Raw genomic sequence first — 82,456 nt, forward strand, 5'->3', positions numbered from 1 at the left:
ACCTCAGTCAACCCGGAGCCCATGGTCCGGATGATGCGCCAGCCACCGGCATAGGTGCCGACCGCGATGGCTAGGGCGCATGCCGTGATGACCCAGAACTGCGGGCCCGAACCCGGGGACTGGGTGCCGGCGGAAATCAGCACCAGGGTGATGATGCCCATGGTCTTCTGTGCATCGTTGGTTCCGTGGGCCAGCGCCACGAGGCTGGACGTGAAGATCTGCCGGTGCGGAACCCGCCCCGCTTCTGCGTCAGCTTGCTGCCGGTTTCCGGATCGTGCCGCGACGTCAGGGCATACGCGAGCCGCGTGCAAAGGTACGCCACCAGGCCGGCAATCAGCGGGGCGAAAATGGCGGGCAGGATGACCTTCTGCAGCAGCGTTTCCAGGTTCACGGAATTGAACCCGATACCGGCGATGGCCGCGCCGATCAGCCCGCCGAAGAGCGCATGCGATGAGCTGGACGGCAGTCCCTTGAGCCACGTGATCATGTTCCAGAGAATGGCACCCATAAGCCCGGCGAAAATAATGTCCGGCGTGATCTGGACACCGTCCGAGCCTTCCCGGATGATGCCGCCGGAGACTGTTTTGGCCACTTCCGTCGAGAGGAAGGCACCTACCAGGTTCAGGATTGCCGCGAGAGTCACCGCGGTCTTCGGCTTGATGGCACCGGTGGCGATGGGCGTAGCCATCGCATTGGCGGTGTCGTGGAATCCATTTGTGAAGTCAAAAAATAATGCCAGTCCGATGACCAGCGCCACCATAAAGGTGATATCCACCTGTTGCCCAATCTGCTGAGTCGACGTTCAGCAGTTCCACTACCCGCCGTGCCCTGCAACGCATACTTCACCTACAGTTCATGTGAAATGACCTGTGGAGTTAACGGAACCGGCGTAAAAGCCTATCGATCGTACGCGTCCATGGCATCAGGTCAAAAACAGCTGCTCCGTGACAAACCCACCGACGGCGGCCAGCTCGGCGGGAGAGATTCCCCGGCGCGGATCGGGCGACACCGTGAGGATGCGTCGGCCCAGGAATCCGGCCCACGCCAGTGCTTCCTGTTCATAGCGGAGCTGATCGTCAATCCACACGATGCCATCCGGGGCGTTGGCCGCCAGGTCCTCCTGGAGAGCGGCAAGCTTCCACCAGCCCTCCCCCGTTCCGGCACCATCCGCTGTCAGGCAGGGCCAGTGGCCACCTGCAAGTCCGATGGCAGGGCATAAGTATTCCGCGGCCATCTCCTCCCAGCTCGTGAGCCACACGCACCGGACTCCAGGCAACCGGGAAAGCCGGTTCAGCCCGTCAACCAGCTGGCCCGCATATGCCACCTCAAGCACGCCGGCGTTCGCAAGTATCCAGCCGGAACCCCATGGCGTCGTGCCCGTCGCTCCGAACGGGCAAACGACGCCGTCGACGTCCAGGTACAGGGTGACGTTCCGCACTGCCGCTCCCGGTCAGGCCGGCAGGCCCGGAACGGCCCTTAAGCGATTGAGGGGCTGCACGCATCAATGGTTGCACTGCGCCCAGCCCCTCCTCAAGGACTCGCGGATAAGGAGTGTGTCCTAGGCAGAGAACGCCTTGGCCGGGGCGGCTTCAGGGCGGGCGGGGCTTCCGTGCTGGTCATGGCCGTAGAGCCAGTCGTTGTACTGGAAGTTGTTGTCCGTCCGGCTCTTGAACAGCAGATTCCGGAGCGTGCGGGCCAGGCCGGAGACGTGCCACGACTCGCCCCATACACGGGCATTCCGCTGGACCCGGGCCGTGCGGCCGGCACGGATGGTGTTGAATTCCTTGATGGCACCATCCCAGGCTGCGGGGTTGACGCCGTCCGCGGTGAAGACGGTGCCGTTGGTGACGTCCTGCAGCACGGCCGCGTCTTCGAGGGCCTGGCAGGCGCCCTGGGCCAGGTACTGGAGCATGGGGTGCGCGGCGTCACCCACCAGGACCATTCGGCCGGCCACCCAGTTTTCGATCGGGTCACGGTCGTACATGGGCCAGCGCATGGCGGTGCCAAGATTCTTCAGTGCCTCCTGCACTGCCGGAATGCAGTCCTTGTAAGCCGCTTCGAGTTCATCCACACCGCCATACTGCTCTTCGCCGCGTTCGAAGGAGGGGGACTTGAACACCGCGACGGTGTTCAGCAGCTCACCCTTGCGCAGCGGGTACTGCACCAGGTGGCAGTCCGGTCCAAGGTAGACGATGACGTCTTCAAGGTCGGCTTTGGGCGTGTTTTCGGTGATCGGCACGGTACCGCGGTACGCCACGTAGGCCGAGGAAACCGGCTCGTCGTTGGCAACGAGGGGGCGCAGGGTGGACTTAAGTCCATCGGCGCCGATGATGGCGTCCGCCTCATAGTCAACGCCGGCGGCGGTGTGCGCAATGCCGCGGCCGTTCACGGTTTCCACACTCTCCACCATGACGTCGTTGACGAGTTTGACGCCCGCCGCCTCACAGCCGTCGAGCAGGACCCGGTGCAGGTCGCTGCGGTGGATCACGACGTAGGGAGCGCCATAGCGTTCCTCGAATTCGCCGCCGAGCGTCTGCCTGGTGAGCTCCTCGCCGGTCACTGCGTCGCGAAACACGAGGTGCTTGGGGCGGACGCCGATTTCGAGGGCCTTCTCCAGCAGGCCCCAACGCTTCAGTACGCGTGAGGCGTTGGGGGCCATCTGCAGGCCCGCGCCCACTTCGCCGAACTCAGGAGCACGCTCCACGAGAGTCACTTCGGCGCCGTTCTCCCGCAGCGCGAGGGCCCCGGCCAGGCCGGCCATTCCGCCGCCGATAACGAGGACTTCGGTGGACGATTTCAGGTCAGACATTGCTGTCTCCTTCAGAGATTTTGGTAGTGGAATTGATCTTGGCGGAAATGGCTGCCAGCAGGACGGCTGCCACGGCTGCCGCACCGGCGAAAGCCAGGAAGTTGGAGTTGACGCCCAGCCCGGCAGCCAGCAGCAGCCCGCCCACCTGCGGTGCCGCGACGGCGCCTATGCGGCCGACGCCGAGGGCCCAGCCAAGGGCCGTTCCGCGCAGGTGCGCAGGGTAGTGGCTGGCCACTGCAGCAATGACGAGGCACTGCGTGCCGTGGGTTCCCACGCCGGCCAGGACCAGCATGAGGTAGACGACGGCGACGGGCGGGCCGGTGACCAGCACGAACAGCGCGGCGGCAGCGACGCCGGCGGCGGCGATCGCCGTCGGGATCGGGCCGAACCGGGTCCCGGCCCAGGCGGTGATGACGGATCCCGCTACGGCACCCACGTTCAGGGCGAGGGCGAAAGTCAATGCTGAGCCGAGGTTGTAACCGGCCAGCTGCATCAGGTTGGGCAGCCACGTGCCGAGGCCGTACCAGGCGAACAGGGTCACCAAGGTGGCGAATGCGTAGAGCAGGCTCATGCCGAGGAACGGCGCCCGGAGCAGTGACCCGAAACCGGCGGGTTCCCGGGCTACTGCAGCGTCGGAGGACGCGGACGGTGCCAGGGTTTCAGGGAGGTAGCGGAGTCCCAGCGGAATGACCACTATCAAGGCCAACACGGCGACCAGGAACATCGCCGGCCAGCCGAAGGCGGGAATCAGCGGGATCCCTACCAGCGCGGCGATGGAGCCGCCGATCGGTACGCCAGACATCATGAGCGTGGCCACCGTTGAACGCCACTTTGTGGGGACCAGTTCTGCCACGAGCGCGTTGGCTGAGGGGACGAGGCCACCCAGGCCGATGCCCGCCAACAGTCGGAGGGCACCGAAGACGACGGCGTTGGGGGAAAACGCGCACAGGATGGTGAAGACGGAGAAAAGAATGGCGCAGCCGATGATGGTCCGGCGGCGTCCCCACGTGTCCGACATCCGACCCGCGAAGATGGCGCCTATCATCATGCCAACGAACGCCATCGAGCCGACGGTCCCAGCTGTGGCCTTCGTCAGCCCCCAGCCGGTGTCATTGATAAGGGACGACTGCACCGTGCCGTAAACAATGAGGTCGTAGCCGTCAAAGACCACCAGGAGCCAGCAGACCAGCACAGCCATGGCGGACTGCTTCGAGAACCGCGATGCGCCAGAGGAGAAAAGGCCGGCGCCGCCTGTGATTCCCGGCGCCGCGGCGGTAGGTGTGTGATTCATCCCACCACTGTCGGCCACCTCATACGGCCTCGCTATATAATTCTGCCATGCAGAACTTACCGGTCCAACGAAAACCTACCTACCCCATCGAGACGGTGGACAACGCCCTGCTGTTACTTCAACTCCTGCGTGACGGGGGCAGCCTGAGGCTCAAGGATGCCGCCAACGAACTGGGCGTGGCTCCTTCCACCGCCCATCGGCTCCTGGCCATGCTGGTATACCGGGGCTTCGCGGTCCAGGACGAGTCCCGGCGTTATGTTCCCGGGCCGGCCATGGGTGCAGGCCCCGCCCGCGTGAGTTGGTCACGCCTGCTGCGGGAAGTGGCCAGGCCGCATATGGAGATGTTGTGTTCGCGGGTCAACGAAACGGTCAACCTGATGATCCGCGTGGGCACGAAGGTCAGGTTCCTGGACACCGTCGAGAGCACCAGCGCCCTGCGCGTTGGCGACCGCCAAGGAACAGTCCTGCCGGCCCACAAGGCCTCGGGCGGCAAGGCGATGCTGGCGGAACTTGAACCCGCCATGGTCGACCAACTGTTCCGCAGCAGCAACGCGGAGATCGGCGGCGACAACATCCCCGACGCCGAGTACCCGGCCTTCTTGCGGGAACTTCAAACCATCCGCGGCAACGGATTCGCCGCCAACTTCGAAGGTACCGAGGAAGGCATCAGCGCCCTGGGGATGGCCCTGCACAACCGCGCCGGCGACGTCGTCGGGGCATTGAGCGTAGCCACCCCGGTTGCAAGGTTCCGGCGACTCTTTGACGCAGGATTGGTTGGCGTCATGATGGAGACCCGGCGCCAGCTCGAAATCGACATTGCCGCCAACCCTTTCAACAGGGACTGATCCAACAGACCGGGCCCTTGCCCGGTGATTCTGCTAGGCAGAATATGTTGGAGGTCACATACTCCGCTCCCTAGAGTCGTTCGTACGCCCAAACGCTCATCGCACCATCAAGGAGGCCCCCATGTCCGTCAGCGCCGAGAATCTTACGCATGCTTCTGTTGCCGCCGGCCAGATTGTTCCGGAGCCGACGCCGGAGGAGGCTGCGCAGCTGGTGAAGCTTTATCAGGGTTTTGAGAGTGAGAACCTGGTCCCGTTATGGACGGAGATCGGGGATCTGATGCCGATGGTCCCGTCGCCGAAGGCTGTGCCGCATGTGTGGCGGTGGGATGATCTGTATCCGTTGGCTGCGCGGGCGGGGGATCTGGTCCCTGTTGGGCGTGGCGGGGAACGCCGGGCGATTGCGTTGGCGAACCCTGGCCTTGCCGGGACCCCGTACGCGACCCCGACGTTGTGGGCTGCGATCCAGTACCTAGGGGCCCGCGAGACCGCCCCGGAGCACCGCCATTCCCAGAACGCGTTCCGGTTCGTGGTCGAGGGCGAAGGCGTGTGGACGGTGGTGAACGGGGATCCGGTGGCGATGCGCCGCGGTGATTTCCTCCTCACGCCGGGCTGGAATTTCCACGGCCACCACAACGACACCGACTCCCCGATGGCCTGGATCGATGGGCTGGATATCCCGTTTGTGCATTACGCGGACGCCGGGTTCTTCGAGTTCGGCACCGAACGCGTCACCGACGAAGCGACCCCGGAGATTTCCCGGTCCGAGCGGCTCTGGGCCCACCCCGGCCTCCGCCCGCTCTCGGGTCTCCAGGACACGGCCAACTCCCCCATCGCGGCGTACCGGTGGGAACACACCGACGCCGCCCTGGCAGAACAGCTACTCCTCGAGGACGAGGGCCATCCGGCCACCGTGTCCCAGGGCCACGCCGCGGTCCGGTACTCGAACCCGACCACCGGCGGGGACGTCATGCCCACCATCCGGGCCGAATTCCACCGCCTCCGGCCCGGCGCCACCACCGAGCCCTTGCGCGAAGTCGGCTCCAGCGTCTGGCAGGTCTTCGAAGGCACCGGCACCGCGGTCCTGAACGGCGAGGCCAAGTCTCTGGCCAAGGGCGACCTGTTCGTCGTCCCGTCCTGGACCGAATGGTCCCTGACCGCCGACGAGGCTGCAGAGTTTGATCTGTTCCGATTCAGCGACGCCCCCATCTTTGAACGCCTGAACTTCAGCCGCACCTACACCGAAGGACGCAAGAACGCATGAGACTCCTCACCCTCCGCACCCAGACCAGCAACGGCATCAGCACCAACACCGTCGCGGTCCGCCAGGACGGGACCACCCTCACCGAGATCGACGGATTCACCGACGTCGGGGCCCTCCTGAAGGACCCCGCCTGGGAGGCCATCGCCAAAGCCGCCAACGGCGCCACCCACCCGTCTGAGGGCGCCGACCTCGCCGCCGTCATCCCCGCCCCGGGCAAGATCATCTGCGTGGGCCACAACTACCGCAACCACATCAAGGAAATGGGCCGGGAAGTCCCCGAGTACCCCACCCTGTTCGCCAAGTACGCCGAGTCCCTGATCGGGCCAAATGACGACCTGGCCCTGCCGCAGGAGTCCGACGCGGTGGACTGGGAAGCCGAGCTTGCGGTCGTGATCGGCAAGACAGGCCGACGCATCGCCGAGGCCGACGCCAAGGATCACATCGCCGGCTACGCCGTGCTCAACGACGTGTCCATGCGGGACTACCAGTTCCGGACCGTCCAGTGGCTCCAGGGCAAGACGTGGGAGAAGTCCACCCCGTTCGGACCCGCCCTGGTCACGCAGGACGAATTCAGCGCAGGCCCGCTGATGACCAGCGCCGTGGACGGGGAAATCCAGCAGCAGACCCCCACCTCCGACCTGGTCTTCACGCCCGAATTCCTGGTCTCCTACATCTCCACGATCATCACCCTGAACCCGGGAGATGTGATCGCGACCGGCACCCCGGGCGGGGTGGGCCACGCCCAGGACCCCAAGCGCTACCTGCAGGAAGGCCAACTCCTGGTCACCACCATCGAGGGCCTGGGCCAGCTGACCAACCGAGTGGTCAAGGAAGCCTGATGACCGCCCGCCAGGACCAGACGACGGACCCGGAGCTGCTCGAGGCGCTGCTCCAGGCCCGACGGGGGACCGCGTTCTTCGCCCGGAAACTCAACGAGCTCTCCGACGAGGACCTCGACGGCCCCTCGCTGCTGCCGGGGTGGAACCGCCGGCACGTCACCGCGCACATCGGCTACAACGCCCGCGCCATCGCCCGCCTCATCGAATGGGCCGCAACAGGGACCGAAACACCCATGTACGCGTCGCCCGAAGCCCGGGACCACGAAATCAGCTTCGGGGCGACCCTGCCGCCGATCGCGCTGCGGTACCTGTTCGACCACTCCGCGGTGCACCTGAACGTCGAATGGCGCGACCTCCCGGCACAGGCCTGGCACCACCAGGTCAAAACCGCTCAGGGCCGCGTTGTGCCCGCCACGGAAACCGTGTGGATGCGCACCCGCGAAGTCTGGACCCACGCCATCGACCTGGACAACGGAGCGGCGTTCTCCGACATCCCCGCGCCCGTGCTCGAACGGCTCCTAACAGACATCACCACCGCGTGGCACACCCGCGGCACCGACACCGGCCTGCTCATCAACGTCACCGGACCGGACCTGACATTCGGCGACACCACCGCCCAGAACCCGACGCTCATCACCGGAACCCTGCCCGGCATCACCCAATGGGCCACCGGACGCGGCACCCGCGGCGTCACCGCAACACACAACGGAACACCCCTGGACGAAACGCCCGCAGCCCCCAAATGGATCTGAGCCTGTGACCTTCGGGCAGCCGAAAAGCACTGCAAATAGTCAGGATAACGGAACAGCGGCGGGATAACCCGCCGCTGTTCCGTCGTTCTATGTCCCGTTCTAATGAGTGGAGCCTATGAGGCGGGAGCGGCCTGGGGGTTATTGATGTTGACCAGCCAGGCAGTCCCGAACCGGTCCGTGCACATGCCGAAGATGTCGCCCCAGGGCGCCGGCTCCAACGGAACGGTGACCGTGCCGCCGTCGGCGGACAGCTTTTCCCAATAGCCGCGCAGTTCGGCTTCGTCGTCGCCGCTGAGCGAAACCGAAATGGAGCTGCCGGTCGCGAGGTCCATGCCGTTCGGCGTGTCCGCCCCCATCAGGACCACGCCGTTGCTGGCCGTCAGCATGCCGTGCATGATTTTGTCGGCTTCCGCCGGATCTTCGCTGGCGTGGAACTCCCCGAACGTGCTGAGGGCCAGGTCGCCGCCGAAGACAGACTGGTAGAAGGTCATCGCCTCGCGGGCGTTCTCGCGGAAGCCAAGGTAGGGGTTGAGCGTCGTTGGCATGGCCGGGTCTCCTTGAAGTACAGAACTGATTCGGATTCGAAACAGTCAACATCCTGCCGCACTTCCCGCCGCGTTCATAGGGTTCACGGAACCTGATTGCCCCGCAGTTTTCAGGGCATAAAGCGGTATCCCACACCAGGTTCCGTGAGGAGGTGGCGGGGTTTCCCGGGATCGGCCTCCAGCTTCCGCCGCAACTGGGCCATGTACACACGCAGGTAGTTGGCTTCCGTCTGGTAGGCCGGTCCCCAGACGTCCAGCAGCAACTGCTGCTGGGTCACCAGCCGGGCAGGGTTCCGGACCAGCAGTTCCAAGATGTTCCATTCGGTCGGCGTCAGCCGGACAACGTCCCCGTCCCTCGTGACCTGCCGTTGGGCCAAGTCCACAGTGAACGAGGAAGCGGCCACCGTGGGTGCCGACGCCGGATCCGGAACGCGGCGCAGGAGCGCACGCAGGCGGGCCAACAGCTCGTCGAGTCCGAACGGCTTGGTGATGTAGTCGTCCGCACCTGCATCCAGGGCGTCGACTTTGTCCGATGAGCCGTGGCGTGCAGACAGCACCAGTACGGGCAGGTTGCTCCATCGACGGAGTTCCCGCAGGACTTCCGCGCCATCCAGGTCCGGCAGTCCGAGGTCCAGGATCATCACGTCCGGCGGACGGTGGGAAGCGGCACGCAAGGCTGTGCCGCCGTCGGCCGCTGACTCCACGGCGTAGCCGTGGGCCTGGAGTGTGATCCGGAGTGCCTTCAGCAGGTGGGGATCGTCGTCGACAACCAGCACACTGGTCCGGCGGCCGCCCTGCGTGCCGGAAGAATCAGCCTGGTCCGAATTCACGTGGCCTCCTGACGCGGCTGGCCGGCCGCGTGACGCGCGCCCGGCGAGCCGGTGGAAAGGGCCAGCCTGATCACCATGGTCAGCCCGCCGCCGGGAGTTTCCTGTGCAGTCAGCGTGCCGCCCATGGCCCTGACGAACCCGTCGGCGACGGCCAGGCCCAGTCCCACTCCGGTGGCCTGTGGCCGGTCGTGGAGCCGCTGGAACGGCTGGAACATCTCAAGCACCTTCCCGGCGGGCACACCGGCGCCGTGATCGATGATCCGCAGTTCGCCGGACGGATAGCCATCCAGCGTGGCTGCACCCATGCCGTCGGAAGTGCCGGTGATGGTGATCCCCGAACCCGGCGCGTATTTGACGGCGTTTTCCACAATGTTCGCGATCACTCGGTCCAGCAGCACCGGATCGGCTTCCACAGTGGGCATGTTGGCGGGCAGCTCCACCCGGACTGTACCGTCCGGGAGCCCGCGCAGGGCCGGGGCAACAACCTCGCTCCACCGCACGGGTCCCAGCAGCGGCCGGACGGAATCGGCGGTGATCCTTGACATGTCCAAGAGGTTTCCCACCAGCTGGTCCAGCCGGTCCGTGCATTCGTCAATGGTTTCCAGCAGCTCCCGTTCTTCCGCGGGCGTATAGGTGACGGTCCGCTGCAGCAAGCCACCGGCGGCGAGCTTGATCCCCGCCAGGGGCGTCCGCAGGTCGTGGGACACCGCCCGCAGGATCGCCGTGCGCATGGAGTTCCCTTCGGCCAGCCGCAGCACCTCGCGCCGGCTGACGGCCAGCTGGCGGCGTTCCAGCTGGGCTTTCACGTGGACCGCAAACGCACCCAGCAACCGGCTTTCCACTGCCGGCACCTCCCGGCCGAACAGCACCAGCCGGGTGTCGGCGTCGACCGGTTCTGCGGTGCTGCCCGGCAGTCCGGTGACGCCATGCTCCCACCCGGCGGTATCCCCCGCAGCGGCCACGAGCGACCAGATCCTGCCGTCCGCGCCGCGGACTCCGGAGGGTCCCGACGTCGGAACGGAACCTTGCGCTGTGCCCTTCCGGCTGCTGTACACACCGGCACCGGTGGCACCAAAAACGTCCAGGGCCTCCGCCAGGATCCCGTCCAGGGTGTCCTCCGAACGGGAGGCGCCCAGGGCGAGGTCGCCCAGCGTCGCCGCCTCCGCCTGTGCGCGGGCAGCCTCCTTGGACCGGCGGGCAGACCCGTCCACCACCCCGGCGACTGCCACTGACACCCCCACAAAAACGGCCAGGGACAGGAGGTCCTGGGGATCACTGATCGCCAGGTCCCCCAGGGGCGGCGTGGAAAAGTAGTTCACCAGCACGCTGCTCCACAGCGCGCCGACCACGGCAGGCCACAACCCGCCCACCAGCGCCACCGCAACGGCGCCGGCAAGCTGGATTAGGACGGCGGTGGCAACGCTGTGGTCGAAGGCTGCGAGCAGCAGCTGCAGCAGGGCGGGCAGGGCTGCTGCGAGCGCAAAGCCAATAGCAACCCTGGTGCGGCCCAGGTCAGGCCGCCGGCGTGGTGCGTTCCGCTGGTGCGGGACGCGGGGAACTACCTGGACATCAACGTCGCCCGCACCGCGGACCACCCGGGCTTCCACGGTGCCGCCGGCGAACAACCCTGCCAGCACACCGGCAAGCGGTCCGCGGCGGGACTGCCCCACAACAATATGGGTGGCACTGGACTTGCGGGCGTAATCGAGCAGGGCCCGGGCCGGATCCGTCGCGGAGACGGTGTGGTAGGTCCCGCCCAGGTCATTGACCAGCCGCCGCTGTGCCTCCAAAACCTGGGGAGACTCGCCCGCGGCACCCCCTGTGGTGCGGACGTGGACGGCCACCAGCTCGCCGCCGTCGGTCCTTTCGAGAATCCTGGCGGCGCGCCGGATGAGCAGTTCTGCGTCATCGCTGCCGTTGAGGCCAATGACTATCCGTTCCCGTGCCATGCCGCCATTCTCCCACCCGGATCCCGACGTCCCGTGCGGGCCTTTCCCGGGGTTAGGGCTTTGGTCATGCGGACGTTAAGGATGCGTCAAGATCCGCCCGAATCCGGCTCCAAGGCGAGTGGGCAGTACTAGATTCGGCTGTGCCCGCGGTGCTGTGCCGCAGGCTGAAAGGCTTCCATGACCACCATGAGCAGACCCCCTGCCGATCCCTCGGCACTCCGTGCGACGCGGAAGGAGGCCCTTGGCAGTTGGCTGATGCATGGATTGGAGGATGCCAAGGGCACCCATCAGGGGCCGGGCGGGCTCGCGGACGAACAAAAGAAGCACCACTGGTGGCAGGTGATGTGCCTGACCGGCGTGGACTACTTCTCCACGCTGGGCTATCAGCCGGCCATCGCGGCGCTCGCGGCCGGTGCCATCTCCCCCTTGGCAACGCTTGTCCTGGTGGCCGTGACGCTGTTCGGCGCCCTCCCCGTCTACCGCCGGGTTGCCGGCGAGAGCCACCGCGGCGAAGGGTCCATTGCCATGCTGGAGCGGCTGCTCCCCAAGTGGCGGGGCAAGCTCCTGGTGCTGGTGCTGCTGGGTTTCGCGGCCACCGACTTCATGATCACCATGACGCTGTCCGCCGCCGATGCCACGGCACACCTGATCGAGAATCCGTTTGCACCGGACGCCCTGCACGGCCAGGAGGTGGCCGTAACGCTGGTCCTGCTTGCCCTGCTCGCTGCCGTTTTCCTGCGCGGGTTCAAGGAGGCCATCGGCGTCGCCGTTGTGCTGGTGGTCCTGTACCTGGGGCTCAACGTGGTGGTCATCGCGAGGTCGCTCGCGGAGGCAGCCGCCCATCCGGTGGCCGTCGGTGACTGGTGGCAGACTCTTAATACCTCCCACGGGAATCCGCTGATGGCGGTGGCCATCGCGTTGCTCGTCTTCCCCAAGCTGGCGCTGGGGCTGTCCGGCTTTGAAACCGGTGTGGCGGTGATGCCGCAGGTCCGCGGCGGCGCGGCCGACACCCAGGAGAACCCGGCCGGACGGATCCAGGGGACCCGGCGGATGCTGACCACCGCCGCCCTGATCATGAGTTCCTTCCTGGTGACCAGCAGCTTCACCACGGTTGTCCTGATCCCCGAGGCTGAGTTCCTGCCGGGCGGCGAAGCCAACGGCAGGGCGCTGGCGTTCCTGGCCCACGAATACCTCGGGCCGGGCTTCGGCACGGTGTATGACGTGAGCACCATCGCCATCCTGTGGTTCGCCGGTGCGTCCGCGATGGCCGGCTTGCTGAACCTTGTCCCCCGGTACCTGCCGCGGTACGGCATGGCCCCTGCGTGGGCGAAGGCAGTCCGGCCGCTCGTGCTTGTCTTCACGCTGATCGGGTTCCTGATCACCTGGCTGTTTGAGGCCGACGTCGATGCCCAGGGCGGGGCGTACGCCACCGGCGTCCTGGTGCTGATGACCTCGGCTGCAGTGGCTGTGACACTCTCGGCCCGCCGGCTTCAGCAGCGTAAGCGGACCATCGGCTTCGGCATCATCACGGTGCTGTTTGTCTACACAACGGTCACCAATATCTTTGAACGTCCCGAAGGCATCCGGATTGCCGGCTTCTTCATCCTGGGGATCATCAGCATCTCGCTGCTCTCGAGGGTGCTGCGATCCTTCGAACTGCACGCCACGCACGTCCGGCTGGACACCCAGGCCCTGGAGTTCATGGCGGAGAATCTGAGCGGGCCCATCGGGATCATCGCCCACGAACCGCTTCGCCAGTCGGCGGACGCATACCGGCAGAAACTGGCGTCCGCCACCGAAGCAAGCCATTTCCCCTCTGATTACCGGCCCCTGTTCCTGGAAGTGACAGTGGATGACTCCTCCGACTTCGAGACGGCCTTGGAAGTCCGCGGCGTGGTGCGGCACGGGTTCGCCGTCCTGGAAGTGCACGGACCGGTTGTGCCCAACACCATCGCCTCGGTGCTCCTGCACATCCGCGATGTGACCGGGCTGATGCCGCACGTCTACTTCCGCTGGACCGAAGGAAATCCTGCCGTGAACCTCCTGAAATTCCTGGTGCTGGGCGAAGGCGAGATCGCCCCCGTGACCCGCGAGATCCTCCGCGAGGCCGAACCGGATGTCACCAAGCGGCCGTGGGTGCACGTGGGTTGACCGTTGACGACGGCGGGACTTCACCCCCCGAGCTGGTGGACTGTGAAGGCCGTCAGGAACCCGACGGATGCGGTCAGCCCGGTGAGGTTGTGGTGCTCTTCGAACGCCTCGGGGATCGTGGTGTCGGCGAGCATCGCCAGGATCCCGCCCGCCGCGATCGCGGTAATGAAGGCGATGACGGCGTCCGGAGCGTTCTCCAGCGCCACATACCCGAGCAGTGAGGCGAACCCGCACATGACGGCTATGCCTCCCCACACCCCAAAAATGTAGCCGGTACTGCGTCCTGCCTTTTTCATCCCGGCAGTTCCGGAAAGACCCTCGGGAACGTTGGAAATGAAGACAGCCGCAAGCATGGCCGGACTGACCGATCCCGCGGTGACGAGTCCGACGCCGAGCACTATCGACTCCGGGATCCCGTCCAGGAGGGCGCCGAAGGCGATGGCCGTGCCGCTGCCCGGGCTGTCCTGCTCCGACGGTTGCTGGCTGCCTGAGCGTTTGCGGTGTTTTGCGCCGGCCCGTGTGAGGAGCATGTTCGCTCCCACGTAGACCACGGAGCCGGCCAGGAATCCGGTCACGGTGGGCCACAGGCCCCCGCCATCAACCGCCTCGGAGACGAGCTCGAACGCCAGTGCCGAAATCAGCACGCCCGCCCCAAAGGACATGATCGAGGAGACTAGTTTGGACGGAATGGCCCATTTCCACGACGCGGCGGCCCCCAGCACCAGGGCGGCACCGGCCACGGTTCCCCACATCAACGCCTGAAGCCACACCGGCATGCTGCCACCTTTCGTTCGCCCCGCACGGGACTCACCCTGCTGACTGAACCCATAGGCCCTGAACCTATCCTCCCTCGGCGTTGCACGCACGGCGCCGTGCCTGTCTACTGGCCAGGGCGCCAATTGTCGTAGGCTCAGGAGCATGGCCAGATACTTTGATGTTCATCCCCAGGATCCCCAGCCCCGCGCGATCACGCAGGCCGTGAAGATCGTGCTCGACGGCGGGCTGATCGCCTACCCCACGGACTCCTGCTACGCCCTCGGGGCCCAGCTGGGCAACAAGGATGCCCTGGACCGGATCCGGAATATCCGCAAGCTCGACGACAAGCACCACTTCACGCTGGTGTGCAAGGATTTCGCCCAGCTGGGACAGTTCGTGAACATCGGCAACGACGTCTTCCGCGCCATTAAGGCCGTCACGCCCGGCAGCTACACGTTTATCCTGCCGGCCACCAAGGAAGTGCCGCGCCGGCTGCTGCACCCGAAGAAAAAGACCGTGGGCGTGCGCATCCCGGACAACCGGGTGGTCCAGGCGCTGCTGGCCGAACTCGGCGAGCCCCTCCTCTCCAGCACCCTGCTGCTCCCGGACGAGGAAGACCCGCTGACCCAGGGCTGGGAAATCAAGGAACGGCTTGAGCACGAGGTGGACGCGGTCATCGATTCCGGCGACTGCGGGGCAGAGCCCACCACGGTGATCGACTATTCCAGCGGAGTGGCCGAGGTGGTGCGTCGCGGCACCGGCGACCCGTCCCGGTTCGAGTAGCCGGCTCGAACGGACTCAGTCCTGTTTGCGGGCCCGGCTCGGCTGCACCCGCGGGGGCTCACCGGGCATCTTCGGGTAGTCCGGCGGGAACGGCAGTTCGCCGAGCCCGGTCTTGAGGTCCCGCTCCCACCACTCCAACAGCACGTCAATGGTGCCCGGATGCGACTTCATGTCTGCCCAGGGATCGCCGATGGTCCTGAGCCGCTCGGGGACCGTCAGGATGGTGAAGTCCTTGGGATCCGCGCTGCCCAGTTCGTCCCAGCTGATGGGGCAGGAGACCGGCGCATGGGCCAGCGCGCGGGGGCTGTACGCGCCGGCGATGGTCCGGTCCCGGTTCGCCTGGTTGAAGTCCAGGAACACCTTCACCCCGCGTTCCTCTTTCCACCAGGCCGTGGTGACCTTGTCCGGCATCCGCCGCTCCAGCTCGCGGGCCGCAGCGATCACTGCGTGGCGGACGTCCAGGAATTCGTGGGTGGGCTCGATGGGCGCGTAGACGTGCAGGCCGCGGTTCCCCGATGTCTTGATGAACGTGTCCAACCCGGCCTCCGCCAACACGTCCTTCAGCGCCAGTGCAGCCGGGACGGCGTCGTCGAAGTCTGTGCCCGGCTGCGGGTCAAGGTCGATGCGCAGCTGGTCCGGGTTATCGGTGTTTTCCGCATGTGACGGCCACGGATGGAACACCACCGTATTCATCTGGACCGCCCATACTGCCGCGGCGGGTTCGTCAAGGACCAGCATGGGGTGCGAGCGCGCGCTCGGAAAGACCACCTTCACCGACCGGATGAAGTCCGGGGTTCCCTTGGGCGGGTTCTTGGAGAAGAACTGGTCCCCCTCGACGTTTTCCGAGAACCTCTGCAGCGCCACCGGCCGGTCACCGTTCGCGGCAATGAACGCCTCCCCCACATCCACCATGTAGCGTGCGAGGTCCAGCTTGGTCAGACCCAGCTCCGGCCAGAGCACCCTGCTGGGGCTGGAAACACGCATCTCGCGCTCGCCGTGCGGTCCCGGGACAGTGAGGGTGGTCTGTTCGCTCGCCATGGGGACAACCTACCCTGCGCCACGCGTGGCGTCAGCACCCCGGCGCCCAGGGCTGCCGGTGATCCGGCATCATGGACCTATGGCCGTAGCTGAATCCCCTGTCACCTTTCCCGTCGGCGACGTTGAGGTCTCCGGCGTTTACGCCCGCCCGGACAGCCCCTTCGCCACACTGGTGCTGGCGCACGGGGCAGGCGCCGGTATGGAGCACCCGTTCATGAGCGGTTTCACCCGTGGACTGAACGACGACGGCGTTGCCACCTTGCGCTTCAACTTCCCCTACCGCGAGGCTGGCCGAAAATTCCCGGACCGGCCGCCGGCAGCCATCGCCGCCTGGCGCGCCGCCATGCATGAAGCAATGCGGCGAGGAACCGAGCACGGTGATACGGGACCGGTGTGGGCTGCCGGCAAATCGTTTGGCGGCCGGATGGCGTCCATGGCAGTTGCCGAGGGAATGGACACTGCCGGCCTTGTCTACCTCGGCTATCCCCTCCACCCGCCCGGCAAGCCCGAAAAGCTCCGCGACGAGCACCTCTTCGGGCTCACGCTCCCCATGTTGTTCCTGCAGGGCACGCGCGACACCTTTGCGACGCCGGATCTGCTGGAGGGTGTGGTCTCCCGGATCGGTCCGTCCGCTGTCCTGGACTGGATCGACGGCGGTGACCACTCCTTCGCCGTCGCAGGAAAGAAACGCGACGCTGCAGAGATCGGAGCGTCGCTGGCGCCCAAGGTGGCCGGGTTCATGCGGAGCCGCGGCTAACCCATCCGGCCAGCCGTAACGGCCACGTGTCCCGACCGGTTACGCAGCGTCCTCGTGCCACCAGCCTTCCCAGGCGGTGGAGGTCAGCCGGCCGGTGGGGAAATCGGCCTTCCCGATCCCGCCATTGTGCGGGCGGCTACCCTCTCCGCGGCCGGCGTCAAAGAGGAAGTTCAGGCTACTCAAAAGCAACATTATGTGTGTCCCTTCGTGTGGTGGTCTGGACCACGTTGTCCAAGTAGGAACGAGCCTAACTGTGCCATGTTTCAGCGGGTCGACGTAACGTTTCGGCGAGGTATCGGACATCTCACCGGTGCAACCAGCGAAAGAAGGGCCGCCGGCGGTCCGGCGCTACATGCGGGCTTTGGTCCGGGCCGTCGGCAGTGCCGTCCAGGGATCCTCCGGCCAGGGATGCCTGGGGTAGCGGCCGCGCATCTCGGCCCGCACCTGCGCGTACGGCCCGGACCAGAACGATGCCAGGTCGTCCGTCACGGCGAGCGGCCGCCGCGCGGGCGACAGCAGGTGGAAGAGGACAGGAACCCTGCCGTCCACCAGCCGTGGGGTCTCAGCCCAGCCAAAGCACTCCTGCAGCTTGACCGCGACAACCGGCCGGCCGCCGTCGTCCGCGCGTGGCTGCCGAGGCGCTTCCTGCCCGGGTCCTGCCTGGTCCGCCGCGGCCGAGCCTGACCCGGCACCGCCTGACGCCGCTTTGTCCGACACCTCGGGGTAGTCGATCCGCACCATCGATCCGCTGGGTACTTTCAGTGCCTCCGGTGCCAGCTCCGCCAGACGGACCGCCTCCGGCCAGGGCAGCAGCCTCCGTAGGGGGTTGGTGAGGTCGATGCTGCTGGTGGCGGCGCCGCCGGCCAGTGCCTCGAGCTCGGGTCCCAGCCAGGAGTCCAGCCGGGCCAGCAGGGCCGGTTCGGAAACGTCGGGCCACGGCTCGCCAAGTTCGCGGCGCAGCAAGGCGAGGCGGCGGCGCAACACATCGGCCGCCGTCGACCATCCGATGGTTCCCAGCCCCTCCTTCGCGAGGGCACGGGCCACGGCGGCACGGCCTTCCTCGGCGGAGGGGCGGATGGGGGTGGAGGACAGGCTGATGGCACCCAGCCGGCGTTCCCGCCTGGCCTTCACCCGGCCCTGGCTGAACTGCGCTTCCACCGTGTCGGTCAAGAGGTGCCCGGCGGCCGCCTCGGCGGTGTCGGCGCTCAGCGGCGCGGCGGACCGGATCACCGCGCCGGTACCGGCTGCGTCCCGGCCGGCGGCGCGTGAAACTTCCGCCACGGCCAGCCACTCATGCCCGGTGAGCGGACTGCCCGCCGGCAATCCCGCACGAGTGCCGGACGACAGCAGGTACCGGGCCGGGCCATCGCCCGGGACGCGCCGGGCCACGCGGTCCGGGAACGCCAGCGCGACGACGACGCCCACCGCCTCCGCAGCGGTCACCGGCGCGGTGCTGACGAGGGAGGCGATGCCGGACGTGCCGATGGCGGCGCCTTCAGTCCGCGCAATGCCCTCCAGCCGGCGGACGTCCTCCGCCCAGCGCCTGGCGGCGGGGTCCTTTCCGGCGCGCAGGCCGGACAGGAGCCGGGTGAGGTCGGCCCCCGGGGCCCGCTGGTCCCCGGCTACGAGCGCCACCGCTTCCGCTGCGGCGCGGTGACCTACGGCCGCGGCACCGTCGAGCAGTGCGCGGGCCAGCCGCGGATCGGCCGGGACCCTGGCCAGCGCCCGCCCCACCGCGGTGGCATGTCCGTCACGCGCCACGGCTCCGAGTTCGCGGAGGACTTCAACAGCCTCGCCCATGGCAGCTGCCGGAGGTGCATCCGGAAGCGCCAGCCCGGCGCCGCCCGGCGATCCCCAGCAGGCCAGGACCAGCGCAGCACCGGTCAGGTCCGCGACCGCGATCTCCGGCGTCACGTGCGCCGGCGCGGCGCCATAGGTCCGCTGGTCGTAGCACCGGACCACCCGGCCCGGACCCTGCCGCGCGGCCCGGCCGGCCCGCTGTTCGGCTGATGCCCGGGAGCAGGAAACAGTGACCAGCCCGGACATGCCGCGGCTGGCATCACGGCGCGGCTCGCGGGTCAGCCCGGAATCAATGACAAGGCGCACTCCAGGGACGGTCAGGGATGACTCGGCCAGATCCGTGGACACGATGATCCGTGCCGGGCCGCCCGGCCGGCGCCCCGAAACTGCCTGGTCCTGTTCGGCTGGGCTGACCTGGCCGTGGAGCTCCAGCACGTCGGTTCCGGGGGCAGCCCGGCCGCGGAGGCGAGCCGCCACATAGGAGACCTCCCAGGCTCCCGGGACAAAAACCAGCGCATCGGTGCCCGCGTCCTGCCCCACCGCCGCGGTATGGGCCTGCGCGGCTGTATCGGCCACGTGGTCCAGGAACGCGCGTGTGACCCCACGGTCATCCAGCCGCGCCACGGCGGCGGGTACCCACTCCACTGCCAGGGGGTACAGCGCTGAGGGGCAGTCGACGACGGGAGCTGGCCCGCCGTCGTCGTCCGCTGTCCCTGCCTGTCCTGTCCCTGCATTCGCGGTTGCACCCCCGATCAGGGCGGCGAAGTGGGGCGCGTCCAGGGTGGCGGACATGGCCACCAGCGTGAGGTCGCCGCGGAGCTGCCGAACTTCGGCGAGCATCCCCAGCAGCAGGTCGGTTTCGAGGCCGCGTTCATGGACCTCGTCCAGGATGACCGCGCCCGTGCTTTCCAGGCCGGGATCATCGAGCAGGCGCCGCAGCAGGATGCCCGGCGTGACAAACTCCACCAGGGTGGCGGATCCGGCCTGGCGTTCACCGCGGACGGTGTACCCCACGCGGTCGCCGATCTGGCTGCCGTCCAATGAGGCCAGTCGCCGGGCGGCGGCACGCGCAGCGACCCGCCGCGGCTGGGTGACGACCACGCGCTTGGCCATTCCTGCAGGCGCGGCAAGGTTGGCGAGCAGCGGCGGGACAAGCGTTGTTTTGCCGGTGCCGGGCGGCGCCTGCACCACTGCCGTACCCGCCGCACCGCCGGCGCGCAGCACAGACGACAACTCGGCGAGCGATTCGGCGAAGGCAAGACCGGTGCCGATGACCGCCAGATCAAAGGTGCCGGCACCAGAGGGGCCAGCAGGGACGGCGGCGGAGTCGGTTGGCGATGTCACCCGTCCATTGTCGCCGCAATCCCCCACCGCCGTCAGCGCACGTGCGGGTGGGATAGGTCAGACTGGAGGTCATCGACCACGAAAGCAGGACTTCCCTTGATCAACCTCCAGCAGGACTCCGAAGGCTTCATCCGCATGAAAAGGCACTTTCCAGCCAGTGCCGCCGTGACAGTCACGTTCAGCGACGGCTCCCAAGAGGAATTCTCCGGCCGCCGGCTCAACGAGATCTACGACGACGCCTTGGCGGTGTACCGCGCCCAGAACCACCTTGATGCCAAAGGTTTTTCCCGTGGCCCGCAGAAAAAGGTGCAGACCAGCATCGAGTTTGTCCCCGTCCGGCCCGGGATGGGGCAGTAACCCGGCCCACCCCGGCCATCCGGCTCACCGCGGCACCCCGTCTCACCGCGACGGTTTGACCACCATCGCGGAACCGCCACCGCGCCGCAGGGGCTCGGCAACCGCGGTCATGCTCTTGCCGGGCCCAAACTCGATGGCCGTCGCGGCGCCGATCTCTGCAGCCGACGTGAAGGCGTCACCTGCGGGTACCAGTTTGTGTTTGTATGGTGCCAAGGCGTCTCCGTACTGCTTGATGAACTCCGGCTCGGCCGTGACATTGGCTGTGTTGCGCTGGGACGCACGCGGGGCCGCGAGCGAGTCCAAAATGCTCATACCCAAGTCCACCCTGTTGAGGATGGTCTGCAGCACCGTGGTGATAATGGTCGATCCGCCGGGCGAACCGAGCGCCAGGAACGGCTTTTCGTCCTTGAGCATGATGGTGGGAGACATCGACGAGCGCGGACGCTTCCCCGGCTCGATCCGGTTCGGGTCCTCCGGATTGGTCGACGTATAGGAGAAGTCGGTGAGCTCGTTGTTGAGCAGGAACCCACGGCCGGGCACCACGATGCCGGACCCGCCAGTCTGCTCGATGGTGAGAGTGTATTCCACCACGTTCCCCCACTTGTCGGCGACAGTCAGGTTGGTCGTGGAGATGTTTTCGGTGTCCTTCTCGTCTGCGGCTGCCGCAGGTGCAACCGGGCACACGCCGTTGTAGTCTGACACGTCCCCTGCCGGTACCGGCTTGATTGCCGCCGTCCCCGGATCGATGGCGCACGCCCGCTCCTTGCCAAACACCGGGTCGGTGAGGGCTTCGGTGGGGACGTCGACAAATGCCGGGTCCCCGAGGTACTTGCCGCGGTCTGCGAAGGCGAGCGCGCTGGCTTCGAGGTAGTGGTGCAGGGCAGCTGGTTTAGCCGTGGGCGACAAGTCAAACGGTTCCAGGATGTTCAGCGCTTCGCCCACAGTTGTGCCACCGCTGCTGGAGGGCGCCATGCCGTAAACGTCGTAGCCGCGGTACTCCACATGTGTGGGTTCCTGGTCCAGCGTCCGGTATGCGGCGAGATCCGCCGTCGTCAGGTAGCCCGGAAGGGCTGGAATGCTGGTGGGCGGGACAGTCACAGGAGGCACCCAGGCGGGGTCTTTCGGCGGGTCCTTGACAGTTGCCGCGATCTCCGTCGCGAGCTGTCCGCCGTAGAAGGCATCCGTTCCCTCCTTCGCGAGGAGCCGGTACGTCTTGGCGAGGTCCTTGCTGTGGAAAATACTGCCGACGGCGGGAGCGTCACCGCCGGGCAGGAAGAGACTCGCCGTGGCGGGGAAGGCCGAGAACCGGACTTTGTTGTCGAGTGTCTGCTGGCGGAAGGTCTCGTCCACCACGAAGCCGCGGTTGGCCACCTTGATGGCAGGTTCGAGGGCCTCGTCAAGGTCCAGCGTCCCCCAACGCTCCAGCGCCCGTTCCCACGTCGCCGGCGTTCCGGGGACGCCCACGGAGACGCCGCTCGAGACGAGCTCTGCGAACGTGTATACGACGCCGGTGGCCGGATTCACGAACGCAGTGGTCGGCATCGTTGCCGGAGCCGTTTCCCGACCATCGATGGTTCCCACTTTGCCGGTCTTCGCGTCGTAGAACACGAAGTATCCGCCTCCGCCGACGCCGGCGCTGTATGGCTCGGTCACACCCAGGGTCGCGGCCGCGGCCACGGCGGCATCCGCCGCATTGCCGCCGTCGCGCAGGACCTCGATAGCCGCAGCGGACGCCTCCGGGTCAACGGTGCTCACCGCCCCGCCGTACCCGGTCGCCATCGGTGTTTTATCGGTCGCGCGGGGATCTGCGAACGCGGGGCTGGTCACCGCCCCACCCGTCACGCTCAAGGCCAGAACAGCCGTTACAGCAGCTAATTGACGTCGCACACTAGGCATGATCTCTCCCAAGTCGGGGTGTTGCGCAGGGTGGGTTTGCGCCACGATACTCCGCCGGGTTGGGACTCTCAAGGCTCAACTTTTTTGTGCCGAGGCCATGGCTTCAGGCCGGTGTGCCGGCTTCGGTGGTTGCTGTGTCGGCCGGCGAGCGCCGCCGCCGGCTCGCCAGCAGGAACGGCACGGCGAACAGTTCGATCACACCGCTGATGGCAAGCGAAAGGGGGTAGCCGTACACGTCCGCTGCCCGGCCCATCAGCGGCTGCACCACAATTCCACCGCTGGATCCCATGAGTGAATCGAAGCTGAGCACCGTTGCCCGCTGCTTTGAAGCAATCATGTCGTTCAAATAGGCCTGCCGCACCGGAGTGCCCGCCGCTGAGATCAGCGCCCACAACACCAGCAGCAGCAACGCCACCCAAAACACACGCGTGATACCGAGAGCCACTAGGATCAAGGCGCCCATGCTGCTGCTCGCTACCAGGACCGTGGTGCGTTTGTGGACCAGGCGCCGGACCATGGGCGCCAGCCAGCCGCCCACCACCTGGGCCCCGGCCACAATGCCCGCCGCGAGGCCGGCGACGGAGTAGGCGCGCGGGTCACCGAAGAGCTCCAGCAGGTAGGGCTGCAGGGCATAGAAAACATAGATCCCGACGCCGGCGCTGAAAGGCGCTGCGAGCATGATGTACCGTACGGGCGGGTTTTTCAGGCCGTTGTCGATGGAGGCGGACAGCACGTCCCGGCTCGCCTTGAGCGGATGGGGAGAACGTTCCGGAGTGAAGCCCACATCGCGCATCAGCCAAAAGGCCGCCCCGAACATCGCCAGGAGCACTCCAACGCGCAACAGGAACGGCACGCCGAGGTCGGTGGCCTGGGCAATCACGCCGCCGGCCGTCGAACCGACGAGCATCGCGATGCCGGAGACCATCAATGCCCGCCCGAACACTGCCTCCAACTCACCGTCGTAGCCGGAGAAACGCAACGCATCCACCAGCCAAGCCTCCACGGCCCCGGAGAAGAACGTGAAGCCCAGGCCCAGCAGGACCGACACCACTGCCCAGGCCCAGAAGGGAGCGGACAACTGCCAGAGCAGGTAGTACAGGTAGGTGGAGGCAGCCAGGGTCACAGTTCCGAGAAGGAATGAGACCCGGCGTCCCCAACCGTCCGCGATGACCCCGGTAGGCACTTCGAACAGGACCATGCCGGCCGTGAAAAAGGCGTTGGCCGCGAATGCTTCCAGGTTGCTCAGCCCGGCATCCAACAGAAAGAGCGTATTGATGCCCCAGATGAAGGAGGCCGCAAGGGTGTTGCCCAGCGTCAGGGTGAGGTAGATGCGCTGGATCTTCCGCGCGGCGGCGTTCATGACGATCCGTTCATGACGTGGCGTTCATAAACGTGGCGTTGATGAGCCGCTGGGCACCGGGTCATGCCTGAGGTACCGGCGCCGGAACCGGCCGGTCCCGGCAGTCAGCGCCCGCAGCTCCACAGCGTACTTCAGCAGTTCCTGGTCCGGGACTTCCGCGCTGATTTCGGTCAGCTCACTACCGGAGGTGGCCGTGCCGGTGAGCCGTCCGCGGCGTGCTGAGAGGTCACTCATCACGGCCCCCACGTGCGCCTCGGACACGGTGATGCTGACCGCGGAAACCGGCTCGAGCAGCTGGATGCGACCGGCCGCGGCAGCCTCCCGGAGCGCCAGGGCCCCCGCCGCCTGGAAGGCGGCGTCGGAAGAGTCAACGCTGTGGGCCTTGCCGCCCACCAGCGTGACGCGGAGGTCCACCACGGGGAACCCGGCAGCCAGCCCTTTCTGCATCTGCGCACGCACCCCTTTCTCCACGGAGGAGATGAACGTTCCTGGGATCACCCCGCCCACCGTTTTGTCGACGAATTCGAACCCGCCGCCACGGTCCAGCGGCTCCACGTCGATGTCGCAGACGGCATACTGCCCGTGGCCGCCGGACTGTTTGACGTGCCGGCCGTGGCCCGTTGCCGGGGCGGCGAACGTTTCCCGCAGTGGCGTCACTACGTCAACGGTGTGCAGCTTCACGCCCTGGTCGCGCAGCCTGTCCAGCACCACGTCGGCATGGGCCTCCCCCATGCACCAGAGGATCAGCTGGTGTGTTTCCGCGTTCCGCTCAACACGCAGCGTGGGATCGCCGGCGGCCACCTTCGCCAGGCTCCGCGCCAGCGCGTCTTCGTCACTGCGCGAGTCCGCCTCGACGGCCACCGGCATCAGCGGCTCCGGCATCTCCCAGGTAGCCAGCAGGAGCGGCTGGTCCTTCGCCGAAATGGTGTCCCCGGTTTCGGCGCTTCCCAGTTTCGCCACCGCACAGATGTCACCGGCCACGCAGTGCGCCACCGGACGCAGGTTGGGGCCCAGCGGAGAATACAGGTGGGTGACGCGCTCGTCGGTGTCATGGTCCTGATGGCCGCGGTCCGCGAGCCCGTGCCCGCCGACGTGCACTGGAGTGTCAGCACGCAAAGTACCTGAAAATACACGCGTCAGGCAGACCCTCCCCAGGAACGGATCAATGGTGGTGCGGACCACCTCAGCGGCCAGCGGCCCGTCCGGGTCACAGGCCAAGGCCGCCGCTGGAGCGCCCGCCAGGTCAGTCACCTCCGGGAGGCCGCCCTCCACCGGCGACGGGAAGCCCCGGGTCAGGACTTCCAGCAGTTCCGCCGTGCCGAGTCCGGTGACAGCCGAGGCCGGCACCACCGGGAAAAAGGAACCGCGGGCGACGGCGGTTTCCAGGTCCGCGGTGAGGACATCGGTATCGATGTCCTCACCACCCAGATAGCGGTCCATCAGGGTCTCGTCCTCGCTCTCGGCGATGATCCCTTCGATGAGCCGGCCCCGGGCGGCTTCCGACGCCGCGCGCTCGCCGGCGTCAACGTCCCGGGAACCTGCCGCCGCCTCCCCGGCGGAGTAGTCAGAGACTGTGCCCGTCAGCAGTCCCAGCAGCCCGCTGGTTTCGCCGCCGGACCTGACCGGGACGTACAACGGCAGCACCGCGTCGCCGAACGCCTGCTGGCAGGCGGCCAGGACGCCGTCGTAATCTGCCCGAGGGTGGTCCAGGCGGGTGATGACCACAGCCCGCGGCATCCCGAGGCTTTCGCATTCGCCCCAGAGCGCCGTAGTGGTGGCGTCGATGCCGTCAACGGCGGAGACAACAAAGAGGGCGGCGTCCGCAGCCCGGAGCCCCGCCCGAAGTTCGCCGATAAAGTCCGGATATCCCGGAGTATCCAGGAGGTTCACCTTGGTCCCGTCGACGAGCAGCGGAACCAGGGACAGCGTGACCGACCGTTGCTGCCGCACTGCCGAAGGGTCAGAATCGCTGACGGTGGTGCCCTCCGCGATGGAGCCTTTGCGTGAAATCATGCCGTGGGCGGCCAGCATTGCTTCGATCAGCAGGGTCTTCCCGGCTCCCGAATGCCCCACGAGCGCCACGTTGCGCACCTGTTCCGGATCTGTTGCCGCGATGCCGTGCGGAGCATCAGCCCGGCGCACCTCCGGCCCTCCCCGCCCCGGTGTCCGTGCTGCGTCCTTTGCGGCTTTCACTGACATGGGAACCTCCTGGCGTCTTTGCCATGCACCGGGCCGAATCATGTTTCTCTGATTCGACACCCTGGCGGGCGCAAGGGCAAGAGCACGCGCCGGGACGGGGTGGCCGCAGCGGAGGATAATGGCAGCCAGAGCCCAAGAGTCCGTGCCACTGTGAGGGGGTCCCATGCAGCCGGTTCCGCGCATCACAGTGGAGGTTCCCGTCCTCACGGTTGGTGCGGGCCCGTCCGACTACGATGCGCTGGCCAGCTATGTCAATGCCCTGCGCAGGCCGCAGGGGCTGCACCTGACGCTGCTGCATATCGGCATCCTGGCGGATTTTGCGCAGGACGTCGCGGACTGGACCAAGGGGATCACCTCGGCCGGTGAAGCCGCCCGGCGCACGACGGGCTGGTTGCAGGGCCTGCCCGTTCTGGACGGGTTTGCGGGCACCTCGGAACAAGTGATCGTGCTGGGTGGCGGCGGCATTTCCGGGCTCGAAGTGGATGTGCCCGATCGCGTGCACGACTACCAGGTGTTTCTGGTGCAGGGCCTGCATGATCTCCTGGACCGGCTCCTCGTGGACAATATGGACGACTTCATCCTCAGCTCCCCGGCGCTGGGCTACCGGTACCCGCACTGGGTGCCCCATGTCGCCGTCGGCCGTCCCCTGTCGCGGGATCACCGGCCGCGGACGATTGCCCCGCTGACCGTCGTCTTTGGCCCGTCGCGGATCAGGAACGGCCGGTTCCTCTCTGCGGCTGACTGAGCTGCCAACGCGTCAGAGCGCGGCACCGTTCCAGGCCCGCACGCTGCGCGAACGGACCCTTGCGGCCACTCCCCCACACCCCTGCGCGAACGGACACTTGAGGCCCCACGCGAAAAACTTTCCCAAAGTATTTCTCGTTACTGGCTAGAGGGGACCTTAAATGTCAGTGGCTCGCAAGATGATGTGAGTATGAAAAGGACAACAGCGGTGGAGGCTTTGGAGGCCATCAAGGCTTCTGTCGCTGCGCTTGCTGAGGTGATCCCTGGCGCAGGCTTCACCGGTCCAGGGGATCCGGATCCGCTGCGGCAGCAGTCTGACGGCTGGCTGGACACGCTCGCGGTGGCCGCACGACTGCAAGCTGCGACGGCTGCCCTGGTGGTCCACGCCGCCGCCGGATTCACAGACACCACACGGGCGATGGCCTCCCCGAACGCGCTGCCGCAGGGCCGCATCGCTCAGGAGATGGCGGTAGTCGCTGAGGTGGCGTGCGTCCTGACGGTCAGCGAACGGACGGCCGGTGCGCTTCTGTCCGAGGCCCACGAACTGACAACCACCCTCCCGCTGACGTTGGCCGCCCTGCAGGACGGGAACATTTCGTGGCAGCACGCCCGGGCCATGGTCGACGAAACCGCCAGCCTGAACCCGGCTGGCGCCGCCGCCCTGGAAGCCCACTTCCTGGACCCGGACGCACCCAACCCGGCACAATGCTGTCCCGCGGGGGAACTCGTTCCGTCCAGGTTCCGGCACAAAGCCCGGACCTGGCGCGAACGCCACCATCCGGACAGCATCGAAAAACGCCACACCAAAAGCGCCCTGGATCGCCGGCTGGAGTTCGCCCCGGACCGGGACGGCATGGCCTGGCTGAGCGCGTACCTCCCCGCGGACCAGGCGGCCGGGATCTGGGACCGCACCACCACGGCGGCCCGCGCCCTCCAAGGACCCCATGAGGACCGGAACCTGAGCCAAATCCGCGCCGACGTGGCCGCCGGGTGGCTCCTTGGCGGCACTGCGGAGCACGTGCCGTCACCGTCGGCGCAGGTTCTGGTGACTGTGCCGGTGTTCGCCCTGATGGGCCTCACCGACGAGCCCGCCATGCTCGACGGATATGGGCCCATCCCGACGTCGATGGCCAGCCGGCTCATGGCCGAAAGTTCCACATCGTTCCACCGGGTCCTTACAGACCCCCGCGACGGGGCACCGCTGGAGATCGGGCGTACCAGCTACCGCATCCCCGTCAGCATGCGGCAATGGCTCCGCCTGCGGGACGGCAAATGCCCGTTCCCCGGCTGCACCAACCAGTCTCTGGACAATGAGGCCGACCACCTCCTCGCCTGGGCCGACGGCGGCACCACCGGCCTCAGCAACCTCGGCCAGCCATGCCACAAACACCACAGTCTGAAACACACAACCGCCTGGACACCCACCGGGGCGAGCGCCGGCAAGCCACCCGGCTGGATCTCACCGACAGGCCGTCAGTACGCCAGCGAACAACAGGACTGGGAACCACCCTACTGGCCACCCCACATCATGAGCAGACTAGGACATCAGGAACTTGGTCCTGACGTGCCCGAAGACATCCTGCCCGCCGAACCGCCTGCTTCAGATCTGCGCCCTGTCGATCCCGTGCCGGAGTGGAGCTGGCAACAGGCACCGCTCGACGAGCCATGGCCGGAGTGGAGAATCCCGCAAACGGTCTAGCTGGGCCTTGCAGCAATCACCGCTACTGCCGGTCAAGCGCGTCGAGCAGCCGTTTGACCGAGCCTCCAAGGTTCCATTCGACGGCGAGACGCTCCAGCTCGGCGCGCGATTCCCCGCCGACGGGGTGCAGCTGTGCTCCGGCTTCCTCGAGGGTGGGAAGCGGGAGGTCGCGCACGATTTTCACAACCGTTGGCGCGACCGTGAGGTAGTCGGCGGCCGCGGCCAGCTTTGACCGAACCGAGGCGGATAGTCCGCCACCGTCAGCGGCTGCAGCGAGCAGGTTCTCCAGTGTGCCGTACTCGCCAAGGAGCGAAGCAGCGGTCTTCTCGCCGATGCCGGCCACGCCTGGCAGCCCGTCGGAGGCGTCGCCGCGCAGGGTGGCGTAATCGGCATACTGTTGGGGCAGCACGCGGTACTTCCCGACGACGACGGCGTCGGTCACGACTTCGAGGTTCCTCATGCCCCGCGCGGTGTAGATCACCCGCACCTGACGGTCATCGTTGACTGTTTGGAAAAGGTCACGATCTCCGGTGACCACATCGACGGGAAGGTCTGCATGGCTGGCATAAGTACCGACGACGTCGTCGGCCTCGTGTTCCGCGGCCCCCACGATGGCGATGCCGGCGAGTTCGAGCACGCGGCGGATCATCGGAAGCTGCGCCTCGAGCGCGTCCGGGACGACCTCGACGTCGGGGGCATCCGACACAAGTTCGGCAACCCGGTGCGACTTGTAGGTCGGGATGAGGTCCACGCGCCACTGCGGACGCCAGTCGTCGTCCCAGCAGGCAATCAGATGCGTTGCCCCGTAATCCGTGGTGAGGCGGGCGATCATGTCCAGGAGACCGCGAACCGCGTTGACCGGCGTTCCGTCAGCACGGCGGATCGTGTCCGGCAAGCCATAAAAGGCGCGAAAGTACAGTGACGCAGTATCAAGCAGCATCAGGCGGTGTGGCATACCTGATCCTGACACGGAAGCAGCTGCCGGGCTACGAGCATTTACCAGCGACAGAACGCTCCCTTGGGGTTAGGATGCCTCTATCGGTTCAAGCAGCGGGCCAACCTTCTGTGTCTGTGAGGTTCCCCTTGGCCGAAGATGCACCCGTAGAGACCGCGCCCCGCGTGCCCTTGAAGCAGGCTTCGGACCCGCACGCCCCGCCACCTCATCACGACAACGAACGGAACGGCCCCGCCGCAGCGGCTGAGCGGAACGCTGCTCCCAACCCCTATGGATTCGACCGAGAACACTGGCCGGGCCCCTGAGCCCGGGTGGTGTCCTGCGGTGAGCGCGCGAACTCCAGGCTGACGACATGCCCCACCTCAGCGTCAACGGTGTTGATCTCTACTACGAAGAGAGCGGCCAAGGGACGCCAATACTAGGCGTGCACGGAACACCCAGTTCGGCTGTGATGTGGGCGGACGCCGCAACCGAACTCGCCCGGCATGGCCGCTGCATCATCTACGACCGCAGGGGTTTCCACCGCAGTGCCCCGCCGCGGCCGTTCGCGACCTTGGACCTGGTGGATCATGTCGACGACGCAGCGGCAGTCCTGGCGGCGCTCCATGCCGGGCCGGCAATCGTGATCGGCCGCAGCACAGGCGGCCTGATCGCCGTCGAACTTGCCCGCCGTTTCCCGGACAAAGTCAAAGCGCTGGTCCTATTGGAACCGGCGTTGTTCACCATCGCTCCGGATGCCGACGCCTGGGCCCGCGGCCTGCGCCGCCGTGTGCTTGAGCGCACGGACGGTCAGCCCGGGCTTGCCGCCGAGATTGTGATCCGGGAAGCCCTGGGGGACGCGACGTGGGAGTCGTTTCCCCCCGGGCTCAAACAGATGTTTGCCGGCACGAGCCACGCTGTCCTGGCCGAAATCAACGGCCACGGCCTGGATCTCAGCGACGATGCATTGGAACTGAACGAGGAGCAACTCGCCGGGATCCGCCGGCCCGCCCTGATCGTCTCCGCCGAGGACTCCCCCGAGGCCTGCCGGTCCGTGAACGCAAGGTTGTCGGGTGCGTTGCCCTTTACCCATACGGTTCTGGTCCCGGGCGGGCATCTCATTGATCCCGCCCATCCGGCTGTCCTGGACTTCATCGACCGCAACGCCGGACCGGACCCTTGGGCCTAGAAAGGTTGCCCTAATCTTCGCGGCCGCCCGGACCGAGCCCGCCGTCAGGGCAGAATAGACAGCATGACCCTTACGACCTTCGCCCTGATCCGCCATGGCCAGACAGACTGGAATGCGCAGCGTCGGCTCCAGGGAGCCACCGACATTCCGCTGAACGACGTCGGCCGCGGCCAGGCGCGCGACGCCGTCGACGTCCTGTCAGACTACGAGTGGGATGCGATCGTGTCCTCGCCGCTTAGCCGTGCCGCGGAAACCGCCAGCGTGATTGCGGACGGGCTGGGGCTGAGCGTTACGCGGCACATTCCGGCGCTCGCCGAACGCAGCTTCGGACCGGCAGAGGGGTTGCAGGCCGGCCCCGAGCTGGAGGCCCTGCGCATACCCGGTGGCTACCGCGGCGCCGAAAGCGAGGAAGACGCGGCTGCGCGCGGGTTGGGTGCACTGGAAGCACTAGCCGAAGAATTCCCCGCCCGCCGCGTCCTTGTGGTCGCACACGGCACACTCCTCCGGGTGAGCCTTAACCGCGCCATCGGCCGCACATTGCACAGGATCGACAACGCGGTGCTGAACCTTGCCCACTACCATGCCACCGAGGGCTGGCACCTCGAATACTTCAACGGCGAGCGCGTAGTGGCTGCAGCCCGGGGCTGATAAACCTAGGCGTCCGCCGTAACCTCGAACGTTTGGATGGTCCTGCGCTCCAGCCGCGAAATGATCTGTGCAGCCCCGATCCGCTCGATGTGTTCATATTCGCGGTGGGCGGCAAAACCCGCGGCATCGGAATCCACAAATAGGCCGCCACCGGAGGTGCGCCAGCCGGCGTTTTCGGCTAGCGAAGTGGTGGTCTTGACCGTGACATCGGCGCTGGATAGCGTCGCGACTATGGGCACTATGTTTGGCGGCATGGCGGTCAGCCTCGACGGCTACATCCGTTCAGAGAGCGGGGACCTGTCATGGCTGAACGATGCCATGGCCAAGAACGAGGACTACGGATGCGAGGCAACTGAGCGCAGAACCGGAGCCTATGTCGTGGGTGCCAATACATACCGGGAAATGGCGGCAATGGGCGGCCGGGGCTCCGCGGTTCCAACGTATGTCCTCTCCCACGATGAAACTCTGGCCACGGGACGGAACACGCACCTGCACTCCGGAGATTTGCGCGATCTTGTCGCCCGGATAAAGCCCGCCATCCCTGAGGAGAAGGACATTTGCGTGTTCGGCGGCGGTCAGCTCATCACTGAATTCATCGAGTTGGGCCTGCTGGACGAACTGGGCGTCGCCGTCGTGCCGGTCATCCTCGGCGGCGGAGTGCCCTTCTTCGGCAGGATCAGCGAATGGAAAAAGCTTGCGCTCCGGAAGTGCCGCTCCTTTCCGTCCGGCATCGTGCTGCTGAACTATCAACTGACCGGCCCCACCGGCTGACGGGAACCGGCGCGGCCGGACGAAGCGGAAGCTTCCCTATTCAACTCAACCCCGGGCAGCTAAACTCAGAGCCGAGAGTCCGTGACAGCATCCGGACATCTGGAGAGAAACGGAGGTGGTTTTGATGACTGCTACGGCCCCGCGCCCAGAGTGCCACGCACGCATCAAACCAATCACCAACGTCTCCAGCATCCGCACGGCGTAAGCGCGCAACACACCAACGGACAGGCCTAACGGCCGCAGGGCTGCGCTGATTCCGGAGTCTGGAGAACTCTCCCGAGGACTCACCTTGAACAATTCCTCAGGCACACGCTTGGACAGCTACTCCCCATCAACCTCCGATTCAGCCCCCGGCCCCGAAGGGCCCACAAGGTACGGCTACTCCCCCGCCGTCGCCTGTCATTTCGACGCCCACCAGCCCCAACACCGGACCCGCCACCCAGCGAACCAACGTTGGCGGCGAACTGCTCCACCTGCCGTACCCACTCGACGCCGGCGTTCCGGTCACCGGCGACTGGGTCTGGATCGGGCCCAACCGCTCGGGTGTCCGCCAGATCACCGGGATCCTCCCGCGCCGGTCTGAGCTCAGCCGGAAGCGCGCCTTTGAAGATTCATCGGAGGCGCAGGTGCTGGCCGCGAACATGGATGTGGTGGGTGTGGTGGTCCCGGTGGACCGGCCGCTCACGCACAACCGCCTGGAACGCACACTCGTGGCAGCCTGGGATTCCGGCGCGGTTCCGTTGGTGATCATCACCAAAGCCGATCTTGCAGACATAGCGGACGACGTCGTCGGGAAGGTCATCCTGCAGGCGGCAGGCGTGGACATGGTCACAACGTCAGCAGAGAACGGCGACGGGATCGATGCGCTGCTGGCGCACTTGCCGCCGCACGGCACGCTGGTCCTCCTCGGCCCCTCGGGCGCCGGCAAGTCCACGCTCATCAACGCGCTGGCGGGACGCGAGGTCCAGCACACCCGCGAGGTCCGCTCCGGCGACTTCAAAGGCAAGCACACCACCACGTCGCGCGAACTCGTGCCGCTGCCTAACGGAGCAGTCCTCATGGACACTCCGGGCGTCCGGGGATTCGGCCTGATCGACGCCGATGAAGGCCTAGGCGAGATGTTCGGGGACGTGGAGAAACTCGCCGGCCTGTGCCGGTTCTCCAACTGCGCCCACCAGCAGGAGCCCGGCTGCGCCGTGCAGGCGGCCTTGGCGGACGGGACGCTGGACGAACGCCGCTGGCTCAGCTAAGGCAAACTCCAGCGCGAACTCGCCGCCCTGGCCCGCCGCACCGATGCCGCCGCCCGCCGGGCCTACCAGCGCGAGTGGCACCAGAGGGTGGTGGTGGCAGGGAAATCGCAGCGTTCCGCAGAGCGTGACAGCTCCGAGCGGCGGGAGGAGCAACGGTCCAAACGTAAGCGGCGCTGAGCCGACGGTTTAGGGCCACAGATCCTGGTAATTGCCATAGAGAGGGGGCCTGGCCTTCGGCTCGTCGGACAATTGTGATCTTCCTCGTGTCCCGCGGCGGTGCCTGGTTTGTCGTCCACTTTTTCGCTCCAAGGTGAAGGCAGGATTTCGTTTTCTGGGCCACTTAGTGCGCTCCGAACGCTGGTGATTTTGATCCGGCCGCCTGAACCATTGGGCCCACCCTAAACGGCAATGGGTGCACCAGCATGCCGGTTTGGGTCAAGATTCCGGCAATCTTGCTTCGGATCCGGCCGGAACGCGGGTTGCCGCCCCCCGCACCGCCGCCACGCCGCGCCGCCTCGCTTACGCTTCCTGTGGCATCGGGCACAATGTGCTTCATGGGGCGTTGGAGCGAGGAGCGGGTTATCAACGCCGCTCCCGACGCATCCTCCCTGGCAGCCGCCCGTAAGCTGGCACGTCAGGGTCCATGGTCCGATACAGGCAGCAACGATGTCCTGGTCTGGGGCAAGTGCCAAGGCAGCGGCAAGATTCCCCCCCAGGTGAGCGTGGATACTGCCGCGCCTGCCTACAGATGTTCCTGCCCCAGCCGGAAGTTTCCCTGCAAGCACGCGCTGGCGCTGCTGCTTCTGTGGTCTCGCGGCGAAGCGGCCGACGCCGGGGCGAAGACCGCTGATTTCGCCCAGGAATGGGCGGCCCAGCGGGCGGAACGGGCCACCGTAAGGGAGCGGCGCCAGCCTGACCAGCCGGTGCATCCGGCGGCCCAGGCCAAGCGGCTGGCCGACCGAATAGCTCTGATGGATGCCGGGATGGACGACTTTGCCCGGTGGCTGACTGATCTGGTGCGGACAAGCTTGGCAACTGCCCGCACCCAGCCGTATGCCTGGTGGGACGGAGTGGCAGCACGGCTCGTCGACGCCCAGCTCCCGGGTTTGGCTGAACAGGTACGGACAATGGGATCGGATGTGCACGCACGGACCGATTGGGCAGATCACCTGCTGCTGCGGGCGGGCCGCTGGTGGGCAGTGACCAAGGCTTGGAGCAAGCGGGACACCTTGAGCGGCAAAGAGCTTGCGGATCTCCGGGTGGCCGTCGGCTGGGCCACGCCTGCCGCCGACGTTCAGGGCACCGAGGCACTGCATGGGCCGTGGCTGGTGCTCGGCGCCCACCGCAGCGACGACGGGCGGCTCCAGCAGCAGCGGACCTGGCTCCGCGCACCCGACGGAACGGTCGTCGTCGTCCTCGATTTTGCTGCCCAGAGCGAGGCGCTGGCGACGCCGCAGCTCGCGGGCGCGGTGCTGGATGTCACCGTGGCGCGGTACCCCGGATCCGGGCCACAGCGGGCCATGCTCAGCAGTCCTGCCAAGCCGCAGGGAATGGCAACCAGCCTTGGAGAGGGCGGCAGCATTCTGCAAGCGCTCGAAGCTGAATCGGCTGCCGTGGCACTCTCCCCGTGTCGGTGGCGTACATGCTCTCAGGACTCCTGGGCAGCGCCGCGACACCGTTCATCGCCACCTGGCTCCTGGGCGTCACGCACCAGAGCTCGTCCATCGCCTGGTACATCATGGGAGCCTCCCTGGTGTCGCTCGGGGCGCTCGTGATTCTGACGGAGACCCGCTACGGCAACATCGACGCCGTCGACGAGTCCCCCGTCGAGGCGGCGGCGAAGTGACGGCAGCCTCCCCGCGGGGACCATTCGGCGGATCGCTGAGATCCCCGGCGGGGCGGCCGCCGTCGGCCCCTTCTCCCAGGCAGTGGTGGCCAACGGGTTCGTATTCACGGCCGGCCAAATCCCCGCCATCACGGAACTGGACCACCAGCCCGAAACGTTCGAGGAACAGGTCCGCCAGACAATCCGAAACCTCACCACGGTGCTGGAGGCCGCTGGATCCGGGCCGGCCCAGGTAGTCAAGGTGAACACCTACCTCACCGACCCGGGGCAGCTGTAGGAGTACAACCGCGTCTATGCGGAGTTCTTCGGCGACGCCAAGCCGGCACGCACGTCGGTCTGCGGTCAACGTTCCCGTGACATGCGGGGGCGTTGACGTGGCCCCCGGCGACTGGGTGCTGGGCGACGATAACGGCGAGATTGTGTTGTCCCCGCGGGAGACGGCAGCTGTCCTGGAGCAGGCGCTCGCCTCCGATGCGGCCGAGCCGGAGCTGCTGGCACGGATCGCGGCCGGAGAACCGCTCGAGACGCTGCTGGCGCACTGACGTGCGCGTGCACTGGCTTGATTGTGCACTGACCTGCTTGTCCACTGACCTGCTTGTCCACTGAAGCGGCCGGCCCCGGCAGACTGCCGGGGCCGGCCGTTTCTGTGCGTGTCAGCGCCGCCATCAGGTGGCATCAGGCGGCATCAGGCGGCGAAGATGCTCCAGCCGGCCTGGTGGCTGCTGCCCGGCTCCAGCTGCACCAGGTCCTGGCCGCTGTTGAAGGCGTCCGGCGGACAGGTCATCGGCTCAACCGCCAGGCCCAGCCTGTTGGCTGCGGGGGCGGGTTTGTCTGCGGTATGGATCTGCAGCCAGGGGCATGCCCGGTCCCAGGCCATGCCCACTCCGCTTCCGCCGGGGTCCCTGGCGATCAGCTGGGCGCGGCCGCCGTCGTCGAACTCAAGGTCGGTGAAGGCGTGGTCGATCTGCGTGCCGCCGATTGCCCGCGGCGCCCGGAAGTCGAACTGATGCCCCTCCACCGTCCGGGTGGCGACCGGCAGGAGCCGGTCCGGCGTGACCTCGAGGAAAGACCCCGCGGGGATCCCGACCGTCCACTCATCCAACGGTGCGGGTCCCGCCAACAGATACGGGTGCGGACAAACCCCGTAAGGGGCCGCCTCGTCGCCGGCGTTGCTTGCCGTGACGGTGGTGTGCAGCCCGGCGTCGTCCAGCTTGTAGTCCACGTGGAGCCGAAGGTGGAACGGATACCCTGGGGCCCCGGGGATCTCACAGGACAGGCTCACCGCGTCGGCACCGCTGCGTTCAACGGTCCACAAACGGTCGAATGAGAGCCCGTGCAGTGCCGTGCTCCGCTCCTGTTCGTTGATGGGGAGTTGGTGTTCGACGCCGGCAAACCGGTAGGTGCCATCGGCGATCCGGTTGGGCCACGGCGCAGCGATGATCCCCCGGTAGTCCGGGATGGGCGCATCTGCGTCGAACGGCACCACCAGGTCCCGGCCCTGGAAGGCCAGCCGCCTGAGGGCACCGCCGCGCTGCACAATGGAGGCGGTGTAGTCCCGCGAGACGAGCTGAAGTTCGACGCCGTTCACAGGCCGCCGGCCAGCTTGTAGTAGGCGGCGTTCCAGTTGAGTTCCTTCTTGAACTGCTTGATGGTGGTGCCTTCATCGATGGTGAGGAGTTCGGTCTTGGCAATTTCGGCGAAGTCCTCGAACACGTCCAGCCCCACCTGCGTGGACAGTACCGTATGGTGCGCGGCGCCTGCGGTGAGCCACGCGGCGGCCGACGTGGCGAAGTCGGGTTTCGGCGACCAGAGAGCCCGGGCCACCGGCAGGTTGGGCAGCGGCTCGTCCAGGTCCACGACGTCGACGGCGTTCGCCACGAGCCGGAATCGGTCGCGCATGTCCGAGAGCGCCACCACGACACCGGGGCCGGCGTCGGTGTCGAACACCATCCGGACCGGGTCTTCCTTGCCGCCGATACCGAGCGGGTGGATCTCGACGCGCGGTTTTGTGGCCGTCAGCGACGGGCAGACCTCGAGCATGTGCGCGCCCAGGATCTTCTCGGCGCCGGGCTCGAGGTGGTACGTGTAGTCCTCCATCAGGGAGGCGCCGCCGGGCAGGCCCGCGCCCATTACCTTGGCGGCGCGGACCAGAATGGCCGTCTTCCAGTCGCCTTCGGCGCCGAAGCCGTAGCCGTCGGCCATGAGCCGCTGCACGGCCATGCCGGGCAGCTGGCGAAGTTCGCCCAGGTCTTCGAAGGAGGTGGTGAACGCGGCGGAGCCGTTGGCCTCAAGGAAGCTGCGCAGCCCCAGTTCGATCCGGGCGCTGTATCGCAGCGACTCGTGCCGCGCTCCCCCGGCGCGGAGTTCCGGGACCACCTCGTAGAGGCTCTCGTATTCCGCAACCAGGACGTCGACGTCGGACTCTGCGGCGCCGTGCACGGCGTCGGCGAGCTCGTTGACGGACCACGTGTTCACGGAGACGCCGAAGCGCAGCTCCGCTTCGATCTTGTCGCCTTCGGTGACGGCGACGTTGCGCATGTTGTCACCGAAGCGGGTCAGCTTGAGGGTCCGGACCGCGGCCCAGCCGGCCGACGCCCGCTGCCACACGCCCACCTGGCGCGAGACTTTCGGGTTGGACACGTGGCCCACCACGGTCTTGCGGGGAATGCCGAGGCGGGACTGGATGTAGCCGAACTCGCGGTCGCCGTGGGCGGCCTGGTTCAGGTTCATGAAGTCGAAGTCGATGTCCGCCCAGGGCAGCTCAACATTTGCCTGCGTGTGCAGGTGCAGAAGCGGCTTGCGCAGCAGGTCCAGGCCCTGGATCCACATCTTGGCCGGGGAGAACGTGTGCATCCACGCCGTCACACCGATCACTGAATCGTCCGAGTTCGCTTCCAGCGCGGTGCGGCGGATGGCGTCCGAATCAGTGAGGACCGGCTTCCAGACCACCTTGACGGGAACGTCGGAGGAGGCGTTCAGCGCTGCGGCAATCTCCTGCGACTGGGCGGCGACCTGCTTGAGGACATCGTCGCCGTAGAGGTGCTGGCTGCCGGTGAGGAACCAGACCTCGTAGTGGCCGAGGGACGTGCTGTTGGCGTTGTTCATGGTTTTCTCCTGTGAAAGTCCGGTGAAGTGCGGGGTCCGGGCCAGCTAGCGGCCGTAGACGTTCTGGTAGCGCGCGTAGAGGGATTCGATCTTGGCCTGGTCGATCGGCAGCGGCTCGCCGAGCTGCCGGGAAATGTGCACTGTCCGCGCCACTTCCTCGCACATCACCGCAGCCTTCACCGCGTCCCTGGCATCCTTGCCGATGGTGAACGGGCCGTGGTTCTGCATCAGCACCGCGGGCGAGTTGGAGTCCTTCAGAGTCTCCACGATGCCCTGTCCGATCGAGTCGTCACCGATCAGTGCGAACGGTCCGACCGGAATGGTGCCGCCGAACTCGTCGCCCATCATGGTCAGCACGCACGGGATCGCTTCGCCCCGCGCTGCCCAGGCCGTGGCGTAGGTGGAGTGCGTGTGCACCACGCCGCCGACGTCGGGCATTTGCCGGTAGACATAGGCGTGCGCGGCCGTGTCCGACGACGGCGACAGCCCCGGGTTGCCCCACTCACCGGCGGCGTCACCCGCCACGGGTACCCCATACAGGTCGGTGACCACCATCTGCTCGGGTGTGAGGTCATCGTAGGAAACGCCCGACGGCTTAATGACCATCAGGTCATGGCCTGGAACGCGCGCGGAGACATTGCCTGCCGTCCATACCACCAGCCCATAGCGGGTGAGCTCGGCATGCAGGGCGCAGACGTCGGCACGGATCCGGGCGATCGTTTCCAGGGTGTCTGAAAGCGCGGCGCTCATGCGGAGGCTCCAGCCGCAACGAGTGCTTTGGTGGCGTTGCGCTGGATGGCCTTGAGCCGGTGCATCACGTCATTGGCTCCCCGGCCGAAGTAGTCGTACAGTGTCCGGTATTCCTGGAACAGTTCCTCATAGGCCGCCACGTTCTCCGGGATCGGTGTGTAGACGTCGCCGGGTTCCGAGCCCATGGTGGCCGCGGCTTCGCGGATATTGGCGTACTTCCCGGCCGCAACGGCGGCATGGATGGCCGATCCCAGCGCCGGACCCTGGGTTGAGCCAATGGTCGAAAGCTGCAGGCCGGTGATGTCGGCGTAGATCTGCATGAGCAGCTTGTTCTTCAGCAGGCCGCCGGCCACGATGAACTCCTTGACGGGCACACCGGAGTCGCGGAAGGCATCCACGATGGTGCGGGTGCCGAAGGCCGTGGCCTCCAGCAGCGCGCGGTAGGTGTCCTCGGGCTTGGTGGCGAGGGTCTGGCCCACCACCACGCCGGAGAGCTCGTGGTCCACCAGCACCGAACGGTTCCCCGAGTGCCAGTCCAGGGCGATGAGACCGTGCTCTCCGACGGCCTGGTGTGCGGCGAGTTCGGTGAGGTATTCGTGGATGCCCAGGCCTGCCGCGGCCGCCGCCTGGTGGTATTCCGGCGGGACACCGTTCTTGGTGAACCAGCCGAAGATGTCGCCTACGCCGGATTGTCCGGCTTCGTAGCCCCACAGGCCGTCCACGATCCCGCCGTCCACTACGCCGCACATGCCCGGCACTTCGCGAAGATCTGAACCGTTCATAACGTGGCAGGTGGACGTGCCCATGATGGCCACCAGCTGCCCCGGCTCCACTGCCTTTGCGGCGGGGGCTGTGGCGTGGGCGTCCACGTTGCCGACGGCCACGGCGATGCCTTCCGGCAGTCCGGTCCAGGCGGCGGCCTCGGTGGTCAAGTAGCCCGCGGCGTCGCCGAGCCGGCCGATGGTGTGCTCAAGTTTGGTGCTGACGAAGTCCTTGAATTCCGGGTTCAGCGCGGCGAGGAAGTCCTCGGAGGGATACCCGCCGTCCTGGTAGATGCCCTTGTAGCCGGCGGTGCAGGCGTTACGAACGTATTGGCCGCAAAGCTGCCAGACGATCCAGTCGGCCGCCTCCACCCAGTGGTCCATGGCGGCGTAGGCTTCCGGGTCCTCCTCCAGCAGCTGCAGGCCCTTGGCGAATTCCCACTCGGAGGAAATCAGTCCCCCGTAGCGCGGCAGCCAGGCTTCGCCGCGCTCGGCGGCCAGGGCGTTGATCCGGTCCGCCTGCGGCTGCGCGGCGTGGTGCCGCCACAGCTTCACGTAGGCGTGCGGGCGGCTGGCAAAGCCGGGCAGTTCGTTAAGCGGGGTGCCGTCGGCCTTGACCGGCACCATGGTGCAGGCCGTGAAGTCAGTGGCAATTCCGACGACGGCTGCCGGGTTGATCCCGGCGTCTACGATCGCTGCGGGGACGGCGTGGCGGAGGACGTCGCGGTAGTCATTGGGCACCTGAAGTGCCCATTCCGTGGGAAGCCGGGCGGCGCCGTCGCCCGCAACGCCCGTTACATCCGCCGGCAGGGAATCCGTGACCACGGCGTGCGGATAGCCGAAGACACCGCTGCCCAGTTCCTTGCCGTCACGGACCCGGACCACAACGGCCCGTCCCGAGAGCGTTCCGTAGTCCACGCCGATGACGTAGTTGTCTGTGCCGTCCACTGTGACGTCCATGAAGTCCTCCAAATAGCTGGTCCGGTGAGCGCGGATTGATTCAATTGTGAGCGCTAACAATTGGCACGTCAAGTGTGGACCGCGACTGGGACGCTCAGGAAGGAATCAGGCGGGAGCGGACGTGCTGCTGCGGACAACCAGCTCCGGCTCCACCATGATGGTGCCTGCGCCCGCGCCGCCCTCAAGGGCGTTCAGCATAACGCCCAGGCAGCTCCTGCCAAGTTCCTCGAAGTCCTGGCGCACGGTGGTCAGCGGCGGCGTGAAGTAGCCCGACTCAGGCTGGTCATCGAAGCCCACCACGGAGACGTCGTCGGGCACGCGGACCCCCGCTTCGCTGAAGGCGCGCAGCAGGCCCAGGGCCATCTGGTCGTTGCCCACAAACAGGGCCGTTGCCGTGCGCTCAGCGGCAAGCTGCCGGCCGATCCGGTACCCGCTGCCGGCGCTCCAGTCCCCTTCGATCAACAGGTCATCAGCCAGGCCGGCCTCGCGGAGCCGCTCACCCCACCCCTCGGCACGTGACCTGCCGTCAACCCAGTCCTGGGGCCCGGAAACATGCCCGATCCGCCGGTGCCCCAGGTCGATCAAGTGCGAGACCGCCAGGCGCGCCCCGAGCTTCTGGTCCACCAACGCTCCGCTGAAGAGGCCCCCACCGGCGGCACCCACAAGGATCACGGGAACGTCCAGGGTGAGGCCCTCCAGCGCCTGAACGGTACCGTCGTGGGGCACAATGACGATGATCCCGTCCGCGCCCTGGTCCGTGAGATGGCGGACGGCGTCCGAGATGGCATCTGCTCCGGCCTCCTTGATGGCCTCGATGCTCACAAAGTAACCGGCCTCCCGGGCAGCCTGCTGGACTCCGAGAAGGGTGTTGGCCGGGCCGTACTGCCCCATTTCGGCCGCGAGCACACCTATGGTTTGCGAACGCCGGGTGACCAGGCTCCTGGCGGCGGTGTTGCGCCGGTAGCCGAGTTCCGCAATCGCCGCTTCCACTTTCTCCCTGGTGGCGCTGCTGACATTGGGGTGGTTGTTGATGACCCGCGAGACCGTCTGGTGGGACACTTTTGCCCGCGCTGCCACGTCCTCCAGGCGTGGCTGGCGTCGGTCAATCGTGTTGCCCATGCGAGGGACCCTTCGGTGGAAGACAAGGTGGTGTCCAACATTCTATGGCCGCGATCCCTGCTGGAAGCAGCGTGCGCCGTGAGCACTGCCCCGGGCACGCCCGCCCACGGGGAGGTGCCGTCCTCAGGCCGCTCAGCGCACCTTCGCAGGAGGTGCGGGCAGGGCAGTGATGCCTGCCGGGTCCGCGAGTAATCGGGTAAACGCCAGTTCGGCAGCCCCGATCATCATAAGATCGGAGCCCAGCGCGGCACGGTAGATCCTGGCCCGGCCCGCCGCCTCGTCCAGGGCCTGGGTCCGGATCAGGCCGTCCAGCGTGTCAGGCGAGAGTGCGTGCAGAATGCCCAGGAACCCATCGAGGACGATCGCGTCCGGGTTGAACGTGTTGACCGCGTTGCGCAGGGTGATGCCCAGATAGCCCAGTTGGCGGGCCACTTCCGCGGCCAGCTCCGCACTGGCTTTCGAGCGGAGGGCCGCTTCGAGCTGGCTGGCGTCGCCGCCGCCGAGCCCTGCCAGGTCGAAGAGCCGGGACTGGGACACCTCGGTTTCGAGGCAGCCGGAGGCGCCGCAGTGGCAGATCTGGCCGGCGGTGCGCACGAAGGTGTGTCCCAGCTCGCCCGCATATCCGGCGGACCCGCGCAGCAACGCTCCATCGGCAATGACGCCGCCGCCGATGCCGCTGGCGCCGCCGTTGAGGTAGACCAGGTTGCCGCGGCCGGCGCCGGCCCCGAAAATGAGCTCGGCTTCCGCACCCAGGGAGGCATCGTTGTCCGCCAGGCACGGGTAGCCGGTGGCCTCGCCCAACATCCGGGCCACGGGTTCGTCGCGCCAACCCAAATGGGGGGCGTGGCGGACCACCCCGTCGGCACGGTTGACCAGGCCGGGCACTGCCAAGCCGATGCCAACGATCCGGTAGGACGCATCGAGCTCCGACCGCATCCCTGCAATGACTGCGGCAGCGATGTTGACTGCTTCCTTGGCGGTGGGGATCCGCTCCGTGGCGAAGCGGATCTTCTTCTGGACTTTTCCGCCCAGGCTCACCAGTCCGATGGTGACGGCGTCCACTTCCGGGTTCACGGCCAATGCCGCCGTGGACGGATCAGGCCTTACGTCCGGGCTCGGACGGCCAACCTGGGCTTCGCCGGACGGCGCCGCTTCATAGACGAGTCCGAGGGCCACCAGCTGGCCCACCAGCGTCCCCACCGTGGACCTGTTCAGCCCCGTCCGTCTGGTCAGCTCCGCTCGGCTGAGGACACCATGGTGGTGCACCAGGGTTGCGATCAGGGCAAGGTTGTTCCGCCGCGACGGATCGGGATCGCTGGCCGTTGCGGGGAGGCGGGTTGCTGAGGACATCATCCGTGACAATATCAGGAGCCGAAGACCGCGTAGTCCAGGAACCGGTTGCGGAACTTTCCGGCCGGATCCAGCCGGCCGGCCAGGGCCCTGAAGTCATCGAAGCGTGGGTACAGGGGCCCGACGGCGGCAGTACCGCCGTCGAACAGCTTGCCCCAGTGAGGCCGTGCGGCAAAGGGCGCCAGCTCCGCCTCAAGCAGTGGCAGTACCGCCTCCACCGCTGGCTGGTCCTGCCGCCAGGTGAAGTGCAGGCCGATGCCGTCGCGACCATAATTTGGGCTCAGCCAGAGCCGGTCGGCAGCAATCGTGCGGATCTCGGAGACCAGGAGCAAGGGAGTCAGGACCCCGGAGAGTTTGCGCAGCGTGCGAATGGCATCCACAGCGTGTTCCCGGGGCACCAGGTACTCGGACTGGAGTTCGTCGCCCTTGCTGGGCGTGAACTCCATCCTGAAGTGGGCAAGCCGGTCCGACCACGGCCCCGGCACGCCGAGTTGTTCCGTGCAGTTACTTCCGGAGACGCCCGGGAGCGGATGCCGGGCCGACAGGGCCGGGGTGCCGCCGAAGAAGTCCCGCCTGCCGGCCACCACTCCCGGATCCGACACCCGGCCCTTCAGCCATGCTTGCCCAACGGTACTGCCGCTCCAGTCAGTGAAGAGGCTGACGCTGTACGCGGAGGAGGTGACGTCGTCGAAATTCTCCAGAACCCGCTCCCAATCCAGGTCCTCAAAAACGTGCTGGGCAACATGGAAGGCCGGCTCTATGTCCAGGGTCACGCTGCTGACGATTCCCAGGGCGCCCAGTCCCACCACCATGCCGTCAAAGTCCATGGTCTCGCCGCGGCGGGCGGTGAGGATGCCGCCGTCTGCGGTCACGAGTTCCAAACCGGCGACGGCGGTGGCCAGATTCCCGTTGCCGTCTCCGGAGCCGTGCGTGGCCGTGGCCACCGCACCGGCCACCGAAATATGGGGCAGCGAGGCCAGGTTGTGCAGGGCGAAACCTTGCCGCTGCAGCTCCGCGGCGAGCGTCCCGTACCGCGTGCCTCCGCTCACCGTGACGTTCAGGTTCTCAGCATCGACAGTGATGGCCGGATCCAGCAGGTTCAGGGCCGCCAGCGTGCCTGAAGTGTCGGCGATGTCGTTGAATGAATGGCGGGATCCCAGGGCGCGGATGGTCCGGGCTCCGGCCACCAGTTCCTGCAGCTCCGCCACGGTGCGCGGGTGCGCGATCCGTTCCGCCCGGTAGCCGAAGTTTCCGGCCCAGTTCCGTTGCTGCACACGTTGTTCAGTCACGCTCTGCGTCCTCCACGGAGTCTGGTTTTCAGGTTTGGTGTTCTTCACAACATAACCGCTTCGGGTGCGGAAAACCAGAGATTTCGAGGGAGTTGGCATTCAGAACCCAGCCTAGCTCGGAGTGCCTAGTAGTTGACTCACGGAAATTCCTAATATGTTTGTGCGCAGAACAAAATGCTGCGACTCATCAAAGGGACGCGGTACGCACTCCTCTTCATACCTACTAACGGAGCATTCAATGACGATTCAGCCCACCCGCGAAGACAAGTTTTCCTTCGGCCTTTGGACGGTCGGCTGGGAGGCCCAGGACCAGTTCGGTTCTGCCACCCGTCCGCCCCTGGACACCGTCGAAACCGTCAACAAGCTGAGTGATCTGGGTGCCTACGGCATCACCTTCCACGACAACGATCTCTTTCCCTTTGGCTGCTCGGCAGCTGATCGCCAGCGTGAGATCGACCGGCTGACCGGTGCGCTCAAGTCCACGGGGATGATCGTTCCCATGGTCACCACGAATCTGTTCAGCCACCCGGTTTTCAAGGACGGCGGCTTCACCAGCAATGACCGGGGCGTGCGCCGCTTCGCCTTGCGCAAAGTGCTGGACAACATCGACCTCGCAGCTGAACTCGGCGCCGAAACGTTCGTGATGTGGGGCGGCCGTGAGGGCAGCGAGTACGACGCCGCCAAGGACATCCGCGGCGCCCTGGAGCGTTACCGCGAGGCCGTGAATCTGCTCGGCGACTACGTCACGGACAAGGGCTACAACATCCGCTTCGCCATCGAACCGAAGCCGAACGAACCCCGCGGCGACATCCTGCTCCCCACCCTGGGACACGCCCTTGCGTTCATCGAGACCCTGGAACGTCCGGAACTTGTGGGCGTTAACCCCGAGACCGGCCACGAGCAGATGGCCGGTCTCAACTTCACCCACGGGATTGCCCAGGCCCTTTACCAGGGCAAGCTGTTCCACATCGACCTCAACGGCCAGCGCAGCATCAAGTTCGACCAGGACCTGGTGTTCGGCCACGGCGACCTGCAGAACGCGTTCTCCCTGGTGGACCTGCTCGAAAACGGCGGCCCCGACGGCGGACCGGCCTACAGCGGCCCCCGCCACTTCGACTACAAGCCCGGCCGCACCGAGGACATCGACGGCGTGTGGGACTCCGCCGCCGCGAACATGCAGACCTACCTGCTGCTGAAGGAACGCGCGAAGGCCTTCCGTGCCGACCCCGAAGTGCAGGAAGCGCTGTTGGCTTCCCGCGTTGCCCAAATCAATGAGCCCACCCTCAACCCCGGTGAAGGCTACGAGCAGCTGCGATCGGACGGCGCTTCCTACGAGGATTTCGACGCCGATGCCTACTTTGGCGGCAAGGGCTTCGGATTCGTGCGGCTGCAGCAGCTCTTCATCGAGCACCTTCTCGGAGCGCGCTGATACTGTGGCGGCTGCTTCGTTGAACCTCGTTGCCGGGGTTGACTCCTCCACCCAAAGTTGCAAGGTTGCGGTCCTGGACGCTCAAAGCGGTGTCCTGGTCCGCGAGGGCCGGGCGAGCCACCCGGACGGGACGGAAGTCCATCCTGACCATTGGTGGCGGGCCCTGGCCGAAGCCATCGAGGACGCCGGCGGGCTGGCGGACGTGGACGCGTTGTCCGTCGCGGGCCAGCAGCACGGCATGGTGCTGCTGGACCGCGACGGCAACGTGGTGCGGCCCGCGCTCCTGTGGAATGACACGCGCTCCGCGGCAGCTGCAGCGGCACTGATCGATGAGGTAGGGGCCGGGGAGTTCGCGCGGCGTACCGGGCTGGTACCGGTGGCATCCTTCACGGTCACCAAGGTCCGCTGGGTCAGGGACAACGAGCCCGAATCCGCTGCCAGGGTGGCAGCCGTCGCCCTCCCCCATGACTGGCTGAGCTGGCGCCTGCGGGGATACGGTCCGGCCGGGGCCAGCCCGCTGGGCCCGGACCTGGAGGCGCTCACCACGGACCGCTCGGATGCCAGCGGGACCGGCTACTGGAGCCCCGCTTCCGGCAGCTATGACGTGGAGCTATTCCGGCTGGCCTTCGGCAGGGACGCACGCGAAGCCCGTCAAGAGCCGGAAGCGGCTGGACCTGCACCTGTTTCGGCTGCCCCCGCGGCCGGGGGCGCTGTCATCCTGCCGCGCGTGCTGGCTGCCGGCGAAGCCGCCGGCCGTGTTCATCCACTCTGTTTTGCGGGGAGCAACGCCGGCGCTCGCCCTCGTACGGATGCTGGCCCAAGTGGTGGCGGCGGGCGGGCTGAAATCCTGCTCGGCGCCGGCGCCGGGGATAACGCAGCCGCGGCCCTGGGTCTGGGCGCCAAGCCCGGGGATGTGGTGGTCTCCGTCGGCACCAGCGGAACAGTCTTCGCCGTCGCATCCGAGGTTGGTTACGATCCCAGCGGAACAGTTGCCGGCTTTGCAGACGCGGGCGGCGACTATCTGCCCATCGCCGTACGCTGAACGCCGCCAGGGTGCTGAGCTCCATGGCCACGCTGCTGGACGTCGGTTTTGATGAACTCTCCAGGCTAGCATTGGACGCTGCGCCCGGGGCAGATGGTGTGGTGCTCGTGCCGTATTTTGAGGGCGAACGCACCCCCAACCTGCCGCACGCCAAGGCCAGCCTGCATGGTCTCAGCATCGCGTCCGCCACCCGAAGCAACATTGCCCGGGCGGCCATCGAAGGGATGCTGTGCGGATTGTCCGGCGGCCTGGCAGCCTTGCTGGCTTTGGGCTACCCGGCGCGGCGGCTGCTGCTGATCGGCGGAGCCGTGCAGAACCCGGCGGTACAGAAGATCGCGTCACAGGTGTTTGACCTGCCGGTGGTGGTGCCAAGCCCCGACGAATACGTGGCCCGCGGCGCCGCAGCACAGGCCGCCTGGGCACTCACGGGAGCCCGTCCCGACTGGCCGGTGGCACTTGTCGCGGCGCCGGCGTCGGACTTCCAGCCCGTCATCGGCCAGCAGTACGCGCGGGCCTGTGGGCATATTGATGAGGACAGCCGCGCCGCAGTGCCTTCGACCTCCAGCTAGCCGACTTCCAGTCAGCACCGAGGTAGGTCGCTAAGGCTCTCCTGAAAGGATGAATCCCCAAAGAGCCCTGAAAGTGCCCTATCCAATGCCCAGTAACCCGCGTGGGATCGCTGAGGAGTTCGGTGCTGCCTGGAACGCGGCGGATCCGGAGGCCTTGGCGGCCCTCTTTGTAGACGACGCCGACTTCGTTAACGTTGTCGGTCTTTGGTGGACGAACCGGCGTCAGATCCGTGAGAACCATGCCATTGGGTTCCGGCGCATGTTCCCGGACACCGTGATGGTGCTGGAGCGCGTCAGGGTCCGCTTCCTCGGGACTGATGTGGCCGTGGTTCACGCCCGGTGGACCATGACCGGGCAGATTGACCCCGACGGGGACCGAACAGGAACAAGGCGCGGAGTCATCAGCTTCACGGCGCCCGCCAATCGAAAGGTCGGTGGCTGGCCATGAGCGCGCAAAACACCGATATCGTCCCTGGGATGCAACCCCACGTTTCCACGGACGAAGGACTGACGCCGGAAACGTGCTCGGGGACACTCTCCGAGCCCGCACGGTAAACGCCGACCGGCAAAGCCTTTGCTCGGACACACGCATTGACGCAGTACGAGTTATATGGAATATTGCTTCGTATACGATTTCATACTCGATGAGGAGTAATTCTTGGAACAGGTCACCGACCATACCCTGGCCGCGGCCCGCAAGGTCATCGCGGTGCACATCAATTACCCCAGCCGGGCAGCCCAGCGTGGCCGCACGCCGGAGCAGCCCTCCTACTTCCTGAAGCCGCCGTCCTCCCTAACGTTCGGTTCGGCAGAAGCCCCTTCCGCTGTAGAGCGTCCGTCCGGCTGCGAACTCCTCGGCTTCGAGGGCGAGGTCGCCCTGATCATCGGCAAGCCCGCCCGCCGGGTCGGCGTGGAGGACGCCTGGAGCCATGTCGAGTGGGTGACCGCCAGCAACGACCTCGGCGTCTACGATCTCCGCTACGCGGACAAGGGCTCCAACCTCCGGTCCAAGGGCGGCGACGGCTTCACGCCGATCGGCCCCGAGTTGATCCCCGCGGACGCCGTGGACCCCGCCGGTCTCCGCATCCGTACCTGGCACAACGGCGACCTCGTCCAGGACGACACGACCGCGGACCTGCTTTTTCCATTCGCCCGCCTCGTCGCCGACCTGTCCCAGCTGTCGACGCTAGAGGAGGGCGACATCATCCTGACCGGCACCCCCGCCGGCGCCTCGGTGGCCAAGCCGGGCGACGTCGTCGAGGTTGAAGTCAGCACCGTTGAAGCCAGCGCATCCACCAGTCTCTCCACGGGGCGTCTGGTCACCCGGGTGGAGGAAGGCACGACGGCGTTCGCTGACTTTGGTGCGCAGCCCAAGGCAGATGACGCGCAGCGGGAGGAGGCGTACGGTTCGCGGGCAGCGGCGGGCCTTGCACCCGTGGAGGCTGCCGCCGTCGGGCATGTTCTGACCCCTGAGCTGAAAGCGAAGCTGGAAAGCGTCTGCACCGCCACCCTGTCCTCGCAGCTGCGCAAGCGCGGCCTGAACAATGTCAGCATCGACGGACTCACCTCCACCCGCCCGGAGAAGCGGATCGTGGGCCTGGCCCGGACCCTGCGGTATGTGCCCAATCGCGAGGACCTGTTCAAGTCACATGGCGGCGGTTTCAACGCCCAGAAGCAGGCCATCGACTCCGTCAACGAGGGTGAAATTCTGGTGATGGAAGCCCGAGGGGAAAAGGGCACCGGCACGATCGGTGACATCCTGGCACTGCGGGCCCAGGTCCGGGGTGCTGCGGCGATCATCACCGACGGCGGGGTCCGGGACTTCGCCGCGGTGGCCGCGATGGACATGCCCACCTACTACGCCAACCCGCACCCCGCCGTCCTGGGGCGCCGGCACATCCCGTGGGACACGGACATCACCATCGCCTGCGGCGGCACCACCGTGCAGCCCGGGGACATCATCGTGGCCGACGCCGACGGCATCCTGGTGATCCCGCCGGCCCTCGCCGATGAGCTCGCGGACGAGTCCATCATCCAAGAGCGCGAGGAAACCTTCATCGCGGAAATGGTGGCACAGGGCCACAGCGTGGACGGCCTCTACCCGCTGAACGCCACCTGGCGGATGAAGTACGAGGCATGGGAAGCAGGCAAAGCCCAATGACTGAGACGTTGATGGCGACAGGCAGCAAATCAGAGCAGGCCTACGCGGCCGTCAAGGCACGGATCGTGGACGGTACCTACTCCCCCGGCTACCGGCTGGTCCTGGCCGCCATCGCCAAGGATCTGGGAGTCAGCGTGGTCCCGGTCCGTGAAGCGATCCGCCGCCTCGAGGCCGAAGGTCTGGTGACATTTGAGCGGAACGTCGGCGCTAGGGTATCCGGGATCGACCCCACCGAGTACCTCTACACGATGCAGACCCTGAGCATCGTCGAGGGCGCAGCCACCGCGTTGTCGGCGCCGCTGATTGGCCCGGCGGATATTGCACGTGCCCGGGCGGTGAACGAGGACATGCGCGAATGCCTCCAGCATTTCGACCCCGTCCGCTTCACGGCGCTGAACCAGGACTTCCACAGCATCCTCTTTGAGCAGTGCCCCAACCCGCACATCCTGGACCTGGTCCACCGGGGCTGGAACCGGCTCGCCTCGCTCCGGTCTTCGACGTTCCGGTTCGTTCCGGGCCGTGCCCACGAATCGGTGGACGAGCACGAGGCGCTGCTCCGGCTCATCGAGGGCGGAGCCGGCGCGGAAGAGATTGAGAAGTCCGCCCGCCGGCACCGCTCCGCCACCTTGGACGCGTACCTCGCCCAAAGCAACGCGGGGTCACTAAACGCCCGATAAACGGCCCCGCATGGGCAAGAAGTGACCCCGCGTTGCATTAGAAGCAAAGGAAAACAACAATGACGTTCACCGCCGAACAGTCCACGAAACACTACGTGCCGCAGGACCTCCCCACACACATCCAGCACTACATCAATGGCCAGTTCGTTGACTCCGTGGGCGGGAAGACCTTCGACGTCCTGGACCCGGTCTCCAACCAGAACTACGCCACCGCTGCGGCCGGCCAGAAGGAGGACATCGACCTCGCCGTCGCCGCCGCCCGCGAAGCATTCACCACCGGGCCCTGGCCGAAGATGAAGCCGCGCGAACGCGCCCGGCTCCTGAACAAAATCGCGGACGCCGTCGAGGCCCAGGAGGAGCGCCTCGCCGAACTCGAAACGTTCGACACCGGCCTGCCGATCACCCAGGCCAAGGGCCAGGCGCTGCGCGCGGCCGAGAACTTCCGGTTCTTCGCGGACCTGATCGTGGCCCAGTTTGACGACGCCATGAAGGTCCCCGGTGCCCAGATCAACTACGTGAACCGCAAGCCGATCGGCGTCGCCGGCCTCATCACCCCGTGGAACACGCCGTTCATGCTGGAGTCCTGGAAACTCGCCCCCGCGCTGGCCACCGGGAACACAGTGGTCCTCAAACCCGCCGAGTTCACGCCCCTGTCCGCGTCGCTCTGGGCGCAGATCTTCAAGGACGCCGGGCTCCCGGACGGTGTGTTCAACCTGGTCAACGGCCTCGGCGAGGAAGCCGGCGACGCCCTCGTCAAGCACCCGGACGTCCCGCTGATCTCGTTCACCGGCGAGACCACCACGGGCCAGACGATCTTCCGGAACGCCGCCGCCAACCTCAAGGGCCTCTCGATGGAACTCGGCGGCAAATCCCCCTGTGTGGTGTTTGCCGACGCCGACCTGGATGCCGCGATCGATTCCGCCCTGTTCGGGGTCTTCTCCCTCAACGGCGAACGCTGCACCGCCGGTTCCCGCATCCTCGTGGAACGCGCCATCTACGACGAGTTCTGCGAAAAGTACGCCGCCCGCGCCAAAAACATTGTGGTCGGGGACCCGCACGATCCCAAGACCGAAGTGGGTGCCCTGGTCCACCCGGAGCACTATGCGAAGGTGGCCTCCTACGTGGAGATCGGCAAGACCGAAGGCCGGCTCCTCGCCGGAGGCGGCCGCCCCGACCACCTCCCCGAAGGCAACTACATCGCACCCACCGTGTTCGCCGACGTCGCCCCCGACGCGCGGATCTTCCAGGAGGAAATCTTCGGTCCCGTCGTCGCGATCACCCCGTTCGAGAACGACGACGAAGCACTCGCCCTGGCGAACAACACCCGCTACGGTCTCGCGGCCTACATCTGGACCCAGAACCTGACCCGCGCCCACAACTTCTCGCAGAACGTCGAGGCCGGCATGGTCTGGCTGAACAGCCACAACGTCCGCGACCTCCGCACCCCGTTCGGCGGCGTTAAAGCCTCGGGCCTGGGCCACGAGGGCGGCTACCGCTCCATCGATTTCTACACCGATCAGCAGGCCGTGCACATCAGCCTCGGCACCGTTCACACACCCAAATTCGGCGCCTGAGCCGCCAAGCCCTTTCAAAGAAGAGAGAATCCCATGACCGACTTTGTCCGCACCCCCACCGTCCCGGCTCCGGACATCGTCCGCTGCGCCTACATGGAGATCGTGGTCACCGACCTTGCCAGGTCCCGCGCGTTCTACGTGGACGTCCTGGGCCTGCACGTGACCGAGGAAGATGAGAACAACATCTACCTGCGCTCCCTGGAGGAGTTCATCCACCACAACCTCGTGCTCCGCAAGGGACCCATCGCCGCCGTCGCCGCTTTTGCCTACCGGGTGAAGTCCCCCGACGAAGTGGACGCCGCAGAGGCCTATTACCAGGAACTGGGCTGCCGCACCGAACGCCGCAAGGAGGGCTTCACGAAAGGTGTGGGTGACTCTGTCCGCGTGGAGGACCCGCTGGGATTCCCCTACGAGTTCTTCTACGACGTGGAACACGTCGAACGCCTCACCCAGCGCTACGACCTCTACTCCGCCGGCGAACTGGTCCGCCTGGACCACTTCAACCAGGTCACCCCCGACGTGCCCCGCGGCCGCAAGTACCTTGAGGACCTCGGCTTCCGCGTCTCCGAGGACATCCAGGACTCCGACGGCGTCACGTACGCGGTCTGGATGCACCGCAAGCAGACCGTGCACGACACCGCCCTGACCGGCGGCAACGGCCCGCGCATGCACCACATCGCGTTCGCCACCCACGAAAAGCACAACATCATCCAGATCTGCGACAAGATGGGCGCCCTGCGCATCAGCGACCGGATCGAACGCGGCCCCGGCCGGCACGGCGTGTCCAACGCCTTCTACCTCTACATCCTGGATCCCGACGGACACCGCATCGAGATCTACACCCAGGACTACTACACCGGCGACCCCGACAACCCCGTCGTCACCTGGGACGTCCACGACAACCAGCGCCGCGACTGGTGGGGCAACCCCGTGGTCCCGTCCTGGTACACCGAGGCCTCCCTGGTCCTGGACCTCGACGGTAAGCCGCAGCCCGTCGTCGTGCGTGAGGAAAAGAGCGAAATGGCGGTCACCGTGGGTGCCGACGGCTTCTCCTACACCCGCAAAGACGGGGCCCCCGAAGGGGACCGGACAGGCTTCAAGCTGGGGGCGCAGCTGTAGCCATGCTGGACGCGAAGACGATTGAGGCCATCGCCGACGAACTCCTGGCGGCCGCCCGGACCCGCACCCCGGTCCCCCGCCTCACCGCCCGCTACCCGGAGATGACGGTGGAGGACTCCTATGCCGTGCAGCAGCTGTGGCGGCGGCGCAACGAGGACGCCGGCCGCAAGCTGGTGGGCCGCAAGATCGGCCTCACCTCCAAGGCCATGCAGTCCGCCACCGGCATCACCGAGCCGGACTACGGCGCCATCTTCGATGACATGGTGCTCGGAACCGGCTGCTCGGTGGAGTGGGACCAGTACACCCATCCCCGGGTGGAAGTTGAACTGGCATTTGTGCTGAAGAAGGACCTGTCCGGACCCGGCTGCACCATCTTCGACGTCCTGGACGCCACGGACTACGTGGTTCCGGCACTGGAAATCCTGGACTCCCGGATCGAACTGGAGGGCCGGACCATCGTGGACACCATCGCAGACAACGCCGCGATGGGCGCCATGGTGATCGGCGGCAACCCCGTAAAACCCGACGCCGTGGACCTCCGCTGGGTCTCGGCCATCCTCTACAAAAACCAGACCGTGGAGGAAACCGGTGTTGCCGCCGGCGTCCTGGACCACCCCGCCAACGGCGTGCACTGGCTCGCCAACAAGATCGCCGCCCACGGCGACGGAATGAAAGCCGGGGACATCATCCTCGCCGGCTCCTTCACCCGCCCGCTGTGGGTGTACAAAGGCGACACCGTCCACGCCGACTACGGACCCTTGGGAGCCATCACATGCCGCTTCGAGTAGAACCCGGAAATCCTGTCTACGCGAACACCTTCCGCGACGCCCTCGCCGCGGCGGACCGCCCCCTGGCAGGAATGTGGGTCTGCTCCGGCAGCCCGCTGATCGCAGAACTCTGCGCCGGATCCGGCCTGGACTGGCTCCTCATCGACGCCGAACACAGCCCCAACGGCCTCGAATCCATCCTCGCCCAGCTCCAGGCCGTCAACGGCTACCCGGTCCAGGTCCTGGTCCGGCCCCCGGTCAACGACACCGTGCTGATCAAGCAGTACCTGGATCTGGGTGTGCAGAACCTGCTGATTCCCATGGTGAACTCGGTGCAGGAGGCGGAAGCAGCGGTGGCCGCCACCCGCTACCCGCCGCACGGCGTCCGCGGCGTGGGATCCGCCCTCGCCCGGGCCTCGCGCTGGAACCGTGTCCCGGACTACCTCACCCGGGCGTCAGAGACCGTCAGCGTCACCGTCCAGATCGAATCGACAGCGGCCGTCGAAGCCGTCGAGCATATCCTGGCCGTGGACGGCGTGGACGGCATCTTCCTGGGACCGTCCGACCTCGCGGCTTCGATGGGCGTGCTGGGACACCAGGAACACCCCAAGGTGCGCGCCGCCGTCGAACACTGCCTTGCCGCCGCAAAAGCGGCCGGGAAACCTGCCGGGGTGAACGCGTTCAACCCCGATACTGCCCGCAGCTACCTGGCGGCCGGCACCGCCTTTGTCCTGGTGGGCGCCGACGTCGCTATCCTCGCCCGCGGCTCCGAGGCGCTGGCCGCCGCTTTCACTGAGGCCTCCGACGGCGAAACCCCCGCCAGCTACTGACGCGGGAACTCCACGGATTGGCTCAGGTGGGACCGCTGCCCGGCGGGCCGCTGAGGACGGTGGGGATGTACTCGAGCAGCTGGAGCCGACCGTCGAAGGTCCTACTATTTACCATCCCGAGCGAGATGTCCGGATAGCCGTCGTAGATCCGTTCCTTGCCGGTGCTGCCTGTAATCACTGGGAAGACGACCAATCGGAACCTGTCCACGAGGCCAGCGGTCAGCAGCGACCGGCAGAGACTGAGGCTGCCCAGGGTGCTCGCCGGCGTGGCCATGATCCAGAGCACCGCCGTTCCGGCCTTGCTCGGGATTATGGGGATCGTCGTCGGCGCAGTGCTGGCACTGTGCTCGCTGGAATTCGTGGGATCGTTCGAACCGCATGGCTGGAAGCTGGCCGCGACGCTGACGCCAGTGACCTACGTGGTGTGGTCACTCTGGCTGGTGGCGGTCGGCGTAGTCCTGCTGCTCTGAACTGCAGGCACGGAGTGTCGGGCTCCCCTCCGGCCATCCCTCGTGGTGCAGCTGTTCCCTCCAGCAGGTCTGGCTGGGGCCTCCAATCGTTGCTAGCGTGGCGGCATGAGCCCGTCGAAGACCCCGGCCGAGATCCTCGACATTGGCGGCGCCGAGGTGCGCATCTCGAGTCCGGACAAGGTGGTTTTCCCCGAGCCCGGGCTGACTAAGCTCGACCTGGTGCGCTATTACCTCGCCGTCGCGGATGGTGCGCTGCGCGGTGCGGGTGGCCGGCCCATGGTGCTCAAGCGCTTCCCGAAGGGCATCTACGCTGAGCCGTTTTTCCAAAAGCGCGTGCCCGAAAACCACCCCGACTTCATCGACACAACGACGCTGCACTACGCGTCGGGGACGTCGGCTGAGGAGGCCGTCATCCGGGATGCTGCGGGCCTGGCGTGGGTGGTGAATCTTGGCTGCCTGGACCTTAACCCGCATCCCGTGCGCGCTGAGGACCTTGAGCACCCGGACGAGCTCCGGGTGGACCTCGATCCGATGCCGGGGGTCGGCTGGTCCCAGATCGTTGATGTCGCATATGTCGCGCGGGAGGTGCTCGACGACGTGGGGCTGGTGGGGTGGCCGAAGACGAGCGGATCGCGCGGACTGCATATCCTGGTGCGGATCGCGCCGCAGTGGCAGTACCGCGAGGTGCGGCTCGCCGCCGAGACCCTCGCCCGCGAGGTCGAAAACCGCGCTCCCGGCCTCGCTACCGCGCGGTGGTGGAAGGAAGAGCGCGGCGAAAGTGTGTTCGTCGACTTCAACCAGAACGCAAAGGACCGCACCGTGGCATCGGCGTACTCGATCCGACCGTTGCCCGATGCCCGGGTTTCGACGCCGCTCACCTGGGATGAGGTCCGCTCCATCCGGCCCGAACAGTTCACGGTCCGCACGGTGCCCGGGCGCTTCGCCGACGTGGGTGACCCCCACGCAGGCATCGATGACGCGGTGGGCACACTCGATGGACTTCTGGCACTGGCGGCCGAGCTCGGCCCCGCCGAGAAGCCGTCGCGCAGCGGAGACGGCTCCGGCCGCCGGCAGTCGCTGATGCCGCTCATCGAGGTTGCCCGCACCAGGACCAAGCCCGAGGCCCTCGCGGCACTCGATGAGTGGAAGTCCCGGCATGCGGACCTCGTCCCGGCCCTGCACCCCGCCGATGTGCTCGTCGACGGAATGCGCGGATCAAGCTCGCTCTGGTACCGGGTGCGGGTGAACCTGCAGCACGTCCCCGAACCGGAGCGTCCGCCACAGGAGGAGCTCATCGCCGACTACGACCCGTGGGCCGGCAAGCAGTGGCCCGGGCGCCCGGGATCCTGACACCGCAACGGAAACCGGACGTGCGCGCGTCGAGCGGGTCTTCAGCGCTTCCCCCATCCCAGCAAAATGTGATAGACGCCACAAGTCTTCGGCATCAAACTAGTTGGATGGAAGATACGGAGAAGCACGACACCATCGCCAAAGTCAGCGACCTCCTCGCCGCACGCTATCCCGACGCACCCCGGCCGCTGGTTGTCCGGGTCGTCACAGAGGAGTACGAAACACTGGATGCCGGCCGGATCCGGACCTACATCCCGACCCTTGTCGAACACGGCGCCAGGAACAAACTCCACCGCCAGTTCTCCCGGCGGAACAGGGAAACCTGACGTCCCGCCGAACCTCGTCCTCAGCTGGACAGGGTCGCGCCATCTCACTCGCAGGTCCCTTGGGGCGTCGATGCCCTCGAAGGAGCCATCACCCAACCTGCCTTGCGTTCCTTGCCCGGTTAGTACCTGATCGCCTCCGCTGACCGGATGATCCCACCGGCCGCGCAACATGCCATGGCGGGACGAGCCGGTTCAACCGTGTCCGAAGTCGCGGCAAGCCACTCGGTTTATATCTCATGGGGGTGGCCAGCCGGGTGGACCCGCGGGCTAACGCTTTCGCCCACCGCGATCGTTAGTACGACTTCCTGATCGTGTCCCAGTGGGAGGTGGCTGTTATGGCGCCATCCCCAACAGTGGCGGTAGCTTTGGATTACTTTTCCTTCGAAGCAGCCGAGCTACCGGAGGTACCGCCGATGGATGGCTTGTCGACGTCAATGGTTCTGATCGCCTTGCTGGCTATCGCGGCGCCCCTTGCGGCCCGTTTCCTTGATCGGGTGGTCAAGGTGCCGATCGTGGTCTTCGAAATTGTCCTCGGAATCATGCTCGGCCCCAGCCTGTTGGGATGGATCCAACCCGCCCAGTTCACGGATACGCTCGCCGATTTCGGGCTGGCCATGCTCTTCTTCGTTGGCAGTTGGGCCCGGCAACAGCGGTACTTCTCGGGTTTGTTCTCCTGACCGGCCTGGCGATTTATCTCGCGTCGCGGGCACGGCACTCACTGCTCTATTCCCAGGTCACCAGGACCCTCCACACCAGCGGCCAGTTCGCCGTCCGGTCCATCATCTTTATCCTCACTGTGCTCGTTGTACTCAGCATGGTCCTGGGACTCGACATGCTGTTGGGTGCATTCGCCGCCGGAGTCCTCTGGAAAGTCGCCATCGCGCGCGCTCCCGAGCAAGACCGGAAAGTCATTGAGGGGAAAATCGACGCCATCGCTTTCGGATTCCTGGTGCCGGTCTTCTTCATCGACACAGGCATAGACTTCGACCTACGCGCGCTAACCGCCAGCCCCGCAGCTCTCGCACTGGTCCCCCTGTTCCTGCTCCTCTTGCTCATCATCCGAGGTCTGCCGTCGATACTCGCGGCTCCCCCAAAGTCCAGCCATGCCGACAAGCGGGCCATCATCCTGTTTGGTGCAACAGGATTGCCGATTGTCGTGGGGGTGACAGGCATTGGCCGGGATGAGGGGCTGATCTCAGGCGGAATCGCCTCCGCCCTCGTCGGAGCGGGAATGCTCTCGGTGCTCGTGTTTCCGCCGCTCGCACTCCGCCAGCATCAACGCAGACCATCGGAGACGCCGGCCCGGCACAAGGAAAGCCCCCAGGAGACCGGACGAGGCGGGAATCGCGGCTCAGCGTTCACGCGGCCAGCCGGTGTTGGTCTCCGCCAGGTAGGCGCGGCCGTGCCGCCGTGGGCGGCGTCAGTGCCACAGTGGAAATGCCGGACGACGGCGGCAGCCGCCACCGAGCGGATCTCACCAGAGTTGTCGGCCGAGAGCGCGGGACGAGAACCCGGATGCTGGACGCTAGCCCGTGAACAGGATGATCAGGCCCAGGATCCCCATCAGCAGAGCGGAGCCGCTGGACCAGAAGACGGCAGCCACGTCTGAGTGAAACTGTTCCGCCGCGATGCCCCTGACGCGCGCGGAATAGCGGCCGCGCTGTGTGGCGTAAAAGCTGACCGCGATGGTGCCCGCCACCGCGATGAGAATCAGAATCCAGAAACGGTAGTGAGGCAGCCAGCGCAGGAAAACCAGCGCGGCGGCAAAAAGAGCCATCGCGGTCCGGCCCCAGCAGAGCACCGTGCGCTCGGGTTGGAGCCCGGGGTCCTGGTGCGTGGGAGCAGCTCGAGCTCCCGGCATTAGTTCAGTGCGATCAGGATGATCACCACAGCTGCAGTGACCGGCGCCGGCACTGATCAGCATCCCGATAGCTACCAGGAGTAGTGCCAGCGCTTTGCGCAAGGGTTCGGGGAATGCCTCAATCGCGAAGGCTTCCAGCGCCAGCCCGCCGGCGAGAAAGGCCAGGGCGGTGCGGACCCAAGCCAGGAAGGTTCGCTCGTTGGCCAGGGTGAACCGCGGGTCCGGCTCTACGCCGCCGGGCAGCACTCTTCGGGCCACCAGCCGCGTCCTTGATCCGGCTCGGTCATCGTTCTCCTTACGGTGCGGGGTTTCCCCATTCGTATGCCGCCGGAATAGCTTGGTTCGGTGCCGACATCTGCCGGCCCTGCGCGGACCAGCCTTAGCGAATCCCGCTGTCAACAACCAGCGTGATGTGAACGGGCCTGTCCGAGATGACCACAAGCTCGGTAGCCGTCGAAGCGTAGCCGCCGACGTTGGTCGCCCTGATTACATAACGTCCGTCAGGCAGCGTCAGATGGAAGGCACCGGTGCTATCGGTTTGTGTTGAGCCCCGGACGGCGTCCCCGTCCAAAGCCACAACCGCGGCCCCTGATACTGGGCGCGGTGGACACTCCTGACCAACACGTTCGACGGGACAGACCGGGGCGGTCAGGACCACACCGGCAACGTCCCCGGAATGCCCCGTGACCGGACCGCTTGGACTGGTGCACCCGCACAACCACAGGACGGCGGCCAATAAAACCCAGACGGAACACTTCATCTCACTCACCAACCGCCCCGCGTAGGCGTATGTCCCTTTCGGGCATCGTCGGGCATGGCCATTTCGGCCCGCAGGCCTAGGAGTCGGATCGGACGGCCCGCTTCGATTCCTGCTGCGAGGCCCAAAGCCCTCGCGAGAATTTCCTCCCGGTCGAATGTCTCGGGAATCTTCCTCCCGTGGTTCTTGGTCACGAACGGCGCGTACCGAACCTTCAGAGTCAGCCCAACCACGGGCCGTCCTTCAGCCACAACATCCTCAAGGACACGCGCTGTCAGCTCCCTCACGGCGTCGTCCACCTGGGCGGGCTCGGTCAGGTCCCGCTGGAAGGTGGTCTCCCGGCTATGCCCGCGGGCAACCCACGGCGTATCGTCCACAACGCTGGCGCCGTCCCCGCGTCCGAGCTCCGCGTACCAAGGACCCATCCTGGGGCCAAACTCCGGAACCAGGTTCTGGGGGTCGGACGCGGCGAGCTCGGCCACTGTATTGATGCCGAGCTTGGCCAGCCGGCCCGACACCTTGATTCCGACACCCCACAGGTCCTTGGTGGGCCGACTGCCCATAACGTCGAGCCAGTTCCCGGCAGTGAGGCGGAAAACGCCGGCCGGCTTGCCGAATCCGGTGGCGACCTTGGCTCGGACCAACGTGTCGCCGATGCCCACGCTGCAATGCAGCTGCGTTCGCTCCAGGACAGCCGCCTGCACCTGCCGGGCGTAGGCTTCCGGATTCTCTGTCTCAGTGCCCATAAAGGCTTCATCCCAACCCAGCACCTGCAGGGTGGCGCCGGGCTGCGCGCGCAGCGTAGCCATCACCGTTTCAGACGCCGCGAGGTAAGCCTCCTGATCGACGGGCAGGATCACAGCGTCGGGCACTTTCCGGGCCGCAATGCGTAAGGGCATCCCGGAACCCACACCGAACGCCCTGGCTTCGTAGGATGCGGTCGATACCACCGCTCGTTCCGTGGGGTCCCCCCGACCGCCGACAATTATCGGCTTCCCCGCAAGCTCCGGCCGCCGGAGCACTTCGACCGCCGCGATGAACTGGTCGAGATCGACATGCAGCACCCACCGGATTCCGCTCACGCCACCAGTCTGCCCTAAACATCCCTGGCCAGCATCCGCTCTCCCCCGAGCCTGGCTGCTGAGCCTGCGGCCTCCTGACCTTCATTGAATTCCAGCGCCGCCGAACACCATCACAGGGGCGGAGCGATGCTCTAGTGGTGTGTCTCAGTTTTGCTTGACGGCTTGGAGTGCAACTCGTCCGCGCGCGACTTTTTCGAGAATGGATTCCGCTGGCGCCGTCCACACCAAGGGAACGGAACTATCCCCCCGCTGGCGGAGCACTGTCACGATGTCAGCCGGTCAGCGATGCTACGGCCCAGCCTGGACAGATCTGCCACCATCACCACATTGCCCGGCTGCAGGTAGTCAAGACATTCCGTCCAGCGTCCCGTCGCTTGGGTATTGGTCCTTCTAATTTCAGCTTCACCACTTTGTCGAAACCCAACAAAATCTCGCTTGTAACTGGGAACTAGCGTTTGTTCCGAGGCAATATCCGCAGCTATGCACCCCCAAAGGACTATCGATGACGATGCAGCCAGAGCTCCAGGCCAACCCCGGCCCAATCCTCGAGACCGCCCGGAACCAGGTTCTGGAGCAGGGCATCGGCCTCTCCGAAAGCCAGCTTCTGGAAATCCTCAGGCTACCGGACCGGGATCTGCCCGCCGCCCTGCAGCTGGCCCACGAGGTCCGGCTGCGGCACTGCGGTGAGGACGTGGAGGTGGAAGGCATCATCTCGATCAAGACGGGCGGTTGCCCCGAGGACTGCCACTTCTGCAGCCAGTCCGGCCTCTTCGACTCCCCCGTCCGTGGCGTCTGGCTCGACATTCCCGAACTCGTCAAGGCCGCGAAGGAAACCGCTGCAACGGGAGCCACCGAGTTCTGCATCGTCGCCGCCGTCCGCGGCCCCGACATCAAGCTGATGAACCAGATCAAGTTCGCGATCGACCGGATCAACGAAGCCGTGGACATCAACATTGCCTGCTCCCTGGGTATGCTCACCCAGCGCCAGGTGGACCAGCTCGCCAGCTGGGGCGTCCACCGCTACAACCACAACCTCGAAACTGCCCGCAGCTACTTCCCGGAGGTCGTCACCACCCACAGCTACGAGGAGCGCCTGGACACCTGCAACATGGTTAAAGACGCCGGCATGGAACTGTGCTGCGGCGCCCTGATCGGCATGGGCGAGAGCCTGGAGCAGCGCGCGGAACTCGCCGCCCAGCTCGCGGCCCTCGAACCCCACGAAGTCCCGCTGAACTTCCTCAACCCCCGCCCTGGAACCCCGCTGGAAAACCAGGGCATCATGGACGGCAAGGACGCCCTCCGCGCGATCGCCGCGTTCCGCCTTGCGATGCCCCGCACCGTGCTGCGCTACGCCGGCGGACGGGAGCTGACCCTCGGCGACCTCGGAACCAAGGCAGGCCTCATGGGCGGCATCAACGCCGTCATCGTCGGCAACTACTTGACCACCCTGGGCCGCCCGGCAGACGCCGACCTGAACCTGCTCGTCGAGCTGAACATGCCCATCAAGGAACTCCAGAAGACACTATGATCCCCCACCGCTCCCCAGGCTCGACAGGCTCAACCACCGGCGATGCAGCAACCGCAACCACGGCTGAGTTCTGCGGGCACTGCGGTGAACCGTCCGACGTCGGCGCCGGCCCGGCGTCGGACGTTCACCACCGTTGCGGCGAACGGCTCGCAATGGAGCCGCCGCGGTACTGCGCCGCCTGCCGGCGCCGCATGAAAGTCCAGGTGACTCCGTTGGGCTGGACCGCCGAATGCTCCCGCCACGGAATGCTCGCACCATGAGTGGCGAGACACCGCCGGGCCTGATCCAGCGGGACCGCGCCAGGCTTTGGCACCCCTACGCGCCGGCGTCCCCGGATCTTCCGCTGTGGGAGGTCGAGGCGGCCGACGGCGTGCGGCTGCGGCTTCGGGCCGAGGACGGCGCACGCCACGAGGTGGTTGATGCGATGTCCTCGTGGTGGTCGGTGATCCACGGCTACCGCAACCCTGTGCTGGACGCCGCCGCGCGGCGGCAGCTAGAGAGTTTCAGCCATGTGATGTTCGGCGGACTCACGCACGCCCCGGCGGTGGAACTGGCCGAGCAGCTGGTGGACATGGCCCCGTCCGCGCCCGGCCGGCCGGGCTTGGAGCGGGTATTCCTTGCGGACTCGGGTTCGGTCGCAGTGGAGGTTGCACTGAAGCTGGCGGTGCAGTTCCAGACCGCGTCCGGGCACCCGCTGAGGCAGCGGTTCCTGAGCATCCACGGCGGGTACCACGGCGATACGTTCGCGGCGATGGGTGTCTGTGATCCCGTGGACGGGATGCACTCCGCGTTCCCGGGCCTGCTGGCCGGCAACGTGTTCGCGCCCCGTCCCCCGGCAGCCGCCTCCGCGACCCCGGAAACCGTGCGTGCGTGGGCGTCCGAACTCGGGGACATCGCGGCGGCGCATTCCGGGGAGCTGGCCGCGATCATCGTCGAACCGGTCCTGCAGGGTGCCGGCGGCATGCACGCGTACCCGGCCGAATGCCTGACAGTACTGCGGCACGTGGCGGACCGGCATGGCCTGCTGCTCATCTTCGATGAGATCGCCACCGGTTTTGGCCGCACCGGCGAGCTGTTCGCGGCCGATCATGCCGGCGTCGTGCCGGACATCATGTGCGTGGGCAAGGCACTGACCGGCGGCTACCTGACCCTCGCCGCCATGGTCTGCACCGCGGAGATTGCGTCGACTGTGTCCCGCGGCCAGGCCGGTGCGCTGCTGCACGGCCCCACCTTCATGGGCAACCCGCTGGCATGTGCGGTTGCCAACGCCAGCCTCGGCATCATCGGCGACGGCGGCTGGCGGGCCGACGTCGCCCGGATCGGCGCCGGCCTCGAAACAGGGCTCGCTCCCGCCCTGGACCTTGAGGCGGTCCGGGATGTCCGCACCATCGGCGCCGTCGGAGTCATCGAGCTGCACGACGCCGTCGACGTAGCCGCGGTCACCGCCGCGGCCATCCGGCACGGGGTCTGGGTCCGGCCGTTCCGGAACCTCGTCTACACCATGCCCCCGTACATCAGCACCGCAGCGGACATTGAACAGATCACGGCGGGCATGACGGCCGCCGTCGCCGAAGTACACGGACGCGTCGTACATGAGCGCGTCCCGGCACGGGCGGGAGGTGCGGCATGAGCCGCTCCATGATCCAGTGGCTCGAGCGGCAGGCCGCGGTCCGGGACCGCCGGGGCCTGGTCCGCCGCCCGCTCCCCCGTGCCGCGGACGAACAGTTCATCGACCTGGCCAGCAACGACTATCTGGGCCTCGCGGCGGACCCTCGGGTTGCCGAGGCCGCTGCGGCGGCCGCGTCGCTGTGGGGCGCGGGCGCCACGTCCTCGCGCCTGGTGGGCGGAACCACCCGGCTGCATCTGGACCTCGAGGAGGAACTGGCCCTGCTGGCGGGGATGGAAATGGCGTTGGTGTTCTCCTCCGGCTACCTGGCAAACATCGGTGTGATCACGGCGCTCGGTGGCCCCGGAACCCTGATCATTGCGGACGAACACTGCCACGCCTCCATGATCGACGGTTTCCGGCTCAGCCGCTCCCGCACCGAATCGTTCACCCACAACAGCGTGGAGGACGCCGGCCGCCTGCTTGCCGGCCGGTCGGAGCCGCGGGCGCTGATCGCCGTCGAATCCCTCTACAGCGTCCTCGGCGACGAAGCCCCGCTCGCTGCCCTGCTGGCCCTGGCCGAGGACCACGACGCCGTGCTGCTCATCGATGAGGCCCACAGCCTCGGAGTCATCGGCACCGGTGACTTCCAGGGCCGCGGCGCGGTGGCCGGAACCTTCCTTGCCGGGCACCCGAATGTGGTCGTGACCGCGACGCTGTCCAAGGCCCTGGGCAGCCAGGGCGGAGCGGTCCTGGGATCCGCCCTGCTGCGGGAACACCTGCTCAACCGGGCACGCAGCTTCATCTTCGACACCGGGCTGGCGCCGGCCTCCGCCGCCGCAGCCCTCGCGGCGGTGCGGATCATCCGGGATGAGCCCTGGCGGGCGGAATCCGTGCGAAGCAACGCTGCAGCCCTGGCCGCCGGGCTTGGCCCTGCCCTTGCAGCCCGCGGCGCCGTCGTCGAGCAGACAGCGGCCGACCGGGCCGCCGTCGAGCAAACGGCGGGGGCCGTCCAGTCCATCGCCATGCCGTCCGCCGCATCAGCCCTGGCAGCTGCCGAGGCGGCGCGGACTGCCGGTGTCCGGATCGGATGCTTCCGCCCACCGTCCGTTCCGGACGGAATCTCCCGGCTGCGGCTCACCGCCCGTGCCACCCTGACGCACGAGGAAATCGAAGACAGCTGCGCAGTGCTGCGCGGCATTTTGGAGGAACTTCCATGAACCTGCCCGGCATCATCCTCGTAACCGGAACGGACACCGGCGTCGGCAAGACCATCACGACGGCGGCCCTCGCCGCCGTCCTCCACGGAACGGGGCGCAGCGTCGCGGTTTACAAACCGTGCCAGTCAGGAGCAGCCGACGGCGATTCCGACGCTGCCGAGATTGTCCGGCTCGCCGGCGCCGTGACAGCAGAAACCGGAGTTGTCCTGCAGGAGCCGCTGGCGCCCGTCGCCGCTGCCGCCGTCGACGGAACGCCGCTCCCAACGCTGGCTGCGCACGCCAAGAAGGTCCGCGAGCTCGCCGCGTCCCACGATCACGTCCTGGTGGAGGGCGCAGGCGGCCTGCTGGTGGAGTTGGATTCCGACGGCGGCACCCTGGCGGAGCTTGGATCCCTCCTGGCGGCCGCATTTGTGCTGGTCGCCCGGCCGGGGCTCGGTACCCTGAACCACACCGCCCTGACCCTCGAAGCGCTGGACGCGCGGGACCTGCAGGTCCTTGGGGTGGTGCTCGGAAGCTGGCCCGGAAAACCCGACTTCGTACACCACAGCAACCGGCAGGTGCTCGATTCGTTGCGGGCGCCCTTGCTCGGCGCCCTTCCCGAGCAGGCCTCGGAACTGCCCCCGGCTGCTTTCCGCGCCGGTGCAGCTGCATGGCTGAACGGCCTGCCCGCATGAATCCGGCGATGATGACCGCCAGAACCGAGAAGCCGCGGGTGGGAGGTCCGGGACAGACGGAGACCATGCGTCAGACGGAAGGCTCCGACGGGGCCCGCTGCCCGTACCTCGTGGTGCGCGACCCGGACGCGGTCCGCGAAGTGCTGCACCGGCCTGCCGACTTCAGCCCCGCGAATGCCCTGGTCGCCGTGACGCCACTGGAAGGGCCCGCCCTGCGCGTGCTGCAGCGCGTCCGCTTTGCGTTGCCTCCCGTGCTGGCCAGCAACGACACGGACACACACGCCGGGATCCGCAAGGTCGTGGCGGGCTTTTTCACCCCTGCCACGGTCGCCGCCATGGAGCCGCGGATCCGGGAGCTGGCCCAGGAAGCGGCACGAAACGCCGCGGACCAGCTCGGCTTCTCCGGAAGCGTGGACCTCGTGCAGGCGGTGGCTGCTTTTCCCCCGGCAGTCGTCATGCTCGAACTCCTCGGGCTGCCCGTTCGGGATCTTGCGGACCTCAAGCGGTGGGGCCGTGAGTCCATGGAGCTGTTCTGGGGCTGGCCGGACCAAGACCGGCAACTCGAACTGGCCCACAGCGCCGCAGATTTCTACGTCTGGCTGCGGAAGCTCGTCGCGGAATCCAGGGCGGCCCCCGGACGGAACCTGTTCAAATCCTTGGCAGAGCACGGCCTGTCGACGACTGAAATCTGCTCGCTGGGCTACTTCCTGCTGATCGCCGGACAGGAAACAACCACCCAACTGATCAGCACCACGCTGTTCCGGCTCCTGGAAGGGTCCGCGCCCGTGGGCTGGAAGGACGCGGCATCCGACGCCGGTTCCAGGGCCATGGTCCGGCACGTGCTGGCCACCGAATCATCCGTCCCCACGTGGCGCCGGGTGGCAGCCCACGATACGAACCTCGGTGACGCCCGAATTCCTTCAGGCACCGAAATCCTCCTCGAACTCAGCGGCAACCAAATCACGTCACCGGCCGCACTCGCGAGCCAGTCCGTGCCTGCGGAGACGGCCCACCGCGGTCAATCCACCAGCCATGGCATTGTTTTTGGCTCCGGCATCCACCGCTGCCTCGGCGCCAAGCTCGCCGAACTGGAGGCCGCCCTAGTTGTCCAGGAGACTGCCACTGCACTGACGGACGTGCAGCTGCAGGACCACCAGCCTGATTGGATCAGACTCCTGTCCTTCCAAGCACCCCGGACCGTCACGGTGGCGAACGGTCCACGTAGCTTTGGCGTCATTCGTAAGATATTCCTGCCCCGTGCTGCTTCTAGACGGCGCTGTTGATGCCACGGGTGATGCTGGTTTCCCGGCGGAAGGAGTCCCTCGAGTCCGTAGAGTCCAGGAGTGTGGTCTACGCGTCGGTCCGGTGGAACAGGCGGAGGTGACTTCCGTCGGTTATTAGGGTATGCGGTTGGCGGCCACCCGACGTTGTCCAGGGCGAGGGCCCGGGACAATTCAGGTGGTCGGGCGACGCTCTTGGCTGGTGCCTCATCTGCCCATTCCATAGAGCATGCGCACGTCAAGTTCTTGAGACAGTTTCGTCGTTGTATTTCGGTTACGCGGCCAAGGATTCCTGATCGAGGTGCGAGAAATTCTCGGCGACTGCGTTATCCCAGCATTACCCGGCTAGTAGCCCGGGATGCAGTGGATTGGCCGGTAACGATACAGCTGTTTCCGGAGGTCAGTTTCCGGAGTTGCAGAGCGTGGCGATCTCGTCGGGGAGACATGTCAGGCAGCTGAACGTACCCTCAGGCATTCCGTCTTCCAGGGCCCCATCCCTCGCGCAGATGCCGCTATGGCGGCCTCAACCGGCACGGTTCGCGGCCGCGGCGACGCGAGCTTCAGCGACAGCGGTGCTCAAATCATGGCGGTGGGCGTTAACGGAGAGCACGAGAGCCCACGCCGTGCGTTGTTGCCGTCGATCAGCGGGTGGAACCGCGCCACCGGCTCTGGCTTCACCGCCAGGTGCGGTTGCCTTCCACACCTATGACCGTTGCTTTACTTTCGCTGCTAACTGACAGGCGCCACGACGTCCTCAAGCATCGACCTGTCGAAAAAACGGACCTCGCCAGTTGCCTCGAAGAACACCGGAACCACTGATGTGTTCGGGTCCTTGGACGTTTCGTAGATGTCAGGTCCGCTTCCATGCTTCCGGGCGATTGTTCCAACCAGCCCGGTACCGCGAACGCGGACGGTTCGATATTTGTAGCTCATGTTGACCCCTTCGTCGACTAGGGCAACCCTACTCCTGAGACGTATTCGCAGGACCCATAGGAGCAGTCGAGGCACAGGAATCGCCAAATTCAGGGCCTACTTCGTACCAGAGCTCCTGTTCGCGCTCACTGTTGGCGGAATCCACCTGAGCGCGTTCGATCCTGATCTGGATTTTCATCCAGCTGGTGTTCGTGCCCTTCAGCATTCTCCAAGCCGTCTACTTTGCCGCCGGGGATGGCTGAACTTGGCTTCCTCCTACTGCGGCTGGGTCGCAGTGCCCCGCGGCAGGTCGAAATTCTCTGAGAATGCCGGCTCAGGGCCGGACGACACATACAAAGGGCTGCTGCTGCGCCATACTGACGGCATGAACGCTGCGACGAGAAAGCCCGAGCGGATTCTCCTCGCAATCCTTTCCGCAATTGCGCTGTTTGGTGATCGTGGCACTGGCAGTCGTTTTTACACGCGGCGAGCCAGAGGCACTGGACGGGTCGACACCCCAGGGAGTGGTCCAGCGTTACAGCACCGCGGTCATCGGCGGCGATACGGCCACAGCCAATTCCTACCTCACGGAAGCGGCCAGTTCCTCGTGCGGCGGCTTCCGTAAAAGCGGCCCGCTGCCCACCCGGGTGGTTTTGATCTCTGCCACAGAGCGGGACAACTCGGCTCTCGTGAAGGTCTCCGTCGTCAGTTCAGGTTCGGGCGGCCCGTTCGGACCGTCCGAGTACGAGATGGAGGATCGTTTCTCCCTGGTGAAGACAGATGGCAAATGGCTGATCGACCAGGCACCGTACCAGCTCCTGTCGTGCACCGGAACGTCCGTGAAGCCATGAATTCGGACGTGCCGACGACAATTTCAGCGGCAGGTTCCGCCCAACTCACCCTCCGCCGCCTGATCGTCTACGTACTGCTGTTCGCCTTGGTGCTGATCGCGGCGGTAGGGCTCAGTGGCCTCTTGGAGCGCCTGTTCAGCACGGGCGCGGTGCTGGCGTCAACCGATGTGGCCGGTGTGGCGCGTTCCCTTGCGTTCACGCTGATCGGAGGACCGCTCGCCGCGCTTCTGTGGTGGGTTGTCTGGAAAAGGCTCGACGACGGCGCGGAGCGCAGCTCAGTGGGGTGGGGCATCTACTTGTCTGCCATCTACGCGGTCTCACTGATCGCATCTGTGACGGCCTTCCTCGGGATGGCGGCGTCGTTCATCGGCCGGGCGGAACCTCAGTGGTATTCGCCCTTGTCGGATGGGCTTGTCTGGGCCGGCATCTTCGTCTGGCACCGCTGGATGTGGCGGCACCCCGTCAAACATCCAGTCCACCTTGAGGATGTCCCGGCGGTCATCGGTTTGGTTTTCGGCCTGGCGGTGGGCGCGGTTGCCGCCATCACGGCGTTGGGCGGCCTGCTTGACGTCGCGATCCGGGGGTACATCAGCCTCACCCCGGGCGGGGACGCGTGGTGGCAGTCGGCGCTCCGGGCGATGGTTTGGGCCATTGGCGGAAGTATGGTGTGGCGGTGGCACTGGCTTCGGGGCGGCGCGCGAAAACTGGACACCACTCTGGTGGATGTGGCGTTGATTGGTGTGGGGATCTTCGCGGCGGGCATCACAGCACTCGGTGGCGCCGGCGTCGTGGTTTTTGTGCTCCTCAGAACGGCATTCGATCGGGGTGAGCCTATGAACGAACTGCTGGCCCCGCTGGGTCCAGCCATCGCCGCCGCTGCCGTCGGTGCTTTGGTGTGGCGCTATCACCGCGTCAGCGGGGCTCATCGGTCTGTTGCCACCCGGCGTGCGAGTCGGCTGGTGACATCGGGGGTTGCCTTGGCAGCGGCTGCGTCCGGCGTCGGCGTAGTCATCAATGCTTCGCTTGCCATGGCCGTTTCACCCCTCGCGGGCAGCGGCACACGAACCCTCCTGCTGGGAGGTATCAGTTCCCTCGTTGTGGGCGGTCCTGTCTGGTGGCGGGCGTGGAGGCCTACGAGGCAACCGCGAACCGCGGACACTATTCCGCCAGGCAGGCGTGTTTACCTCGTAGCGTTCTTCGGCATCAGCGCGGTGGTCGCGCTGATCGCCCTCCTCGTCGTTGGCTACCGGCTCTTCGAGTTTCTGCTGGGTGAAGTAACCGGAGGCAGCCTCCTGGACCGTGTCCGCGCGCCGCTCGGTCTCCTGGTTGCGGCCGGATTCGTAGCCGCTTACCACTTTGCCCTGTGGCGCCGCGAGCACGTGCTCCTGGCAGCCGCCTCGCCGGCCTCGGCGCGAACCATTGATCACGTCACCATGGTGACGGCCGCCGATCCAGCGCCGCTGTCCAAAGCCATCACCACCGCGACAGGCGCCCAAGTCACTGTCTGGAAAAGAGCCGACGCCGGCGGTACAACGCTACCTGCCGGCGTCGTCTTCGCCTCGGAACCTGAGCTGGTTAGACGGGTGGTCGCTGCGCTTGCCGGTGTCGCCGCCGAGCGCGTCCTGCTGGTGATCGGGCCTGCGGACGGTCAAGTAGCTCGGATAGAGGTTATTCCCTTGGAAACCGCAAGGTCGTCGCGATTAGTTCCGTAACCCCCGTGCCTGGCCCTTGTCCCGCTGCAGATCCACAGCGGATTCTTGTCCTTTTGAATGGATTGACCCCGGAACCGCAGACAAAAATTGTGTGGCCGGTTGCATGATGCTCAAGACGTTCAGGCTGCTCTTAGTGTTTGCGCTACTGCTTGTCGGCTGCGCTGCAGCCCTCGGGCTCCCGCCGACCAACGTCGTTGTTGAGGACCGGGCAGGAGTTCTTGACCGCAACACCCTCGTCCCGGCCATCACTGCGATCGAGTTCCATGAGCCCACCAAGGTGGCTGTGTATACCTACAACGGGAGCGCCGCGGACAACCTGAACGAGGAGGTTCTCAGGTTCGCCTGCGCGGAACACCCGGACTGGATCAGTCCCGACGGGCAGAAGTGGGCCAACGGGCTCTTCATCTTTGCGCTCGATCCTGTCGGCCGGCATGTGAGCACCTATATGGGCGAGGACCGCAAGGTCTCGCTGGAATAAAGGGATGACATCCAAAATGCCGCAAAGGACCTCCTGCGGGACGCCCAATGGACGGACGGAACCATCGCCGGAGTCCGGCGCGGTGCCGAACTGATCAACCAGCCCTGGTACCGGTCCACGGCATTCCAGGTCGCTGCGTGGGTGACCGGCGCCTTGGCCGCCCTGGGCATTGCGGCATGGCTAACGGTGGGTGCGGTGACAAGGGCGGGCAGCCGGAAGGACTTGGCGCGCGGAGACCGGAGCTATGCCAGTGTGAGCACGGACCTGGATGTCACGGAACTGAATGCCCGCACCATCCCCCAGTCCTCTTCCTATGGCAGCAGTGTTGTGGAAAAGCACCGCAATTTCCTCAACCGGTACAACGCCACCACCGGGCTCTCGAACCGGGTCCAGGCCCTGACACCGAAGGCGTTGGGCCGCCGGTCGAACCTCAAGCTGGTGCGGGAGTACGCAGATGCGGCGGCGGAACTGGACGCCCTGGACGACGTCATTGCCGACAGCAACGCGTTGCTCAACAAGCTCACTGCCTGGCCCACAGCTTGGGACCGGCAGCTGGCGCCCTTCCGCAGCGATCTGGCGGGCGTGGAGCAACTGCTCAGCAAACGTCACGGGCAAGGTGACTCCGCCACCGCCGCGGCCCTCAGGTCCTTCCGTGACGCGAGCCTGCCCGAGATCGAGCGCTGGACCGCAGAACTCGCGGACGGCACGATCACACCGGAAACTGCCTTGGACGGGTTGCGCGACGCCAGGAGCCATCTTTCAGTTCTCCTGAAGAACCACGCAGAAACCGTGATCGAGGGTCTTACCAAGACCGACCGCGAAGCAAAGCTCATGCGCACGGAGATGGAGAACGCGCAGGAAGGCACGGACCGCCACCGTAAGCAGACTTACGAACCCAGCATCCTCGGCCCCGTCTACCCGTCCTACTATTTCTTCTCTGTTCCTGCCTCCAACTCCGGCCTGAACACCGGCGTGGGCAGCGTCAGCTCTGCCAGGGGCGCCGGCGGAACCACGGGCTATGGCAGCAGCGGCGGAAGCTTCTCCGGTTCAGGCAGTTCCTCAAGTTTGTAGCTCCAGTCGTGGCCCACTATGAATGACTACGAAAACGAAATCAGCCCACAGCGGTAGAAGGAGGAGCCCAGGGTGATGTCATGCCCGACTCATCCGGTCTCTGGATAGCAGCTCAAGGCTCTTGCTCCCGCGAATTTGTCGATAAGGCGAGTGGTTACACGGTTTGGACGGACCCGTGGACACTGCTTTAGCCCATGCGGCTACTTCGGTGATTGGACCTAAATAGCATCGGATTCCCGGACAGACCCGAGAAACATCCGTAGGCAGTTCCGTTCGCCTGCGGGTGCGCATATGCTCGGCACACAGCTACCGCTAATGGGAGCTGCAGACTAGGAACAACCAGGGGATTCACCTTCGAAGGAGAATGATCATGGATGCGGAAGCCAAGGTTCTTGTCGGTGTGGACGGTTCGGAATCGTCCATCCAGGCCCTCCGTCTGGGGGCACAGCTGGCTCCGGCCCTGAACGCCACCATTGTCGCTATTGCCTGTTGGGATTTTCCGGAGATTTACGCCGGATATGTTCCACCCGATTTCGCCCGGTTTGAAGCGGCTGCGGCGAAGACTCTTGCGGACGCCTTGGAAAAGGCGTTCGGTGAGGAGACTCCGGAAAGACTGACCTCGCAACTGGTCCGCGGACCGGCTGCGGCGAAGCTCGTGGAAGTGGCGGCCGGCGCTTCATTGCTGGTGGTTGGACGCCGGGGCCATGGGGGCTTCCTTGGCATGCACCTCGGCTCCGTGAGCACTGCGTGTGTTGCCCACGCGGACTGCCCCGTCTTGGTGCTGCATACCGAAAGCAGCCACCGCTCCCATCATCTATGGAAGGGCTCCAAGGCGAAAGGGCAGACCCCTGGAAAAGCCGGGATTCCGCCTCTCAAGCCGTAAGACACGGCTTCTCACAGGAACCGGGTCCCTCTCATTTCGCCGCTCCGTCCACTCGGTTGCCGGATTGGTCGAACTCGTGGCCTTCGATTTCGTGGCGGATTTCGGCGGCGATGGGGTCCAGTTTCCGGTTGGAGTAGCTGACATACCAGCCGGTGATGGCGAACGTGGAGACGAACTGCAGCAGGCCCAGGATCAGGCCGATGTTGATGTTGCCCCACACTTTGGTGGACATAAACTCGACGGCGTAGTCAGCCAGCAGGACGTATGCGAAATACCAGAGCAGGAATGCAATGGCCATGGGAAAGACAAAGCTACGGTGACGTTTGCGCAGTTCCTGGAACCGCTCTGTCGACTGGACCTGTTCGAAGTCCACGGACGCCGCTGCGTCCGGAGTTTCGGCTTCGTTACCCATCGTTCCTCCTCATTGAGACTTACAGTCCACACCGGCTGAACAGACGTCCGGCCAATGTGACTGCTCTCACTGTTGCGCGTGGCGGCCGCCGTTCCCATTGTCTCGCATAGCCCCGATTTAGTCTCGCCCTACTGCGACATCAGCCGAATTGAGGCGCACAGAAAAGGGAACTATCTCGGAGATCATCGCGCCAACCCAGCCGTTCCAAAGCCACAATCACCTTCTTTGAAACTGAGTATCAGTTGACTTGACACTCAGTTTCACTGTAGAACGGTGACATGGTTCCTGACAATGTCGTAGAAACTGCCTCACTCACGGGCGCTGCCGTCGACGCCGGCAAGTCGCCCGGAAAATCGGCGCAGGCGTATGCCGCGGCCCTACTGGACACTCAACGGCAGCGGCCGGCGGGCGCACCCAGCGCCGATCCGCGCCCCGTCCGAAGCGTTGGCGTAATCGGGGCCGGGCTCATGGCGAGCCAGCTTGCCCTTGTTTTTGCCAAACAGCTCGGCGTTCCGGTCCTGATCACGGATCTTTCCCAGGCAAAGGTGGATGGCGCGCTTGGCTGGATCGCCGGGCACTTGGAGAAGCTGGTGAGCCGGGGGCAACTCAGCGAAACGGCGGCCCGCGACTTGGGAAGTCTTGTCCGCGGCACCGTGGATAAGCGCGAGTACCGGGACTGCGATGTGGTCATCGAGGCGGTGTTCGAGGAGTTGGCCGTCAAACGCGCCGTCTTCGCGGAGATCGAGCCCCTGCTGCGCACTGATGCGCTGCTCCTGACGAATACGTCGTCCCTTTCCGTGACGGCGATGGGTCACGGCCTGGCCCATCCGGAACGCCTGGTGGGACTGCATTTCTTCAATCCGGTGGCTGTGCTGCCGCTCGTGGAAATCATCAGCACTGAAAGCAACGACGACGTCAGCGTCGCCACCGCTTGTTCGCTTGCCCGGCTTCTGGGCAAGACTGCGGTCCTGGTAACGGACACGCCGGGCTTTGTCGTGAACCGGATCCTGACCCGGCTGTTCTGCGAACTGCTGCAGGTCATTGATGACGGGACGGATATCGAGCTGGCGGACCATGCCCTGGACCCGCACGGGCTACCCATGACCCCGCTGACGCTGCTGGGTTTCATCGGACCCGCGGTCCAGTTGCACATCTGCGAGACCATGCACGCCGCCTACCCTGACCGGTTTTATGTCAGTACCAGCCTGGCAGCCATTGCGGATGCCCGGCTGCGCGGCTACCTCGCTAAGTCCGGCACGGTGCTTCCCGAGGCGGCCGCCTTGCTGCCGTCTGCCGATGCCGGAGATTCGGTGCCGGCACCTGACGCGGAGGCCATCAGGGCAGGGATACTTGACGCCCTGGCCGAGGAGGTGGGCCTGATGCTCGCCGAAAAGGTGGTGGCCGGTCCGGCGGAAGTGGATTTGTGCATGCTGCTGGGCGCCAACTTCCCCCAGCGTCTGGGGGGCCTCACCCCGCTGCTAGACCAAAGCGGCGCCTCCCGGCGTGTGTGGGGTAGGGATTTCCACCCCGGGTCCGGCTTCGCCTGATAGCCAGGGCCGCGCGGCCCGCCTCAAACAAGCGCCGCCACCTCCGCGCCATTTCTCAATTCCTCCCCAAAAAAGGATGTAAGCCCATGCCCGACTATGACGTCGCTGAACCGCTGGACACGGACTACTACTCCGTCTTCGCCAACATTTCCGCACCCGACCGCGAAGCGTGGAGGCGTGCCCGGGATTTCACCGCGGAGGCCATACCGCAGATGAACGACTACTGGGAACGGGCCGAGTTCCCCGCCCATCTGGCCAAGCGGATGGGCACCATGAACCTCCTGGCCGATGGCATTGACGTACAGGGCCTGGAGCCCATGTCCGCGCTGGCCGCCGGCCTGGTCAACATGGAGGTCTCCCGCGGGGACGGTTCCCTGGGCACTGTCATCGCAGTCCAGGGCGGCCTGGTACTGCGGACGATTGCCCTTTTTGGCTCCGACACCCAGCGCCGGACCTGGCTCGGTCCGCTGGCCCGCGGCGAAAAGCTCGGCGCCTTCGCCCTGACGGAACCGGACCACGGCTCCGATTCCGTGGCACTGGAAACCACCGCCTCGCTCGACGCGGAGGACTACGTCCTCAATGGCGAGAAGAAGTGGATCGGCAACGGCTCCGTAGGCGATGTCACGGTGGTATGGGCACGCGATGACGACGGCGATGTCCGTGGTTTCCTGGTGGAACAGGACCGGGAGGGTTACGAGGCCGAAACCATCACCGGAAAGGCCTCGCTGCGCGCAATCCACCAGGCCCGGATCAAGCTGAACAACGTCCGCATTCCAAAGGCCAATCTTCTCCCCGGCGCCCGCACTTTCAAGGACACGTCCGAAATCCTTGTTGCCACGCGTTTGGGGGTCGCCTGGTCCGCTCTCGGCCACGCCACCGCCGTCTACGAAGCCGCGTTGAACTATGCCACGCAGCGGACACAGTTCGGCAAGCCGCTGGCAAAGTTCCAACTTGTCCAGGAGCGACTGGCGTACATGCTCTCGGAGCTGACCAGCATGCAGCTGCACTGTTTCCACCTCGCGGGACTTGATGCGGCCGGCGAGATGCGCCCCACCCAGGCCTCGATGGCGAAGTACCACAACACCCGCAAGGCCCGCGAGCTGGCGTCCATTGCCCGCGACATGTTGGGCGGCAACGGCATCCTGCTGGAAAACCACGTGATCCGGCACCTTCTCGACATCGAATCCATACATACGTACGAAGGAACGCAAAGCATTCAGACCCTATTGATCGGCCGCGATGTCACCGGACAAAGCGCCTTCGCCTAAGGATTCGCCATGACCACAGTTGAACTTCCCAATGAAACCCCGCTGAGCCCCCTGCGGTTCCTGCAGCGCTCCGCCGAGGTGTTCGGACAGAAGACGGCGATCATCCACGGTGACCGCTCCTATACGTACCGGGACTTCGCCGCCGAAGCCCAGGGGCTGGCCAAAGCGATCAAGAGCAGGATCCAGCCCGGAGACCGGGTGGCCTTCCTGTGTCCTAATGTGCCGGAACTGCTGATTGCCCATTACGCCGTCCCCCTGGCTGGCGGCGTCCTGGTGGCCCTGAACTCGCGGATGTCCGCCAGGGAACTCCAATACATCCTGGAGCATTCCGAAGCCAGGCTGCTGTTTGCCGATTCGGAACTGCTGGCCACCGTGGCGGGAATGGACCTGGGCCTGACACAGCTGGCTGAGGTGATCGAAGTGCCTGACAGCACCATCCCGTATCCGGACGTCCCGGCAGGCATCGGCACGACGCAGTACGCAGACTTCCTCGCCGCGTCCGGACACCAGGACGCAGATCTTCCGTGGAGCGTAGAGGACGAACGCGCCCCGATCACGCTCAACTACACCTCCGGCACCACGGGCAAGCCCAAGGGAGTGCTGTATTCGCATCGCGGTGCCTACCTGAACTCGCTCGGGGAAACCTTCCACAATCACTTCACCGGCGACACGCGCTACCTCTGGACCCTTCCGATGTTCCACTGCAACGGTTGGTGCACCACTTGGGCCGTGACGGCGGCCGCAGGCGTCCACATCTGCCTGCGGGCAGTGCGCGCCGACGCCGTCTGGGACGCCATCGACACTCTCGGAGTCACCAACCTCTGTGGCGCCCCCACGGTGTGCAGCATTATTGCCGGCGCACCCCAGGCCCACGAGCTCAAGGTGCCGCTGCGGATCACGACGGCGGGGGCGCCGCCGTCGCCCGCGATCATCGCGTCACTGGAGTCAATCGGGATCAGCGTGGTCCACGTTTACGGGTTGACCGAGGTGTACGGCCCGTACACGATCTGTGAGCATCAAACCGAGTGGGATGATCTTTCCGCCCAGGACAGGGCCGTCAAGATCTCCCGCCAGGGGGTGGGGATGCTGCAGGCCGAGACGGCGCGCATCGTGGATCTGGACATGCTCGATGTCCCGGCCGACGGCGCAACGCTGGGCGAAATCGTGCTGCGGGGTAACAACGTGATGCTCGGTTACTTCAAGGATCCCGAGGCCACGGCCGACGCCTTCCGCGGCGGCTGGTTCCATACCGGCGACCTCGGCGTGATGCATCCCGACGGCTACATCCAGCTCAAGGACCGGGCCAAGGACATCATCATCTCCGGCGGAGAAAACATCTCCACCATTGAGGTGGAGCAAGCCATTATCAGCCACCCGGCGGTGCTCAACGTGGCCGTGATCGGCGTCCCGCACGAGAAATGGGGCGAACGCCCGGTGGCCTTTGTCATCCGCAGCGGCTCCAGCTCGGTCACGGCCGAGGAGATCCGCTCGCACGTCAAGGGCCTGCTCTCAGGATTCAAGGTTCCGGACAGGATCCTTTTCCCCGAAGGGCTCCCCCACAACTCCACCGGCAAGGTCCTGAAGTCGCGGCTACGCGCACTGGACCTCAGCGCCCCAGCCCCCAGCAAGGAACCCACCAAATGAGCAGCCAGGACATAGTCGTTGTGGGCGCGGCCCGCACCCCTCAGGGAAAACTGATGGGCCAGCTGGCTTCACGGAGCGCTGTGCAGCTTGGCGCCGCGGCCATCGCCGCGGCCCTGGAGCGCTCCGGGATCGGGCCGGCGTCCGTCGACGCCGTCATCGTGGGCCAGGTCCTGACGGCCGGCGCGGGCCAGAACCCCGCGCGGCAAAGCGCCGTCGCGGCAGGAATACCACTCAGCGCCCCCGCCGTCACCGTGAACAAGGTCTGCCTCTCCGGGCTGAGTGCCATCATCCAGGGCGTCAGGCTGCTCAAATTGGGCGAGGCGGATGTGGTGGTCGCCGGCGGCCAGGAATCCATGAGCCAGGCGCCGCACCTGCTCACCGGCTCGCGCGCCGGCTACCTCTACGGCGGCATCACGGCCGTGGACTCGGCCGGCCACGATGGGCTCACGGATGCCTTTGACCACGAGCTCATGGGGATTGCGACGGACCGCGCAAACGCGGAGCTTCAGCTCTCCCGCGAAGCGCAGGACAATATCGCGGCACTGTCCCACCAGCGGGCGGCCGCGGCCCGGGCCGAGGGAAGATTCAGGGCCGAAATCGCCCCTGTTTCGGTGCCGCAGAAGCGCGGCGCGCCCGTGCTGGTAAGCGATGACGAGGGCGTCCGTCCGCAATCCACGCAGGAGGTGCTGGCCGGGCTGAAGCCGGCCTTCACCGCGGTGGGAACCGTTACGGCCGGAAATGCTTCGCCGCTGAGCGACGGCGCCGCCGCCGTCGTGCTGGTGACCCGCGCGTACGCCGATGCCCACGGGCTCGAGGTGCTGGCCGTCGTCGGGCCCGCCGGGCAGATCGCCGGGCCGGACACAACACTGCCGGACAAGCCGGCACAGGCAATCACCGCGGCCCTGGCCCGCGCGGGCTGGACGGCCGGGGACCTTGACTTCGTGGAGATCAACGAAGCCTTCGCCTCGGTGGTGGCGCACTCCGCAGCGGCCCTGGGCCTCTGTTTGGACAAGGTGAACGTCAACGGCGGTGCCATCGCCATCGGACATCCGATCGGCGCCTCCGGAGCGCGGCTGGTGGTCTCTGCCGTACATGAGCTGATGCGGCGCGGGAGCGGCAAATCCGCCGTCGCGCTTTGTGGCGGCGGCGGACAGGGTGACGCGCTGCTACTGTACCGGGATGGTATCAGTGGCTAATTTCCGTTCCGGCGTGGCCGAGGCCGCGCTGGATCTGTTCACCGACAATGGCTACGACCCGACCAGCGTGGACGATATTGCCCTCGCTGCCGGAATCTCCCGCAGCACCTTCTTCCGTCAGTTCCGCGCCAAGGAAGACGTGATCTTTGCGGACCACGAAGCCCTGCTCGCTGAGCTGACGGTCTACCTGGCTGCCAGCCATCCCGATCCGTGGGAGGCTGTGTGCCAAGCCGCAGAACTGGTCTTCGTGAAATTTTCCGAACGCCGGAAGCTGTCCCAAAAGCGCTACCACGTGGTGCAAGCGGTGCCCGCGCTGCGGGACCGGGAAACGATCATGGTCTCCCGCTATGAACGGCTTTTCTCGGACTACCTGCGCCAGGCGCTGCCGGGCATATCAACGCTTGATGCAATCCGGTTCGCCGCCGCTGTCACGTCAACCCATAACTATGTGCTGCGCGAAATGATGCTGGACTCCTCCCGCGGTTCCCTCCAGAACCTGGAACACGAGCTGTTGGCGGTGCGCCGTATTTTCGGGGTACTGCCGCAGGGCGACCCCGCATCCGTCCCGGCCGGGGACGACCTGGTTGTGGCCGTTTTTCCCCGCTCGACACCCACTGCTGAGCTGGCGCGGCGCATCCAGGACAAGCTCGACGGCCGCTCCGTCTAGCCCGCTCCATCCAGCTGCTCAGTCCAGCTGCTCCATCTAACCGGGGAAGGGCCCTATGACAGGGCATGACAACGACGTCTACCGTCCGAGCGACCGCGACCTGCTGAAGCGGGCGATCCGGGAAACCGCAGCCCGGACGGGCTCAGCGGTGTTCTTCGCAGGCCTCGTGAACCGCACCGAGCTCACCATCACCGAGTTCTTCGGCACGACGACGCACGGTCTGAAGAACCTCAGTGTGCAGCCCGGAGAGGGGGTGGGCGGGCGGGCCCTCTCCCAGGCGCGCACCATCGGGGTGGCCGATTACTTTGACTCCGACAGCATCACCCATCATCATGACGACGCCGTACGCATGGAGGGCCTGCGGACCATGGTGGCGCTCCCCATCCTCGTGGACGGCCGTGCCCGGTGCATCCTCTACGCGGCAACGCGGGAGCGCACATCGATCGGCGAGTGCGTGGTGACCGAACTCAGCGCCGGCGCCTCGAGGATCTCGCGGGAACTGGCCATTCGGGACGAGGTGGACCACCGGGTCGCGATTCTCCGGGTCGTCCAAAGCCTGGCCGCGGAGCCACCGGAACGGAACCTCATCGAGACCGTCCGGCTTGCGCATGCCGAGCTCCTCTCGGTGGCCAGCACCACGACTGATCCCGAACTCGCCCAGCGCATCCTCGCCGTGACCGCGCGGCTCGAGGGCTCCGACGCGGCGCCGGCCGGCGTCCCGCACCTCACCCGACGGGAGACGGATGTGCTCGCCCAAGTGGCGCTCGGCTGTTCCTATGCCGAAACCGGCAAACGGCTCTCACTCAAGGCAGTCACCGTGAAGAGCTACATGCAGTCGATCATGGCGAAACTGGACGTGCACAGCCGCGCGGAGGCCGTAGTGGCCGCGCGCAGGCTCCGCCTCTTGCCCTGACCGATGGCGCGAAAACACCTCCATCGGGAGGTGGTGGCGAACGCACGGCGCTGGCACGATGACATCTTCGCGTCGAAACAAACCTCGTTTCGACGACCGATGTCAAAGGAGATATCGCATGCTCGAAAGCCTCGCACCGTTTGCGAACCGGTCCGGTCCGCGCCCCACCTCGATGGCCAGGGTCGCCGTCGCCAGCTCGATGGGCAGCATCATCGAGTTCTACGACTTCCTCATCTACGGCACGGCTGCGGCCCTCGTCTTCCCCCAGGTCTTCTTCCCGGCGCTCGGCCCGGCCGCCGGCACTCTCGCCTCATTCGGAACCTTTGCCGTGGCCTTCGTCTCGCGCCCCCTCGGTGCTGTCCTGTTCGGCCACTTCGGTGACAGGCTGGGGCGCAAGAAAACGCTCGTCAGCACACTGCTCATCATGGGCATCGCGACCGTCACCATCGGGCTGTTGCCCGACGCCAGCGTAATCGGGATCGCCGCGCCGATCACCCTCGTTGTTCTCCGCTTTCTTCAGGGATTCGCTGTCGGCGGCGAATGGGCCGGCGCGGCTCTGATGGCCGCCGAGTACGCCCCGCCCAAACACCGGGGCCTCTTCGCAGCCTTCCCCCAGCTGGGCCCGTCGATTGGCTTCGCCCTCGCGAGCGCAACCTTCCTCATCATCAATCTGTCACTTGGCGACAAGTCGGAGGCATTCCTCACGTACGGTTGGCGCATTCCGTTCATCGGAAGTGCCGTGCTCGTTATGATCGGTCTCTACATCCGCCTCAAGATCGAAGAGACTCCAGTCTTCAAGGAGGCCAGCGACTCGAGCGCCATCCCGGCTGGGCCCCGCAAGCTGCCCGTGTGGGAGTCTGTGCGAAACCAGCCACGCCAGATCCTCTTGGGCGGCGCCTCCACCATGATGCTCTTCGCCTTCTTCTACATCGGCACAGCCTTTCTCAGCAGCTATGGCACAAGTGCCGAGGGCCTTGGCCACAGCCGGCCCACCATCCTCTCGCTGGGAATCGTCGGCGCGATATTCTTCGCAGCCGGAACTATTGGCAGCGCAATGCTCTCCGACCGGATCGGCCGCCGAGCCGTGATCGTCGGCTCGTGCTTCGTGGCGATGCCATGGTCGCTCCTGCTCTTCCCGATCCTCGACATCGGCACCACCTGGTCGTTTGCAGTCGGGCTGTCCGGCACACTGCTGATCGTCGCCGGAATCTACGGTCCGGTGGGCGCCTTCCTGCCGGAGCTCTTCGCCACCCGCTACCGCTACACAGGTGCCGGAATGGCCTACAACCTCGGAGCGCTGGTCGGCGGTGGCGTCACGCCACTGGTGGCCGCGTCGCTCGGCGCCAGCCTGGGGAGTCCGGCCATCGGGCTGCTTCTGGCCGGAGTGAGCCTGGTGAGCCTCTTCGCCACCTTCGGCCTCCCGGAGACCCGTGGCATCGACCTCGCAACCTCCGGAACCACCGCCGCAAAGTGACCGTAGCGGGCGCCCTTTTCACCAGATTTGTCGGCATGGACGAGCTCGATTTCCTGCTCCCGGGCCTAGTTCCTGAGGTGCTTCGCTCCGCCGTGGGGATGGAAAATTTGGCCGGGTCACCTCTGATCCGGTGGATCTCTGGTGCTTGCAGAGGCTGTGGGGACACACTTGATGTGTGTGTTTCGGTGGACCCCGATTCCCCTATGGTGCCGGTGAGCCTGTGGACTAGTTTGGTGGTGGAGGGCACAGTTTTGTTGTCCGCGGGACCGTGGATTGTTGCCTTTGAGCACGAATGTCAGATTTGTCGTTTTATCCGCCCTCCCCGGAACGCATGCACCTTGATTCCTGCCGGAATGACTGGGAAGGGTGATCCGGGATGGAAGTGATCCACCCGCGGTGCGCGGGTATTGATATTTCGAAGAAGGACGCGAAGGTCTGCGTCCGTGTCCAGGGCCGCGGAGCGAAGGCAACTGCCTCTACGGTCACCACTTGGGGTGCGATGACCGGCCAGATTCTGAACCTGAAGGAACACCTGCTCAAGGAGCGGGTGAGCCTGGTGGTGATGGAAGCGACCGGTGATTACAGGCGTCCCTTCTACTACCTGCTCGAGGACGAGGGCCTGAATGTCGTTCTGGTCAACGCCCGTGATGCCAGGAACGTCCCGGGCCGCAAAACCGATGTCTCCGACGCTGCCTGGCTGGCCGATCTGGGCGCCCACGGGCTGGTCCGTGCCTCGTTTGTGCCCCCGCCGCCGATCCGTGAACTGCGTGACCTGACCCGGGCCAGGACCATCATCACCCGGGAACGGACCCGGGAGATCCAGCGGCTGGAGAAGCTCCTCGAGGACGCCTGCATCAAGCATCCCTCCATGCCTCATTTCACGGCTCCGCATGGTGCAAGGAGGATACGCTCAGAATCATCCGATCGAGTCGGTAACCAAGAACGGCGCCCGGCACCCGTTTGTGCGGGTTCCGGGCGCCGTGCTTTGTCTTGAGGCTGCCTGCTGCTTAGGCCAGGGCTGCGATAGTGCGGTTCTGGCTGCGGCCGAAGACCAGGGCGTCGATGGAGAACCGGCCTGCCCCGACGATGGCGAGGGCTGCCGCGCCGGCCGCGAGGACGAGCACGAGTT

72 protein-coding genes and 8 pseudogenes (1 of these 80 only partly in view) are annotated in these 82,456 nt (G+C 66.2%); 50 read left to right on the top strand and 30 right to left on the bottom strand.

What is annotated here, in order from left to right; translation table 11 throughout:
• From ACX80M_RS02965 to ACX80M_RS02980, 4 genes and pseudogenes are all read right to left on the bottom strand, one after another.
• Positions 1-775: pseudogene (locus ACX80M_RS02965) on the bottom strand (inorganic phosphate transporter); it reaches 433 nt to the left of the window's first position.
• Between the two features lie 147 nt (positions 776-922).
• Positions 923-1,438 carry an HAD domain-containing protein gene (locus tag ACX80M_RS02970; protein WP_252598754.1) on the bottom strand — a complete coding sequence of 172 codons (516 nt, stop codon included), beginning with the start codon at positions 1,436-1,438 and terminating at the stop codon, positions 923-925.
• Between the two features lie 120 nt (positions 1,439-1,558).
• Positions 1,559-2,809: an FAD-dependent oxidoreductase gene (locus ACX80M_RS02975; RefSeq protein ID WP_252613747.1), complete on the bottom strand. Its 1,251-nt coding sequence runs from the start codon at positions 2,807-2,809 to the stop codon at positions 1,559-1,561.
• Positions 2,802-4,100, bottom strand: coding sequence for an MFS transporter (locus ACX80M_RS02980; protein ID WP_252613746.1), 1,299 nt, complete (start codon positions 4,098-4,100; stop codon positions 2,802-2,804). Before ACX80M_RS02980 ends, ACX80M_RS02975 begins: the two co-directional genes overlap by 8 nt.
• Before the next feature lie 47 nt (positions 4,101-4,147).
• Here ACX80M_RS02980 and ACX80M_RS02985 point away from each other — a divergent pair, with 47 nt between their 5' ends.
• From ACX80M_RS02985 to ACX80M_RS03000, 4 genes are all read left to right on the top strand, one after another.
• On the top strand, positions 4,148-4,945 hold the full coding sequence (locus tag ACX80M_RS02985) for an IclR family transcriptional regulator (protein ID WP_252607932.1): 798 nt from the start codon (positions 4,148-4,150) through the stop codon (positions 4,943-4,945).
• A gap of 121 nt (positions 4,946-5,066) precedes the next feature.
• On the top strand, positions 5,067-6,206 hold the full coding sequence (locus tag ACX80M_RS02990; protein WP_252598750.1) for a cupin domain-containing protein: 1,140 nt from the start codon (positions 5,067-5,069) through the stop codon (positions 6,204-6,206).
• Positions 6,203-7,045, top strand: a complete 843-nt coding sequence (locus ACX80M_RS02995) for a fumarylacetoacetate hydrolase family protein (protein WP_252607930.1) — start codon at positions 6,203-6,205, stop codon at positions 7,043-7,045. Before ACX80M_RS02990 ends, ACX80M_RS02995 begins: the two co-directional genes overlap by 4 nt.
• Complete coding sequence (locus ACX80M_RS03000) at positions 7,045-7,797, top strand: maleylpyruvate isomerase family mycothiol-dependent enzyme (RefSeq protein WP_252598748.1); 753 nt, start codon at positions 7,045-7,047, stop codon at positions 7,795-7,797. Before ACX80M_RS02995 ends, ACX80M_RS03000 begins: the two co-directional genes overlap by 1 nt.
• A gap of 113 nt (positions 7,798-7,910) precedes the next feature.
• On the opposite strand, the gene ACX80M_RS03005 is transcribed toward ACX80M_RS03000, so the two are convergent.
• The 3 genes from ACX80M_RS03005 to ACX80M_RS03015 all read right to left on the bottom strand — a co-directional run bounded on the left by ACX80M_RS03005 (position 7,911) and on the right by ACX80M_RS03015 (position 11,121).
• Positions 7,911-8,342: a VOC family protein gene (locus ACX80M_RS03005; RefSeq protein WP_459308755.1), complete on the bottom strand. Its 432-nt coding sequence runs from the start codon at positions 8,340-8,342 to the stop codon at positions 7,911-7,913.
• A gap of 110 nt (positions 8,343-8,452) precedes the next feature.
• The gene (locus tag ACX80M_RS03010) at positions 8,453-9,172 is read right to left on the bottom strand and encodes a response regulator (protein ID WP_459308757.1); all 720 of its coding nucleotides are present in this window, start codon (positions 9,170-9,172) and stop codon (positions 8,453-8,455) included.
• Entirely contained in the window at positions 9,169-11,121 is a 1,953-nt protein-coding gene (locus ACX80M_RS03015) for a DUF4118 domain-containing protein (RefSeq protein ID WP_459308759.1), read from the bottom strand. The genes ACX80M_RS03010 and ACX80M_RS03015 overlap by 4 nt, the downstream gene beginning before the upstream one ends.
• 177 nt (positions 11,122-11,298) lie before the next feature.
• Between ACX80M_RS03015 and ACX80M_RS03020 the strand changes: the two genes are divergently transcribed.
• Positions 11,299-13,272: an APC family permease gene (locus ACX80M_RS03020; protein ID WP_459308761.1), complete on the top strand. Its 1,974-nt coding sequence runs from the start codon at positions 11,299-11,301 to the stop codon at positions 13,270-13,272.
• A 20-nt stretch (positions 13,273-13,292) separates the two neighbouring features.
• Here ACX80M_RS03020 and ACX80M_RS03025 read toward each other — a convergent pair whose 3' ends face one another.
• Positions 13,293-14,048: a ZIP family metal transporter gene (locus tag ACX80M_RS03025; protein ID WP_459308763.1), complete on the bottom strand. Its 756-nt coding sequence runs from the start codon at positions 14,046-14,048 to the stop codon at positions 13,293-13,295.
• A 142-nt stretch (positions 14,049-14,190) separates the two neighbouring features.
• On the opposite strand from ACX80M_RS03025, the gene ACX80M_RS03030 reads away from it, so the two are divergent.
• On the top strand, positions 14,191-14,811 hold the full coding sequence (locus ACX80M_RS03030) for an L-threonylcarbamoyladenylate synthase (protein WP_058932553.1): 621 nt from the start codon (positions 14,191-14,193) through the stop codon (positions 14,809-14,811).
• A 15-nt stretch (positions 14,812-14,826) separates the two neighbouring features.
• Here the strand turns inward: ACX80M_RS03030 and ligD (ACX80M_RS03035) are convergent, their stop codons facing one another.
• The gene (ligD, locus tag ACX80M_RS03035; protein WP_252598742.1) at positions 14,827-15,849 is read right to left on the bottom strand and encodes a non-homologous end-joining DNA ligase; all 1,023 of its coding nucleotides are present in this window, start codon (positions 15,847-15,849) and stop codon (positions 14,827-14,829) included.
• Between the two features lie 79 nt (positions 15,850-15,928).
• On the opposite strand from ligD (ACX80M_RS03035), the gene ACX80M_RS03040 reads away from it, so the two are divergent.
• Positions 15,929-16,606 carry an alpha/beta hydrolase family protein gene (locus ACX80M_RS03040; protein WP_252607926.1) on the top strand — a complete coding sequence of 226 codons (678 nt, stop codon included), beginning with the start codon at positions 15,929-15,931 and terminating at the stop codon, positions 16,604-16,606.
• Positions 16,607-16,645: 39 nt separating this feature from the next.
• Here the strand turns inward: ACX80M_RS03040 and ACX80M_RS03045 are convergent, their stop codons facing one another.
• Together ACX80M_RS03045 and hrpB are read right to left on the bottom strand one after the other, a co-directional pair.
• Entirely contained in the window at positions 16,646-16,789 is a 144-nt protein-coding gene (locus tag ACX80M_RS03045) for a hypothetical protein (RefSeq protein ID WP_252608023.1), read from the bottom strand.
• A 165-nt stretch (positions 16,790-16,954) separates the two neighbouring features.
• Positions 16,955-19,750 (bottom strand): ATP-dependent helicase HrpB, encoded by a 2,796-nt coding sequence (hrpB, locus tag ACX80M_RS03050; RefSeq protein ID WP_459308766.1) that lies wholly within the window; start codon positions 19,748-19,750, stop codon positions 16,955-16,957.
• A gap of 96 nt (positions 19,751-19,846) precedes the next feature.
• Between hrpB and ACX80M_RS03055 the strand changes: the two genes are divergently transcribed.
• Complete coding sequence (locus tag ACX80M_RS03055; protein ID WP_252598739.1) at positions 19,847-20,107, top strand: hypothetical protein; 261 nt, start codon at positions 19,847-19,849, stop codon at positions 20,105-20,107.
• A 42-nt stretch (positions 20,108-20,149) separates the two neighbouring features.
• Here the strand turns inward: ACX80M_RS03055 and ACX80M_RS03060 are convergent, their stop codons facing one another.
• The 3 genes from ACX80M_RS03060 to ACX80M_RS03070 all read right to left on the bottom strand — a co-directional run bounded on the left by ACX80M_RS03060 (position 20,150) and on the right by ACX80M_RS03070 (position 25,562).
• Positions 20,150-22,003: a gamma-glutamyltransferase family protein gene (locus tag ACX80M_RS03060; protein ID WP_459308769.1), complete on the bottom strand. Its 1,854-nt coding sequence runs from the start codon at positions 22,001-22,003 to the stop codon at positions 20,150-20,152.
• A 103-nt stretch (positions 22,004-22,106) separates the two neighbouring features.
• Positions 22,107-23,363 (bottom strand): MFS transporter, encoded by a 1,257-nt coding sequence (locus ACX80M_RS03065; RefSeq protein WP_252598737.1) that lies wholly within the window; start codon positions 23,361-23,363, stop codon positions 22,107-22,109.
• 24 nt (positions 23,364-23,387) lie between these two features.
• Positions 23,388-25,562, bottom strand: coding sequence for an elongation factor G-like protein EF-G2 (locus tag ACX80M_RS03070; RefSeq protein ID WP_252598736.1), 2,175 nt, complete (start codon positions 25,560-25,562; stop codon positions 23,388-23,390).
• Positions 25,563-25,725: 163 nt separating this feature from the next.
• Here ACX80M_RS03070 and ACX80M_RS03075 point away from each other — a divergent pair, with 163 nt between their 5' ends.
• Both ACX80M_RS03075 and ACX80M_RS03080 read left to right on the top strand, forming a co-directional pair.
• Positions 25,726-26,307: a hypothetical protein gene (locus tag ACX80M_RS03075; protein WP_252598735.1), complete on the top strand. Its 582-nt coding sequence runs from the start codon at positions 25,726-25,728 to the stop codon at positions 26,305-26,307.
• Between the two features lie 189 nt (positions 26,308-26,496).
• On the top strand, positions 26,497-28,005 hold the full coding sequence (locus tag ACX80M_RS03080; protein ID WP_252607921.1) for an HNH endonuclease signature motif containing protein: 1,509 nt from the start codon (positions 26,497-26,499) through the stop codon (positions 28,003-28,005).
• 22 nt (positions 28,006-28,027) lie between these two features.
• Here the strand turns inward: ACX80M_RS03080 and ACX80M_RS03085 are convergent, their stop codons facing one another.
• Positions 28,028-28,960, bottom strand: a complete 933-nt coding sequence (locus ACX80M_RS03085) for a 5'-3' exonuclease (protein WP_252607920.1) — start codon at positions 28,958-28,960, stop codon at positions 28,028-28,030.
• Between the two features lie 352 nt (positions 28,961-29,312).
• Here ACX80M_RS03085 and ACX80M_RS03090 point away from each other — a divergent pair, with 352 nt between their 5' ends.
• Both ACX80M_RS03090 and ACX80M_RS03095 read left to right on the top strand, forming a co-directional pair.
• Positions 29,313-30,128 carry an alpha/beta fold hydrolase gene (locus ACX80M_RS03090; RefSeq protein WP_252607919.1) on the top strand — a complete coding sequence of 272 codons (816 nt, stop codon included), beginning with the start codon at positions 29,313-29,315 and terminating at the stop codon, positions 30,126-30,128.
• Positions 30,129-30,191: 63 nt separating this feature from the next.
• Positions 30,192-30,776, top strand: coding sequence for a histidine phosphatase family protein (locus ACX80M_RS03095; protein ID WP_252598731.1), 585 nt, complete (start codon positions 30,192-30,194; stop codon positions 30,774-30,776).
• 5 nt (positions 30,777-30,781) lie between these two features.
• On the opposite strand, the gene ACX80M_RS03100 is transcribed toward ACX80M_RS03095, so the two are convergent.
• Positions 30,782-31,030, bottom strand: a complete 249-nt coding sequence (locus ACX80M_RS03100) for a hypothetical protein (RefSeq protein WP_459308773.1) — start codon at positions 31,028-31,030, stop codon at positions 30,782-30,784.
• Here ACX80M_RS03100 and ACX80M_RS03105 point away from each other — a divergent pair.
• The 6 genes and pseudogenes from ACX80M_RS03105 to ACX80M_RS03130 all read left to right on the top strand — a co-directional run bounded on the left by ACX80M_RS03105 (position 31,008) and on the right by ACX80M_RS03130 (position 35,185).
• Positions 31,008-31,547: a dihydrofolate reductase family protein gene (locus tag ACX80M_RS03105; RefSeq protein WP_459308775.1), complete on the top strand. Its 540-nt coding sequence runs from the start codon at positions 31,008-31,010 to the stop codon at positions 31,545-31,547. The two genes, ACX80M_RS03100 and ACX80M_RS03105, sit on opposite strands and share 23 nt — an antisense overlap.
• Positions 31,548-31,836: 289 nt before the next feature.
• Positions 31,837-32,974, top strand: a pseudogene (gene rsgA / locus ACX80M_RS03110) (ribosome small subunit-dependent GTPase A).
• A gap of 377 nt (positions 32,975-33,351) precedes the next feature.
• A complete protein-coding gene (locus ACX80M_RS03115) occupies positions 33,352-34,572 on the top strand; it encodes an SWIM zinc finger family protein (RefSeq protein ID WP_252607915.1) in 1,221 nt (406 codons plus the stop codon).
• Positions 34,573-34,728: 156 nt separating this feature from the next.
• Positions 34,729-34,920, top strand: a complete 192-nt coding sequence (locus tag ACX80M_RS03120) for a RidA family protein (RefSeq protein WP_459308778.1) — start codon at positions 34,729-34,731, stop codon at positions 34,918-34,920.
• 16 nt (positions 34,921-34,936) lie between these two features.
• Positions 34,937-35,005 (top strand): annotated as a pseudogene (locus ACX80M_RS03125) (hypothetical protein); the annotation flags it as partial.
• Between the two features lie 12 nt (positions 35,006-35,017).
• Positions 35,018-35,185 carry an RraA family protein gene (locus ACX80M_RS03130; RefSeq protein WP_252613785.1) on the top strand — a complete coding sequence of 56 codons (168 nt, stop codon included), beginning with the start codon at positions 35,018-35,020 and terminating at the stop codon, positions 35,183-35,185.
• A 143-nt stretch (positions 35,186-35,328) separates the two neighbouring features.
• Here ACX80M_RS03130 and ACX80M_RS03135 read toward each other — a convergent pair whose 3' ends face one another.
• From ACX80M_RS03135 to ACX80M_RS03165, 7 genes are all read right to left on the bottom strand, one after another.
• A complete protein-coding gene (locus ACX80M_RS03135; protein WP_459308780.1) occupies positions 35,329-36,231 on the bottom strand; it encodes an aldose 1-epimerase family protein in 903 nt (300 codons plus the stop codon).
• The gene (araA, locus tag ACX80M_RS03140) at positions 36,228-37,748 is read right to left on the bottom strand and encodes an L-arabinose isomerase (RefSeq protein ID WP_459308782.1); all 1,521 of its coding nucleotides are present in this window, start codon (positions 37,746-37,748) and stop codon (positions 36,228-36,230) included. Before araA ends, ACX80M_RS03135 begins: the two co-directional genes overlap by 4 nt.
• A gap of 45 nt (positions 37,749-37,793) precedes the next feature.
• A complete protein-coding gene (locus ACX80M_RS03145) occupies positions 37,794-38,498 on the bottom strand; it encodes an L-ribulose-5-phosphate 4-epimerase (RefSeq protein WP_252598723.1) in 705 nt (234 codons plus the stop codon).
• On the bottom strand, positions 38,495-40,219 hold the full coding sequence (araB, locus tag ACX80M_RS03150) for a ribulokinase (protein WP_252613732.1): 1,725 nt from the start codon (positions 40,217-40,219) through the stop codon (positions 38,495-38,497). Before araB ends, ACX80M_RS03145 begins: the two co-directional genes overlap by 4 nt.
• A 105-nt stretch (positions 40,220-40,324) precedes the next feature.
• On the bottom strand, positions 40,325-41,338 hold the full coding sequence (locus tag ACX80M_RS03155; protein WP_252613731.1) for a LacI family DNA-binding transcriptional regulator: 1,014 nt from the start codon (positions 41,336-41,338) through the stop codon (positions 40,325-40,327).
• A gap of 132 nt (positions 41,339-41,470) precedes the next feature.
• Positions 41,471-42,691: an ROK family transcriptional regulator gene (locus tag ACX80M_RS03160; RefSeq protein WP_459308785.1), complete on the bottom strand. Its 1,221-nt coding sequence runs from the start codon at positions 42,689-42,691 to the stop codon at positions 41,471-41,473.
• Between the two features lie 11 nt (positions 42,692-42,702).
• Positions 42,703-43,977, bottom strand: a complete 1,275-nt coding sequence (locus tag ACX80M_RS03165) for an FAD-binding protein (protein ID WP_459308787.1) — start codon at positions 43,975-43,977, stop codon at positions 42,703-42,705.
• Positions 43,978-44,215: 238 nt separating this feature from the next.
• Here ACX80M_RS03165 and xylA point away from each other — a divergent pair, with 238 nt between their 5' ends.
• From xylA to ACX80M_RS03210, 9 genes and pseudogenes are all read left to right on the top strand, one after another.
• Positions 44,216-45,406: a xylose isomerase gene (gene xylA, locus ACX80M_RS03170; protein WP_252607909.1), complete on the top strand. Its 1,191-nt coding sequence runs from the start codon at positions 44,216-44,218 to the stop codon at positions 45,404-45,406.
• 19 nt (positions 45,407-45,425) lie between these two features.
• Positions 45,426-47,017 (top strand): annotated as a pseudogene (locus ACX80M_RS03175) (FGGY family carbohydrate kinase).
• Positions 47,018-47,102: 85 nt separating this feature from the next.
• A complete protein-coding gene (locus ACX80M_RS03180; RefSeq protein ID WP_252598717.1) occupies positions 47,103-47,465 on the top strand; it encodes an SgcJ/EcaC family oxidoreductase in 363 nt (120 codons plus the stop codon).
• Positions 47,466-47,675: 210 nt separating this feature from the next.
• On the top strand, positions 47,676-49,178 hold the full coding sequence (locus ACX80M_RS03185; RefSeq protein WP_252598716.1) for a fumarylacetoacetate hydrolase family protein: 1,503 nt from the start codon (positions 47,676-47,678) through the stop codon (positions 49,176-49,178).
• The gene (locus ACX80M_RS03190) at positions 49,175-49,855 is read left to right on the top strand and encodes a GntR family transcriptional regulator (RefSeq protein WP_252607906.1); all 681 of its coding nucleotides are present in this window, start codon (positions 49,175-49,177) and stop codon (positions 49,853-49,855) included. Before ACX80M_RS03185 ends, ACX80M_RS03190 begins: the two co-directional genes overlap by 4 nt.
• 59 nt (positions 49,856-49,914) lie before the next feature.
• Positions 49,915-51,429 carry a 5-carboxymethyl-2-hydroxymuconate semialdehyde dehydrogenase gene (hpaE, locus tag ACX80M_RS03195; protein WP_252613728.1) on the top strand — a complete coding sequence of 505 codons (1,515 nt, stop codon included), beginning with the start codon at positions 49,915-49,917 and terminating at the stop codon, positions 51,427-51,429.
• A gap of 33 nt (positions 51,430-51,462) precedes the next feature.
• The gene (gene hpaD, locus ACX80M_RS03200) at positions 51,463-52,548 is read left to right on the top strand and encodes a 3,4-dihydroxyphenylacetate 2,3-dioxygenase (RefSeq protein ID WP_252598713.1); all 1,086 of its coding nucleotides are present in this window, start codon (positions 51,463-51,465) and stop codon (positions 52,546-52,548) included.
• 2 nt (positions 52,549-52,550) lie between these two features.
• On the top strand, positions 52,551-53,336 hold the full coding sequence (hpaH, locus tag ACX80M_RS03205) for a 2-oxo-hept-4-ene-1,7-dioate hydratase (protein ID WP_459308791.1): 786 nt from the start codon (positions 52,551-52,553) through the stop codon (positions 53,334-53,336).
• Entirely contained in the window at positions 53,321-54,145 is an 825-nt protein-coding gene (locus ACX80M_RS03210) for an aldolase/citrate lyase family protein (protein WP_459308793.1), read from the top strand. Before hpaH ends, ACX80M_RS03210 begins: the two co-directional genes overlap by 16 nt.
• A 22-nt stretch (positions 54,146-54,167) precedes the next feature.
• Here ACX80M_RS03210 and ACX80M_RS03215 read toward each other — a convergent pair.
• Positions 54,168-54,404, bottom strand: a pseudogene (locus ACX80M_RS03215) (dihydrofolate reductase family protein); the annotation flags it as partial.
• Here ACX80M_RS03215 and ACX80M_RS03220 point away from each other — a divergent pair.
• The 5 genes from ACX80M_RS03220 to ACX80M_RS03240 all read left to right on the top strand — a co-directional run bounded on the left by ACX80M_RS03220 (position 54,400) and on the right by ACX80M_RS03240 (position 57,900).
• Positions 54,400-54,615, top strand: a complete 216-nt coding sequence (locus ACX80M_RS03220) for a hypothetical protein (RefSeq protein ID WP_459308835.1) — start codon at positions 54,400-54,402, stop codon at positions 54,613-54,615. The pseudogene ACX80M_RS03215 and the gene ACX80M_RS03220 sit on opposite strands and share 5 nt — an antisense overlap.
• A 105-nt stretch (positions 54,616-54,720) precedes the next feature.
• Positions 54,721-55,965 carry a non-homologous end-joining DNA ligase gene (gene ligD / locus ACX80M_RS03225; RefSeq protein WP_459308795.1) on the top strand — a complete coding sequence of 415 codons (1,245 nt, stop codon included), beginning with the start codon at positions 54,721-54,723 and terminating at the stop codon, positions 55,963-55,965.
• Positions 55,966-56,072: 107 nt separating this feature from the next.
• Entirely contained in the window at positions 56,073-56,291 is a 219-nt protein-coding gene (locus ACX80M_RS03230) for a three-helix bundle dimerization domain-containing protein (RefSeq protein ID WP_252598706.1), read from the top strand.
• 335 nt (positions 56,292-56,626) lie between these two features.
• Positions 56,627-56,968, top strand: a complete 342-nt coding sequence (locus ACX80M_RS03235) for a cation:proton antiporter domain-containing protein (RefSeq protein WP_459308798.1) — start codon at positions 56,627-56,629, stop codon at positions 56,966-56,968.
• Positions 56,926-57,900: a cation:proton antiporter gene (locus ACX80M_RS03240; RefSeq protein WP_459308800.1), complete on the top strand. Its 975-nt coding sequence runs from the start codon at positions 56,926-56,928 to the stop codon at positions 57,898-57,900. Before ACX80M_RS03235 ends, ACX80M_RS03240 begins: the two co-directional genes overlap by 43 nt.
• Here the strand turns inward: ACX80M_RS03240 and ACX80M_RS03245 are convergent.
• From ACX80M_RS03245 to ACX80M_RS03260, 4 genes and pseudogenes are all read right to left on the bottom strand, one after another.
• On the bottom strand, positions 57,817-58,215 hold the full coding sequence (locus ACX80M_RS03245; protein ID WP_374209900.1) for a DUF202 domain-containing protein: 399 nt from the start codon (positions 58,213-58,215) through the stop codon (positions 57,817-57,819). The genes ACX80M_RS03240 and ACX80M_RS03245 overlap by 84 nt on opposite strands.
• A pseudogene (locus tag ACX80M_RS03250) lies at positions 58,195-58,413 on the bottom strand (YidH family protein); the annotation flags it as partial. The gene ACX80M_RS03245 and the pseudogene ACX80M_RS03250, both read right to left, overlap by 21 nt.
• Before the next feature lie 118 nt (positions 58,414-58,531).
• Positions 58,532-58,912 (bottom strand): carboxypeptidase-like regulatory domain-containing protein, encoded by a 381-nt coding sequence (locus tag ACX80M_RS03255; RefSeq protein ID WP_459308802.1) that lies wholly within the window; start codon positions 58,910-58,912, stop codon positions 58,532-58,534.
• A 5-nt stretch (positions 58,913-58,917) separates the two neighbouring features.
• Positions 58,918-59,991 (bottom strand): DNA polymerase IV, encoded by a 1,074-nt coding sequence (locus ACX80M_RS03260; RefSeq protein ID WP_445260444.1) that lies wholly within the window; start codon positions 59,989-59,991, stop codon positions 58,918-58,920.
• A 502-nt stretch (positions 59,992-60,493) separates the two neighbouring features.
• Here ACX80M_RS03260 and bioB point away from each other — a divergent pair.
• The 6 genes from bioB (at position 60,494) to ACX80M_RS03290 (ending at position 66,302) form a co-directional block, all read left to right on the top strand.
• Positions 60,494-61,519: a biotin synthase BioB gene (bioB, locus tag ACX80M_RS03265; protein WP_252598705.1), complete on the top strand. Its 1,026-nt coding sequence runs from the start codon at positions 60,494-60,496 to the stop codon at positions 61,517-61,519.
• Positions 61,516-61,779 carry a biotin synthase auxiliary protein BsaP gene (gene bsaP / locus ACX80M_RS03270; protein WP_445260443.1) on the top strand — a complete coding sequence of 88 codons (264 nt, stop codon included), beginning with the start codon at positions 61,516-61,518 and terminating at the stop codon, positions 61,777-61,779. The genes bioB and bsaP overlap by 4 nt, the downstream gene beginning before the upstream one ends.
• Positions 61,776-63,149: an adenosylmethionine--8-amino-7-oxononanoate transaminase gene (locus ACX80M_RS03275; protein WP_252611985.1), complete on the top strand. Its 1,374-nt coding sequence runs from the start codon at positions 61,776-61,778 to the stop codon at positions 63,147-63,149. The genes bsaP and ACX80M_RS03275 overlap by 4 nt, the downstream gene beginning before the upstream one ends.
• Positions 63,150-63,157: 8 nt before the next feature.
• The gene (locus ACX80M_RS03280; RefSeq protein WP_374209985.1) at positions 63,158-64,345 is read left to right on the top strand and encodes an aminotransferase class I/II-fold pyridoxal phosphate-dependent enzyme; all 1,188 of its coding nucleotides are present in this window, start codon (positions 63,158-63,160) and stop codon (positions 64,343-64,345) included.
• Complete coding sequence (bioD, locus tag ACX80M_RS03285) at positions 64,342-65,019, top strand: dethiobiotin synthase (protein WP_252598702.1); 678 nt, start codon at positions 64,342-64,344, stop codon at positions 65,017-65,019. The genes ACX80M_RS03280 and bioD overlap by 4 nt, the downstream gene beginning before the upstream one ends.
• A gap of 65 nt (positions 65,020-65,084) precedes the next feature.
• Positions 65,085-66,302, top strand: coding sequence for a cytochrome P450 (locus ACX80M_RS03290; protein WP_459308806.1), 1,218 nt, complete (start codon positions 65,085-65,087; stop codon positions 66,300-66,302).
• 726 nt (positions 66,303-67,028) lie between these two features.
• Here ACX80M_RS03290 and ACX80M_RS03295 read toward each other — a convergent pair.
• On the bottom strand, positions 67,029-67,232 hold the full coding sequence (locus ACX80M_RS03295; protein ID WP_104061341.1) for a hypothetical protein: 204 nt from the start codon (positions 67,230-67,232) through the stop codon (positions 67,029-67,031).
• Between the two features lie 437 nt (positions 67,233-67,669).
• Between ACX80M_RS03295 and ACX80M_RS03300 the strand changes: the two genes are divergently transcribed.
• The 4 genes and pseudogenes from ACX80M_RS03300 (at position 67,670) to ACX80M_RS03315 (ending at position 72,206) form a co-directional block, all read left to right on the top strand.
• Positions 67,670-68,062 carry a hypothetical protein gene (locus ACX80M_RS03300; protein WP_459308809.1) on the top strand — a complete coding sequence of 131 codons (393 nt, stop codon included), beginning with the start codon at positions 67,670-67,672 and terminating at the stop codon, positions 68,060-68,062.
• A gap of 8 nt (positions 68,063-68,070) precedes the next feature.
• Positions 68,071-69,774 (top strand): DUF5671 domain-containing protein, encoded by a 1,704-nt coding sequence (locus ACX80M_RS03305; RefSeq protein WP_252598700.1) that lies wholly within the window; start codon positions 68,071-68,073, stop codon positions 69,772-69,774.
• A 133-nt stretch (positions 69,775-69,907) separates the two neighbouring features.
• A pseudogene (locus ACX80M_RS03310) lies at positions 69,908-71,323 on the top strand (DUF5129 domain-containing protein).
• Positions 71,324-71,693: 370 nt separating this feature from the next.
• Positions 71,694-72,206, top strand: coding sequence for a universal stress protein (locus ACX80M_RS03315; RefSeq protein ID WP_252598699.1), 513 nt, complete (start codon positions 71,694-71,696; stop codon positions 72,204-72,206).
• Between the two features lie 31 nt (positions 72,207-72,237).
• On the opposite strand, the gene ACX80M_RS03320 is transcribed toward ACX80M_RS03315, so the two are convergent.
• A complete protein-coding gene (locus ACX80M_RS03320; RefSeq protein ID WP_252598698.1) occupies positions 72,238-72,618 on the bottom strand; it encodes a DUF485 domain-containing protein in 381 nt (126 codons plus the stop codon).
• Positions 72,619-72,896: 278 nt separating this feature from the next.
• Between ACX80M_RS03320 and ACX80M_RS03325 the strand changes: the two genes are divergently transcribed.
• From ACX80M_RS03325 to ACX80M_RS03360, 8 genes and pseudogenes are all read left to right on the top strand, one after another.
• Positions 72,897-74,165, top strand: coding sequence for a 3-hydroxyacyl-CoA dehydrogenase family protein (locus ACX80M_RS03325; protein ID WP_459308812.1), 1,269 nt, complete (start codon positions 72,897-72,899; stop codon positions 74,163-74,165).
• An 86-nt stretch (positions 74,166-74,251) separates the two neighbouring features.
• Positions 74,252-75,433, top strand: a complete 1,182-nt coding sequence (locus ACX80M_RS03330; RefSeq protein ID WP_252598696.1) for an acyl-CoA dehydrogenase family protein — start codon at positions 74,252-74,254, stop codon at positions 75,431-75,433.
• A 9-nt stretch (positions 75,434-75,442) separates the two neighbouring features.
• Positions 75,443-77,077: an AMP-binding protein gene (locus ACX80M_RS03335; protein WP_459308814.1), complete on the top strand. Its 1,635-nt coding sequence runs from the start codon at positions 75,443-75,445 to the stop codon at positions 77,075-77,077.
• Positions 77,074-78,273, top strand: a complete 1,200-nt coding sequence (locus ACX80M_RS03340) for an acetyl-CoA C-acyltransferase (RefSeq protein WP_459308816.1) — start codon at positions 77,074-77,076, stop codon at positions 78,271-78,273. Before ACX80M_RS03335 ends, ACX80M_RS03340 begins: the two co-directional genes overlap by 4 nt.
• Positions 78,257-78,940: a TetR/AcrR family transcriptional regulator gene (locus ACX80M_RS03345; protein ID WP_459308818.1), complete on the top strand. Its 684-nt coding sequence runs from the start codon at positions 78,257-78,259 to the stop codon at positions 78,938-78,940. Before ACX80M_RS03340 ends, ACX80M_RS03345 begins: the two co-directional genes overlap by 17 nt.
• A 55-nt stretch (positions 78,941-78,995) precedes the next feature.
• Positions 78,996-79,853: a LuxR C-terminal-related transcriptional regulator gene (locus tag ACX80M_RS03350; RefSeq protein ID WP_459308820.1), complete on the top strand. Its 858-nt coding sequence runs from the start codon at positions 78,996-78,998 to the stop codon at positions 79,851-79,853.
• Positions 79,854-79,971: 118 nt separating this feature from the next.
• Positions 79,972-81,327 carry an MFS transporter gene (locus ACX80M_RS03355; RefSeq protein WP_459308822.1) on the top strand — a complete coding sequence of 452 codons (1,356 nt, stop codon included), beginning with the start codon at positions 79,972-79,974 and terminating at the stop codon, positions 81,325-81,327.
• Between the two features lie 376 nt (positions 81,328-81,703).
• Positions 81,704-82,198: pseudogene (locus ACX80M_RS03360) on the top strand (IS110 family transposase); the annotation flags it as partial.
• Positions 82,199-82,456 lie beyond the last annotated feature (258 nt).

The organism is Pseudarthrobacter sp. MDT1-22 (assembly GCF_054511035.1).

Excerpts from the sequence above, each read along its gene's own strand:
- ACX80M_RS02975 (WP_252613747.1), bottom strand. The coding sequence starts at position 2,809 with ATGTCTGACCTGAAATCGTCCACCGAAGTCCTCGTTATCGGCGGCGGA.
- ACX80M_RS02980 (WP_252613746.1), bottom strand. The coding sequence starts at position 4,100 with ATGAATCACACACCTACCGCCGCGGCGCCGGGAATCACAGGCGGCGCC.
- ACX80M_RS02985 (WP_252607932.1), top strand. The coding sequence starts at position 4,148 with ATGCAGAACTTACCGGTCCAACGAAAACCTACCTACCCCATCGAGACG.
- ACX80M_RS02990 (WP_252598750.1), top strand. The coding sequence starts at position 5,067 with ATGTCCGTCAGCGCCGAGAATCTTACGCATGCTTCTGTTGCCGCCGGC.
- ACX80M_RS02995 (WP_252607930.1), top strand. The coding sequence starts at position 6,203 with ATGAGACTCCTCACCCTCCGCACCCAGACCAGCAACGGCATCAGCACC.
- ACX80M_RS03000 (WP_252598748.1), top strand. The coding sequence starts at position 7,045 with ATGACCGCCCGCCAGGACCAGACGACGGACCCGGAGCTGCTCGAGGCG.
- ACX80M_RS03005 (WP_459308755.1), bottom strand. The coding sequence starts at position 8,342 with ATGCCAACGACGCTCAACCCCTACCTTGGCTTCCGCGAGAACGCCCGC.
- ACX80M_RS03015 (WP_459308759.1), bottom strand. The coding sequence starts at position 11,121 with ATGGCACGGGAACGGATAGTCATTGGCCTCAACGGCAGCGATGACGCA.
- ACX80M_RS03020 (WP_459308761.1), top strand. The coding sequence starts at position 11,299 with ATGACCACCATGAGCAGACCCCCTGCCGATCCCTCGGCACTCCGTGCG.
- ACX80M_RS03025 (WP_459308763.1), bottom strand. The coding sequence starts at position 14,048 with ATGCCGGTGTGGCTTCAGGCGTTGATGTGGGGAACCGTGGCCGGTGCC.
- ACX80M_RS03030 (WP_058932553.1), top strand. The coding sequence starts at position 14,191 with ATGGCCAGATACTTTGATGTTCATCCCCAGGATCCCCAGCCCCGCGCG.
- ligD (WP_252598742.1), bottom strand. The coding sequence starts at position 15,849 with ATGGCGAGCGAACAGACCACCCTCACTGTCCCGGGACCGCACGGCGAG.
- ACX80M_RS03040 (WP_252607926.1), top strand. The coding sequence starts at position 15,929 with ATGGCCGTAGCTGAATCCCCTGTCACCTTTCCCGTCGGCGACGTTGAG.
- ACX80M_RS03060 (WP_459308769.1), bottom strand. The coding sequence starts at position 22,003 with ATGCCTAGTGTGCGACGTCAATTAGCTGCTGTAACGGCTGTTCTGGCC.
- ACX80M_RS03065 (WP_252598737.1), bottom strand. The coding sequence starts at position 23,363 with ATGAACGCCGCCGCGCGGAAGATCCAGCGCATCTACCTCACCCTGACG.
- ACX80M_RS03070 (WP_252598736.1), bottom strand. The coding sequence starts at position 25,562 with ATGTCAGTGAAAGCCGCAAAGGACGCAGCACGGACACCGGGGCGGGGA.
- ACX80M_RS03075 (WP_252598735.1), top strand. The coding sequence starts at position 25,726 with ATGCAGCCGGTTCCGCGCATCACAGTGGAGGTTCCCGTCCTCACGGTT.
- ACX80M_RS03080 (WP_252607921.1), top strand. The coding sequence starts at position 26,497 with ATGAAAAGGACAACAGCGGTGGAGGCTTTGGAGGCCATCAAGGCTTCT.
- ACX80M_RS03085 (WP_252607920.1), bottom strand. The coding sequence starts at position 28,960 with ATGCCACACCGCCTGATGCTGCTTGATACTGCGTCACTGTACTTTCGC.
- ACX80M_RS03090 (WP_252607919.1), top strand. The coding sequence starts at position 29,313 with ATGCCCCACCTCAGCGTCAACGGTGTTGATCTCTACTACGAAGAGAGC.
- ACX80M_RS03095 (WP_252598731.1), top strand. The coding sequence starts at position 30,192 with ATGACCCTTACGACCTTCGCCCTGATCCGCCATGGCCAGACAGACTGG.
- ACX80M_RS03105 (WP_459308775.1), top strand. The coding sequence starts at position 31,008 with ATGGGCACTATGTTTGGCGGCATGGCGGTCAGCCTCGACGGCTACATC.
- ACX80M_RS03100 (WP_459308773.1), bottom strand. The coding sequence starts at position 31,030 with ATGCCGCCAAACATAGTGCCCATAGTCGCGACGCTATCCAGCGCCGAT.
- ACX80M_RS03115 (WP_252607915.1), top strand. The coding sequence starts at position 33,352 with ATGGGGCGTTGGAGCGAGGAGCGGGTTATCAACGCCGCTCCCGACGCA.
- araA (WP_459308782.1), bottom strand. The coding sequence starts at position 37,748 with ATGAACAACGCCAACAGCACGTCCCTCGGCCACTACGAGGTCTGGTTC.
- ACX80M_RS03145 (WP_252598723.1), bottom strand. The coding sequence starts at position 38,498 with ATGAGCGCCGCGCTTTCAGACACCCTGGAAACGATCGCCCGGATCCGT.
- araB (WP_252613732.1), bottom strand. The coding sequence starts at position 40,219 with ATGGACGTCACAGTGGACGGCACAGACAACTACGTCATCGGCGTGGAC.
- ACX80M_RS03155 (WP_252613731.1), bottom strand. The coding sequence starts at position 41,338 with ATGGGCAACACGATTGACCGACGCCAGCCACGCCTGGAGGACGTGGCA.
- ACX80M_RS03160 (WP_459308785.1), bottom strand. The coding sequence starts at position 42,691 with ATGATGTCCTCAGCAACCCGCCTCCCCGCAACGGCCAGCGATCCCGAT.
- xylA (WP_252607909.1), top strand. The coding sequence starts at position 44,216 with ATGACGATTCAGCCCACCCGCGAAGACAAGTTTTCCTTCGGCCTTTGG.
- ACX80M_RS03180 (WP_252598717.1), top strand. The coding sequence starts at position 47,103 with ATGCCCAGTAACCCGCGTGGGATCGCTGAGGAGTTCGGTGCTGCCTGG.
- ACX80M_RS03190 (WP_252607906.1), top strand. The coding sequence starts at position 49,175 with ATGACTGAGACGTTGATGGCGACAGGCAGCAAATCAGAGCAGGCCTAC.
- hpaE (WP_252613728.1), top strand. The coding sequence starts at position 49,915 with ATGACGTTCACCGCCGAACAGTCCACGAAACACTACGTGCCGCAGGAC.
- hpaD (WP_252598713.1), top strand. The coding sequence starts at position 51,463 with ATGACCGACTTTGTCCGCACCCCCACCGTCCCGGCTCCGGACATCGTC.
- hpaH (WP_459308791.1), top strand. The coding sequence starts at position 52,551 with ATGCTGGACGCGAAGACGATTGAGGCCATCGCCGACGAACTCCTGGCG.
- ACX80M_RS03210 (WP_459308793.1), top strand. The coding sequence starts at position 53,321 with ATGCCGCTTCGAGTAGAACCCGGAAATCCTGTCTACGCGAACACCTTC.
- ligD (WP_459308795.1), top strand. The coding sequence starts at position 54,721 with ATGAGCCCGTCGAAGACCCCGGCCGAGATCCTCGACATTGGCGGCGCC.
- ACX80M_RS03230 (WP_252598706.1), top strand. The coding sequence starts at position 56,073 with ATGGAAGATACGGAGAAGCACGACACCATCGCCAAAGTCAGCGACCTC.
- ACX80M_RS03235 (WP_459308798.1), top strand. The coding sequence starts at position 56,627 with ATGGCGCCATCCCCAACAGTGGCGGTAGCTTTGGATTACTTTTCCTTC.
- ACX80M_RS03245 (WP_374209900.1), bottom strand. The coding sequence starts at position 58,215 with ATGCTGATCAGTGCCGGCGCCGGTCACTGCAGCTGTGGTGATCATCCT.
- ACX80M_RS03255 (WP_459308802.1), bottom strand. The coding sequence starts at position 58,912 with ATGAAGTGTTCCGTCTGGGTTTTATTGGCCGCCGTCCTGTGGTTGTGC.
- bioB (WP_252598705.1), top strand. The coding sequence starts at position 60,494 with ATGACGATGCAGCCAGAGCTCCAGGCCAACCCCGGCCCAATCCTCGAG.
- bsaP (WP_445260443.1), top strand. The coding sequence starts at position 61,516 with ATGATCCCCCACCGCTCCCCAGGCTCGACAGGCTCAACCACCGGCGAT.
- ACX80M_RS03275 (WP_252611985.1), top strand. The coding sequence starts at position 61,776 with ATGAGTGGCGAGACACCGCCGGGCCTGATCCAGCGGGACCGCGCCAGG.
- ACX80M_RS03280 (WP_374209985.1), top strand. The coding sequence starts at position 63,158 with ATGATCCAGTGGCTCGAGCGGCAGGCCGCGGTCCGGGACCGCCGGGGC.
- bioD (WP_252598702.1), top strand. The coding sequence starts at position 64,342 with ATGAACCTGCCCGGCATCATCCTCGTAACCGGAACGGACACCGGCGTC.
- ACX80M_RS03290 (WP_459308806.1), top strand. The coding sequence starts at position 65,085 with ATGCGTCAGACGGAAGGCTCCGACGGGGCCCGCTGCCCGTACCTCGTG.
- ACX80M_RS03295 (WP_104061341.1), bottom strand. The coding sequence starts at position 67,232 with ATGAGCTACAAATATCGAACCGTCCGCGTTCGCGGTACCGGGCTGGTT.
- ACX80M_RS03315 (WP_252598699.1), top strand. The coding sequence starts at position 71,694 with ATGGATGCGGAAGCCAAGGTTCTTGTCGGTGTGGACGGTTCGGAATCG.
- ACX80M_RS03320 (WP_252598698.1), bottom strand. The coding sequence starts at position 72,618 with ATGGGTAACGAAGCCGAAACTCCGGACGCAGCGGCGTCCGTGGACTTC.
- ACX80M_RS03325 (WP_459308812.1), top strand. The coding sequence starts at position 72,897 with ATGGTTCCTGACAATGTCGTAGAAACTGCCTCACTCACGGGCGCTGCC.
- ACX80M_RS03330 (WP_252598696.1), top strand. The coding sequence starts at position 74,252 with ATGCCCGACTATGACGTCGCTGAACCGCTGGACACGGACTACTACTCC.
- ACX80M_RS03335 (WP_459308814.1), top strand. The coding sequence starts at position 75,443 with ATGACCACAGTTGAACTTCCCAATGAAACCCCGCTGAGCCCCCTGCGG.
- ACX80M_RS03340 (WP_459308816.1), top strand. The coding sequence starts at position 77,074 with ATGAGCAGCCAGGACATAGTCGTTGTGGGCGCGGCCCGCACCCCTCAG.
- ACX80M_RS03345 (WP_459308818.1), top strand. The coding sequence starts at position 78,257 with ATGGTATCAGTGGCTAATTTCCGTTCCGGCGTGGCCGAGGCCGCGCTG.
- ACX80M_RS03350 (WP_459308820.1), top strand. The coding sequence starts at position 78,996 with ATGACAGGGCATGACAACGACGTCTACCGTCCGAGCGACCGCGACCTG.
- ACX80M_RS03355 (WP_459308822.1), top strand. The coding sequence starts at position 79,972 with ATGCTCGAAAGCCTCGCACCGTTTGCGAACCGGTCCGGTCCGCGCCCC.